This is a genomic window from Erythrobacter westpacificensis (assembly GCF_039542285.1).
Taxonomy (GTDB): domain Bacteria; phylum Pseudomonadota; class Alphaproteobacteria; order Sphingomonadales; family Sphingomonadaceae; genus Alteraurantiacibacter; species Alteraurantiacibacter westpacificensis.
In genome coordinates, this window is record NZ_BAABHV010000017.1 from 170271 (window position 1) to 283261 (window position 112991).

Annotated in this window: 108 protein-coding genes and 1 tRNA gene (2 of these 109 cut by a window edge); 50 read left to right on the forward strand and 59 right to left on the reverse strand. The window is 62.5% G+C overall.

Features of this window, described 5'->3' with window-relative positions:
- From nuoI to ABFX23_RS11765, 10 genes are all read left to right on the forward strand, one after another.
- A protein-coding gene (gene nuoI, locus ABFX23_RS11720; protein ID WP_120078663.1) for an NADH-quinone oxidoreductase subunit NuoI crosses the window boundary here: on the forward strand, nucleotides 1–29 show its 3' end. Its footprint begins 457 nt before the window's first position; 29 of the gene's 486 nt are visible here — the last part of the coding sequence; its start codon lies off the left edge, out of view; the stop codon is at nucleotides 27–29.
- 80 nt (nucleotides 30–109) lie between these two features.
- Complete coding sequence (locus ABFX23_RS11725; protein WP_428831666.1) at nucleotides 110–691, forward strand: NADH-quinone oxidoreductase subunit J; 582 nt, start codon at nucleotides 110–112, stop codon at nucleotides 689–691.
- The gene (gene nuoK, locus ABFX23_RS11730) at nucleotides 688–993 is read left to right on the forward strand and encodes an NADH-quinone oxidoreductase subunit NuoK (RefSeq protein WP_120078661.1); all 306 of its coding nucleotides are present in this window, start codon (nucleotides 688–690) and stop codon (nucleotides 991–993) included. Before ABFX23_RS11725 ends, nuoK begins: the two co-directional genes overlap by 4 nt.
- 3 nt (nucleotides 994–996) lie before the next feature.
- Nucleotides 997–3054, forward strand: a complete 2058-nt coding sequence (gene nuoL, locus ABFX23_RS11735; protein ID WP_346033230.1) for an NADH-quinone oxidoreductase subunit L — start codon at nucleotides 997–999, stop codon at nucleotides 3052–3054.
- Nucleotides 3054–4586 carry an NADH-quinone oxidoreductase subunit M gene (locus ABFX23_RS11740; protein WP_346033231.1) on the forward strand — a complete coding sequence of 511 codons (1533 nt, stop codon included), beginning with the start codon at nucleotides 3054–3056 and terminating at the stop codon, nucleotides 4584–4586. Before nuoL ends, ABFX23_RS11740 begins: the two co-directional genes overlap by 1 nt.
- Nucleotides 4586–6049 (forward strand): NADH-quinone oxidoreductase subunit NuoN, encoded by a 1464-nt coding sequence (gene nuoN / locus ABFX23_RS11745; protein ID WP_346033232.1) that lies wholly within the window; start codon nucleotides 4586–4588, stop codon nucleotides 6047–6049. The genes ABFX23_RS11740 and nuoN overlap by 1 nt, the downstream gene beginning before the upstream one ends.
- A 1-nt stretch (nucleotide 6050) precedes the next feature.
- Nucleotides 6051–6776, forward strand: a complete 726-nt coding sequence (locus tag ABFX23_RS11750) for a biotin--[acetyl-CoA-carboxylase] ligase (RefSeq protein ID WP_346033233.1) — start codon at nucleotides 6051–6053, stop codon at nucleotides 6774–6776.
- Nucleotides 6776–7555, forward strand: a complete 780-nt coding sequence (locus ABFX23_RS11755) for a type III pantothenate kinase (RefSeq protein WP_346033234.1) — start codon at nucleotides 6776–6778, stop codon at nucleotides 7553–7555. Before ABFX23_RS11750 ends, ABFX23_RS11755 begins: the two co-directional genes overlap by 1 nt.
- Nucleotides 7552–9201 carry a ribonuclease J gene (locus ABFX23_RS11760; RefSeq protein WP_346033235.1) on the forward strand — a complete coding sequence of 550 codons (1650 nt, stop codon included), beginning with the start codon at nucleotides 7552–7554 and terminating at the stop codon, nucleotides 9199–9201. Before ABFX23_RS11755 ends, ABFX23_RS11760 begins: the two co-directional genes overlap by 4 nt.
- 3 nt (nucleotides 9202–9204) lie before the next feature.
- A complete protein-coding gene (locus ABFX23_RS11765) occupies nucleotides 9205–9486 on the forward strand; it encodes a DUF1467 family protein (protein WP_346033236.1) in 282 nt (93 codons plus the stop codon).
- Nucleotides 9487–9493: 7 nt separating this feature from the next.
- On the opposite strand, the gene ABFX23_RS11770 is transcribed toward ABFX23_RS11765, so the two are convergent.
- Nucleotides 9494–12061 (reverse strand): coiled-coil domain-containing protein, encoded by a 2568-nt coding sequence (locus tag ABFX23_RS11770; protein ID WP_346033237.1) that lies wholly within the window; start codon nucleotides 12059–12061, stop codon nucleotides 9494–9496.
- Nucleotides 12062–12226: 165 nt separating this feature from the next.
- On the opposite strand from ABFX23_RS11770, the gene ABFX23_RS11775 reads away from it, so the two are divergent.
- From ABFX23_RS11775 to ABFX23_RS11785, 3 genes are read left to right on the forward strand one after another with little or no spacing between them, the layout of a single operon-like run.
- Nucleotides 12227–13378, forward strand: a complete 1152-nt coding sequence (locus ABFX23_RS11775; RefSeq protein WP_346033238.1) for a hypothetical protein — start codon at nucleotides 12227–12229, stop codon at nucleotides 13376–13378.
- A 35-nt stretch (nucleotides 13379–13413) separates the two neighbouring features.
- The gene (locus ABFX23_RS11780; RefSeq protein ID WP_346033239.1) at nucleotides 13414–14373 is read left to right on the forward strand and encodes a hypothetical protein; all 960 of its coding nucleotides are present in this window, start codon (nucleotides 13414–13416) and stop codon (nucleotides 14371–14373) included.
- A gap of 4 nt (nucleotides 14374–14377) precedes the next feature.
- Nucleotides 14378–15757 (forward strand): sensor histidine kinase, encoded by a 1380-nt coding sequence (locus ABFX23_RS11785; protein ID WP_346033240.1) that lies wholly within the window; start codon nucleotides 14378–14380, stop codon nucleotides 15755–15757.
- A gap of 67 nt (nucleotides 15758–15824) precedes the next feature.
- Here ABFX23_RS11785 and ABFX23_RS11790 read toward each other — a convergent pair whose 3' ends face one another.
- Both ABFX23_RS11790 and gltX read right to left on the reverse strand, forming a co-directional pair.
- Complete coding sequence (locus ABFX23_RS11790) at nucleotides 15825–17111, reverse strand: citrate synthase (RefSeq protein ID WP_346033241.1); 1287 nt, start codon at nucleotides 17109–17111, stop codon at nucleotides 15825–15827.
- A gap of 46 nt (nucleotides 17112–17157) precedes the next feature.
- Nucleotides 17158–18588 (reverse strand): glutamate--tRNA ligase, encoded by a 1431-nt coding sequence (gene gltX / locus ABFX23_RS11795; protein WP_346033242.1) that lies wholly within the window; start codon nucleotides 18586–18588, stop codon nucleotides 17158–17160.
- 28 nt (nucleotides 18589–18616) lie between these two features.
- Between gltX and ABFX23_RS11800 the strand changes: the two genes are divergently transcribed.
- On the forward strand, nucleotides 18617–20803 hold the full coding sequence (locus ABFX23_RS11800) for a ComEC/Rec2 family competence protein (protein WP_346033243.1): 2187 nt from the start codon (nucleotides 18617–18619) through the stop codon (nucleotides 20801–20803).
- 65 nt (nucleotides 20804–20868) lie between these two features.
- On the opposite strand, the gene lexA is transcribed toward ABFX23_RS11800, so the two are convergent.
- From lexA to ABFX23_RS11850, 10 genes are all read right to left on the reverse strand, one after another.
- Entirely contained in the window at nucleotides 20869–21540 is a 672-nt protein-coding gene (gene lexA, locus ABFX23_RS11805; RefSeq protein ID WP_346033244.1) for a transcriptional repressor LexA, read from the reverse strand.
- Nucleotides 21541–21610: 70 nt separating this feature from the next.
- On the reverse strand, nucleotides 21611–22816 hold the full coding sequence (locus tag ABFX23_RS11810; protein ID WP_346033245.1) for a molybdopterin molybdotransferase MoeA: 1206 nt from the start codon (nucleotides 22814–22816) through the stop codon (nucleotides 21611–21613).
- Entirely contained in the window at nucleotides 22813–23283 is a 471-nt protein-coding gene (moaC, locus tag ABFX23_RS11815; RefSeq protein WP_346033246.1) for a cyclic pyranopterin monophosphate synthase MoaC, read from the reverse strand. The genes ABFX23_RS11810 and moaC overlap by 4 nt, the downstream gene beginning before the upstream one ends.
- Before the next feature lie 67 nt (nucleotides 23284–23350).
- On the reverse strand, nucleotides 23351–24139 hold the full coding sequence (gene trpC / locus ABFX23_RS11820; protein WP_346033247.1) for an indole-3-glycerol phosphate synthase TrpC: 789 nt from the start codon (nucleotides 24137–24139) through the stop codon (nucleotides 23351–23353).
- Nucleotides 24136–25128, reverse strand: coding sequence for an anthranilate phosphoribosyltransferase (gene trpD / locus ABFX23_RS11825; protein WP_346033248.1), 993 nt, complete (start codon nucleotides 25126–25128; stop codon nucleotides 24136–24138). The genes trpC and trpD overlap by 4 nt, the downstream gene beginning before the upstream one ends.
- Nucleotides 25125–25751, reverse strand: a complete 627-nt coding sequence (locus ABFX23_RS11830; RefSeq protein WP_346033249.1) for an anthranilate synthase component II — start codon at nucleotides 25749–25751, stop codon at nucleotides 25125–25127. Before ABFX23_RS11830 ends, trpD begins: the two co-directional genes overlap by 4 nt.
- Nucleotides 25752–25784: 33 nt before the next feature.
- Nucleotides 25785–26744, reverse strand: a complete 960-nt coding sequence (pip, locus tag ABFX23_RS11835) for a prolyl aminopeptidase (protein WP_346033250.1) — start codon at nucleotides 26742–26744, stop codon at nucleotides 25785–25787.
- Nucleotides 26741–27358 (reverse strand): phosphodiester glycosidase family protein, encoded by a 618-nt coding sequence (locus ABFX23_RS11840; protein WP_346033251.1) that lies wholly within the window; start codon nucleotides 27356–27358, stop codon nucleotides 26741–26743. The genes pip and ABFX23_RS11840 overlap by 4 nt, the downstream gene beginning before the upstream one ends.
- Before the next feature lie 173 nt (nucleotides 27359–27531).
- Nucleotides 27532–29034 carry an anthranilate synthase component I gene (trpE, locus tag ABFX23_RS11845; RefSeq protein ID WP_346033397.1) on the reverse strand — a complete coding sequence of 501 codons (1503 nt, stop codon included), beginning with the start codon at nucleotides 29032–29034 and terminating at the stop codon, nucleotides 27532–27534.
- Between the two features lie 19 nt (nucleotides 29035–29053).
- On the reverse strand, nucleotides 29054–30985 hold the full coding sequence (locus tag ABFX23_RS11850; protein ID WP_346033252.1) for a peptidylprolyl isomerase: 1932 nt from the start codon (nucleotides 30983–30985) through the stop codon (nucleotides 29054–29056).
- A gap of 233 nt (nucleotides 30986–31218) precedes the next feature.
- Between ABFX23_RS11850 and tpiA the strand changes: the two genes are divergently transcribed.
- The 3 genes from tpiA (at nucleotide 31219) to pyrG (ending at nucleotide 34172) form a co-directional block, all read left to right on the forward strand.
- Nucleotides 31219–31983: a triose-phosphate isomerase gene (gene tpiA, locus ABFX23_RS11855; protein WP_346033253.1), complete on the forward strand. Its 765-nt coding sequence runs from the start codon at nucleotides 31219–31221 to the stop codon at nucleotides 31981–31983.
- A gap of 99 nt (nucleotides 31984–32082) precedes the next feature.
- Nucleotides 32083–32442, forward strand: coding sequence for a preprotein translocase subunit SecG (gene secG / locus ABFX23_RS11860; protein WP_346033254.1), 360 nt, complete (start codon nucleotides 32083–32085; stop codon nucleotides 32440–32442).
- An 89-nt stretch (nucleotides 32443–32531) separates the two neighbouring features.
- Nucleotides 32532–34172, forward strand: a complete 1641-nt coding sequence (pyrG, locus tag ABFX23_RS11865) for a CTP synthase (RefSeq protein WP_346033255.1) — start codon at nucleotides 32532–32534, stop codon at nucleotides 34170–34172.
- A 345-nt stretch (nucleotides 34173–34517) separates the two neighbouring features.
- Here the strand turns inward: pyrG and ABFX23_RS11870 are convergent, their stop codons facing one another.
- On the reverse strand, nucleotides 34518–34991 hold the full coding sequence (locus tag ABFX23_RS11870; protein WP_346033256.1) for an Hsp20 family protein: 474 nt from the start codon (nucleotides 34989–34991) through the stop codon (nucleotides 34518–34520).
- Nucleotides 34992–35121: 130 nt separating this feature from the next.
- On the opposite strand from ABFX23_RS11870, the gene grxC reads away from it, so the two are divergent.
- The 4 genes from grxC to ABFX23_RS11890 all read left to right on the forward strand — a co-directional run bounded on the left by grxC (nucleotide 35122) and on the right by ABFX23_RS11890 (nucleotide 36816).
- Nucleotides 35122–35385 carry a glutaredoxin 3 gene (grxC, locus tag ABFX23_RS11875; RefSeq protein ID WP_346033257.1) on the forward strand — a complete coding sequence of 88 codons (264 nt, stop codon included), beginning with the start codon at nucleotides 35122–35124 and terminating at the stop codon, nucleotides 35383–35385.
- A gap of 9 nt (nucleotides 35386–35394) precedes the next feature.
- On the forward strand, nucleotides 35395–36222 hold the full coding sequence (locus tag ABFX23_RS11880; RefSeq protein ID WP_346033258.1) for a carbon-nitrogen hydrolase family protein: 828 nt from the start codon (nucleotides 35395–35397) through the stop codon (nucleotides 36220–36222).
- A complete protein-coding gene (locus ABFX23_RS11885; RefSeq protein ID WP_346033259.1) occupies nucleotides 36219–36701 on the forward strand; it encodes a DUF1178 family protein in 483 nt (160 codons plus the stop codon). The genes ABFX23_RS11880 and ABFX23_RS11885 overlap by 4 nt, the downstream gene beginning before the upstream one ends.
- A gap of 38 nt (nucleotides 36702–36739) precedes the next feature.
- A tRNA-Arg gene (locus ABFX23_RS11890) sits at nucleotides 36740–36816 on the forward strand.
- Nucleotides 36817–37071: 255 nt separating this feature from the next.
- Here the strand turns inward: ABFX23_RS11890 and ABFX23_RS11895 are convergent.
- Nucleotides 37072–37611, reverse strand: a complete 540-nt coding sequence (locus tag ABFX23_RS11895) for a hypothetical protein (RefSeq protein ID WP_346033260.1) — start codon at nucleotides 37609–37611, stop codon at nucleotides 37072–37074.
- Nucleotides 37612–37834: 223 nt separating this feature from the next.
- On the opposite strand from ABFX23_RS11895, the gene ABFX23_RS11900 reads away from it, so the two are divergent.
- A complete protein-coding gene (locus tag ABFX23_RS11900) occupies nucleotides 37835–40669 on the forward strand; it encodes a DNA methyltransferase (RefSeq protein ID WP_346033261.1) in 2835 nt (944 codons plus the stop codon).
- Nucleotides 40662–41582, forward strand: coding sequence for a GIY-YIG nuclease family protein (locus tag ABFX23_RS11905; protein WP_346033262.1), 921 nt, complete (start codon nucleotides 40662–40664; stop codon nucleotides 41580–41582). Before ABFX23_RS11900 ends, ABFX23_RS11905 begins: the two co-directional genes overlap by 8 nt.
- 356 nt (nucleotides 41583–41938) lie before the next feature.
- On the opposite strand, the gene ABFX23_RS11910 is transcribed toward ABFX23_RS11905, so the two are convergent.
- From ABFX23_RS11910 to ABFX23_RS11945, 8 genes are all read right to left on the reverse strand, one after another.
- Nucleotides 41939–42154, reverse strand: a complete 216-nt coding sequence (locus tag ABFX23_RS11910; protein WP_346033263.1) for a hypothetical protein — start codon at nucleotides 42152–42154, stop codon at nucleotides 41939–41941.
- Nucleotides 42155–42160: 6 nt separating this feature from the next.
- Nucleotides 42161–43549 carry an AAA family ATPase gene (locus tag ABFX23_RS11915; protein WP_346033264.1) on the reverse strand — a complete coding sequence of 463 codons (1389 nt, stop codon included), beginning with the start codon at nucleotides 43547–43549 and terminating at the stop codon, nucleotides 42161–42163.
- A gap of 25 nt (nucleotides 43550–43574) precedes the next feature.
- The gene (locus tag ABFX23_RS11920) at nucleotides 43575–43889 is read right to left on the reverse strand and encodes a hypothetical protein (RefSeq protein WP_346033265.1); all 315 of its coding nucleotides are present in this window, start codon (nucleotides 43887–43889) and stop codon (nucleotides 43575–43577) included.
- Nucleotides 43886–44086 (reverse strand): hypothetical protein, encoded by a 201-nt coding sequence (locus ABFX23_RS11925; protein WP_346033266.1) that lies wholly within the window; start codon nucleotides 44084–44086, stop codon nucleotides 43886–43888. Before ABFX23_RS11925 ends, ABFX23_RS11920 begins: the two co-directional genes overlap by 4 nt.
- A gap of 311 nt (nucleotides 44087–44397) precedes the next feature.
- The gene (locus ABFX23_RS11930) at nucleotides 44398–45123 is read right to left on the reverse strand and encodes a hypothetical protein (RefSeq protein WP_346033267.1); all 726 of its coding nucleotides are present in this window, start codon (nucleotides 45121–45123) and stop codon (nucleotides 44398–44400) included.
- A 134-nt stretch (nucleotides 45124–45257) separates the two neighbouring features.
- A complete protein-coding gene (locus tag ABFX23_RS11935; protein ID WP_346033268.1) occupies nucleotides 45258–45425 on the reverse strand; it encodes a hypothetical protein in 168 nt (55 codons plus the stop codon).
- 208 nt (nucleotides 45426–45633) lie between these two features.
- A complete protein-coding gene (locus ABFX23_RS11940) occupies nucleotides 45634–47007 on the reverse strand; it encodes a tyrosine-type recombinase/integrase (RefSeq protein WP_346033269.1) in 1374 nt (457 codons plus the stop codon).
- Nucleotides 47008–47315: 308 nt separating this feature from the next.
- Nucleotides 47316–50477, reverse strand: coding sequence for a TonB-dependent receptor domain-containing protein (locus ABFX23_RS11945; protein ID WP_346033270.1), 3162 nt, complete (start codon nucleotides 50475–50477; stop codon nucleotides 47316–47318).
- Nucleotides 50478–51137: 660 nt separating this feature from the next.
- Between ABFX23_RS11945 and ABFX23_RS11950 the strand changes: the two genes are divergently transcribed.
- Entirely contained in the window at nucleotides 51138–52454 is a 1317-nt protein-coding gene (locus tag ABFX23_RS11950) for a MarR family winged helix-turn-helix transcriptional regulator (protein ID WP_346033271.1), read from the forward strand.
- 33 nt (nucleotides 52455–52487) lie between these two features.
- Here ABFX23_RS11950 and ABFX23_RS11955 read toward each other — a convergent pair whose 3' ends face one another.
- Entirely contained in the window at nucleotides 52488–53033 is a 546-nt protein-coding gene (locus tag ABFX23_RS11955) for a hypothetical protein (RefSeq protein ID WP_346033272.1), read from the reverse strand.
- 116 nt (nucleotides 53034–53149) lie between these two features.
- A complete protein-coding gene (gene hppD, locus ABFX23_RS11960) occupies nucleotides 53150–54259 on the reverse strand; it encodes a 4-hydroxyphenylpyruvate dioxygenase (protein ID WP_346033273.1) in 1110 nt (369 codons plus the stop codon).
- Nucleotides 54260–54379: 120 nt separating this feature from the next.
- Here hppD and ABFX23_RS11965 point away from each other — a divergent pair, with 120 nt between their 5' ends.
- The 3 genes from ABFX23_RS11965 (at nucleotide 54380) to ABFX23_RS11975 (ending at nucleotide 57333) form a co-directional block, all read left to right on the forward strand.
- Nucleotides 54380–54700 (forward strand): FtsB family cell division protein, encoded by a 321-nt coding sequence (locus ABFX23_RS11965; RefSeq protein WP_346033274.1) that lies wholly within the window; start codon nucleotides 54380–54382, stop codon nucleotides 54698–54700.
- A gap of 155 nt (nucleotides 54701–54855) precedes the next feature.
- Entirely contained in the window at nucleotides 54856–55932 is a 1077-nt protein-coding gene (pdhA, locus tag ABFX23_RS11970) for a pyruvate dehydrogenase (acetyl-transferring) E1 component subunit alpha (RefSeq protein WP_346033275.1), read from the forward strand.
- A 3-nt stretch (nucleotides 55933–55935) separates the two neighbouring features.
- Complete coding sequence (locus ABFX23_RS11975; protein WP_346033276.1) at nucleotides 55936–57333, forward strand: pyruvate dehydrogenase complex E1 component subunit beta; 1398 nt, start codon at nucleotides 55936–55938, stop codon at nucleotides 57331–57333.
- Between the two features lie 144 nt (nucleotides 57334–57477).
- Here ABFX23_RS11975 and ABFX23_RS11980 read toward each other — a convergent pair whose 3' ends face one another.
- From ABFX23_RS11980 to ABFX23_RS11990, 3 genes are read right to left on the reverse strand one after another with little or no spacing between them, the layout of a single operon-like run.
- Entirely contained in the window at nucleotides 57478–57921 is a 444-nt protein-coding gene (locus tag ABFX23_RS11980) for a TadE/TadG family type IV pilus assembly protein (RefSeq protein ID WP_346033277.1), read from the reverse strand.
- A gap of 5 nt (nucleotides 57922–57926) precedes the next feature.
- Nucleotides 57927–58397 carry a TadE/TadG family type IV pilus assembly protein gene (locus tag ABFX23_RS11985; protein ID WP_346033278.1) on the reverse strand — a complete coding sequence of 157 codons (471 nt, stop codon included), beginning with the start codon at nucleotides 58395–58397 and terminating at the stop codon, nucleotides 57927–57929.
- Nucleotides 58394–60004: a TadE/TadG family type IV pilus assembly protein gene (locus ABFX23_RS11990; protein ID WP_346033279.1), complete on the reverse strand. Its 1611-nt coding sequence runs from the start codon at nucleotides 60002–60004 to the stop codon at nucleotides 58394–58396. Before ABFX23_RS11990 ends, ABFX23_RS11985 begins: the two co-directional genes overlap by 4 nt.
- A gap of 164 nt (nucleotides 60005–60168) precedes the next feature.
- On the opposite strand from ABFX23_RS11990, the gene ABFX23_RS11995 reads away from it, so the two are divergent.
- Together ABFX23_RS11995 and ABFX23_RS12000 are read left to right on the forward strand one after the other, a co-directional pair.
- Nucleotides 60169–60825 carry a squalene/phytoene synthase family protein gene (locus tag ABFX23_RS11995; protein ID WP_346033280.1) on the forward strand — a complete coding sequence of 219 codons (657 nt, stop codon included), beginning with the start codon at nucleotides 60169–60171 and terminating at the stop codon, nucleotides 60823–60825.
- Nucleotides 60826–60856: 31 nt separating this feature from the next.
- Nucleotides 60857–61327 carry an EF-hand domain-containing protein gene (locus tag ABFX23_RS12000; RefSeq protein ID WP_346033281.1) on the forward strand — a complete coding sequence of 157 codons (471 nt, stop codon included), beginning with the start codon at nucleotides 60857–60859 and terminating at the stop codon, nucleotides 61325–61327.
- A 4-nt stretch (nucleotides 61328–61331) separates the two neighbouring features.
- Here ABFX23_RS12000 and trmFO read toward each other — a convergent pair whose 3' ends face one another.
- Nucleotides 61332–62696: a methylenetetrahydrofolate--tRNA-(uracil(54)-C(5))-methyltransferase (FADH(2)-oxidizing) TrmFO gene (gene trmFO, locus ABFX23_RS12005; RefSeq protein ID WP_346033282.1), complete on the reverse strand. Its 1365-nt coding sequence runs from the start codon at nucleotides 62694–62696 to the stop codon at nucleotides 61332–61334.
- A 53-nt stretch (nucleotides 62697–62749) separates the two neighbouring features.
- Between trmFO and ABFX23_RS12010 the strand changes: the two genes are divergently transcribed.
- Nucleotides 62750–64225, forward strand: coding sequence for a S41 family peptidase (locus tag ABFX23_RS12010; protein WP_346033283.1), 1476 nt, complete (start codon nucleotides 62750–62752; stop codon nucleotides 64223–64225).
- A 10-nt stretch (nucleotides 64226–64235) separates the two neighbouring features.
- Nucleotides 64236–64934, forward strand: coding sequence for a lysoplasmalogenase family protein (locus ABFX23_RS12015; protein ID WP_120078613.1), 699 nt, complete (start codon nucleotides 64236–64238; stop codon nucleotides 64932–64934).
- 3 nt (nucleotides 64935–64937) lie between these two features.
- On the opposite strand, the gene ABFX23_RS12020 is transcribed toward ABFX23_RS12015, so the two are convergent.
- Both ABFX23_RS12020 and gyrA read right to left on the reverse strand, forming a co-directional pair.
- Complete coding sequence (locus tag ABFX23_RS12020; RefSeq protein ID WP_346033284.1) at nucleotides 64938–65351, reverse strand: ester cyclase; 414 nt, start codon at nucleotides 65349–65351, stop codon at nucleotides 64938–64940.
- A 58-nt stretch (nucleotides 65352–65409) separates the two neighbouring features.
- The gene (gene gyrA / locus ABFX23_RS12025; protein ID WP_346033285.1) at nucleotides 65410–68253 is read right to left on the reverse strand and encodes a DNA gyrase subunit A; all 2844 of its coding nucleotides are present in this window, start codon (nucleotides 68251–68253) and stop codon (nucleotides 65410–65412) included.
- Nucleotides 68254–68537: 284 nt separating this feature from the next.
- Here gyrA and ABFX23_RS12030 point away from each other — a divergent pair, with 284 nt between their 5' ends.
- Nucleotides 68538–69803, forward strand: a complete 1266-nt coding sequence (locus tag ABFX23_RS12030; protein ID WP_346033286.1) for a tetratricopeptide repeat protein — start codon at nucleotides 68538–68540, stop codon at nucleotides 69801–69803.
- A gap of 80 nt (nucleotides 69804–69883) precedes the next feature.
- Here ABFX23_RS12030 and ychF read toward each other — a convergent pair whose 3' ends face one another.
- The 9 genes from ychF to ABFX23_RS12075 form a co-directional block, all read right to left on the reverse strand.
- Complete coding sequence (ychF, locus tag ABFX23_RS12035) at nucleotides 69884–70984, reverse strand: redox-regulated ATPase YchF (RefSeq protein ID WP_346033287.1); 1101 nt, start codon at nucleotides 70982–70984, stop codon at nucleotides 69884–69886.
- Nucleotides 70985–71143: 159 nt separating this feature from the next.
- Nucleotides 71144–71713: an aminoacyl-tRNA hydrolase gene (pth, locus tag ABFX23_RS12040; protein ID WP_346033288.1), complete on the reverse strand. Its 570-nt coding sequence runs from the start codon at nucleotides 71711–71713 to the stop codon at nucleotides 71144–71146.
- A 15-nt stretch (nucleotides 71714–71728) separates the two neighbouring features.
- Nucleotides 71729–72190 (reverse strand): hypothetical protein, encoded by a 462-nt coding sequence (locus ABFX23_RS12045; protein ID WP_346033289.1) that lies wholly within the window; start codon nucleotides 72188–72190, stop codon nucleotides 71729–71731.
- Nucleotides 72190–72876 carry a 50S ribosomal protein L25/general stress protein Ctc gene (locus tag ABFX23_RS12050; protein WP_346033290.1) on the reverse strand — a complete coding sequence of 229 codons (687 nt, stop codon included), beginning with the start codon at nucleotides 72874–72876 and terminating at the stop codon, nucleotides 72190–72192. The genes ABFX23_RS12045 and ABFX23_RS12050 overlap by 1 nt, the downstream gene beginning before the upstream one ends.
- A 98-nt stretch (nucleotides 72877–72974) precedes the next feature.
- A complete protein-coding gene (locus ABFX23_RS12055; RefSeq protein ID WP_346033291.1) occupies nucleotides 72975–73847 on the reverse strand; it encodes a TraB/GumN family protein in 873 nt (290 codons plus the stop codon).
- Nucleotides 73844–74731: a TraB/GumN family protein gene (locus ABFX23_RS12060; protein WP_346033292.1), complete on the reverse strand. Its 888-nt coding sequence runs from the start codon at nucleotides 74729–74731 to the stop codon at nucleotides 73844–73846. Before ABFX23_RS12060 ends, ABFX23_RS12055 begins: the two co-directional genes overlap by 4 nt.
- Nucleotides 74732–74770: 39 nt before the next feature.
- On the reverse strand, nucleotides 74771–75196 hold the full coding sequence (locus ABFX23_RS12065; RefSeq protein WP_346033293.1) for a hypothetical protein: 426 nt from the start codon (nucleotides 75194–75196) through the stop codon (nucleotides 74771–74773).
- A complete protein-coding gene (locus ABFX23_RS12070) occupies nucleotides 75180–75377 on the reverse strand; it encodes a helix-turn-helix transcriptional regulator (protein WP_346033294.1) in 198 nt (65 codons plus the stop codon). Before ABFX23_RS12070 ends, ABFX23_RS12065 begins: the two co-directional genes overlap by 17 nt.
- Before the next feature lie 261 nt (nucleotides 75378–75638).
- Nucleotides 75639–76607, reverse strand: a complete 969-nt coding sequence (locus ABFX23_RS12075; protein ID WP_346033295.1) for a TraB/GumN family protein — start codon at nucleotides 76605–76607, stop codon at nucleotides 75639–75641.
- A 95-nt stretch (nucleotides 76608–76702) separates the two neighbouring features.
- On the opposite strand from ABFX23_RS12075, the gene ABFX23_RS12080 reads away from it, so the two are divergent.
- From ABFX23_RS12080 to ppdK, 3 genes are all read left to right on the forward strand, one after another.
- Nucleotides 76703–77602 carry a glycine--tRNA ligase subunit alpha gene (locus ABFX23_RS12080; RefSeq protein ID WP_346033296.1) on the forward strand — a complete coding sequence of 300 codons (900 nt, stop codon included), beginning with the start codon at nucleotides 76703–76705 and terminating at the stop codon, nucleotides 77600–77602.
- Nucleotides 77599–79758 (forward strand): glycine--tRNA ligase subunit beta, encoded by a 2160-nt coding sequence (gene glyS / locus ABFX23_RS12085; protein WP_346033297.1) that lies wholly within the window; start codon nucleotides 77599–77601, stop codon nucleotides 79756–79758. The genes ABFX23_RS12080 and glyS overlap by 4 nt, the downstream gene beginning before the upstream one ends.
- A 120-nt stretch (nucleotides 79759–79878) precedes the next feature.
- On the forward strand, nucleotides 79879–82551 hold the full coding sequence (gene ppdK, locus ABFX23_RS12090) for a pyruvate, phosphate dikinase (protein WP_346033298.1): 2673 nt from the start codon (nucleotides 79879–79881) through the stop codon (nucleotides 82549–82551).
- Here ppdK and ABFX23_RS12095 read toward each other — a convergent pair.
- Nucleotides 82534–83211 carry a methyltransferase domain-containing protein gene (locus ABFX23_RS12095; protein WP_346033299.1) on the reverse strand — a complete coding sequence of 226 codons (678 nt, stop codon included), beginning with the start codon at nucleotides 83209–83211 and terminating at the stop codon, nucleotides 82534–82536. The two genes, ppdK and ABFX23_RS12095, sit on opposite strands and share 18 nt — an antisense overlap.
- A 144-nt stretch (nucleotides 83212–83355) precedes the next feature.
- Between ABFX23_RS12095 and ABFX23_RS12100 the strand changes: the two genes are divergently transcribed.
- From ABFX23_RS12100 to ABFX23_RS12110, 3 genes are all read left to right on the forward strand, one after another.
- Complete coding sequence (locus ABFX23_RS12100) at nucleotides 83356–84015, forward strand: ComF family protein (RefSeq protein WP_346033300.1); 660 nt, start codon at nucleotides 83356–83358, stop codon at nucleotides 84013–84015.
- A gap of 331 nt (nucleotides 84016–84346) precedes the next feature.
- Nucleotides 84347–84724 carry a phosphoribosyl-AMP cyclohydrolase gene (gene hisI, locus ABFX23_RS12105; RefSeq protein ID WP_428831667.1) on the forward strand — a complete coding sequence of 126 codons (378 nt, stop codon included), beginning with the start codon at nucleotides 84347–84349 and terminating at the stop codon, nucleotides 84722–84724.
- A complete protein-coding gene (locus tag ABFX23_RS12110; RefSeq protein WP_346033301.1) occupies nucleotides 84724–86460 on the forward strand; it encodes an acyl-CoA dehydrogenase family protein in 1737 nt (578 codons plus the stop codon). The genes hisI and ABFX23_RS12110 overlap by 1 nt, the downstream gene beginning before the upstream one ends.
- Here ABFX23_RS12110 and ABFX23_RS12115 read toward each other — a convergent pair.
- The 5 genes from ABFX23_RS12115 to tyrS all read right to left on the reverse strand — a co-directional run bounded on the left by ABFX23_RS12115 (nucleotide 86457) and on the right by tyrS (nucleotide 91113).
- Complete coding sequence (locus ABFX23_RS12115) at nucleotides 86457–87161, reverse strand: dienelactone hydrolase family protein (protein ID WP_346033302.1); 705 nt, start codon at nucleotides 87159–87161, stop codon at nucleotides 86457–86459. The genes ABFX23_RS12110 and ABFX23_RS12115 overlap by 4 nt on opposite strands.
- Nucleotides 87158–88078 (reverse strand): cysteine synthase A, encoded by a 921-nt coding sequence (cysK, locus tag ABFX23_RS12120; protein ID WP_346033303.1) that lies wholly within the window; start codon nucleotides 88076–88078, stop codon nucleotides 87158–87160. The genes ABFX23_RS12115 and cysK overlap by 4 nt, the downstream gene beginning before the upstream one ends.
- Nucleotides 88079–88082: 4 nt before the next feature.
- Nucleotides 88083–89393 (reverse strand): MFS transporter, encoded by a 1311-nt coding sequence (locus ABFX23_RS12125; RefSeq protein WP_346033304.1) that lies wholly within the window; start codon nucleotides 89391–89393, stop codon nucleotides 88083–88085.
- Between the two features lie 77 nt (nucleotides 89394–89470).
- Entirely contained in the window at nucleotides 89471–89809 is a 339-nt protein-coding gene (locus ABFX23_RS12130) for a PilZ domain-containing protein (protein WP_346033305.1), read from the reverse strand.
- Between the two features lie 71 nt (nucleotides 89810–89880).
- On the reverse strand, nucleotides 89881–91113 hold the full coding sequence (gene tyrS / locus ABFX23_RS12135; protein WP_346033306.1) for a tyrosine--tRNA ligase: 1233 nt from the start codon (nucleotides 91111–91113) through the stop codon (nucleotides 89881–89883).
- Nucleotides 91114–91174: 61 nt separating this feature from the next.
- Here tyrS and ABFX23_RS12140 point away from each other — a divergent pair, with 61 nt between their 5' ends.
- Nucleotides 91175–91720 carry a DOMON-like domain-containing protein gene (locus ABFX23_RS12140; RefSeq protein WP_346033307.1) on the forward strand — a complete coding sequence of 182 codons (546 nt, stop codon included), beginning with the start codon at nucleotides 91175–91177 and terminating at the stop codon, nucleotides 91718–91720.
- On the forward strand, nucleotides 91717–92919 hold the full coding sequence (locus ABFX23_RS12145; protein ID WP_346033308.1) for an exo-beta-N-acetylmuramidase NamZ family protein: 1203 nt from the start codon (nucleotides 91717–91719) through the stop codon (nucleotides 92917–92919). Before ABFX23_RS12140 ends, ABFX23_RS12145 begins: the two co-directional genes overlap by 4 nt.
- On the opposite strand, the gene ABFX23_RS12150 is transcribed toward ABFX23_RS12145, so the two are convergent.
- Nucleotides 92913–93266: a hypothetical protein gene (locus ABFX23_RS12150; RefSeq protein WP_346033309.1), complete on the reverse strand. Its 354-nt coding sequence runs from the start codon at nucleotides 93264–93266 to the stop codon at nucleotides 92913–92915. The two genes, ABFX23_RS12145 and ABFX23_RS12150, sit on opposite strands and share 7 nt — an antisense overlap.
- 81 nt (nucleotides 93267–93347) lie before the next feature.
- Here ABFX23_RS12150 and ABFX23_RS12155 point away from each other — a divergent pair, with 81 nt between their 5' ends.
- Nucleotides 93348–94073, forward strand: coding sequence for a glutathione S-transferase family protein (locus tag ABFX23_RS12155; protein ID WP_346033310.1), 726 nt, complete (start codon nucleotides 93348–93350; stop codon nucleotides 94071–94073).
- A 6-nt stretch (nucleotides 94074–94079) separates the two neighbouring features.
- On the opposite strand, the gene ABFX23_RS12160 is transcribed toward ABFX23_RS12155, so the two are convergent.
- The 5 genes from ABFX23_RS12160 to ABFX23_RS12180 form a co-directional block, all read right to left on the reverse strand.
- Complete coding sequence (locus tag ABFX23_RS12160; RefSeq protein WP_346033311.1) at nucleotides 94080–95261, reverse strand: vWA domain-containing protein; 1182 nt, start codon at nucleotides 95259–95261, stop codon at nucleotides 94080–94082.
- A 9-nt stretch (nucleotides 95262–95270) separates the two neighbouring features.
- A complete protein-coding gene (locus ABFX23_RS12165) occupies nucleotides 95271–96122 on the reverse strand; it encodes an AAA family ATPase (RefSeq protein ID WP_346033312.1) in 852 nt (283 codons plus the stop codon).
- Nucleotides 96123–96192: 70 nt separating this feature from the next.
- Nucleotides 96193–97470: a serine hydrolase gene (locus tag ABFX23_RS12170; RefSeq protein ID WP_346033313.1), complete on the reverse strand. Its 1278-nt coding sequence runs from the start codon at nucleotides 97468–97470 to the stop codon at nucleotides 96193–96195.
- A 24-nt stretch (nucleotides 97471–97494) separates the two neighbouring features.
- Nucleotides 97495–99486 (reverse strand): DNA topoisomerase IV subunit B, encoded by a 1992-nt coding sequence (gene parE, locus ABFX23_RS12175; RefSeq protein WP_346033314.1) that lies wholly within the window; start codon nucleotides 99484–99486, stop codon nucleotides 97495–97497.
- 62 nt (nucleotides 99487–99548) lie between these two features.
- Nucleotides 99549–100712, reverse strand: a complete 1164-nt coding sequence (locus ABFX23_RS12180; RefSeq protein WP_346033315.1) for a penicillin-binding protein activator — start codon at nucleotides 100710–100712, stop codon at nucleotides 99549–99551.
- A gap of 39 nt (nucleotides 100713–100751) precedes the next feature.
- Here ABFX23_RS12180 and rsmI point away from each other — a divergent pair, with 39 nt between their 5' ends.
- From rsmI to ABFX23_RS12200, 4 genes are read left to right on the forward strand one after another with little or no spacing between them, the layout of a single operon-like run.
- Nucleotides 100752–101588, forward strand: coding sequence for a 16S rRNA (cytidine(1402)-2'-O)-methyltransferase (gene rsmI, locus ABFX23_RS12185; protein WP_346033316.1), 837 nt, complete (start codon nucleotides 100752–100754; stop codon nucleotides 101586–101588).
- Nucleotides 101585–101935, forward strand: a complete 351-nt coding sequence (locus tag ABFX23_RS12190; protein ID WP_346033317.1) for a YraN family protein — start codon at nucleotides 101585–101587, stop codon at nucleotides 101933–101935. Before rsmI ends, ABFX23_RS12190 begins: the two co-directional genes overlap by 4 nt.
- Nucleotides 101936–101960: 25 nt before the next feature.
- Nucleotides 101961–102914: a glutathione synthase gene (gene gshB / locus ABFX23_RS12195; RefSeq protein WP_346033318.1), complete on the forward strand. Its 954-nt coding sequence runs from the start codon at nucleotides 101961–101963 to the stop codon at nucleotides 102912–102914.
- Between the two features lie 35 nt (nucleotides 102915–102949).
- Nucleotides 102950–103564, forward strand: a complete 615-nt coding sequence (locus ABFX23_RS12200; RefSeq protein WP_346033319.1) for a DedA family protein — start codon at nucleotides 102950–102952, stop codon at nucleotides 103562–103564.
- Here ABFX23_RS12200 and ABFX23_RS12205 read toward each other — a convergent pair.
- On the reverse strand, nucleotides 103561–104457 hold the full coding sequence (locus ABFX23_RS12205; RefSeq protein ID WP_346033320.1) for a tyrosine recombinase XerC: 897 nt from the start codon (nucleotides 104455–104457) through the stop codon (nucleotides 103561–103563). The two genes, ABFX23_RS12200 and ABFX23_RS12205, sit on opposite strands and share 4 nt — an antisense overlap.
- Complete coding sequence (gene hemW, locus ABFX23_RS12210; RefSeq protein ID WP_346033321.1) at nucleotides 104454–105605, reverse strand: radical SAM family heme chaperone HemW; 1152 nt, start codon at nucleotides 105603–105605, stop codon at nucleotides 104454–104456. Before hemW ends, ABFX23_RS12205 begins: the two co-directional genes overlap by 4 nt.
- Before the next feature lie 47 nt (nucleotides 105606–105652).
- Here hemW and ABFX23_RS12215 point away from each other — a divergent pair, with 47 nt between their 5' ends.
- Nucleotides 105653–106195, forward strand: a complete 543-nt coding sequence (locus ABFX23_RS12215) for a CAP domain-containing protein (RefSeq protein ID WP_346033322.1) — start codon at nucleotides 105653–105655, stop codon at nucleotides 106193–106195.
- On the opposite strand, the gene rdgB is transcribed toward ABFX23_RS12215, so the two are convergent.
- Nucleotides 106192–106821 (reverse strand): RdgB/HAM1 family non-canonical purine NTP pyrophosphatase, encoded by a 630-nt coding sequence (gene rdgB, locus ABFX23_RS12220; protein ID WP_346033323.1) that lies wholly within the window; start codon nucleotides 106819–106821, stop codon nucleotides 106192–106194. The genes ABFX23_RS12215 and rdgB overlap by 4 nt on opposite strands.
- Nucleotides 106818–107531, reverse strand: a complete 714-nt coding sequence (gene rph, locus ABFX23_RS12225) for a ribonuclease PH (protein WP_346033324.1) — start codon at nucleotides 107529–107531, stop codon at nucleotides 106818–106820. Before rph ends, rdgB begins: the two co-directional genes overlap by 4 nt.
- A gap of 59 nt (nucleotides 107532–107590) precedes the next feature.
- Here rph and hrcA point away from each other — a divergent pair, with 59 nt between their 5' ends.
- The 3 genes from hrcA (at nucleotide 107591) to ABFX23_RS12240 (ending at nucleotide 109586) form a co-directional block, all read left to right on the forward strand.
- Nucleotides 107591–108634 (forward strand): heat-inducible transcriptional repressor HrcA, encoded by a 1044-nt coding sequence (gene hrcA, locus ABFX23_RS12230; RefSeq protein WP_346033325.1) that lies wholly within the window; start codon nucleotides 107591–107593, stop codon nucleotides 108632–108634.
- An 8-nt stretch (nucleotides 108635–108642) separates the two neighbouring features.
- The gene (locus tag ABFX23_RS12235) at nucleotides 108643–109221 is read left to right on the forward strand and encodes a nucleotide exchange factor GrpE (RefSeq protein ID WP_346033326.1); all 579 of its coding nucleotides are present in this window, start codon (nucleotides 108643–108645) and stop codon (nucleotides 109219–109221) included.
- A 74-nt stretch (nucleotides 109222–109295) separates the two neighbouring features.
- Entirely contained in the window at nucleotides 109296–109586 is a 291-nt protein-coding gene (locus ABFX23_RS12240) for a glycine zipper domain-containing protein (RefSeq protein ID WP_120078570.1), read from the forward strand.
- Nucleotides 109587–109595: 9 nt separating this feature from the next.
- On the opposite strand, the gene ABFX23_RS12245 is transcribed toward ABFX23_RS12240, so the two are convergent.
- The 3 genes from ABFX23_RS12245 to ABFX23_RS12255 are packed head-to-tail and all read right to left on the reverse strand — an operon-like array spanning nucleotide 109596 to nucleotide 111370.
- On the reverse strand, nucleotides 109596–110300 hold the full coding sequence (locus ABFX23_RS12245; protein ID WP_346033327.1) for a cysteine hydrolase family protein: 705 nt from the start codon (nucleotides 110298–110300) through the stop codon (nucleotides 109596–109598).
- 43 nt (nucleotides 110301–110343) lie between these two features.
- Nucleotides 110344–110853 carry a vgr related protein gene (locus ABFX23_RS12250; protein WP_346033328.1) on the reverse strand — a complete coding sequence of 170 codons (510 nt, stop codon included), beginning with the start codon at nucleotides 110851–110853 and terminating at the stop codon, nucleotides 110344–110346.
- A 13-nt stretch (nucleotides 110854–110866) separates the two neighbouring features.
- Nucleotides 110867–111370: a copper chaperone PCu(A)C gene (locus ABFX23_RS12255; protein WP_346033329.1), complete on the reverse strand. Its 504-nt coding sequence runs from the start codon at nucleotides 111368–111370 to the stop codon at nucleotides 110867–110869.
- 187 nt (nucleotides 111371–111557) lie between these two features.
- Here ABFX23_RS12255 and dnaK point away from each other — a divergent pair, with 187 nt between their 5' ends.
- Nucleotides 111558–112991 carry the 5' portion of a molecular chaperone DnaK gene (gene dnaK / locus ABFX23_RS12260; protein ID WP_346033330.1) on the forward strand. 507 nt of this gene lie beyond the right edge of the window, so 1434 of the gene's 1941 nt are visible here — the first part of the coding sequence; its start codon is at nucleotides 111558–111560; its stop codon lies beyond the right edge, outside the window.

Here is a 112991-nt window from a genome sequence, read left to right on the forward strand (position 1 = left end):
ACCTTGAAGCCGATGCGCCGTACCGTTAAGCGCGCCGCAAGACTCGCCAAGAGCTAAAACCCAGGGGCTGACTTTGACCGTCTTCGCTTTCTACCTTTTTGCCGCATTGATGATCGCCTCCGCGGCGTTCACCATCTTTGCGCGCAACCCGGTGCACTCGGTGCTCTGGCTCATCCTCGCCTTCTTCAATGCGGCGGGCCTGATGGTGATCGTGGGGGCTGAATTCCTCGCGATGCTGCTGGTCGTGGTCTACGTCGGCGCGGTGGCGGTGCTGTTCCTGTTCGTCGTCATGATGCTCAACATCGACTTTGCCGAAATGCGCGCGGGCTTCATGAAGAACGCGCCGTTGGGTGTGGCCGTCGCGGTCATCCTGCTGGCCGAACTGGTGCTGGGCGTGGGCGCCTATCGCGCCGGTGCGCTTGACCTCGGCACGCCCGATGGCAGCGCCGCGCCGCTGGTGGGCGAAAGCAACATCGAGAGCATCGGCGCGCTTCTGTACGGGCAGTACCTGTTCCTGTTCGAAGTGGCGGGCATCATCCTGCTGGTCGCCATGATCGGCGCCATCGTGCTGACCCACCGTGGCAACACCAATCCGCGCGGCATGCAGGACATCGACAAGCAAAATCGCCGTCGTCCGGAAGAGGCGACGCGCAACGTGAAGCCGGAAATCGGCCAGGGGGTCGAACTATGATCGGTATCGAGCACTACGTCGTCGTGAGTTCGATCATCTTCGTGATCGGCGTGCTGGGGATCTTCCTCAACCGCAAGAACATCATCATCATCCTGATGGCGATCGAACTGATCCTGCTGTCGGTGAACCTGAACCTCGTGGCCTTCAGCGCCTATCTGGGCGACCTGACGGGCCAGATCTTCGCCATGTTCGTGCTGACCGTGGCCGCCGCCGAGGCCGCCATCGGCCTCGCGATTCTCGTTATCTATTTCCGTAACCGCGGCACCATCGCGGTGGACGACGTCAACCGGATGAAGGGATAGACCTTGAACTCGATCCTGATCATCGTATTCGCGCCGCTGCTGGCTGCGATCGTCGCCGGGCTTGGTGGCAAGTGGATTGGCCACACCGCGGCCAAGATCGTTACCACGGCCGGCCTGTTCCTTGCTTGCGCGCTGAGCTGGCCGATCTTCCTGTCGTTCATTGCCGGCAGTGCCGAGGCGACCGTGACCCCGGTGATGACCTGGGTCCATTCGGGCGCCATGACGTTCGACTGGGCGCTGCGCGTCGACACGCTGACGGCGGTGATGCTGGTGGTGATCACCACCGTGTCCGCGCTCGTCCACCTCTACAGCTGGGGCTACATGGACGAGGACCCGGACCAGAGCCGGTTCTTCGCCTACCTCTCGCTGTTCACCTTCGCCATGCTGATGCTGGTGACGGCGAACAACCTGGTGCAGATGTTCTTCGGTTGGGAAGGCGTGGGCCTCGCCAGCTACCTGCTGATCGGTTTCTGGTACAAGAAGCCCTCCGCCAACGCCGCCGCGATCAAGGCGTTCGTGGTGAACCGCGTGGGCGACCTCGGCTTCATGCTGGGTATCTTCGGCACCTTCCTGGTGTTTCAGACCACCAGCATCCCCGAAATCCTAGATTCCGCGCCTGCGATGGCGGGCAGCACGATCACTTTCATGGGCGCGCGATGGGATACGATGACGATCCTATGCCTGCTGCTGTTCGTCGGCGCGATGGGCAAGTCTGCCCAGCTTGGCCTGCACACCTGGCTGCCGGACGCGATGGAAGGCCCGACTCCGGTCTCCGCGCTGATCCACGCCGCCACCATGGTGACGGCAGGTGTGTTCATGGTCTGCCGCCTGTCGCCGATGTTCGAGGCCGCGCCAGTGGCGCTCGCCGTGGTGACGACGGTAGGGGCCGCAACCTGCCTGTTCGCCGCCACCATCGGCACCACGCAGTGGGACATCAAGCGAGTCATCGCCTATTCCACCTGCTCGCAGCTGGGATACATGTTCTTCGCAGCGGGCGTCGGCGCATACGGCGCGGCCATGTTCCACCTGTTCACGCACGCCTTCTTCAAGGCGCTGCTGTTCCTCGGCGCAGGCTCGGTCATCCACGCGATGCACCATGAGCAGGACATGCGTTATTACGGCGGCCTGCGTAAGCACATCCCGCTCACCTTCTGGGCGATGATGTTCGGCACGCTGGCGATCACGGGCGTCGGCATCTATCACCTCGGGGCGGGCTTTGCCGGCTTCTGGTCGAAGGATGCCATTCTCGAAGTGTCCTATGCCGCAGGCGGCAACGGCACCGGGGCGTTCTGGGTCGGCGTGTTCGCCGCGCTGCTCACCAGCTTCTACTCCTGGCGCCTCATGTTCCTCACCTTCTGGGGCAAGCCGCGCTGGATCGAGAGCGAGCATATCCGGCACGCCGTCCACCACGGCCATGACGAGCCGGACGAGCACAATCCTGCGGCGCAGGAAGATGCTGGCCACGACGTGACCCATGCCGTCCCCGATCCGGCGCATGGCGACGGCACCGGCGGCTATCACCCGCACGAAAGCCCGTGGACGATGCTCGTGCCGCTGGGCGTGCTTTCGCTGGGTGCGATCTTTGCAGGCCAGTTCTTTGCCGGGTCGTTCCTCGACAGTGCCGAGTTCTGGGATGGCTCCATCGCCTACAACGCCGAGTTGATGCACGCGATGCACGAGGTCCCTTACTGGGTGAAATACTCCGCACTTGTCGTGATGTTGCTCGGCCTTTTCGGAGCCTGGCTCGCTTACATCCGCCGCACGGACCTCCCGCGTCAGACGACAGAGCAGCTCGGCCCGATCTACAACTTCGTCTTCAACAAGTGGTACTTCGACGAGCTTTACAACCTCATCTTCGTGAAACCCGCCTTCTGGCTCGGCCGCATCTTCTGGAAGAAGGGCGACGAGGGCACGATTGACCGGTTTGGCCCCAACGGCGTTGCCTGGGTTGTCGAACGCGGCAGCGTTTTCGCGAAGAACGTACAGTCCGGTTATCTTACGAGTTACGCCCTGATCATGCTGCTAGGCCTTGTCGCCGCAATCACGTGGGTGCTGTTCTGATGGGCGGCTTTCCTATCCTTTCCGTCATGCTCGCGGTCCCGCTGGTCGGTGCCATCGCCTGCCTGTTCCTCGAGGCGAAGCCTGCGCGCATGGTCGCGCTGGCGGCGACGCTCATCAACCTTGCCCTGGGCGTGTTGCTTTGGGCGAATTACGACATCGGCGGCGCGCAGTGGCAGTTCACCGAATACAACGAGCTGTTTGACGGCTTCGCCTATGCCCTCGGCATCGATGGCATCGCGCTTATGCTGATCATGCTCAGCGTGTTCCTGATGCCGATCTGCATTGGCGCAAGCTGGGAAGCCATTACCAAACGGGTGGGCGAGTACATGTCCGCCTTCCTGCTGATGGAAGTGCTGATGATCGGCGTGTTTGCCGCACAGGACATCTTCCTGTTCTACATCTTCTTCGAAGCTGGCCTCATCCCAATGTACCTGATCATCGGCGTGTGGGGCGGCCAGAACCGCATTTACGCCGCCTACAAGTTCTTCCTCTACACGCTTTTGGGTTCAGTGCTGATGCTGATCGCCATGCTGTGGATGGTGAACGAGGCGGGCACGACCTACATCCCGACTTTGATGGAATACGACTTCCCCGCGGAAGCGCAGACCTGGCTTTGGCTCGCCTTCTTCGCCAGCTTCGCGGTGAAGATGCCTATGTGGCCCGTCCACACCTGGTTGCCCGATGCCCACGTACAGGCACCCACCGCAGGCTCGGTGATCCTGGCAGGCGTGCTGCTCAAGCTGGGCGGCTACGGCTTCATCCGCTTCAGCCTGCCGATGTTCCCCGATGCGAGTGCCGATTTCGGTTGGCTGGTATGGGGTCTGTCGATGGTCGCCGTGGTCGTCACCAGCCTGATCGCCCTGGTGCAGGCCGACATGAAGAAGCTGATCGCCTATTCCTCGGTCGCGCACATGGCTATCGTCACGGTCGGCCTGTTCGCGTTCAACGTGCAGGGCCTTGAAGGCGCGATGATGGTGATGCTGGGCCACGGCCTCGTCTCTGGCGCGCTGTTTCTGTGCGTCGGCATCATCTACGATCGCCTGCATACCCGCGAGATTTCGCGTTACGGCGGCCTCAGTATCAACATGCCTGCCTACGCGGTGCTGTTCATGCTCTTCACGATGGCGGCCGTTGGACTGCCCGGCACCAGCAACTTCGTGGGCGAATTCCTCGCGCTGGCCGGTATCTACCAGGCCAACAGTTGGGTGGCCTTTGTCTGCACGACCGGCATCATTCTCGGTGCTGCCTACATGCTCTACCTCTACCGTCGCATCTGCTTCGGCGAACAGAAGAACGCCGATGCCGCGGCGCTGCCTGACCTGACTGTTCGTGAATACCTGCTGCTCGGCCCGATTGCGGCCGCAGTACTGTGGATGGGCGTTTATCCGGAAAGTTTCCTTGCTCCCATGCGTGCCGATATCGAAGTGCTCGATGCCCGACTTGCTGCCGCTGCGCCACAGGGCGATGCGAACCTGGCCATGGGTGAGGGCGTGCCTGCCGAACAAGGGCATTCCGAAGGGGGGGCGCACTGATGGACTACGCAGTTTCCCTCTCGCTTATCGCGCCTGAGATCATTCTCGGTGTGTCCGGCTTGCTCCTGCTGCTCGTTGCCGCCTGGGGTGGTGACAAGGGCGCGCGTGTCATTTCGATCGCCGCCACCATTGCGCTGGGCGGTGCCTTCGCTCTCGTCGCACCCGCAGTCTGCGGCGGATGGTCGGGCCCTGACACGCTCGCTTTCGGCGGACAGTTCCGTGCCGATGCCTTTGGAGGTCTGGCCAAGCTGATGATCTTCGCATCCGCCGGCGCGGCCCTCGTCGTTGCCCCGCGTTTCTTCGAATGGTCGGGAGCGATGCGGGCGGAGTTCCCCATCCTGGTGCTGTTCGCCACGCTCGGCATGAGCATCATGGTTTCGGCGGCCGACCTCGTCACGCTTTACATCGGTCTCGAACTGAACTCGCTGGCTGCCTACGTTCTCGCCGCGATCCTGCGTGATGACGAGCGCAGCGCGGAAGCCGGCCTCAAGTACTTCGTGCTGGGCGCCCTTGCTTCGGGCATCCTGCTGTTCGGCATGAGCCTGACATATGGCTTTGCGGGCACGACGAACTTCGGCGGCATCGCCGTGGCCGTTTCCGATGGCCTGTCGACCGGCCAGCTGTTCGGCCTCACCTTCGTGCTCGCGGGCCTCGCCTTCAAGATCAGCGCTGCGCCGTTCCATATGTGGACACCCGACGTTTATGAAGGCGCTCCCACGCCCGTGACGATGTTCTTCGCCAGTGCGCCCAAGGTCGCCGCAATTGCCCTTCTGGCGCGCGTCTCCCTGGAGGCGTTTGGCAGCCAGTCGCTCGCCTGGCAGCAGATCGTGATCTTCGCCGCGCTGCTGTCCATCGTGATCGGCGCGCTGGGGGCAATCGGCCAGCAGAACGTCAAGCGTCTGCTTGCCTATTCCAGCATCAACAACGTCGGCTTCATCCTGATCGGCCTCGCCACAGGTACGCTGGCCGGTGCCAGCGCCATGATGGTCTACCTCGCGATCTACGTCGTGATGACGGTCGGCAGCTTCGTTGCCGTGCTGCTGATGCGCGATGCCGAGGGTAATCCGGTCGAAGGCATTTCCGACCTTGCCGGCCTCTCAACCACGCGTCCGGCCCTGGCATGGGCGCTGATGGCGCTGATGTTCAGCCTCGCAGGTATTCCGCCGCTGTTCGGTTTCTGGGGCAAGTTCGTGGTGTTCCAGGCTGCGGTTCAGGCAGACCTGATCGTGCTGGCTGCGATCGGCATCGCCGCTTCGGTGATCGGTGCTTTCTACTATATCAAGATCGTCAAGGTGATGTTCTTCGATGAGCCTGCCGGCACGGTAACGGGCAAGGGCGATACCCCGCACTGGGCGCTGCTGCTGATCTGCGGTGTGCTGGTTTCGCCGCTGGGCTACCTGCTGACGGGCTGGTTGGGCGGCCTGGCAGACATGGCAGCGGCCTCGCTCGCCGTCGCGTTCTGATGTGTCACCGCAGATAGACTACGTTCCCGAAACCGGCAGTACCAATGCTGATTTACTCGCGCGCCTGTTGGTGAACGAGCTGGTGCCGGAAGGCTACTGGCTCGTGGCCGACCGGCAGACCGCGGGGCGTGGGCGGCAGGGACGCAGCTGGATCGACGCCCCCGGCAATTTCATGGGCTCCACCGTGGTTCGCCTTCACGACCGCGATCCGTCGCCCGGCACGCTCAGCTTCGTGGCGGCGCTGGCGGTGTACGAAACGGTTCTGCCGTTACTCGCCACCCCTTCGGCGCTCATGCTCAAGTGGCCGAACGATGTGCTGCTCGAGGGAGCAAAGTTCTGCGGTCTCCTGCTCGAGTGCGAACGGGGCCATGCTGTCATCGGAATTGGCGTGAACCTGGCAGCAGCGCCGCAAATCACCGACAGGAAAGTAAGGTCGCTCTCGGATATCGGGCCTGCACCCGCCCGCGATGCGTTTGCAAGCGCACTCGCCGCGCAGTTTGCCACCGAACTACAACGCTGGCGCGAATTCGGGGCAGGGCCGATCACCAACCGCTGGAAGGCCGCTGCGCACAAGCCCGGCACGCCTCTCTCCGTCCATGACGGGGGCGGAACCGCGCTTTCCGGAACCTACGATGGCCTGACGGACGATGGGGCGCTACGCTTGCGCCTGCCCGATGGCACCACACATACTGTCCACGCAGGCGATGTAACGCTGGAGGAACGCTGATGCTGCTCGCAGTCGATGTCGGCAATACGAATGTCGTTTTCGCCCTGTTCGAGGGCAAGGACATTCGCGCGCGCTGGCGCATCGCTACCGACGGTCGCCGTACGGGTGACGAATACGCTACCTGGCTGCTGCAACTCCTCAACATAGAGGGTGTCGAACGAAGCCAGGTGACGAACATCATCTTCGGCTCCGTCGTTCCGCGGGCCGATCACAACCTGACCGTCTTGGCCACGAAATACTTCGGCATCGAACCGCTGATCGCCGGGCATGGCAAGGCGGCATGGAATTTCGAGATCGATGTCGAGCAGCCGCATACGCTGGGCGCGGACCGCGCGCTCAATTGCATAGCTGCGCACCAACTGGTCGGCGGGGACATGATCGTTGTCGACTTCGGCACGGCGACGAAGTTCGAGGCGGTGGATTTCAACGGCGCCTACAAGGGCGGCATCATCGCGCCCGGCATCAACCTCTCGCTGGATGCTCTGGTTGGGAAGACCGCCAAGCTTCCGCGCATCGCCATCGCCGCGCCCAAGACGGGCAGCGTCATTGGCCGCAATACCGAAGACCAGATGCTGATTGGGGTCTTTTGGGGGTATGTGGCCATGATGGAAGGGCTGATAGAGCGCATGAAAACCGAAATCGGCCGTCCGGTAAAAGTGGTGGCGACCGGTGGCCTTGCCATCCTGTTCGACCAGAAAACCGACATATTCGACGTCATCGACGCCGACCTTACCATTCGCGGCCTGCAGATCCTGGCCGAGCGCGCTGGAGCGACATGAAGAAAGATTTTACCCCGCAAGACGAATTGCTGTTCCTGGCCCTGGGGGGATCGGGCGAGATTGGCATGAACGTCAATCTCTACGGCTGCCAGGGCAAGTGGCTGATGGTGGACCTTGGCATGAGCTTCGGCCAGGCCGAATATCCGGGCACCGAACTGATGTTCGCCGACCCCGAATTCATCGAGGAACGCGCGAAGGACCTGCTCGGCATCGTGCTTACCCATGCGCACGAGGACCACATCGGTGCGATCCCGTACTTCGCTGCCGATCTGGGGGTGCCCCTGTACGCCACGCCTTTCACAGCCGACCTGATCGTGCGCAAGCTGGACGAGGCGGGGCTGACCCGCGAAGTGGACTTGCGCGTGATCGAGGAAGACCACGGCGAATTCGAGCTTGGCCCGTTCTCCATCACCTATATCCCGCTCGCCCACTCGATTGCGGAGGGCAACGCCCTGCTGATCGACACACCTTATGGCCGGGTGTTCCACACCGGCGACTGGAAGCTCGACGACGACCCACAAATCGGCACCCCCGCGACCGAGGAGGAACTGACTGCCATCGGTGATCAGGGCGTGCTGGCGCTCGTCTGCGATTCGACAAACGTATTCAATCCTGTGCCGTCCGGCAGCGAGGGCGCGGTCTATGCGGGCCTGCTGGAAGAGGTGCAGAAGCATCGCGGAAAGCGGGTGCTGGTCACGACCTTCGCCTCCAACGTTGCGCGGCTGAAGACGCTGGGTTCCGTGGCGCAGCGCACGGGCAGGCAATTGTGCGTGGCGGGCCGCTCGCTCGACCGGATGATCGAAGTGGGCAGCGCCAACGGCTACCTCGACGATTTTCCCGATACCGTGGATTTCGACACCGCCATGGGCCTGCCGCGCGGCGAGGTGATGATCATCGCGACGGGCGGGCAGGGCGAACCGCGTGCAGCTCTCTCCCGAATCGCGGATGACAGCCATCCCATCGGGCTGGACGAAGGGGACGTGATCCTTTTCTCGAGCCGCGTCATCCCCGGCAACGAGATCGCGATCGGACGGGTTCAGAACCAGCTTGCCGAGCGCGGCATCGTGATGGTGACAGATCGCCAGAGCGAGATTCACGTATCCGGTCATCCCGGTCGCCCAGAACTGGAAGCACTCTATGGCTGGCTGCGCCCCGACGTGCTCGTCCCCGTGCACGGTGAGGTTCGTCACATGCAGGAGCAGGCACGTCTCGGGCGCGCTTCCGGCATTGCTCACAGCGTCTTCCAGAAGAACGGCGATATCGTGCGGCTTGCTCCGGGCTCGCCGGGCAAGATCGCCGAGGTTCGCACCGGCAGGCTGGTGCTGGACGGCGACATTATCGTGCCCGCCGATGGCGACGCCGTGACGATGCGCCGCCGCCTCTCGCGCGATGGCATCCTGATTGTCGTCCTCGATCAAACGGGCGGCGTGCACGTGGAAGGGATCGGATTACCGCTCGACGAGGACTACGAGGAGTTCGTCGAGGAGGCCGAAGCCGACGTTCTGGCGGGGATCAACAAGCTGAAGGGGCGCCGCCGGGAAGACCGGGAGGAAGTCCTCGAGGCTGCCCGTCTTGCTGCGCGCAGGGCGGCACAGCGCTGGTCGGGCAAGAAACCCCAGACGCGCGTTATCATAGCAGGCGAGTAACCCGTGCAGATTACTTCGATCATCGCAATCTACGCATTGTTCTGGGTGATGAGCGCTTTCGTCTTGCTGCCATTCGGCATCCGCACGCCTAACGAGACGGGTGACAGCCTGGTCCCCGGGCAGGCGGACAGCGCTCCCGTCAATTTCCGCCCCGGCCGTTTGGCCATGCGGGCGACGATCCTGGCTGCCGTGCTGACAGCCTTTTTCGTCGCCAATTATTCGCAAGGCTGGATCACGGTTCAGGATATCGACCTGCTCGGCCAACTCAGCCCGCCACCGGAGTAACCCGCTGCTAGTCGCGCAGGCGGTCTATCGCCTGTGCCAGCGCGACGTAGAGCTTGCCCATGTCGCTGGAGAGAAGGGTGACGGCCATCGCGTTGCCATCCCTGGTCGAGAGTACGCCCCGCAGCATGGCCTCGAAATCGTGGATGTAGCGGTTCACGGTCTCGCGGAATTCCGCATCTTCGGAATAGACGGCGCTCACCTGCCGCGCCTCGTTGTTGTCGAGCAACTTGACGGCGCGGCGCGTGAAGATGCCGCGATCGCCGCGCAGGTAGTGTGCCCATTGCGTATCGCCGATATCGTTGTCGAACGCCTTGGCGATATCGATGGCGCTGGAATTTAGCGCTTCCGTGATCAGGGCCATGCGGCGCGAGAAGTCGTTGTTGATCTGCTCCTCGGCCCGTTCCCGAGCATAGCGCACGCGGCTTTCGAGGTTTGCGGCCAGATCGTTCACCTGCTCCAGCTGGTTGCGCAGTTCCTCGGCGGTCTCGCGACCTGCGGTATCCGCGCGCGAGGTCGCCTTTTCGAGCTCTGCAATCGTCTCTTCGGCATGGCGGCGCATGGAAGATGCGAGTTGCTCGCGACTGGCTTCTGCAAGCTTTTCCGCCATTTCGGCAACGCCTTGCGCCTGTTCCCCGCGCAGGTTTTCGAGCACTTCGGTCGATGCCTTGGTCAGCATGTCGATGGCCTCGCGAAGCTCGCGCGATGTGCGCTCGGCCAGCTTTTCCGCTTCGTGGCTGACTTTGCCCAGCTGGCTTTCAAGATCGCCCATCTGTTCAAGCGAGGCATTACCCGTCTCGCGCGTTTGCGCCAGCTGGTCGGCAAGCCTGGCACCGCGGCTTTCGGCGTCCTGGATCAGGCTGTGCAATTCGCGTGCGGTCGTTCCGAAGGTGTTCAGACGGTTTTCAGCGCTGGCAACCGCGCCGGAAAGTGCCCCCTCGGAATGATCGGCAGAGGATCGGATAATCTCCAGCAGGCGCACGCTGTCATCGGTGAGGCGCGTGATGAACTGCCCGCTTTCGTCGAGCACGGCGCGGCTTTGCGACAGCCGATCGCTCAGGGCTTCGGTCGCGGCAGTCATCTTGTCCTGTGTATCGTCCGTCTGCGAACTGAGGCTGGCGAGCCTTTCGTCCAGTGTAGACAACCGTCCCGCGAGCGCTTCACCGCGCTCCGCAAGGCCGGCAACGTGGGCCAGGTGCTCTTCCTGCCGCTCGGCCAGTTCCCGGTCAAAATCTGCAATACGGGCGGTGAGGGCGGACAGTGCTTCCTCCTGCGCTGCGGCGTTGGCCTGGCGGCGCTTCTCGAAATCGGCCTGGAAGGCTTCCATCGAATCGCCGAGGCGCTGATCGACCTTCGCCGCCTCGTCGTTCAGGGCGACAAGGCGCATGCGGGCGTTGGTCATGGCTGATTCGTCCAGCCTCACCACGCCTTCGAGAACCTGCTTCATGCGATCTTCCAGTGCGGAGATCGCGTCCGACCAGCGCTTGATCGCTGCCGACTGCCCGCTGTCGAGACCGCCGACCAGTTTCTCGCCTTCGAGGCGCAGGGCGGCAAGGCGTTCGCGCATCGCGGCGGCGGCTGCCGCCTCGCGTTCATGCATGGCCTCGGCATCGTCCTGCAACTGTTTGGCCAGCGCTTCGGAGCGGGTAGCGATTGCATCGAAGACGCGTTCTTCGTCGTTGTCGAGCTGGCGGCGGAACTCGTCGCTGTTAGCCCGCAGGCGGTCGAACCTCTGCCCCGCCAGTTCGCCCAGTTTCGTGATCTGGTTTTCGAAAGCGGCAAGCGTTTCTTCCACCTTTTCGCCGATCCGGGCGACGTGGGCTTCCCCGGTTTCCTGAAAGCCGTTCAGCCGTTTGAACGAGTTTATCAAACCATCGACCTGCTCCTGCGCGGAGTTGCCGGCATTGCCGAGCTGGTTGTTCAGGTCACGTGCCGAATTGGTGAGCACCGGAAGCTGGTCGCGCAGCCGCTCCATGTTGGAAACGGCCGAATCGCTGACGTTGCCAATGTTCTCCACCTGAGATGAATTGTTGCGAATAAGTGTCTGGAGATGATCCGCATTTGTCGAAAGACGTTCTGCCGCCATGCGCCCGAGGCTCTCCAGATCGCGGGACTGCGCTTCGATGAAATCGCGGGCGAGGGCGAGTTCGCGGTTCACGACCAGCAGTCTGTTTTCCAGGCGCGCGGATTCATCCGCCAGCGCACGCGCGGCGTCTGTGAACCGATTCGCCTCGCGGCGACTGTTGCGCATCGCAATGAGATATAGGCCAGCGAGGAGAACCAGGGGCACCGACCACTGGACGATCCATTCGATCCACCGCTCAGGCGCGGCGCCAGCCAGAATTTCCCGATGGTGGACCCAAGCGAAGAAACCTGTCCAGGCCAGCGCTGCCACCACAGTCAGCGTGGGCGCGAGCCATGTGGCTCTCGGCCTTTTCGGGTCGTCTTCCCAAAGCTCCTCCTCGAAAGTCTCCTCTTCCGAAGTCTCATAGGCTTCGTCCCGGTTGATCGGGGCTTCGTCGAAGGCGTCGTCGGCAGTAACGTCCTGCCCGGTCACAAGGTTCTGTCTGCGGCTCATCCGATGTCCTTAACACACCGTAAACGCCATGGGAGCAGGAGAAATGGTTAAAACCCACCATGCGGCGTACGGGGCGGGCATTTTATCCGCAGGGCAGCTTCGCCATCTTGGCAGTTGGTCGCCTGCGCCCTAGCTAGGCCCCATGCCGACCACGGACGACACCTCATGCGCGCTGCGCTGATTGCGATCCCGCAACCGGGCGAGGGGCTTTCGCCCATGATCGCAGGCAAGACAATCGCCCATCGGCAATTGCTGTTTGCGCGTGAGGCCGGCTGCAGAAGCGTGACAGCATTCGGCAACGGCGCTTCGCGCGAGGGTATCGAACTGCGGCATGCTGCCGAGCGTATGGGGCTGAAATTCCAGGTTATATCGAGCGCACATGCGCTTCCCGGCATCATCCGCGACGATGATAGCCTGATGGTCCTGCAACCGGAACTTTTGCCCGAATCCCGTGCGGCGCTGGAATTGCTGCGGGCCGAGGGTGACAGGATCCTGGTCGTTTCCGCAGGGCCGGGGGCCAGCGCCGGGTTCGAGCGGGTGGATCTGGACCGCGCATGGGCGGGTGCGATGACTATTCCGGGGCACCTTCTGGGCAAGTTGTCCGGTCTGCCAGAGGATATCGCGCCCCACGGGGCCTTGCTGCGGATTGCCTTGCAGAACCGTCTGCCAGAAGCGCGCCTTGCGGACGACACGCTGGATGACGGAGGGTGGGCGGTCATTCCGTCGCCCGAAAAGGCGGCCGCGCAGACGCTCGCCTGGCAACGCCGGCATTTGCAGGAGACTTCGCCCGCACGGATATCCCGCTGGATCGCCCGAAGTCTTGCGACAGGGCCAACCAGGCGGCTGCTCGACCTGCCATACATTCGCCCCGGACTTCTCGCGCTGGCAGCATTGTTGACGGGCGGCGGCATCGCGGCAGGCATTTACGAACGCCCCGTCCTCGGATTTGCGCTGATCGCCCTGGCCGTGCCGGTGCTCGAATTCTTCCTTTCGCTCGGAAAACTGGCGGTCGCTCCTTTCGGGAAATCGAAGCACTGGCCCTTGTTGCGCTTCGGCATAGACGCGGCCCTCCTTGCGCTTGGCATTCTTGCCATCGACAGCCTTGCCCATCGCAGCATCTTCCCGCCGGTCGTGTTGATTTCGGCACTCCTGCTGCTGGACCGAGGCGATTTGCCGACTTGGCTCGAGCCGCTGCGCGACAGGATGGTGATCGCCGTAATCGTTGCTGTCGTCGCCGCACTTGCCACGCCCGAACTGGCCATCATGCTGGCCGGTCTGCTGGTGCTGCTCGCCAACATCATTCCGTCACGAAGCTAACGCGGGTTTAACCAAGCTGCGCTATGGCCGGACGCATGAACGACTCTTCATCCGCAGGCCCTTCCGCTCAATCCGTCGAGGATATGTTGCGGGACGAACTGGCGCAGGGCGATGTGATCCTGTCCACGGCGCGCCCGATCCTGCGTCACCTGCTGGCGAATGACAACCACGCGCTGTTCAGCGACGAGGTCATCGCCCGTATCCGCGGGATGATGGTGCATCTTGCGCGGCAGATGCTGTTCGAGCTGGCTGCAGAACTCGGGATCGATGATCGCGGCGCATTCGTGGCAGAGCGCGAGGAGGCGCTGGCAACCAGCCTGCTCGAAGACGCGGCCTTCCTCGGCCACGCGCATGCGCTCACGATCGAGGCACAGATGGCGGAACGCCTGAGTGCCCGTAGCGGGATCGATCCGGTGCTTTCCCCGCTGATGCAGGAACTGGCCGCTTCGGATGACGAGGGCCTGGCGCAGGCGGCCATGCGCATCATTGCCGCTCAAGCGCGCTACATGCAGAAAGTGCGGCGCATGGAGCTGCCGTTGGAGGAATTGCCTGCCGAATTGTTCCACGCCGCCACAGCGGCTTTGAAAAGGTCGCAGGACGATCTTGGTAGCGAGGCCATGGCGGTATGCGACCGTCTTCGCGAAAACCATGATGAAGGCGAACGTCGCATCGGTCAGATGATGCGGTTGGTGATGGCCATGAAGCCAGACGCCAGTCGCGCGCTATCGGTAGACCATGCCGGGCTTTCCCTGTTCTCGACAGCGCTCGCAATGGCGTGCGAGCAGGAGCGTGACGCTGTCATCCTCTCGCTGGGCGAGAATCAGTGCGCACGGCTTGCCATTTCCCTGCGGGCGGCGGGACTCGAGCAAAGCGCGGTGGAACAGCAGTTTCTCTATCTGCACCCAGAAATTTCGCTCCCCGAAGGATTCAGCTCGCTGGGCGCGGATCGTGCGGCGGAGTTGTTGAGCGCAGCAGCGTCCGGAACGGCGCATTGAGGCCATGGCCGCCGCGTCACCCATCATCGCGCATGCACGCACGGACGGTCAGGACCGCCTGATCGAAGCCGAGGAACCGCTGGCGGGCTTCCACTTGCGCGCAGGCGGTGAATTGCCCGGCGCACTTATCACGCCAGCCCTTATCGAACTGGTCAGGAAGGCGCGCGTCTACGGGCTCAGCCTGGCGCGGGTAATCCGCGCTCAGGACGAGAGCGAGCAGGTAACGGCGTGGGTTGAGGTGAAGCCCGATGGCGAAGGTGCCAGGATCTTTATTGCCGACTGGCAAGCCGAACCTCTCCGCCCCATCGCGCAGTCGGATGCGTCGCGCGAGAAATTGGCGCTGATCCGCCAGATCGCGGGGCTCAGCGCCCAGCTCGGACCTTCGCAGGAGCTGCTTGGCGTAGAAGGCACGGCCCCTGACCTCGCCGGTCTCGTCGAACAGATGCGGTCGGGCATTGGCGAGGCATGGACGAACTTCATCGCGCCGGGGCGGACCGCCCACCATCAGCCACTGCACTGGCGATTGCTCGACGGGGCATCGGTGGACATTCCCGGCTCGGATCGTCGGTGGAACGTGCATCTCGTTCCGCTGGGGAAGCCGCAGGCGAGTAGCGCAGGTTTCGAACTTTATCTCGTCCCGCAGAAGGCAGAGGCCGAAAAACCGCCCAAGCCTGCGCGGGACCCCGATCGCACGAGCGGCATCGGACGTGATATCGCGCCCGTCCTGCGACAGCCGGTGAGCCGGATTATCGCCAATGCCGAAACAATCCGCACGCAGCTGGCCGGCCCGCTGGCGGAGGAATACAGCAATTACGCCGCCGACATCGCGTCGGCCGGCGAGCACCTGCTGGCGCTCATCGACGACCTGACGACGCTGGAGCTGGTGGAGGACGAGCAGTTCGAAACCGCTCCGGACACCATTGATCTGGCCGATGTAGCGCAACGCGCCGTCGGCATCCTCGGCGTAAGGGCAGGGGAGCGCGGGGTCACGCTCGACGCGCCGAAATCCGCCGACAGTGTCCCGGCGGTTGGCGAATTCCGCCGCGTATTGCAGGTCCTGCTCAACCTTGTGGGCAACGCCATCCGGCACTCACCCGAGGGCGGACAGGTCTGGATCCGCACCGAGCAGGTGGGTGAGCGCGCCCGCATCACCGTCGCCGACCAGGGCGAGGGGCTGAATGAAGACGAACAGGTGAGGGTCTTTGCCAAGTTCGAGCGGCTAGGCCGTAGAGGCGATGGGGGTTCGGGCCTTGGTCTCTACATCTCGCGTCGACTGGCCGAAGCGATGGGCGGCTCGCTCACCGTCGAAAGCGCCAAGGGGCAGGGCGCGCGTTTCACGCTGGAACTGCCCAGCTTCAAGGAGCGTCGGAAAGAACCACGCTAAACGTCCCACAAAAGAGAACGCCCGGCCTTTCGACCGGGCGCTTCGTTGTTGGGCTTGTCTCTCGACTTCAGCGCTGGCTGAGCGGCACGTAATCGCGCTGCGTCGGGCCGGTGTAGAGCTGGCGTGGGCGGCCAATGACCTGGCCGGGATCGGAAATCATCTCGTTCCACTGCGCGACCCAGCCCACAGTGCGGGCGAGAGCGAACAGGGCGGTGAACATCGTGGTCGGGAAGCCGATCGCCGAAAGAATCACGCCGGAATAGAAATCGACGTTGGGGAACAGCTTCTTCTCGATGAAGTAGTCATCGTTCAGCGCCATTTCCTCAAGCTGCAGGGCCGTTTCAAAAACCGGGTCCTTGACGTTGAGCGCCTCGAACACTTCGCGCACGGTCTTCTGCATGACTGTCGCGCGCGGGTCGTAGTTCTTGTACACGCGGTGGCCGAAGCCCATCAGGCGGAAGGGGTCGTTCTTGTCCTTCGCACGCTCGATGTAATGCGGAATGCGATCCGGCGTGCCGATTTCGCGCAGCATGTTCAGCGCCGCCTCGTTCGCGCCGCCATGGGCAGGACCCCACAGGCAGGCGATACCCGCAGAAATACAGGCGAACGGGTTCGCCCCCGACGAACCGGCGAGGCGCACGGTGGAGGTCGAGGCGTTCTGCTCGTGATCGGCGTGAAGGATGAAGATGCGATCAAGCGCCTTCTCCACGGCCGGGACGATCTCGTATTCTTCTGCCGGCACACCGAAGGTCATGCGCAGGAAGTTGCCGGTGTAGCTGAGGCTGTTCATCGGCTGCATGAAGGGCTGGCCGACGGCATATTTGTAGGCGTTGGCAGCGATGGTCGGCATCTTGGCGATCAGCCGGTGGCTGGAAATCTTGCGATGTTCCGGGTCCGAGATATCGGTGCTGTCATGGTAGAACGCGGACAGCGCGCCCACCACGCCGCACATGATGGCCATGGGGTGCGCATCGCGGCGGAAACCCTGGTAGAACTGCCGCATCTGGTCGTGCAGCATCGTGTGATAGGTGATGGTGTTGGTAAAGTCGTCCAGCCCTTCGGAGCTCGGCAGTTCGCCGTTCAAGAGCAGGTAGGCCACTTCCATGAAGCTGGACTGTTCCGCCAGTTGCCCGATGGGATAACCACGGTGCAGCAGAACGCCCTCATCACCATCGATGAAGGTCAGCGCGCTCTCGCACGATGCGGTGGACTTGTAGCCGGGGTCGAAAGTGAACCTGCCGGTCTTGCCATAAAGCTTGCGGATATCGATGACATCCGGCCCGCAGCTGCCCTCCAGCGTGGGGAAATCGAAGCTTTCGCCTCCTACTGTCAGATCCGCTTGCTTGTCAGCCAAAGCTGTTCTCCTTCATGTGTTTGCTATCGGCAGTTGAGAGAATGTCTCAAGCGCCGGTTTGATCGTCGATCCGTGCAAGGCTCTCTTCCCTTCCGAGAAGCACCAGCACGTCGAAAATTCCTGGCGAGGTGGTTTGCCCCGTGAGCGCCGCGCGAAGCGGCTGCGCAAGTTTGCCGAGCCCAAGCTCCAGCTCTTCCGCGTAGGCTTTCAAATTGGCCTCCAGCGCCTCGATTGTCCAGTCCGTTTCGCCGCGCAACCGATCGGCAATGACGGAGAGACGCGACCTTGCATCGTCATCCAGCAAACCCGCAGCCTTCTCGGTAAGTTCAAGCGGTCGCTGCTTGAACAGGAAAGCGGCGCCATCGGCCAGTTCGTTCAGGTCTCGCGCGCGGGTCTTGAGCTCGGGCATGGCCCTGGTCAACAGCGCTTCGTCTGCTTCCGGCCCGATGAGGGGCGCAATCAGGCTGGCAAGCCGCGCGTCGTCCGCCTTGCGGATGTAATTGCCGTTCATGCTCAGCAGCTTCTTCATGTCGAAGCGGCTGGGCCCTTTGCCTACGGCATCGATATCGAACAGCGCGATCGCTTCCTCGCGGCTGAATTCTTCCTGGTCGCCGTGGCCCCAGCCAAGGCGGAGCAGGTAGTTGAACAGTGTTTCGGGCAGGATGCCCATGTCGCGATAATCGCGCACCCCGAGGGCCCCGTGGCGCTTGGAAAGCTTGGCACCATCGTTACCATGAATCAGCGGCACGTGGGCATAGGTCGGCTCTTCCCAGCCATCCTCGACACCCTGCATGGCGCGGATCACCTGGATCTGGCGGAACGCGTTGTTCAGGTGATCGTCGCCGCGGATGATGTGGGTGCAGCCCATGTCCATGTCGTCCACCACGACAGCCAGCATGTAGGTAGGCGTGCCATCGGCGCGCAACAGGATGAAATCGTCGATCTCGCGGTTATCGACCTTCACGCGGCCCTGAACCGCGTCCTCGATAACCGTTTCGCCGCCTTCCGGCGTCTTGATGCGGATCGTGTAGGGCGCGCCCTCGGGCGCTTCGGAGGGATCGCGATCGCGCCAGCGCCCGTCATAACGCAGCGGCTGCTTGGCGGCTCTTTGTTGTTCGCGCATCTCGGCGAGTTCTTCCGGCGATGCGAAGCACTTGTAGGCATGGCCGGCGTCCAGCAGCTTGCGCGCCACTTCGGCATGCCGATCGGCGCGCTGGCTCTGGTAAACCGTGTCCCCATCGAATTCGAGGCCGAGCCATTCGAGCCCGTCGAGGATGACATCGATCGCCTCCTGGGTAGACCGCTTCTTGTCGGTATCCTCGATGCGCAGCAGCGCCCGGCCACCGTGGTGACGGGCGTAGAGCCAGGAAAACAGCCCGGTTCGGGCATTGCCGATGTGCAGGAAGCCGGTTGGGCTGGGCGCGAAGCGCGTCACCACTGGACGCTGCTTTGAACCGTTACCAATCGAACTTGCCATAACTGCCTGTTTCCTGTCCTGTATTTCCATGGCTAGCAAACATCCCCCTCTTGTCCCGCTAGGCGACGAACCGGGCGATGTTGCAACGCAGCAGTCGCATTGGCGAATGCCGCGGGATTTGTCCAGCGTAGCCGATGGGGCAGAGCGTTTCCTCGGTCACTCAGGTTTCGATCGAGGCCCCTGGCTGGCGGTCGCCCTTGCCACAGGCATCGGCGCCTGGTTCGCACTTGGCTCGCAGGCCGCATGGATCATGGTGATGGCCGGCGGACTGCTGACAGCCCTGGGTGCCGTTGCGCTATGGAAGGGGCGGGAGGAACGCGTTCATCTCGTCGGCGCGGTGGCGGCGTGCGGCCTGCTCGTTTCGTTCGGCACCGGACTCGCCTGGGCGCGTAGCGAACTGGTCGGTGCCGAGGCGTTCGAGAGGCCGGTCTACGACACCTTCCGGGGGCGGGTTCTGGAGCGGATCGAACAGCCCGCGCAAGACCGGGTGAGGCTGGTCATGGCAACACGCCACCCCGAGAGTGGCGAAGCGGTGAAGATCCGCGTCAACGTTCCGCTGGACGCTGCAACGTCGGAGATGGGGGAGGGCGCGCTAGTGGAACTGCAGGCGAGGCTGATGCCACCTGCCCCGCCCATGCTGCCCGGGAGGTACGATTTCGCCCGCACCGCCTGGTTCGAGGGGTTCGCCGCAACCGGTAGCGTTCAGGGAGATGTGCGCGTGGTGGAAACATCAGTGCGGAACGGCGATTTTATCGCGGGCTTGCAGCGCCAGTTATCGGGCCACGTGCGGGAAAACCTCGGCGGGTCGGCAGGGAGCATCGCGGCGGCCTTCGCCAGCGGAGACCGTGGCGCCATCAGCGAAGCGGACGAGGACGCCATGCGCGATGCAGGGCTTACCCACCTGCTCTCGATCAGCGGGTTGCACGTGAGCGCCGTGATCGCGGGCACGTACCTGCTGGCGATACGCCTGCTGGCATTGTGGCCGTGGCTCGTCCTTCGTGTCCGCCTGCCCGTCGCCGCAGCGGCGATCGCTGCTCTTGGCGGCATCGGATATACCCTCCTTACCGGTGCACAGGTACCCACGGTGAGAAGCTGCATTGCCGCGCTGCTCGTCTTGGGGGCGCTTGCGCTGGGGCGCGAGCCGCTGTCGCTGCGGATGGTGGCTGTCGCGGCGGTCGCCGTGCTGCTGATGTGGCCGGAAAGTCTGGTCGGCCCCAGTTTCCAGATGAGCTTCGCCGCCGTCATCGCGATTGTAGCCTTGCACAACGCGGAGCCTGTGAAACGCTTTCTGGCGCCGCGGGAGGAGAGCCGCGCTGCGTGGCTCGGTCGGCGGACGCTGATGCTGCTTTTGACAGGCATGGTCATCGAGATCGCACTGATGCCGATCGTACTGTTCCACTTCCATCGCGCGGGCGTTTACGGGGCGCTGGCAAACGTCATTTCCATCCCCCTCGTCACGTTCATATCGATGCCGTTGATCGCCGTTGCACTGGTGATGGATGTGGTCGGTCTCGGAGCGCCCTTCTGGTGGTTGGTCGGTGTCTCGCTCGATCTGCTGATCGGCATCGCCCATTTCACCAGCAGTCAGCCTGGTGCGGTAAAGCTGATCCCCCAGATTACCGGTTTTACCTTCGCGCTGTTCGTCGCGGGCGGTTTGTGGCTGGCATTGTGGCGGGGAAGGGCACGGTTGTGGGGTCTTCTGCCCACGGCGTTCGCCACGCTCATGCTGGTCCTGACCCCGATCCCGGACGTCCTGATATCAAGCGACGGACGGCATGTCGGCGTTACCGGAGAGGACGAGCGCCTTCTCGTCCTGCGCGACACGCGCAGCGATTACACGCGCGACAACCTCCTGGAACTTGCCGGGGTAGAGGGCGAACCCATTCCCATGGCTGAATGGCCCGACGCGGATTGCACTGCGGATTTCTGCGTAGTGACCCTTGAACGGGGCGGACGCTCGTGGAGCATCCTGATGAGCCGGAGCCGCAACATCGTTGGCGAACGGGCCCTTGCGGCGGCTTGCGAGCGCGCTGATATCGTCGTTTCCGATCGATGGCTGCCCCGCAGCTGCACGCCAAGGTGGCTGCGTGCCGACGCACGAATGCTTTCCCAGACCGGCGGTTTGGCTATCGTCCTGGGCAAGGAGCCCGAGGTCCGGAGCGTTGCCGACAGGCAGGGCGATCATGGCTGGTGGCGAGGCCGGGAGGCTGATTGACGCACAGAGAAAAGGCGGCATCCTTGCCGGACGCCGCCTCTTATGAATTCGTCAGGATCGAAACCTCAGTGGTAGCGCCGCAGCAGCCCGGCGAGTTTGCCCTGCACCTTGACCTGGCGATCTTCGTAGACTTGCGGATCGTACGATGCGTTTGCGGGATCGAGGCGGATCTTGCCACCATCGTGGTAAAGGTACTTCAACGTGGCTTCCTCGTCGTTCACCAGCGCCACGACAATGTCGCCGTCACGCGCCGTATCCGCCTTCTTCACGAGAGCGAAGTCGCCATCGAAGATACCCGCTTCCACCATCGAATCGCCGGAGACTTCCAGCGCGTAATGCTCGCCCGAGCCGAGCAGGGCGGCGGGCACCGGCAATGTTTGAGAATCCTCCAGCGCCTCTATCGGGACACCGGCAGCGATGCGGCCATGCAAAGGAATCTCGATCACGTCGTTCGCCGGCTCGGGCTGGCTTGGAGGCGGGGTGGTCGCCTTTGCAACCGGATCAATTGGCTTTCCGCCGAGATTTTCCGGCATCTTCACCACTTCAAGAGCACGGGCACGGTTCGGCAGGCGCCGAATGAAGCCACGTTCCTCCAGCGCAGAGATCAGGCGGTGAACGCCTGACTTGCTCTTCAGGTCGAGCGCTTCCTTCATCTCCTCGAAACTGGGAGAGATACCGCTTTCTTCCAGACGGCGGTGAATGAACAGCAGCAATTCGTGTTGCTTGGCAGTCAACATGGGCAAGCCCCTCATTAATGTTCCACATCAGGAACGAATAAGGAACAATTAAGAAACAGATCTGGTCAAGTCAAGCGATACCGCCATTTCGGATGCGATAGATTTCCACGGAGTCATTGGCCTTCGTCGGCGGAGCACCGATATCCCTGCGGATCAGCACATCCGCGGCAGCAAGTGCCCGAAGGGCGCTGCTATCCTGCTCCTCGATCAGTTCGACTTTGCCGTTGACGATGCGGCCCCGCAAGAACTCCGTGCGTTTGCCGCCAGCGGGCAGCGGTGTGAGGCAGGCCATTGCAACGGGGTGGGGCAACATATCCAGCGCACCCGCCATCCTTCGCAACAAAGGCAACAGGAAAAGATAGGCCGTAACGAAGCTGGAAACCGGATTGCCGGGGAGGCCCAGAATGACCTGATTGGCCCGTCGCGCAACCATCAGGGGCTTGCCCGGTTTCATCGCGACGCGCCAGAAATCGATCGTCGCGCCCCATCTTTCCAGTGCGGGTTTCACCAGATCGTGATCGCCGACCGAAGCGCCGCCGCTGGTGACGATGACGTCGGCGCGGGCGGCGCTTTCAAGCCCGCCGAGCATTGCGTCCATCGTATCCTTGACAGGACCGATGCGTAGACATTCCGAAACGAAAGGCCGGGCGAGCGCAGCTATGGCCGGACCATTACTGGCCGGGATCTGGTGCGCCTCGCACTTCTCGGGATCGGCGCCCAGTTCGTCACCACTGTCCAGAACGGCTATAGAGGGCAGCCGATGAACCGGCAGAACGCCGTGCCCACCCGATAGGGCAAGCGCGAGCTGGGCGGGGCTGATACGCGCGCCCTTTCGCAGCAGCGTTTCACCTGCCTCGAAATCGAAACCGGCGCGGCGAATGTGGCGAGGTGTCGGGTTGCCTTCGTCATTCAGCGATAGGGTATCGCCTTCGCGGGTCGCATTCTCCTGCAGCAGGACCGCGTCTGAGCCGTGGGGCATGATCGCCCCGGTTGAGATTCGGACAGCTTCTCCCGTCGCCAGCGTGCCGGAAAAGGGGTGGCCTGCCGCGCTTTCGCCGACGATGCGCCAGGGGCCGGAATGATCTCCGGCAGCGATCGCGTAGCCATCCATGGCTGAAAGGTCCGCGCTCGGCTGCGTGCGCCGCGCCTCGATATCCTCTGCCAGGCACCGGCCCACGGCGTCGGCAGCGACGATCCCTTCCGTAGGCAAGGGGGAAACCAGCGCGCAGAGGCGCTGCTGGGCCTCTTCAACGGGTATTGGTGCGGGCAGGCTCACTCGGCGCGCCAGTCGCCGCTTTTTCCGCCGGTTTTCTCCAGCAGGCGAACTTGTTCGATGACCATCCCTTTCTCCAGCGCCTTCGCCATGTCGTACAGCGTCAGCAAGGCGATGGAGGCAGCGGTCAGAGCTTCCATCTCGACTCCGGTCTTGCCGGTGAGGGCGGCGCGGGCCGTCACTTCGACCGCGTCGTTCGAGAAGGTGAAATCCACGCTTACGCTATCGAGCGCGAGCGGGTGGCAGAGCGGGATGAGTTCGCCGGTCTTCTTGGCCGCCATGATGCCGGCGATACGCGCGGCGGACAGCACATCGCCCTTCGGACCGCTACCTTCGCGCACCGCCTTCAGGGTGGCCGGCGCCATCCGGATACGACCTCCTGCCGCCGCGCTGCGCACGGTTTCCGCCTTGCCGCCCACATCCACCATGCGCGCGGCACCCTTGTCATCAAGATGGGTAAGATTGCTCATGCCGGCGACCTATCCCAGAATTGCCGGAATGGGCAACACAATGCGCGACGACAATCGGCTCTCGGACCTAGCCGTACAGGAGCGCCCGCGTGGCAGCTTCAACATCACTTTGCCGCATCAGGCTTTCGCCGACGAGGAAGCAGCGAACGCCCGACCCGGCGAGGCGCTGGCAATCGGCGTGGGTGTTGATCCCGCTTTCGCCGACGAGAAGCGCGCCTTCGGGTGCAAGTCTTGCAAGGCGTTCGGTCGTAGCGAGGTCGGTAGTGAAGGTCTTCAGGTCGCGATTGTTGACCCCGATCAGCCGTGACGTCAGGTGCAGCCCAGCGCGCTCCATCTCGGCCTCGTCGTGCACTTCGACCAGCACGTCCATGCCGTAATCGAGCGCTGCCGCTTCGATCTCCGCCATGAGGCCGTTGTCCAGTGCAGCCACGATGATGAGAATAGCGTCGGCGCCCAGCGCGCGGCTCTCGGCAACCTGCCAGGGATCGACCATGAAATCCTTGCGCAGCACCGGCAGTTCGCACGATGCCCGCGCTTCCAGCAGATAGTCCTCGTGCCCCTGGAAATAGGGCGCATCGGTGAGGACGGAAAGACACGCGGCACCGCCCGCTGCGTAGTCCATCGCGTGCTGGTGCGGGCGAAAATCCTCGCGGATCAGGCCCTTGGAGGGAGAGGCCTTCTTTACCTCCGCAATCAAGCCGAAACCATCGGCAGACTTCGCTTCCAGGGCCCCGTGGAAACCGCGCGGCGCGCTCGCTTCGGCAGCCAAACGATCGAGATCGGCCTGCGTTTGCGCAGTCTTGCGAGCGCGCACTTCTTCGCGCTTCGTGGCGCAGATTTCTTCCAGCTTGTTCATTTCGCGGCCGCAATCCAGCAGTCGAGCAACGCCTTGGCGAGTCCCTTGTCCAAAGCCTCGGCTGCTTCCTCCACGCCTTCCTCCCAGCTTTCGACTTCGCCAGCCACGATTAGCGAGCCTGCCGCGTTGAACAGTACGGCATCGCGATAGGGCCCGGGCGCGCCCTGGAGGAGGGCCTGAAGCGCCTTGGCGTTGTGCTCCGGATCGCCGCCACGGATGGCTTCGACGGGGGCGTGGCGCAACCCTGCGTCCTCGGCACGAACGCGTTTCATCTGCACTTCGCGGCCCTGCACGTCAGCAACTTCGTTGCCTTCATCGAGGCTGAGCTCGTCGAGCCCCTCGTCGCCCGAGACGATAAAGGTGCGCTCCGTGCCGAGCCGGGCCATGGCGCTGGCGTAGATCGGCACGTAGGCAGGCCGCGCAATGCCGATAAGTTGGCGGCGCACACGCGCGGGATTGGACAGCGGACCCATCAGGTTGAAGATCGTGCGCTTGGCCAGCTTCTGGCGAATGGGCTGGATGCGCGCCATGGCCGGATGGTGGTTCTTGGCGAAGAGGAAACAGATCCCGATCTCGCGCAAGGTGTGCTCTGCCGTGCGACCGGCGGCCTCCATGTCCAGGCCAAGCGCTTCGAGTGTATCCGCCGCCCCGGCCTTGCTGCTAGCCGCGCGATTGCCATGTTTGGCAACCGGCACGCCGCAAGCCGCGACTACGAGCGAGACTGCCGTAGACACGTTCAGCGTATGGTGCCCGTCGCCGCCCGTACCGCACACGTCGATGGCGTTCTCCGGGGCTTCGATGGGGATGAGGCGTTCGCGCATGGCGCGCGCGGCGCCGGTGATTTCCTCGGCGTGCTCGCCGCGGTCCGACATGGTGGACAGGAAGCTGACAATCTCCTCTTCGGAGGGCTTGCCATCCAGCATGTCGCCAAAGGCCTGCTCTGCCTCGGCTTCGCTCAGCGGATGATCGGCGGGGGGAAGTATGCTCATGCCACCAGCCTTTCGGGCAGGCTCACTTCGATGTCACAGATGCGGCAGAAGTTTGCGAGCAGTTCGTGCCCGTGTTCGGTCGCGATGCTTTCGGGGTGGAACTGCACGCCATGGATGGGAAGCTCAGCGTGACGGAAACCCATCACGGCCGTGCCGTCGAGACCCGGCGTCTCGCTGGTGGCGTTCACGATCAGCGAGCCGGGAATGTCCTCGACAATCAGCGAGTGATAGCGGGTTGCGATAAAAGGTGAGGGCAGGCCGGCGAATACGCCGGTTGAATCGTGATCGACCGGCGAGGTCTTGCCATGCATCAGCCCGCCGCGCGCGACAGTGCCGCCGAAATGTTGCCCGATGGACTGATGTCCGAGGCACACGCCCAGCAGCGGACGCTCCGCATCGGCGCAGGCGGCGACAAGGTCGAGACTGATCCCCGCCTCGTTCGGCGTGCAGGGGCCGGGCGACAGGAGAATGCCTTTCGCACCCGTCGCGAGTGCTTCGCTGGCGGTGAGGGCATCGTTACGCACCACGTCCACCTTCGCCCCCAGTTCCATCAGGTAGTGAACGAGGTTGAAGGTAAAGCTGTCGTAATTGTCGACAACGAGGATATCGGGCTTCTGGCTCATGCGGGTTGCCTTTTGCCTGTCACGGCTTCGCGATCAAGCGGATTTGCCAGCGAACTGGTCTGTTGCGCGCACCAGCCCGTCGATAATGCCGGGTTCCGAGGCACTGTGCCCGGCATCGTGGACAATGCGAAGCTCGCCTTCGGGCCATACCTTGCCGAGAGCGTAGGCCGAGGTGGGCGGAGTGCAGATGTCGTGGCGCCCCTGCACGATGATGCCGGGGATGCCCTTCAGTTTGTCCGCGTTTGCGAGAAGCTGTCCGTCCTCCAGGTAGAAATCCTCCAGGAAGAATCGGGCGGCAATCCGCGCCATGGGCAGGGCCGTGGCGGCATCGGCGTAGTGCTCCAGCAATTCGGGCTTCGGCAGCAAGGTGGCGACATTGCCTTCCCACAGGGCCCAGGCACGCGCCGCCTCAAGACGCACCGCCTCATCATCACTCGTGAGGCGCTGATGAAACGCGGCGACGATATCGCCTCGCTCATCCTCGGGAATAATGCCCACGAAATCGTCCCACGCTTCCGCCATGATCTCGCTGGCGCCGTACTGGTAGAGCCAGTCCTTCTCCTTCTGACGCGCGAGGAACACGCCGCGCAGCACCAGTTCGCTCACGCGCTCGGGATGGGTCTGCGCGTAGGCGAGGGCGAGCGTTGCGCCCCAGCTGCCACCGAAGACCTGCCAGGTCTCGAACCCGCACATCTCGCGCAGCCGCTCCATGTCGGCAACGATGCGCCAGGTGTCGTTATTCTCGATCTCTGCAAAAGGCAGGGACTTTCCGCAGCCGCGCTGGTCGAAGAGAATTACATCGTAGAGTTCGGGGTCCCACTGGCCGCGGTGATCGGGCGAAATGCCTCCGCCGGGGCCGCCGTGCAGCATCACGGCGGGCTTCGCGCCTTTCGTACCCACGCGCTCCCAGTACAGCGAATGGCCTTCGCCTACGTCCAGCATTCCGCTGTCGAACGGCTCGGTGATCGGATAGAGGCTGCGGTACTGCGTCATTCGCTTGTTTCCTTGTCGCGCACGATGATGATTGGGCCGATGGGCGGTCCTGCGTCCATACGGTCCTGCGCCGGGTCCCACATCTGCGACACGCTTCCATCAAGGAACAGGGCATTGTTAACGCGCAAGACGTCGCGATAGAGCCGGGCCAGCTTGCCGAAACTGACCGGCGCTTCGCTGATGACGAAATGCGCGCGCCCGGCGGCATCGACACCCACCGCGTTGCGGGTTTTCTTGCTGGCGCCATCGGGATCGAATGCCGGATGCAGATCTCCGCTGATCACCAGCATCGGGCCGGACTGCGTTGCAAAGTGGGGGCGGTCGTCCACCTGCCGCGCAAATCGCTCCGTATCCCAAACGCGCCACGGCCCTTCGGCGGTTTCCCCGAAGAACACGCCATTGGGCAGGAGATGGAAATTGCCGGGCCCTTCGTTCTGGTTGAGAACGGTAAAGCGCAGGCCCTCTTCGACGTAATACCCGATGGGATGACCTTCGGCGTCAAACATTCCGCCGTTCATCGCGAGCGCCACGGTTTCAGCGTCGTTGCCAAGTCCGGCTTCCAGCGCCTCCATCGATCGATAGGGCGCGTCGGAATCGTCGGGAGAAAGGTCCATGGCGATAGTATGCTCACCTGGCTGCGCAATGCAGTGCGTGAACGGAGAGTCTTCGAAAACGAGAGGTTCGCAGATCGACTCGCGGGGTATTGCCTCATCCCCTTCGGTGCGGATCGAACAGGCCGCCAGGACAACCAGCGCGAAGCCTGCCAAGGCGTGCTTCGCGCCTAGGTTCACTGTCCGAACCCGGGTTCGCTCGCCACCTCCACGGCTTCACGCGCGGCGGCGATCAACGCACCGGCCTTGTGGCGGCACTCGGCGGCCTCGTAAACCGGATCGCTGTCGGCAACGATGCCTGCGCCCGCCTGCACGTGCATGACGCCGTCCTTCACCACCGCCGTACGCAGGACGATGCAGCTGTCGACGGAACCATCCGGCGCGAAATAGCCTACGCCGCCGGCGTAGGGGCCACGCGTCTCCGGCTCCAGTTCGGCAATGATCTCGCATGCCCGTATCTTCGGCGCACCGCTGACCGTCCCGGCGGGGAAGCCCGCAAATAGCGCGTCGAGCGCGTCCTTGTCCTCGGCCAGGCGGCCTACGACGTTGCTGACGATGTGCATGACGTGGCTGTAGCGTTCGATGGTGAAACTGTCGGTCACGGTCACGCTGTCGGCTCCTGCAACGCGGCCTACGTCGTTACGGCCGAGGTCCAGCAGCATCAGATGTTCGGCGCACTCCTTGGGATCGGCCAGCAGGCTGATCTCGTTGGCCTTGTCCTCGCTGGAGGTGGCACCGCGCGGGCGCGTTCCGGCGATGGGACGGATCGTTACCTCGCCCTCGCGAACGCGCACGAGGATTTCCGGGCTGGATCCGACGACGGCGAAGCCGGGAAGGTCGAGGAAGTACAGGAACGGCGAGGGATTCACGCGCCGTAGTGCGCGATAAAGGTCGAGCGGCGGCAGGGGAAACGGGCAGGTGAAACGCTGCGCCAGCACGACCTGGAAAATGTCGCCCGCGGTGATGTAGTCCTTCGCGCGAAGGACGATGCGCTCGTAATCTGCCGGGTCCATCACGGCTTCGAGGGACAATTCTGGAGCTTCGGGAAGGCGTTCTGTATCCGGAACCTTTTCGCCGAGCTTGCGCAAGGCTTCGTCGATGCGCTCTCCCGCACGATCGATCATGTCGGCAGGGTTCCCGTTGCCCGCCCACAAGGGCGCCGTGACGTAGAGGCTGTCGCTCAGGCGGTCGAAAACCAGGACGAGAGCGGGTCTGGCGAACAGCATGTCCGGCAAGGCGAGTTCGCTGTCCGGCGCGCGTGGCAGGGTTTCGACAAGGCCGATCGTCTCGTATCCGAAATAGCCGACCAGACACGCCAGCGCAGGCGGCAGGCCTTCTGGCATGTCGATACGGCAGGCATTCGCCAACGCGCGCAGCTCGGTCATCGCATCGTCTGCCAGCGGCTCGAAAGCATCGGGATCATGGCGCCAAGCGCGGTTGACCTCTGCCTTGGCTCCGGTGGCGCGAAACAACAGGTCCGGATCGAGGCCGAGGAGGCTGTACCGTCCGCGGGTCTCCCCGCCCTCGACGGATTCCAGCAGGAAATCGCCGCGCCCCGGCTCGATCAGCTTGAGGGCCGCTCCGATCGGCGTTTCGGTATCGGCAACAACCCTGCGCCAGACAAGCGTGTTACGCCCGGCGGAAAGAGCATCGACGGCAGCGTCTGCGTTCTCGAGAATGGCTGACAAGGAACGGACCTTACTGGACCGAGCCGGTGAGCGAAGCTCGCACGGCTTCGATACCAACCGAGTTCAGTTCGATCTCCATGGAGCTTTCGGCAGCGGCCAGGAACTGCTGCAGGTATTCCTCACCTGCTGCTTCGGCCAGTTGGCGCTGCGTGTTGGCGACGACCGGATCGTCTTCTGCAAGTTCCGCGGTCTCGATCTCGTCCAGTTGCAGCACGAACCATGTGCTTGCTTCCGGCAGGTTTACGATCTTCGCGGTCCCTTCCGCCATGGTGAAGAACAGCAGCGTGGCGCGGGAGAGATTGCCTTCCTCGGCCAGCTGCCGACGGTTGAGACGCAGCGGCTCCGGAGCGGGCAGGGCGACATCTTCTGCCGCGACCGCTTCCGCCAAGGTGCTGCCCTCGTTAACGCGCTCCTCGATCCGGCGAGCGGCTGCTCGCGCGGCTGCCATGCCCTGGTCCCGACGCCATGCCAGGGTCACGGCATCCTCGATCTCGGACAGCGGCGCTGCGGCGCGCGGCGTAACCTGCGAAACCTCGAAGACCATGAATTCCTCGCCCGGCACGACTTCCGCAAGTTGCGGGCTTCCCTCGCTCATCTCGAAAGCGAAGCCGATCACGCGCTGGAGTTCTTCGGGAGCCGGCTGCGGCGTGCCATAGATGGTGCCTTCGGCGGTAAGAGGCTGCGTCGTCTGCACCTCGACGCCCAGCTCATCGGCGGCTTCCGAAAGGCTGCGCCCGTCGGTCAGTTCATCCTCGAGCCGTTCGGTCAACTCGTTCAGGGCGAGGCGGCGACGTTCGGCCGCAAGGGTTTCGCGGATGGAATCGCTGGCCTCTGCCAGCGTCTGGCCGCTGATCTGGTTCACGTCGCTTACTCGCAGGACATACCAGCCCAGCTCACCGCGGACCGGACCGACCAGATCGCCTTCGGATGCAGCGAAAGCTGCTTGCGCCACGGCTTGCGACGTCTGGGAGGCAAGCGCGGCCTGGTCCAGCTCGGTCAGGGATACGGTGCTGAGGCCCTTGGAACGTGCGGATGCTTCCAGAGAAACCCCGCCTTCGACCTCGTCGATAACGGCCTGGGCTGCGGCCTGCGTGGGGACGACAAGCTGGGTGAAACTGCGTTGCTCGGTCGCGGCGTATGCCTCCGCGTCGCGCTGGTAGCGACGGGCAATCTGTTCCTGCGTGATGGCGGGCAGGTCGCCCACGGCATCGATGCCGAACGTGACATAGCGCAGCACGCGGCGTTCCGGACGGATGTAGTTGGCGCGGTTCGCCTGGTAATATTCCTGCAATTGCTCGTCCGTCGGATCACCCTCGGGCGCGAACGCACTTGCGGGAATGGCGGCCCCGCTGCCGCTGCGCGTTTCCGCCACCAGCTGGGCATAACGGCGTCCAAAGCTGTCGGGCAATTGTGCGCCGTAACTGAGCGGCAGAAGCAGCTGGCGACTGTACAGCCCCATGCCGAGATCTTCGAGAACGCGCGCTTCGGTGAGGGAGTTCTGCCGCAGGAAATTGCGGAAGATCTCCGGGTCGAACTCGCCATCGAGGCCGTTGAACGTCGGAATGGCGCGCAGTTCGCTGTTCACCGCCCGGTCGCTCACCCGCAGACCGAGGTTTTCGGCGAATTCCACGAGCGCCCAGCGCGTAACCATCGTGTCGAGCACCTCATCAAGCCCGCCCTGTTCCACGAAGGCTTCCATTGTGAGCGTCGGATTTTCCGCCCGCGCCTGCTGCAAGGCGTTGTTGGCATTGGTCTGCAGGTCGGAAGTGGAGATGCGCTTGTCACCCACCACGGCCACCCGGTCGCCGCCCGCAACGCCGCCGAACATGCCCGTGTTGGCCACGTCGGAACTCGCAAAAGCGACTGCAATCAGGGCCAGGAAGGCGAGGGTGACGCCAATGCCGATCTTGGACTGGAAGAACTTGCGGAAGAAGGTGATCATCGATGCGTCGTTTTCTGTCTCGTGCAGCGCGCAGGAATGTGCGCGCTTCGTTTCGCGGGTCGCTTTATCCGGCCTGATACTCTCTCGCAACAGCAAGACACACCTTTCCGACAAAGTGGAAAACCTGCTTTGACAAGCTGGTGGTGGCGGACTAGCGGACAACTCTACATGTACGAGTTGGAGCCTGTGGGCGCCCCTCTCCTGACAGCAATATCACGGAAATATCACGAGAAATGACCATGCGACCCTACATCGTCGGCAACTGGAAAATGCACGGCACGCGGGCCATGCTGGCCGAAGCGCGCGCGATCGACCGCGCTGCCGAGCGTCTGTTGAAGGTGGAAGTTGCCATCGCGCCGCCGTTCACCTTGATCCACGCGACCCGCAAGGAAGCCAATCTCATCGGGGTCGGCGCGCAGGACGTACATGCTGCCGATGGCGGCGCGCATACCGGGGACATTTCCGCCGCCATGGCGAAGGATGCCGGTGCGGGCTTCACGATCGTTGGTCATTCCGAACGCCGCGCCGATCACAAGGAAACGAATGAGCTGGTGAAGGAAAAGGCCGAGGCCGCCATTGCCGCCGGCATGAACGTGATCGTCTGCGTGGGCGAGACCGAGGAAGAGCGTGATTCCGGCAAGGCCGAAGCGGTTGTCGCAGAGCAGCTTTCCGGCTCGCTTCCGGAAGGCGAAAACGTCGCCGAGAAGATTACGGTTGCCTACGAGCCGGTCTGGGCCATCGGCACCGGACGCACTCCGACCGTTGACGATATCGGTGCCATGCACCGCCACATCCGCGAAAAGCTGGTGGACACCTTCGGTGAAGACGGCGCGGCGATCCGCATCCTGTACGGCGGTTCGGTAAAGCCCGATAACGCCGCCGAACTGCTGGCGGCGGACGAAGTGGGCGGCGCGCTGGTCGGCGGTGCCAGCCTGACCGCTGAAAGCTTCCTCGGCATCATCATCGCAGCGGCAGAGGACCAGGACGACAAATCCTGACACCGCGGGGCTTGCGCGCTCCTGCCCTTGTGGCGGCGCGCGCATACGCCTATGTGAGCGTCCAATTCAGTCTCAGGCAGGAATAGCGTTCCTTTCGTCATGTTTATCTTCTTCACCGTTCTTCAGGCGGTCATCGCCGCAACCCTCGTCATCCTGGTGCTGATGCAGCGTTCGGAAGGCGGCGGCCTCGGCATCGGCGGCGGCGGCAGTCCCGGCGGCCTGATGTCCGCTCGTGGTGCGGCGGATTTCCTGTCTCGCGCAACGAAGTGGTCTGCGATCCTGTTCGTAGGCCTGTCGATCGTGCTGGCCGCCCTGGCCGTGGACGTGTCGGGACAGCGTGATTTCGAGGACACCCTCGATCGTTCGACGACGGCGCCGAGCGAGAGCGCTGCCGAGGACGCGGTTGCACCGCAGCCTGAAGCTCCCGCGGAAGATCCCCTCGCAGATCTGGCCGAATAAAATATCCACGGAATAAAATCCCGAACCGGTCGAATTTGATACCAAATAGCTTGCGCCGAATCCCCGTGTGAGCTTAAGGCCCAACTCCCATGGCGCGGTACATTTTCATCACCGGCGGCGTGGTCTCCTCGCTTGGCAAAGGTCTCATGGCAGCATCGCTTGCTGCCCTCCTCCAGGCGCGTGGCTACAAGGTCCGCATTCGTAAGTTCGACCCCTACCTGAACGTGGATCCGGGGACGATGAGCCCCTACCAGCACGGCGAGGTCTACGTCACCGACGACGGCGCAGAGACCGATCTGGACCTGGGCCACTATGAGCGTTTCACCGGTGTTTCCGCGCACCAGAACGACAACATCACCTCAGGCCGCGTCTATCGCGACATCATCGCCAAGGAACGACGCGGCGACTACCTTGGCGCGACGGTCCAGGTGATCCCTCACGTTACCGACGCGATCAAGGAATTTGCGCTCGCCGACCAGGGCGACCACGATTTCATCCTGTGCGAGATCGGCGGCACGGTAGGCGATATCGAGAGCCTGCCCTTCATGGAAGCGATCCGCCAGCTGCGTAACGAACTGGAACCCGACCAGACGCTTTCGGTACACGTCACCCTGGTACCCTACATCGCGGCGGCCGGCGAGCTTAAGACCAAGCCGACGCAGCACTCGGTCCGCGAGCTGGCATCTCTGGGCATCAAGCCCGACGTCCTGCTGTGCCGCTGCGAGCACCCGCTGCCTGATACCGAGCGACAAAAAATCGCCAACTTCTGCAATGTGCGCAAGGAATCGGTCATTCCGGCTCTCGATGCGACGAGCATCTACGCCGTGCCGCAGCAATATCACGGCGTGGGGCTGGACAGCGAAGTGTTGCGGCATTTCGGCATGCTCGGCACGTCCAACCCGCCCGACATGACCCGCTGGGCCGACGTCGTGGATCGCTACGAGCATCCCGAAGGCGAGGTCACGATCGGGGTCGTTGGCAAGTACGTCGGTCTGCCCGATGCCTACAAGTCGTTGAACGAAGCCCTGGTGCATGGCGGAATGGCCAATCGCACCAAGGTCCACATCAAGTGGATCGATGCAGAGATCTTCGAGCAGGACGATGCCGAGATCGCAGCGGCGCTTGAACCCATGCACGGCATTCTCGTGCCGGGCGGTTTCGGCGAGCGCGGATCAGAGGGCAAGATCGCTTCGGTGCGTTTCGCGCGCGAACGCAAGGTGCCTTTCTTCGGCATCTGTCTCGGCATGCAGATGGCTTGCATCGAGGGCGCTCGCAACACCGCAGGGATTGCCGCGGCCTCCTCCACCGAATTCGGCGACACGCCAGAGCCGGTGGTGGGCATCATCACCGAATGGATGAGCAAGGAGGGGTTGCAGAAGCGTTCCGAGGAAACCGATCTTGGCGGAACCATGAGGCTTGGCGCTTACGAGGCGAAGCTGGCGGGTAACAGTCACGTCTCGAACATCTACGGCGGCGCAACCTCCATCTGGGAACGCCACCGCCACCGCTACGAAGTCAACTCGGCCTACGTGGAACGACTGGAGGCTGGTGGCCTGATCTTCTCGGGCATGTCGCCTGACGGACTGCTCCCCGAAATCGTCGAGCGGCCCCACCATCCGTGGTTCGTTGGCGTGCAATTCCACCCGGAATTGAAGAGCCGGCCGTTTGACCCGCACCCGCTGTTCAGTGGCTTTATCGCTGCGGCCCTGGCCCAGTCTCGCCTGGTCTAGTCCGTAAACAGTGGCTGCGGAATTTAGTGCCGTATGCTTACACTCGAGAGATTAACCTTGCATCAAGGCCCCTCCAGCGCGTAACATTATCTCAAGGCGACGGGTCGTTTACGCCTTAGTATGAGGGCGCTTTCACCGCGATCCCAGTTATCGATTTCAGGCCGGCCCAGCGCGGATAGCAGGGTTATTCCGCGCATGTCGGTTCGGTCTTGCCTCTTGGGGGCGGCTGTCTTTTGCGACCCGGACAGCCATCTCCGAAGGCGAGTCGGCGCTCGATGCGTCGAGGGGGCGAGGCTTTAGCGGGCCTCGCCCCCAACTGTTTCCACTATCGGAATCGGTAAGTTATCAGGCGGCGTCGGCCTTGTCGTCGCCCTTATCCTTGTTCTCGACCACCTTCAGCGAATTCCCGCCGATGGCAATCTTCTTCGGCTTCATCGCCTCGGGCACTTCGCGCACCAGGTCGATCACCAACAGGCCATCAGCCAGGTCGGCGTCCGACACGCGCACGTAATCGGCCAGTTCGAAGCGGCGTTCGAAACCGCGGTTGGCGATGCCGACATGCAGCATTTCACCTTCGGCGTTTTCCTCGCGCTTGCGGCCCTGCACGGTCAGCAGGTTCTGCTGGGCGGTGATATCGAGGTCTTCCGGACGGAAGCCAGCCACGGCGATGGTGATGCGATAGGCATCCTCGTCACGGCGCTCGATATTGAAGGGGGGATAGTTGTCGCCGCTGTTGCGGGCATTGTTCTCCAAGAGGTCGAACAGGCGATCGAAACCGACGGTGGAGCGGCGATAGGGGGTAAAGTCCATACGGTTCATTTGAAACAAATCCTCTTTTGAGCAATTTGACACTATGTGCGGACCCGCTTTCGGCATCCGCACGATTGAGATAGGAAGGCGCAAATCCGCTTTCAAGAACTGGCGCACCACCACTCCGCAGGGGAATTTCGTGAGCACACCCAAGGTCGAAATCTACACCAAGATGTACTGTGGCTTCTGCCATCGCGCAAAGCGCCTACTGGACCAGAAAGGCGTCGATTATGAAGAGTACGACATTACGCTGGGCGGTCCCAAGCGCCAGGAAATGCTGGATCGCAAACCCGATGCCATGACCGTTCCGCAGATTTTCATCGACGACAAGGCCATCGGCGGGTCCGACGATCTGGCCGCGCTGGAGCGCGAAGGCAAGCTCGACGCCATGCTCGGCCTCTGAGCCTCCATCATGCCCCGTATCGCTCTTTTGCAAATGACATCGGGCATCGATCCCGATGCCAATGCCGCCACCATCGCCGAGGCAATCGAACGCGCCGCGGGGGAGGGAGCAGAGATGCTCTTCACACCGGAGATGGCGGGTCTGCTCGATCGCAAGCGCGAGCGTGCAACACGCAATATCGTGCCGGAAAGCGAGAGCGCGATGGTTGATCGTGTTGCGAAGGCTGCGGGCGATGCTGGCGTGTGGGCGTGCCTTGGATTGCCGGTCCTGCGTGAAGACGGCCGCTGGGCTAACCGCACCCTGGTGTTCAACAAGAGCGGTGAAATCGCGGCTCGATACGACAAGATCCATATGTTCGACGTCGAACTCAATACTGGGGAGAGTTGGCGCGAATCCGCTGCCTATGTTCCGGGTGAAAAGGTCGTCACCGTCGAGGGTACCCCGGTTGGCCGCCTTGGCCTCACCATCTGCTACGACATTCGGTTTCCTGCTCTTTTTGAAGAGCTTGGCAGGAAGAGGTGCGATGCGATCGCTATTCCTGCTGCCTTTACCGTGCCAACCGGGAAGGCACACTGGCACCTCTTGCAACGCGCGAGGGCCGTAGAGGCTAGTGCCTTCGTGATCGGCGCGGCTCAGGTCGGCAAACATGCTGACGGTCGCGAAACCTACGGCCATTCGCTCGTTGTCGGTCCTTGGGGCGAGTTGCTGCTCGACATGGGCGGCGAGGCCGCTGGATTGCAAGTCTGCGATCTCGACCTCGAGCGCATTACAGAGGTGCGCAATCAACTGCCCAGCCTTGCCAACAAGCGCGATATCCCTAAATCAGCGGCGCAATGATCGTTTACGACCTTTCCTGCGAACATGGCCATCGTTTCGAGGGCTGGTTCAGCTCATCCGAAGATTTTGCCACGCAACAGGAGCGCGGGCTGGTATCCTGCCCGACCTGCGGGTCCGAAAGCGTTATCAAGGCACCGATGGCGCCTGCCGTGGGCCGAAAGGGAAACCAGCAACAGGTGAACGGACCATCCGGCGAAGGCCAGGGCAGGGGCGGCAACGGCCTTTCCAATACGCCGATGACGCCCGAGGTCGCAGAGGCCATCGACAAGTTGGCCAAGGCCCAGGCCAGGGCTCTGAAAGACAGCACTTGGGTGGGCAAGGATTTCGTGGAGCAGTCCCGCGCGATGCATTACGGCGAGCGCGATCACGCACCCATCCACGGCGAGGCGACCTTGCAGCAAGCGCGTGAATTGGTGGACGAGGGCGTACCCGTCGCGCCGCTGCCGCTGCCCGTTGCACCACCTGAGGACGTGAACTGATTGCCAGCCTGCCCGCGCCCCATTAGGGGAAGATTCGCGCGCCCGTAGCTCAGTCGGATAGAGCATCGGATTCCTAATCCGGGGGCCACAGGTTCGAATCCTGTCGGGCGCACCAATAATCTCAGTCACTTAGTTGCAAAGTCGAGGGGAGAGCGTCATCGTCCTTCACGTTCTACATGCACCATACATGCACCGCGAAAATGAAGGCGCATCATTGGCGCACATGATCCCCTATCCGTAAATCCCCCCCTTGTGCAAAGCCTCGACGTCGGAATTAGCAACAGTCTCTTCCAGTTCGACGGGGGGAGTTGCGATCTCATTGATTGACGGATCAGGGGGCCAAGCATCGCAAGGCTTGCACGTAGATCCGCTAATCGTAGCGGGTGCGATTCATGTTTTCCTGAATGACCTCGTAGTAGCCCGTTTCTTTCTTAAACTGCCTCATGTCAAAGATCAGCTGTTGTAGCTTTTTCACTACTTGTTGAACTTCCTCGACTGTAAAATCATGTTCAGTGGGATCGACGCCGAAAAATTTGGCTTTGCCATCGCGGGCCTGCGCATACATTGGCCTGAAAGCACCTTCGCGATCTGAATTCACCCAGTTTGAGTGTGCGAGGTGGTTTCTCAACCTATCTGCTTCTTTATGTCGGCCTAAGAAGTTGAGCAGTTTATCGCGTTTCGGATCGTCGGCAGGCAGCCTCAACTTCACAATCGCTTTGAAGACATCACGCCTGGTGCTCGCTGAGTATGGCTGCACGAGCAAAGCCATCTCATAAATGCTGATGTCTAAGACCGCACTAAGGAGCAAGTTGAATTCGACCTCAGCTGCTGCATAGGCCGTTATCAAAGCGCCTGCCGCGCAGTTCCACGGATGCGACATTCCAAAGATGACTGACACATTTGCACCCATTTGTTCAGGGAACGAGGGGGCGAGGTTAGTGTGAGAGCGCGGAACAAACAATCGCGGGTCCTACCCCTGGCGACCGAGATACCGAAGCGCCCTAAGACCGCTTTTTCTTTCACCGCGAACCGTTCATCCGATTGACTCAGTTCGAAGTTCCACTCTGTCCGGTCCAACGCGCTTGGCGCTGTATCTGAATGGCGCTAAGCCTCTCTGCAGAAAAGGGGAAGGCATGCGGCTAGGCTGGGACGAAATTAAGCGGCGCGCTAAGGCCTTCAGCGAGGAATGGAAGGACGCCCACTACGAGAAGGGTGAAACCCAAACCTTCTACAACGAGTTTTTCGAGCTGTTCGGCATCCGGCGAAAGCAGGTGGCGATTTACGAGCAGCGCGTGAAACTGCTCGAGCAAAAACACGGCTTCATTGATCTGTTCTGGCCGGGCACGCTCCTAGTCGAACAGAAAAGCGCGAACCTGGATCTGGATCGCGCGCAGGGACAGGCGCTCGACTATGTGCAGGGCGTCCATCCAACGGACCAGCCGCGCTGGGTTCTGACCTGCGATTTCCAGCGCTGGAGATTGTTGGACCTAGAGACGGGCCGGGAGCTCAAGTTCCACCTGCAAGACCTGCACAAGCATATTACCGCATTCGATTTCATGCTTGGCCGCAAGGTGAGCTTCGAGACGCAGGCTGGCGTTACGATCAAAGCAGCCGAACTCATGGGCAAGCTGCATGATGCGCTGGAGGAATCGGGCTACGTCGGCCACGATCTGGAGCAATTGCTTGTCCGCCTGCTGTTCTGCCTGTTCGCCGACGATACCGGCATATTCCAGCCGAAGGACATTTTTCTTCAGCTGATAGAGAACGATACGAGGCCAGATGGCAGCAACGTAGGCCGGGTGCTGAGCGACCTGTTCGATGTGCTGGATACGCCGGAGAACGCCCGGCAAACCACCCTGCAAGCCGAATTAGATGCCTTCCCCTATGTAAATGGTGATCTGTTCGGCGGAAGGCTCAGGACCGCGCATTTCGATGCCACCATGCGGGAGCATTTGCTCGATGCAGCCCGGCATGATTGGTCCGGCGTATCGCCCGCCATTTTTGGCTCTCTGTTTCAGTCGGTCATGGACGCCGAGCAGCGCCGGGCGAAGGGTGCCCACTACACTACCGAGGCCAATATCCTGAAAGTGATTGGCCCGCTTTTCCTGGACGAATTGAAGGTGGAATTAGAACGTATCATCGCGCGAAAGACCAAGCGCGATGCGGAGCTCGACAACTTTCTGACCAGATTGACGAGACTGACGTTTTTCGACCCCGCTTGTGGATGCGGCAACTTTCTTGTCATTGCCTATCGCGAAATTCGTGCGCTCGAATTGAGAGCGCTCGAAGCGCGCTGGCCTAAAGCCATGACTGACATTGGCGACGAACGGCGGCAGGGCGTGCTTGATCCCGCTCTTCTTTCGCGCGTTACAGTCGATCAGTTCTACGGTATCGAATATGAAGAGTTTCCCGCCCGCATTGCCGAAGTGGCCATGTGGATGATGGACCATATCGCGAACAATGCGCTGAACGAGAGTTTCTCGCTCAACTACGCGCGAATTCCTCTGAGGGATTCCGCCCACATCCTGCATGGCGATGCGCTGGAGGCCGACTGGAGCGAATTGCTGCCGCCCGAGAAATGCAGCTATATCATGGGCAATCCACCATTCGTGGGAGCCAAGTATCAAAGCCAGTTCCAGCGCGAACAGGTGCGGGCCATTGCCGGGTTAGGCGGGAGTGGCGGAACGCTCGACTACGTGGCGGCTTGGTTCATCAAGGCAGGCCAATACTTGCAAACCAATCGTGGCATTCGGCTGGCATTCGTTTCTACCAACTCGATTTGCCAAGGTGAGCAGGTAGCTCAGCTCTGGCCCATCCTGTTCGACAGGCATGGGCTAGAGATTGCTTTTGCCCATCGCACCTTCAACTGGGGCAGTGAGGCACGAGGCAAAGCCCACGTGCATGTGGTAATCGTTGGGTTGGCGCATCGAGATCACGAACCACCCGAGAAACGACTTTTTTCCTATCCGGACATTAAGGGCGACCCTGTCGAAAGCGGCCATGGCGCTTTGACAGCTTACCTTTTCGATGCGCGGGGGGTGGCGAACCGGCATCTCGTTGTAAAAGAGGAGGGACGCCCCATCAACGGCGCTAGGCGTATTGCGACGGGCAGTCAGCCCATTGACGGAGGGAACTACATCTTTGACGCTGCCGGACGCGCGGAGTTCTTGCAGCAAGAGCCAAAAGCTGCGCGTTTCCTTAGGCCATACTTAGCCGCTCAAGATTTCATAAATGGCGGCAGTCGCTGGGTGCTCTGCCTCTACGGTGCCGATCCCGGTGAGATTAAAGCAATGCCTGCCGTTGTCGAACGCATCAGGCGGGTTCGAGAATTTCGTTCCAAGAGTAAACGCAAGAGCACGTTGAGCGCAGCGAATACGCCCGCAGCTTTCGGCATGTCCGTCATTCCTGAAAGCCCCTTTCTAGTGTTGCCGAAAGTTAGCTCCGAGCGGCGAGAGTATGTGCCGCTCGACGTAGTTGAACCGCCGACGATTCCGAGCGATTTGGTGTTCTTGCTAACGGATGCCAGTCTATTTGAGTTTGCGGTCCTGACTAGTCGCGCTCACATGGCTTGGCTTGCGCATATTGGCGGGCGTCTCAAGAGTGACTTTCGCTACTCAATCGGGCTTGTCTACAACACCTTTCCTTGGCCCGAAGCCAGCAAGGCGAAGCGGGACAAGGTGGAGGCGTTGGCCCAAGCTGTGCTCGACGCCCGCGCCGCGCATCCAACCTCCAGCCTGGCCGATCTCTACGATCCGGACACCATGCCAGCCGATCTGCGCAAGGCTCATGGTGAGCTCGACGCCGCCGTGGACAATCTCTACCGGCCCACTCCCTTCGCCAGCGACCGCGACCGTGTTGAACACCTGTTCGGGCGCTACGAAGCCCTTGTGAACCCGCTCGAGCGCGTTGGAGTGGCTAAGAATAAGCGGGTAGCTCGAAAGACCCCTAAGGGAGTATCCAATGTCTGAACCATTCACCTTGCGTGTGTTCGTGCCCTCGGGAGATCCAGAAGGAACGCGTATCGTAGAAAAGATGAATTGGACTGGTCGCGGCTACTATGTTCCTCGAGACGATTGGGAGAATATCCGTAATCGCGGCGAGCTCGCTGGTCCTGGCGTCTATGTCCTACTTGGCTATGAACAAGACGAAATCGGCAATGAGGTACCCGTTGCTTACATCGGGCAGACAGATAGCCTTCGCTTGAGGATAGACCAACACGATAAGGGTAAGGATTTTTGGGAGAATGCCATGTTCTTCCTCTCCACGAATGGTGGCCTCAATCGCGCTCATATCACTTGGCTGGAATGGGAATTGATGGCTCAAGCCGTGAAAGCAAAGCGGGGTCGATTAGAAAACGGACTTTCTCACAGTGAGCCCACCCTATCTGAAAGCGAAAAAGCGGACGTACGCTCTTTCCTGAATGAAATGTTGCGCTTGATGCCGGTCATGGGAGTTCACTTCTTTGAACCCGCCAAAAGCATCCCTGTTGCGCCGGCCGCAAGCCCAATTGCCAAATCAGTCGCAGTTCCCGAAGTTGTGGTAGTGCCTGCGCAACCAGAGGGCTTCCAGAATGCCTATCTCGACCAAAATGCGTGGTGGGCGATTAGGATTGCCGCCAAGCATCGCGATAACCTAAAGTGGATTGCCGCCTACCAAGTAAATCCCATCGGTGCCGTCACGCATATCGCTGAAATCGACCACATCGAGCCGTTCGGTGACGAGGGGAAATTCAAGCTCTACTTTAAGGGTCCTGCAACGAAGTTGGCCAAACCTATCCCCTATGGAAATGCACCATCTGGAGCGATGCAGGGGCCGCGCTATTGCACCAAAGAAGCATTTGATAATGCAGGGTCCGTAGCTGATTTGGTGGTGAGCCAATAGAGGGGTAAGAGGGAAGGAAGAGAATTCCTTCTCATCATTAAGAGAAGGATTCTCTTCTCGTCTTGGCTATTATCCATTGCGTAAATCGGCGAGCCGCGCGATACGTCTGTTGTGTCCTCTGCAATTTGTGAGACCTGTCGCGATCTGATGGTAACGGCGTTGGTGTCTTGCAGAGACTTTGCCTCATGGCCGAATTCGTCGAACTTGCGGCTCACGTCATCGGAATGCCCTCGGCCTCGGCAACGAAAGCGGTTCGGGCCGTCGGATTGGCCCGATGTTCGACGCGAAGAAAATCGGGAAAACTGTGCTCATGATCAGTGCCTCGCCTCGTTATCGCTCGGGGCGGATCCAGTGCTTTAGAGAAGTTTCTCCAACGCTTCCGCTTCAGCGATCGCGGCATTTGCGGTGACACGAAGGGCCATCTCCACGGTGAACTTGTCCAGCTTACCATCACAGGCCTTGCGCAGCTGATCATCGGTCCAAGTTTCTTGGTATCCGATCGAGTTTAGAACAGCCTGAGCTTCGGACAGCGGCATTGGCAAGAAGGCGGAGAAATCGTTTCTATGGGTCATGTTCCTTCAGTTCCTTTCCGGCGTTGATTGTGATGGATTGACCCCACCTTGGGCTTCGGACTGCCGCCCCACCCCACCACCACCCCCACCCCCTTTATAGGGGGTTGGGTGGGGTGGGTTTGGTGAGGTGGCTTTCGCCCCAATTTCCCCACTGTTCCCCACCTCACTTTTCGAAGTGGGGAGGTCGGCGGGTTCAACGGGCTTTCCGACAATTAGAAACGGCTTTTCACGGCCTTTTCGGGTGGGGCGGCGCTCGACTTTCAGCGCGCCGTTTTCAATCCACGTTCGCAAGAGGGATTTGACGCGGGCCTTGTCGGCCTTGTCGTCGAGATCAGCCCCGATGACCTGGGCAACAGCATGGCCTGCCCAGTCGTTCGCTTGGACATTCTCAGCCCATTCGCCAGCCGCAATCCGCTGCTGCACTTCATAGAGGTCGCGAACCGAGATCCCGTCAAAGGCATTCGGCGGGGTCCATTGAACCGCTGCGCCTACGCTGTCGCCGTTGGGCAAGCTGACTGAGACCTTGCGAAACCACATGGCCCCTTCGGCTGGTGCGCGGTTCGGTTTGTCATCCTCGACGCGGACAAAGGCACGTTGCTCTGCCCGGTCGGCGATGCCGAAGCGTTCCGCCTCTTCGCCGGTCATGGGATTGAGCACGAGGGTAGACCGGGCCACGTTGATCAGCGATACCGCTCCGCGGCTGTCTTCGGCGCGGGTTTCGCGGCCTCCCATTTTCTTGCTGTGGTGAACCAGGATGATCGCCGCACCCGTATCAGCCGCAAGGCGTTTCCAACGCTTCGCCACCGCATCAATTTTACCGTTGTCGTTCTCGCTCACGCGGTGGCTGGATACGAAGGGGTCGACGATCAGAGCATCTATTTTCCGCCTCTCAATCTCGGACCTGAGAGCGTCGAATATCGGCTCCACGATCTCCAGTCCGGTCGGCGTCTCGACCGCGGTGCAAAGCGCCTGATCGAGTCCGCTATCGACGAAGAGTCTGCCGCCACAATCGGCGGCGCCTATGCCGTGTTGAATTCCGCAGGCGGAGACCTGCCTTGCGAGTTCGTCTGCATCATCCTCCAAGTTCCAAAGCCACGTTGCGCGCGCGCCTTCTGGCAGTCCCTTGCCTAGGAAATCTTGGCCGCTTGCCAGCGAGAGCGAGATGGCGGTGGTGAGCGTCGACTTCCCCAGCCCGCCCGGCGCGACAATCGCGGTTATCTCCCCGCGCAATAACCATTTCCCAAAGAGCCAACGGCGCGGTGCAATCTCGGCAGGATCCATCCAGCCAAAGGGCGTTGCCGAGATGCTACCAGCGGACTCCTTCGCTTCCTGGATTGCCTCGCGGAATTCATCAGCATAGGCATCGAGCGGCGCGAACGGCTGGGTTCCGTCCATTGGCACTTCGCGAACGTGAGAAAGCTCAGTCCGCATAGGGCGCCTCGCTGGCGAGATGATCCGCCGTGAAAGCAGCCTGCACTAGGTTCCGACAAAGCCGCGTCGCCAGTTCCAGCCGCACGGTAGGGACATCGGCGAAGGCGTATCGACCGGCTATGTCATGGGCCGTTTGCGCCAGTTCGTAAGCCATCTCATCATCGCGGGTCGCGATGAGCTGCCCGGCGAAGTCGCGCGCCTTCATCAATGCGATCCGCCAGCGCAATTCCTCGCCCTCAGCCTCGGGCATGAAATGCAGCACTATCGCGGCGAGTTGGCGGTCAATCTGATCGCCGCCACTCATTGGGTGAGCCCCGCGGAGTTGTCGATCAATTCCGCGCATATCGCCTTGGCGAATAGTTCGGCGAAGCGCAATGCCTTCGCCCGGTCGTCGAAACGGTCCTCTCCGATTGGCACGTCCAATACGGTGACGACGAATTGCAAGCCATCGCGATGCACATAGATCCGCTCGCGGTGAGGCTCATTGGCTGGCGCGGCCATGATCAGGCTGCTTCGCTGGTTGACTGGACCTTGCGCTCATTGAGCCACGCTTGCACATCGCGAGGATCATACAGGACCTTGCGGCCAAGTTTGCTGTACCGGGGGCCGTCTCCTGTGAGCCGAAGCTTTGCACAGTACCCGGCGTGCGCGCCGAGCATGTCATCAAGCTCCGCCGAAGTTAGTTGCTTTTGAAGGGGCATGGACATTCTCCGCACATCAATGATGCCAAGGGAATGCCCATCAATCTCGAAGCAATCTAAGGGCTAATCGATCCAAAGTTTTTGATCGATCTTCCCAAGGGGCGAAGTTCGCTAGGATTCTGGGAATATCGAGTGCGGTAACGAGAACCGCGGGCGACTTGCAGCATCGTCTACGGCCGCCCTAAGCTGGTCAGGTGATAGATCGATTCCGATTGCCAATGAGTGCATCCGAAAGAAAAAGTCCGGCCACACGCCATAGTTTTCTGCCGGCTTCCATCCGTTGACGGTCGCTTCTTCCCCAAAGGCCAGTTCGAAGACCTGCATCAATACGTGCGCTTGTCGGGTGCGTAACTCCTTCGCGGCCTGGCTTCTCCACGGACCAGTGGGAATTTCAATTCCCGCTGCAACATTTCGAAGGTCAGTCACGGCGTTTGGCAGCATCTTGGAGATCGCTTGAAAACGATCCCAAGCCTCATCATCCATTGCCATCAGTTGTGCCTCGGCAACTTCCGAGATCGCTCCAATCAGTTGGGAAGCTTTCTCGAAAGAGGCAGTGAGTTTGACAATCTGCGCTCGCGTGTCTTTCGCCGCTTCGATAGCTTGAGGCATTGCGGACAGCTGGGGTACGCAAACTCCAAATGCGCGACGCACCATGAGCGCGAGCCAATTCATCGATCTGCCATTGACCAAGTCTAATGGATAGTTCGCTAAGGCAGCAATCACTCCGTCCTCATGGACATGGGGGAACCTGCCGTCATTACCGTAAATTGCGCTGAGGCTTGGGTCTGGTGCATCACCTCTGGCCCAACGCTCGAAATGTTCTTCAAACTCATCCACCGGGCCCGCTCCGGAGTCCGCGGGGTGAAGGTGGGGCAAGGTGGCGGACTGTCACCCTTTCGCTCGGCCAAGCTAGCCCCAATCACTGGATAGCAACGAAGTCTCAGCGGCGCTATACGCTCCGTCCGCTTCATTCACTCGTTTTCACAGAGGATGCGCGCCAGCGATAGAAGGTCCCCAATGCCCTCCAGCGCCGCGCTCTTGTAGCTATCTACCATCGCTGCGATTTCGCCTTCCTGCCCGTCGAATGAGGCGGCGAGACACATTGTAATTCCGTGGGCGTGTCGGAGCACTGCGCTCATGGCTTCGGCTCAGCTGCTCGCGCCGAATGGCGAAGGTCTATTTGGACCATCCGGACGAAACGCGATGAGACCTCGGGTGATCGCGCCGGGGGCATGTTCGTTTGCGGCATTTTCTACACTGTGCAATTTGGGTTTAGCCATTTCTCGACTCCTTAGGTCGTGGGTGGTGAGGGGGCCGGCGTTGGTTGCATCATCACCGGCCCCCGCCTCACTGGGCGGAATTGCCCGATGAATTGTTTGCCGCGCGAAGAGGGATCACGTTGTCGCTGTCGGTGGCGCCTTGCAGAATTCGATCGCAGTGATCGGACCATGCTTGCAGAGCCGCTTTCTTTTCGTCCCTCCAATCATATTGCTGATACACTTCAGCAATGCCTGAGCGGCTGGCGCCGGACACATGGTTGAGGACTGCCTCAGTGACTTCGAAACGAATGCCTAGCTTTTGGAAATTGGTCGCTACGGTTCGCCGAGCATCATGCAGGCGCCACGGTTCGATCTCGACATCTTCAGGATCGTCACCGGCGCTCTGAGCATCCGTTCGGGCAATCTTGAGCATCGCAGCGTCTAGCCGTGATTTGCCACGTGAGAAGCCGCTGATCGGTCGCTTGCCCGTGGTGGTAAACAGAAGCCCCTTTCGTGGCCAATTGCGCTTCTTGTCACCTAAGCAGCCAGCGAGAGCGTCGAGAACCGCCATGGCTTTCGCATTCAACGGAATAAAGTGGGGTTGACCATTCTTCGATCGTTCGGCTGGCAATATCCATTCTGCATTGTCTCGATCGAGTTCTTTCCAATCAAGTCCAGCGACTTCATTGCGCCGCTGTCCAGTCGCGAAAATCAAGTCGAAGAACGGACCGAACGGCTTTTCCATCCCTGCCGCTGCCCGCAATGCCAATGAGAGCTCTCTATCGTTCAGAACGCGTTTTCGACTGTTCGCGGGCGAGGGTGCCTTTATGCCCTCCAGCGGGTTCGCATCAATGTCACCGCGCCCCGCGGCCCACTTGAAGAGCATTCTCATCACGGCGAAGGTGATGCGCCTCACTGCAGGCTGATCAAACGGAACAGCGTCAAGCACCTTCACTAGATCGCGGCGCTCAATCTCTGACAGCGGCTTGTCGCCGAGCGAGGGCGTAACGTGGTTTGCCAAGGTCGCTTCATAGTTTTCTCGGGTCCGTTCGCGCGTCCCTGGTTTGAGACCTGACGATAGCCAGCGCTCCGCATACTTCGCGAATGTCATTTCGCGCGCCCGATGCCTCTCTTCTTCGGCTGCGGCATCTGCGGCCAGCTTGTCGCGCTTCGCGTCGATGGGGTCGACACCGCGCCCGACTTGCTCAGCAAGTCTCTTTGCTTGATCGCGAGCACCATCTGGCGTCCACGTACCATATCGGCCGATGGTATAGCGGCGAAGTTTAGTTCCTCTGCCGCCTAAACGGTATTGGTAGATGAAACTCTTGGTACCCGATGGAAGGACGAGAAGCCCAAAACCCTTCACTTCCGTGTCCCATAGGATCCATTGGCGATCCCGCGCCTGCGCTTCGTTCACAGCGGTCTTGGTAACCTTCCTCACGGATGTCTTTTTCGATGCCATTGCCCAGCCTCAAGCGCCGTCTCTACATGCACCGTACATGCACGGGAAAAGAATTTGAGGCAATGCCGAAGAATGTCAGGGCATGATAAACGGCGGAAAACTGCGAATTCTCGAAAATGCCAAAGCGTATGGCACCTAATTCCTAATCCGGGGGCCACAGGTTCGAATCCTGTCGGGCGCACCAAAGGGCAGCATCCCGCAAGGGGTGCTGCCCTTTGGTTTGGGCGCGCCGGATTTGTTACCCTCCAAAGAAAAAGGGCCCCTCCACGAAGGAGGGGCCCTCTTTTTCGTTCGGTTTCTATCCGAGATTAGAAGCGGAAGTTGGCACCGAAGTAGAAGCGACGACCGTTGGTGTCGTAGTAGAGGTTGTTGTAACCGCCACCCGAAAGCTGGCCAACCGACGGATCGGCAGCCGTGTTCACGCCGCCCAGCGGGGGACGCTTGTTGAACAGGTTGTCGACGCCGAAGCGCAGGTTGATCGTTTCGTTGACCGCATACGAACCGTTCAGGTTGAACAGGTTGTAGCTCGGGTAGCCGGTGGTCGGCGTCGGAGCGCCGATCAGGGCTTCCGTCGCGTCTTCGATCGAAGGCAGGTGCTGCCACTGGACACCGACGTAGGCCGGGCCCCAGTTGTAGCCGACGGTCGTGAACACGCGGTATTCGTAGTTACCGCCGTTCAGGCCGTTCTCGCCAGTACCCAGGGTGCCGACGTAATCGACCATCGGCAGGATACCGTCGAGCGCAGTCGACTTGAAGTCGATCGCATAGCTGCCCAGCACATTCAGGTTGAGCGTACCCGGACCCGCTTCGAGTGCGAGGTCCAGCGCAACGTCGATACCCGACAGTTCGAAGGCACCGTTGTTCACGTAGGTACGCTGGACGTTGCCCAGGGCACCGGTCGCGTTACGCGGAACCAGCTGGCAGTTCGCCGAGTTGGCGACTTCCTGCGGCGTGCCGCCGAACGCGGGGTTCAGCAGCGGATCGTAGCAGGAACGCAGCGCGATACCGACAGTCTGCAGACCGATCGCGTCCTCGACGCTGATGTTGTAGTAGTCCACCGTCAGGCGAGCGCGAGAGATCGCACCGCCGATGTACGGCTGGAACACTGCACCAACGGTCCAGGTGTCGGCCTTCTCAGGGGTGAGGTTCGGGTTACCGATAGTGGTCGGGAAGGCAAAGCCGCCGGTACCACTGTCCTGAACGCCTGCGTAGTACTGCTCGTCGGCATCCGGGTTGCCGCTGGCTTCCATCTGGATGCGGCAGATCGCCTCGACCTTGGCACCGTTCTCGTTGCCGCCTTCGAACTGGTCGCCCGCCTGGTTGGCCGAGAACGACAGCGGGTTGGCCAGCGAGCAGGGGTCGCCAACCGAGTTGCCACCGAAGGTCTGCGACGCCTGCAGGAACAGCTCACCGATGTTCGGTGCGCGTTCTGCACGGTTGTACCCACCGCGGATACGCAGCCAGTCGGTGACCTGCCAGTCGCCCAGGATCTTGTAGGTGTAGCTCGTGCCCGTGGTCGAGTAGTCGGAAATACGACCGCCGACTTCCAGGTTCAGCTGCTGCACCATCGGAAGATCCGAAAGCAGCGGAATGAGCAATTCGCCGTAAAGCTCGTGAACGTCGAAGGACGCATCCACGTTGCCGCTGGGATAGATGCCCTGCGCCTGGTCGAGGAACGAGCGACCGTCCGTTGTCAGCGTATCGTTGTCGAACTCGAACTGGAGCTCGCGATAGCTGGCACCAAGAGCGATACCCACTTCACCGGCAGGAAGCTGGAACAGGCCGCCCGAGATGTTCGCCTCGGCAATGGTCTGGGTCACGTCCGAACGGTTCTTCAGGTCGGCACGGATGGCTTCGAGGCAATCCTCGGAGAAGCCGCCGGCCGGCGGGTTGAAGAGGTTCAGGCCCGAAGTACAGGTCGCGGTGGAAGCACCGAAACCGAAGTTCGGCGGGCCCTGGTTGCCGGTCTGGCTGAAGCCACGACCGAAGTTCGGCGCGCTCAGGACAGCCTGGAAACGAGCCAGCGAGTTGACGCCGGTCTGCTTCGCATAGGTCGACGAAATGCCGTGGCTGACGAAGGTTTCCCAGGCAAAGCTGGTGCCGGGGATGTAGCCTTCGAAGCCTGCCGTCAGGTTGTAGGTCGTGACGTCAGTGAACGTTTCACGATCGTCGAACAGCAGCGACTCGAGCTGGAACGGCGCGTCCGGATCGGGACGGCTGTCGAGCAGGGTCTGGAGCTGGGCCGGCATTTCGCCGGGATCGAGCTGCGTCGGGTCGATGTTGACGGTCCAACCGCCCACGGCCGGCGAAGGCTCGTTGCGCGTGAAGGTCTCGACGTGGCTGAAAAGCGCCTGGCCGAACACGCCAACCCAGTCGTTGATCTCGTAGTTACCGCGGGCGAACGCGTTGTAACGCGTCAGCGGCAGGATGAGATAGAGGCTGGTGTTGTTGGAGCTGATCGCGCCGTTGATCGTCTGCTTGAAGGGCAGGCCGTCGAGCGGCAGGTCGAACTGGTCGTTGCCGAAGTTGGACGGAGTGCCGTTTGCACCGATGGTGAAGGCCTGGCCGGTTGCCGGATTGACGTAGACGTTAACGCCGGCGAGCCCATCCGGGCCATCGGGGAACACCGTGCCGAAATCAGGCTGGTTCGGACCGAAGCCGAAGTTGATGCCCGGTGCCGGAATGAAGAACTGGCCACCGGCGATGTTCGGATCGGCGTACAGGTCGGTGTACCACTCGCGGTCACGCTGGAAGTTGGCTTCGCGGGTGTTCATCGACATCGCGAGCGAGATGTTGCCGCGACCGTCGGCGAAGTCGGTGCCCATGATGCCCGACAGCTGGTATTCGAAGTTGTCGCCTTCCTCGGTAATGCCGAACTGGGCATCGAGTTCGAGGCCTTCGAAATCCTTCTTCAGGATGAAGTTCGTCACACCGGCAACGGCGTCGGCGCCGTAGGTAGCCGAGGCACCACCCGAGATCGTTTCGATACGCTCGATGGCAGCAGAGGGCAGGGTGGAGATGTCGACCACGCCCGAAGCGTTGCCCGGCGTACCGCGACGACCGTCGATCAGGACGAGGTTACGGTTGGTGCCGATACCGCGCAGCGAGATCGTTGCCGCGCCCGGCGTGTTGGTTGCCGTGGGCTGGATGTCTCCACCTTGCGTCGGGGTCTGTGCCGGAACGAACTGCGGCAGCTTGTTCAGGTTGGATTCGATAGCGGCGGTGGAGGACTGCTCGAGCAGGCCTTCGTCCACGGTCACCATCGGGCTGTTGGAGTTGTAGTCCTGCGTGGCGATGCGCGAACCGGTAACAACGATGCGCTGGGCAGGCGCGGAATCTTCCTCGCCAACCTGCACGTCGTCGCCGACTGTTGCATCCTGTGCCATGGCCGGAGCGGCCATGAACATTGTGCCGGCACCACCTGCCAGCAATGCAGCGCGGAATAGCTGCGCACGATTAAAGGTTTTCACTTTGTGCTCCCTTCACAGTGAAGACAGGCTTGCACGGTGCAAACCTGCCAATGGTCATCGTCCCACGATAGATTGCCCGTGGCCGCGCCGGAATGCGCGTGGCTTTCCGACGTGAAATCGCGGGGTCAATGTGTTTGATGGAATGTTGCGGGTGCAGAAAATGTGCGCGCAGACGCGGGAGCCAAAAAGACCCGTTCGCGGCGCTGGATTGCGCAATGTGCATACATTTTCCTCCCCCGGCGGACTGGCATTTCTCTGAGACCAGCCTGAACCGAAGCACTGGCATATTCAGGCTTGTTGATTGTGTCTAGTCGATGAATCGCAAGCCGTGTGGACGGATTGGTTTATTGGGAAAAAATGAGGCTCGAAAGTCCGGAATGCGGCCGCAGTTTTCATGTGTATGAAATTTAAGTTATGTGTAATCTCAACGCGTTAAGCTGATTTTGAAGGCAATTCCGGATTCGTGCGCAACAAAGTGTTGCCTTGCTGCATCGCCTTTCAAATTGATAGTATCCGAAATCGTTGATCGAGTCCGGATTGGCCCGTTGCACCGGTGTTCAGGCGTTTGTGCGATGGCATGGGGACATGGCAATCGTGTCGCTGTTCAAACCACCCAAAGGCCATTAAGGGTCTCGTGCAGCCAGGAACAAGGCAGAACGAATGAAAGAAGCCCGCAAAGGAAATACGGGGGCCGGCAGAGGGGAAACGACGTCGATGGTGGTGCCGGAATGGCGCAGGCTGCTGTTCGATCACGCTCGCTCCGTCTACGCCGACGGAGCAGAAGCGCGCGAGAAAAAGGCCGCGACTACGAAATTGCAGCAACTGCTCGGACCGATGGCCGACGAAGCCATGCGGATTGTGGAGGCATTCGCACACGGTGCGCGCGCTGCCGATGGCTTAACGGGAAGCGGTCAGGGCGTGCCGCCCGAATTCGAGACGCGCCTGTCCATCATCCTCAACGGCCTCGCGCCGGAAGCGGAAACGCACCGGTCGGGGGAGGGCGAACAGAGCGCCGTCATCCAGCAAGAGCTATGGCAGCTTCTCTACAAGGTGCGCGAAAGCGCGGAGCTGTCCTACGCGCGCGAGATCGATCTCGTCGAACTCGACCGCCGCATCCTTTTCCTGTTGCGGAGCCAGGGGCCGCTTGTCCCGGCCGATATCTCCGGCTCCGTCGGCGTGGACAAGGCACAGGTCAGCCGTTCCGTGAAACGCCTGCTGGAACTCAAGATGGTGGAGCGTGACCAGATACGCGCCCCTGTCAGCCTGACGCGCAAGGGCGCGACGCTGGCCGACCGCCTCTTGCGGCTTGCCGAGCTGCGCAACCGCGAACTCACGTTCGATATCGGTGACGACGAGCTGGCTTCGTTTTTCGCCGTCATCGAGAAGTTGCTGCACCGCGCCGTGATGCTCTACGAGCAGGAGCGCGCGCTGAACCAGAACGACGTGAAATCGCTCAATCCGTTCGTGGCAGATCCTGATTACGAGCCGAATTCCGAAAACCCGATCGTGATCGAGCGCAGCCGGATCCTCGCACCGTTGATGACGCTTTCGGCCTACTTCAGTCGAAGTGGAGCTTTGACCTTCAAGCGCCTGACAAGTCTATCGAATTTTGAAAGCTGGGTGCTGAACGAGATTGCGCTGGATGCACCCATCGACTGGAATACGCTGGTCTCTCGCCTCGACCGCGATCACAGCCAGGCCGGGCGTACCGTCACGGCCTTGATCGAACGCGGGCTGGTGAAACGCAGCGGGAAGCCCGGCAGGCGGCACGGCCTGTTCTCGCCCACTGACGAAGGCCAGCGCCTGATCGAGATCATCCAGGAAGCCAGTCGCCAGCGCAGCGCATTCCTGATGGCGCCGTTATCGGTCCCCGAACGCGAAAGGTTCTTCGCAACCTTCGAGAAGGTTCGTCGCAACGCGGTTGTGCAGTTGGAACGCGAACGCACTTTCGACGAACTGGGGCACAGCGTCCCCTGATCTCGCGCCTTACACTAGGAGGCGCGTGATGCTTTACCGAACGCGGCGGACGCGGACCGATGCCTGGCGATCGAAGGTCAGCAGGAAGCTGCCCAGCGATGCACGGTCGATCTCCACCTGGTCTCCGGGGCGCGGGGCGCGATAGGAGAACGGAACGGATTCGGTGAACAGCCACTGTGCGCCGTCTTCCAGCGTAACGAGGTACACGCCCGGCTCGCGCTGGCGCACTTCGCTCACGCGGGCCTGTAGCTGATCGATCTGTCCGGCGGGGGTTTCGAACCGTTGCGGGGTGCGGACATCCTCCCGGCCAAAGCCCGAGGGACCACGCGTATCGAGCGGCGCGCCGCGATCACCGGTAGGAGCGGCCATCTGTCCGGGCACCGAACTGCGAGCCTGTCCGCCGGCAGCGGTGATGTTGTTGTCGTAACAGGCAAGCCGCGCCGTCGCGTCGTCGATCTGAGCACAGTTGCGCAGGATGTTCAGCACGATGGCATCGTCCACCTGCGCGGCAGCGGGTGTTGCCAGCAAGGCAAGCGGCAGGGCAACGGCGGAAACAGTAAGGGCGCGAAACGCGATCATGGTACAGGGAAACTCCTCTCGTCAGGCAGCGTGATGGCGCTTAAGGAGTTCAGGTGCAAGGGGCTTGCGGCGCATCGTTGGCGCGCCGCAAGCTTTTTGCACGGGTACGACCGCGATCAGGCGTCGACGGTCTTGGCATCCTTCGTGTCGAGCACACCGCGCTTGATCTGATCGCGTTCGATGCTCTCGAACAAGGCCTTGAAATTGCCTTCGCCGAATCCCTCGTCACCCTTGCGCTGGATGAATTCGAAGAACACCGGGCCGACCTGCGCTTCGGCGAAGATCTGCAACAGCAGGCGAGGGGAACCACCCTCGGTCGTGCCGTCCAGCAGGATGCCGCGCGCTTTCAGCGCGTCCACGTCCTCGCCGTGATCGGGCAGACGGTCGGACAGCATCTCGTAATAGGTCTCGGGCGGAGCCGTCATGAAGGGCACGCCGAATTCCTTCAGCTTGTCCCAGGCGGCCACGAGGTCGTCGCAGATCAGGGCGATGTGCTGGATGCCTTCGCCGTTGAATTCGCGCAGGAATTCCTCGATCTGGCCCTTGCCGCCTTCGCCCTCTTCGTTGAGCGGAATGCGGATCTTGCCGTCCGGCGCGGTGAGCGCCTTGGACGTGAGGCCGGTGTACTCGCCCTTGATGTCGAAGAAACGGATCTCGCGGAAGTTGAAGAGCGTCTCGTAGTAATCCGCCCAGTACTTCATCCGGCCGCCGTAGACGTTGTGCGTCAGGTGGTCGATCACGTTGAAGCCGGCGCCTTCCGGGTGCTTTTCGACACCGTCGAGGTATTCGAAATCGATGTCGTAGATGGAAAGGCCCTTGCCGTCCTCGTCGTGGTAGCGGTCGATCAGGTAGACGATCGCGCCGCCGATCCCGCGAATGGCAGGGATGTGCAATTCCATCGGGCCCGTCTCGACCTGGACGGGCTCTGCACCGCGCTTGAGCAGTTCCTTGTAGGCCTTGGCCGCATCCTTGACACGGAAGCCCATGCCACATGCCGAAGGGCCATGCTCGCGGGCAAAGAACCAGGCAGCGCTGCGTGGTTCGTAATTGAGGATGAGATTGATCTGGCCCTGTCGCCAGAGCTGCACGTCCTTCGACCGGTGCGAGGCCACGTGCTTGAAGCCCATGGATTCGAAGACAGGCTCGATCACGCCTTTCTCCGGTGCGCAGAATTCAACAAATTCGAAGCCGTCGAGGCCAATGGGGTTTTCAAATAGATCAGTCATGGTTTCACTTGTAACCTTTTTCCAGTTCCGGCGCAACCGGGTATCAATCCGTCGGACTTTCCGCAGATCCCCACGAATGCCGCTTGAATCGGCGAGGTGTTTGTGATTCAAGGTGTTCCCATGAACGGGATGGCGCATCGCAAGGAAGTGGTAAGGGAGCGGATCGTGAACGCGATCGCGTTGCTCATCCTCATGCTGATCGGCGGCCTGGCCCTTATCGGTCCTTCCGGGGTTCTGGCCTGGGGCGAGCAGGCGGCGCGCCTCGGCGAACATGAAGAGCGGATCGCCGCGTTGCAGGAACGCAAGGCAGAGTTGGAAAACCGCGTTGAACTGCTCGATCCGGAGAATGTCGATCCCGATTACGCGTCGGAACTCGTGCGTGGAAATCTGGGTGTCGCGCATCCTGACGAATATGTCGTCGAACTGGAACCGATCGACTGATCGTTCGCTTCGGATTGGCACGGCGGTCAATCCATTTTCACCACATTGGTAAATGAGGGAAGTGCGGCGTTGCCAGCGCATCGCATGGGTGATTATAGGCGATCGCGAAAACACATCAGCGTTGCGATGGCGCAGCGACATTAGGGGATTGCATCTTGGCCAAAGCCTCCACCTCCAAAGCCGACAAGAAAGAGCAGACCGCCGGCGACGACGACTTCGCCCTGCGCTCGTTGCAGGAAGCCCTGGAGAAGGAGAAGCGCTTCAAACCCAGCGAAGACCAGCTGATGCATTTCTACGAGCAGATGCTGCTCATCCGCCGATTCGAGGAAAAGGCCGGACAGCTTTACGGCCTCGGCCTGATCGGCGGCTTTTGCCACCTCTATATCGGCCAGGAAGCGGTCGCCATCGGCCTGCAGAGTGCGCTCGACAACGATCGCGACAGCGTGATTACCGGCTATCGCGACCATGGGCACATGCTCGCCTACGGCATCGACCCCAAGGTGATCATGGCCGAACTGACGGGCCGCGCCGCTGGCATTTCCAAGGGCAAGGGCGGCTCGATGCACATGTTCAGCACCGAGCATAAATTCTACGGCGGTCATGGCATCGTCGGCGCACAGGTTGCGCTCGGCGGCGGTCTCGCGTTTGCCCACCAGTACAACGAGGACGGTGGCCTGTGCCTCGCCTATTTCGGTGACGGGGCGGCGAACCAGGGCCAGGTCTACGAGACTATGAACATGGCCGCGCTCTGGAACCTGCCGATCGTGTTCGTGGTGGAGAACAACCAGTACGCGATGGGCACCGCGGTGAAGCGGTCCAGCGCGGAGACCGAGTTCTACCGTCGCGGCACCGCGTTCCGCATCCCCGGAATGGATGTGAACGGCATGGACGTTCTCGAAGTGCGCCAGGCCGCCGAAATCGCCTTCAAGCACGTGCGCGATGGCAACGGCCCGGTGCTGATGGAATGCAACACCTATCGCTATCGCGGTCACTCCATGTCCGATCCGGCAAAGTATCGCACGCGAGAGGAAGTGCAGGACCAGCGCGAAAAGAACGACCCGATCGAACGGGTGAAGAAAGACCTCGCCGCGGCGGGTATCGAAGAGGACAAGTTGAAGGAAATCGACAAGGGCATCCGCGCCACCGTGGCCGAAGCTGCGGACTTTGCCGAAAGCTCGCCCGAACCCGAGGCCAGCGAACTCTACACCGACGTTCTGGTGGGGGAGTACTGAGCCATGGCGATCGAACTGAAAATGCCCGCCCTCTCGCCCACCATGGAAGAAGGCACGCTGGCCAAGTGGCTGGTGAAGGAAGGCGACTCCGTTTCTGCTGGCGACGTTCTCGCCGAGATCGAGACCGACAAGGCCACGATGGAATTCGAATCCATCGATGAAGGCACCGTTGGCAAGATCCTCGTTGCCGAGGGCACCGAAGAGGTGAAAGTCGGCACCGTCATCGCCATCCTGGCGGGCGAGGGCGAGGATGCCTCGGATATCGAGGCGCCCGCACCCGCCGCATCGTCCGATGACGAAGTTAAGGACGTCGAGGGCGAAGGCAAGGATGTCGGCCGCGAGGGCAATCCCCTCGATATCGACAAGCCCGCATCGAAACCGCGCGCCGACGATCCCGAAGTGCCCGAAGGCACCAATATGGTGAAGCTGACGGTGCGCGAAGCGCTGCGCGATGCCATGGCCGAGGAAATGCGCCTCGACGAACGTGTCTTCGTGATGGGCGAGGAGGTGGCAGAGTACCAGGGCGCCTACAAGGTGACGCAGGGCCTGCTCGACGAGTTCGGGCCGAAGCGCGTGATCGACACCCCGATCACCGAATACGGCTTTGCCGGTATCGGCACGGGCGCTGCCATGGGCGGCCTTCGCCCGGTGGTGGAATTCATGACGTTCAACTTCGCCATGCAGGCGATTGACCATATCATCAATTCCGCGGCGAAGACCAATTACATGTCAGGCGGCCAGATGCGTTGCCCGGTGGTGTTCCGTGGCCCCAACGGCGCGGCAAGCCGCGTGGGCGCGCAGCACAGCCAGAACTACGGCCCGTGGTACGCCAGCGTGCCTGGCCTGATCGTCATTGCACCCTACGACGCGCAGGACGCCAAGGGCCTGCTGAAATCGGCGATCCGCAGCGATGACCCGGTCGTCTTCCTCGAAAACGAACTGGTCTATGGCCAGAGCTTCGAGGTTGCCCAGCTCGACGATCATGTCCTGCCCATCGGCAAGGCGCGGATCATGCGCGAGGGCAGCGATGTCACCATCGTGTCCTATTCCATCGCCGTGGGCGTGGCGCTGGAAGCTGCCGAGGAACTGGCAGAGCAGGGCATCGATGCCGAAGTGATCGACCTGCGCACGCTGCGCCCGCTCGATACCGAAACCATCCTCAAGAGCCTGGCGAAAACCAACCGCGTGGTCATCGCAGAGGAAGGCTGGCCCACCTGTTCGATCGCTTCGGAAGTGATCGCGGTGTGCATGGAAGAAGGGTTCGACCACCTCGACGCACCCGTCCTGCGCGTGTGCAACGAGGACGTGCCGCTGCCCTATGCGGCTAACCTCGAAAAGCTGGCGCTGATCGACAAGGACCGCGTCGTCGCGGCTTGCCGTAAGGTTACCTACGCAGACTGATCCGGTGCGGGGGGGAGGGGTGGCTCCCCGCGTCATTCAGCCGACGGTTTCGATGCCGTCACTCCATGCGACAGGGGGCCAAAGCGGGTGTGCATCATCGACGCTGCCCTGAAAAGGGAAAGGCGGCGTTGTGCGCGTACCGGATCAGTCTTCGTCGAGCAGGAAGATGGGCCGGGTGTAGGTGATGAACGGGAATTCGATCCCGGCAAAGCCCAGGAAGCTGTCCATCTGGTAGGAAATCACGAGCTGGAGCTCGGTGGCTCCGGTTACGCGCTGGGTGCCAGGCGTTGTCACCACGGCATTCACCCTGTCCTGGTGAAGCAGGTAAGGCGCGCCAAGCGCGTGGTTCTCCGCCCAGGTTTCAATCTGGGAATTCGAGATCGTGTTGCCGGTCTGGTATTGCACCATCGTGTAGCGGGCAACGTCGGCAGATAGACCGCGCAAGGCGTTATAGTTCTGCATCGCCATACCCACCTGCAGCACGCCTATCATCATCAGGATGAGGGCAGGGGAGAGCAGGGCGAATTCGATCGCAGTCGCACCGGTGTCGTCTCGGCGCAGGCGGGAGAATAGTTGTCGGATGGTCATGGTGTCTATCCGATCTGTACCGTTCGGCTGACATTGTAGGTGAAGCCCTGGCCCACACCCCATTTCGTCCAGATGGGCGCATAGGTGTCGGTCAGGTCCACCTGGATGAACTTGTATTCGACGCCGCTCCCGCAGGAATCCGGGATCGTGACGTAATCCGCCGAGGTGCCGCAGCGATAGATTTCCGTGACCGTGATCTGGTCCGTCGTGAGGCCGGTTGAATTCGCGACGATATCGCGCACGGTGGTGCGCGCCTCGGCAGTCTCCGGTATCACCGCGCGAACGACAGAGGCTGCCTCGGCAGCGCCGCTCTGCAGATCGGTCTGCCGGGACACCATCGTGGCAACCTCGAAACCACCGAGCGCGAGGATCAGCAGGACCGGCGCGACGAACGCAGTCTCGATTGCCATCGAACCGCGCTCGTCCGCTCGCAGGCAGGAAAGGCGGTGAAGGCGAGAGGCGAGTGCGCGCATCATGCCACCAACCTCACTTTCGATGCCGTGCTGACGACGGTGGTGTCTTCGCTCGAACCGCCCGGGCAGAACGTCTGCATGTCGGTCGTACCCGTCAGGGTGATGTTCTTGGCAGCGATCATCAGGCACTGGCTGGTCACCCCGGCGGTCCCCGCAAAGAATACCTCGCTCTGCGGGAAATAGAGCGTGCCGTTGAGGATCGTATTCGCGTTGCCGTTGATACGCTGGCCATTGTTGCCCGCGCCCGGCCCGTCGCGATCCTCGAACACCAGCATCCCGGCAAGCTCGTTCGCATCCTCGGCAGATACGCCAATCGCCATCAGGTCGGCCGCCGTCATCGCCGTGAGGTTCACGTCCGCACCGCCGTTGATGACGACGGAAGCGCCTTCGTAGAGGACGAACATCACGCCCGCGCCGCTGACTTCATGCTGACCGTTGATCTGCAACTGACCGCCAACGATGTTGTAGACGCCGGGAGCGAAGGCCGTATCGCAACCGATCTGGATGTCGGTGTAGGTGCCGGGGCGAACGTTGCCCGCCTGACCACCTTCGATCACGTTGACGTTGGAATAGGTAACCGTGCGGCTGCCGGTCCAGTGCTCGTGTGTCTTGTTATTGCCGTTGCCAACGTCGTTGGTGCCGTTGTCCGGCGTCGTTGTAGTGCCTGCGACCGTGCCGTTGGGGACGATGATCTGCCGCTGGGTCGTGGTGACGTCCGAGTCCGCCTTGGCGTTCGGGTTATCCCACGGCTCCATGTTGTTGTGGCTCGGACCGCGGAAATAGCTGTAGGTGCGCCAGACCCTGACAGTCTCGTCGGCATAGGTCGTGTCGCTCGCCGCGGAGCAGCTGTAGGTGCGCGAGGCCCGCGATTCGGTCGGGTTGGGCGGAGAAAGCTCGGCGTAGGGATCGTAGAGTCCGCTCATGTACTCCATGATCACGTCGTCGGTGTTGTTCTTCAGCCACTCGTCCACGCCGCCGGCAGAGAGAATCCACCCTGCCTCGATTTCCGGATTGCCATCCACCTTGATCGAAAGATCGTCGGTGGACAGGGCCGCCATGCCGCAGCTGGCTGTCAGCACGGCGTTACCCCCGATGGTCACGGCGCCTTCGTCATCCTCGTCGGTGGCGATCAGGCAACTGGTGAAAGTCACGCCTTCCTCGAAACTGGCCTGGGCATAGGCATAGACCTCGGCCGCATCGCCGGTGAGGAAGCTGGAAAAGGGCAGCTCCTTGGATGCAGTGGCGGAAACGGCCACGGAGTTGTCCGTACCGCCGGCAAAGTCTGCCAGGCGAATATCCGGGGCGGTGTTGAAGTCGTCGGTGGCCGACAGGTTGGCTTCGAATTCCTGCAGAGCGCGAAGCTGGTACGTGCCCTCGGTCTCCTCTTCCGCCGCGGCCCAGGCACCGGCAACCGCCGCCTGGTCGACGGCGAACTGCAATTCGCGTTTCCACATGTACCACTGCGTCACATCGACGCCCAGGCCTGCGCCGCCGATCAGCACCGGCATGCCCAATGCAACCAGAAGCGTGGCGTTTCCGCTACGACATTCTGCAAGGTCGCCCAGTGTAGTGCGGATAAACTTGCGGATCATTTCGGGTACACCTGTCATTGCTACCACCTGACCACGCAACATACCGGGGCCGTGGTTTCGGGGATGTAACCGAGCGGAGTTAACAAGCCGTTTGCCAAGCTACCTGCGATCCGAGGTGGCTCATCGATCCGCGCCGACAGTCTTTGACTTGGCACCGATTATCGGGTGAAGGCTGTTCCCGCATGTCTTCCGATCTCGTCGAAACCCTGCCTCTGCCCCAGCGCCTCGCCCTGGCGTACGCGCCGAAAAGGACGCAGTCGGCCACGCTGGCCTTGCTCGCACTGGATACCCGCCTGGCGAGCATCATCCGCAACGGTGGAGAGCCGGTGATTGCCCAGATGAAGCTGGCCTGGTGGCGGGAGCGGCTGGAACAGGCCCCCGCACACTGGCCGATTGGAGAACCCTTGCTTGCGTTGTTGCGCCATTGCGGCATCGAGGCAGAGAGGCTCGTGCCGCTGGTCGATGGCTGGGAAATGCTGCTGGCAGAGGCGCTGGGTCGGCGCGAGCTTTCCACGTTCGCTCGCGGCAGGGCGCTGGGCTGGTCGGCCGTCAACGATGCATCCGGGCGAAGCCGGCCCGACGCGCCGGTAGAGCAGGCAGGGCACGAATGGGCGTTGCTGGACCTGGCGATGCATCTGGACAGTGAGGACGAAGCCAAGATGGCTCGCGAGGCCGCGGCCGCATCGGGCGGCGCGCGCATACGCTTGCCGAAAGAGGTGCGCTCCCTTGCAGTGCTGCACAGCCTTTCTCGCAGAGCCCACCGTCTCGGCTCCGGCGAATTGCTGGACGGGGCTGGCGCGATGGCAACGGCCTTGCGTGCAGGCCTGCTGGGCAGGTAGCGTAAGCTCCCGAATCCAAGGGGAATTATCGATGAACCGAGTTATCCTGGGTGCCTTCAGCGCACTGCTGCTTGTGGGGCTGGGGCTGTTCTGGATACAGGGCAGGGCGCAGGTTGAAGAGGGTGCGCCACCGCCAGAGCCCGAGAGCGCGGAAGAAGCCATCGACCCCGATTCGCTGCCGGTGGCCGACGTTTCGAACATCACCGGGCCCGAACCGCCCGAAGCGAGCGAGCTGACGCGCGAGCAGCGCCGCTTCTTCCGTTACGATCGCAACCGTGACCTGAAGATTACGCGTAACGAGATGCTCTCCACGCGCACGGATGCCTTCAGGCGACTCGACACCGACGGCAACAACCTGCTGACGTTCGAGGAATGGGCGATCACCACCAGTTCGCGTTTCGCGGAGATGGACGCGAACGAGGACGACGAGCTGACGCAGGCCGAATTCGCTACCAGCGCACCGAAGCCGAGGACCACAACGCGGCCAAGCTGCAACTGCTAGAGGATCATGCGGGGACGGTCAGGCTTTCCAGCCACACGCCGAAATCCGCCTTGGCACGCGAGGTATAAGCTTCCTTGCGCTGCTTCTTCTTTACGTCGTGCAGCGGCGGAAACAGGCCGAAGTTCACGTTCATGGGCTGGAAGTGGCTGGCATCGGCATCGCCGGTGATATGGCTCAGCAGCGCGCCCATCGCCGTGGTCGCGGGGGGAGGGGACCACGCCTCGCCCGCCAGCTCGCTTGCCGCCATCATGCCTGCCATCAGGCCCACGGCGCTGCTTTCCACGTAGCCTTCGCAGCCCGTCACCTGCCCGGCAAAACGGATGTGCGGCGCCGACTTCAGGCGCAGTTGCCGGTCCAGCAATTCGGGTGAATTGATGAAGGTGTTGCGGTGCATCCCGCCAAGCCGTGCGAACTCGGCATTCTCAAGCCCCGGAATGGTGCGGAACAGCTCTACCTGCGCGCCGTATTTCATCTTGGTCTGGAAGCCGACCATGTTCCACAGCGTGCCCAGCTTGTTGTCCTGACGCAGCTGCACCACGGCGTAGGGCCAGCGGCCCTGCGGATGTTCCTCGGTCCGGTCGTGCGGGTTATCGAGGCCGACGCCCTTCATCGGGCCGTAACGCAAGGTTTCCACGCCGCGCTCTGCCATCACCTCGATCGGCATGCAGCCGTCGAAATAGGGCGTGTCTGCTTCCCACTCCTTGAACTCGCCCTTCTCGGCATCGAGCAGGCCCTGGACGAAGGCTTCGTACTGCTCCTTGTCCATCGGGCAGTTGATGTAGTCGCCATCCTCGTTGGACGCAGCCGTTGTCTTGTTCCAGCGCGACTGGATCCACGCCTTGCTCATGTCGATGCTGTCGCGATAGACGATCGGCGCGATAGCGTCGAAGAAGGCGAGGCGATCCTCGCCCGTGGCGCTGACGATGCTTTGCGCGAGACTGGCGGCGGTGAGCGGACCAGTGGCGACGATGGTCATCCCCTCTGGCGGCAACTGTTCCACCTTCTCGCGCACGATGGTGATGTTGGGATGGGCTTCCAGCCGCTTCTGCACTTCGGCGCTGAACACGTCGCGGTCCACCGCCATGGCGCTGCCCGCAGGAACGCGGGCGATTTCGCCGGCGGACATGATGATCGAATCCAGCCGCCGCATTTCGTGGTGAAGCAGGCCGACGGCGTTCTTCTCGTCATCGTCGCTGCGGAAGGAATTGGAGCACACCAGTTCGGCCAAACCGTCGGTCTGGTGCGCGGCCGTCATCTCGCCCCCGCCGCGCATTTCGGACAGGCGCACTTTCACGCCGCGCTTTGCGAGCTGCCATGCCGCCTCGCTGCCCGCGAGACCGCCGCCGATGATATGGACCTGCTGTGTCATGACAGCGCAAGTAGGCGAGTTGACGGCCAATTTCGAGGGGGTAGTGTCGCGCGATGGCAAATCGTTTCGCGCGCAACCTCGTCACCGCCTTCGCAATATTGTTCGCCTCACCGCTGGCCGCGCAGGAGAGCGCGCCTTGCGAGAACTGCTACACGGCAGAGGAAGCCCGCGAGGACCTGACCACGCTCTACTCCCGTTTGCAGCAGGAGCACGTCGATCTCTTCGCTCGCCGTGGCCGCGCCGAATACGATGCCCATGTCGATAGCCTGCTCAACCGCATCGACGGCCCGGTACCGAAGACAGATTTCCACCTCATGCTGCACGAAGCGATGGCTTTCGGGAACGTGGGCCACGCCAAGACGGAGGCGGCCATGGGAGACCTTTTCGCCTACGTGGGCGAGGGCGGCACGATCATTCCCCTGTCTGTCACCTACCGCGACAGCGCGATGGTGACGGACCAGTGGGCTGGCGAGGGCGACAACCTGCCGCCCGGCTCCCGCATTACCGGCCTTGGCGGAATATCGCTGGCGGAGTTTGAAAGCCGTGTCCGCTCCATCATATCTGCCGACAGCGACCGCCTGCTACGCTCGCAGATCGAGCTTGGGCTGCCCGCCTATCTCTATTTCGTCTTCGGGCCGCGGGAGAGCCTCGCAATCGAATACATCGGGCCGGACGGGCAACCTGCCACCGCGTCAGTGTCGGCCATGGGCCTAGGCGAGATGTACGCGATGCAGGCCGCGCGCCCCGTCTCCGCGCCGGACCGTAGCTCTGGGGCACGTATCCACCGCGACCTTGGCGAGGGCATCTATTACCTCCAGCCCGGCCCGTTCTCAGCAACCGAGGAAGAACGCGGCGAGGACGGCGAGACTTACACCATCGCCCCCTTCCGCGCTTTCGTCGAGGAAGCCTTCACCGCGATCTCGGCCAGCGGAGCGACTGACCTGGTGATCGACCTGCGTGACAACGGCGGCGGCGATGCGAGTTTCTCCGACCTGATCGTGGCGCGACTGGTGGAGGAACCATACCGCTATGCCTCCCGCTACGAAGTTCGCGCCGGGCCGAACACCAAGGCGGCATGGGCCGACCGGGAGGGCGATGCGAATACGCTCGCAGGCCGGATCGCCGCCGCGCTCGCTTCTGCTGACGATGGCCAGGTGGTGTCGGTCGACCTGCCGCTGACGCAGCCGATTGCCGACAACGCGTTCGACGGGCGCGTATGGGTGCTGGTCAACCAGCACAGCTATTCCAACGCGGCGGTGGTAGCGGCACTGATGCAGGATCTTGGCATTGCCACCGTCGTGGGGGAGGAAACGGCTGACCTGCCCACCACATACGGCGCGGTGGAGACTTTTGCGCTGCCTAACTCGGGCGCTGTCATCACCTATCCCAAGGCCTACATGGTGCGCCCCTCGGGCGACCAGTCGACACGCGGCGTGGTGCCGGACTTCGTGATTGCGCCGAACCCAGTGGGAAGCGCGGAAGACGTGATGCTGGAAACCGCACTGGTACAGATCAGGACGGCGCGCTAAGCGCTGGCACATGCCTCCCAAGCAGCCCCATCCTGCGCTGGCGCAGAAACGCCCATTCCTGGTGCTCAGCATCGTTGCGGCGCTGTCCTATTACTACTTGCAGGCGACGAACCTGCCGGAGCTCTATCTCATCCCGATAAAAGGCTTCGGCGTGGGCTTTCTGGCGATCTACGCCTACCTGCGCCACCAGAGCGGGGATTCGCACCGTCTGGCGCTGGCCATGGCCGTGGCAGCATGTGCGGACATGGCCATCGAATTCGACCTGCGCGTGGGCGCGGCGGTGTTCTTCGTGTTCCACATGCTGGCGGTATCGGTCTTCATGCGCCATTCGCGCGGCAAGCTGCACGGGGCGGACCAATGGGCTTTTCTTGCAATCCTGATCCTGCCCCCGGTGATCGGCTATTTCCTGCCCTACGACCGCAATATGGCGTGGGCCGTGGCAATCTACGCCGTCGCGCTCAGCCTCATGGCGGCGAGCGCATGGATGAGCGATTTTCCGCGGATGCGCGTGGCTGCCGGCGCTCTGCTGTTCGTGGTGTCGGACCTGCTGATCTTCGCCCGGCTCGGCCCGCTATCGGGTAGCGAAGTGCCTGAATATCTCGTCTGGCCGATCTACTACCTCGGCCAGTTCCTGATCACCGTGGGCGTGGTGACGACGCTGCGGAAGCGCAACCCGGAACTGCGGGTGGCTTGGCGGCGAGAGGATTAGCCCTCAGGCCCAGCCTGCTTCGCGCATGGCGTAGCCGTCGTTCCAGATCTTGGTCATGTGCGCGATCTTGCCGTCCTCGAACCGGAAGACGTAGCAATAGTCCGAAGCGATGGTCTTGCCTGTTGGCGACACGGGGCCGCCTTCGCCGGAATGGGTGGCCTTGAACACCGCTGCGCCCACGAAAGTCCCGGCGTCTTCATCGACGCCGCAGGCCAGCATTTCATAGTTCATGTTGGGCAGCGGCTGGAGAAGGTGGGCCATCCACTCGGTATAGCCCTCCACCGTGGTCACATCGGCCAGTGCATCGGCTTGCGCTGTGAAGACAGCATCAGGCTGGCACCACTGCTGGCAAACTTCCCAGCCCTTGCCGGTTTCGCAGGCGTCGAAGAACGCGAGTGCATCAGATTTCATCGACATGATCTTTCCCCCAAAAGACGTTGGACTAGATCCTAGGCCATCGGGGGAAAGTAGCGAATCAATTCTCGGCTTCGTCGTCCTCGATGTTGTCGTCGCGATCCACCGTCGTATCGGGCGTGGTCTCGTCTCCGCCGCCGCGACGTTCGAGCATTTCCTCGACGATCGCTTCCTCAGCCTCGTTCTCCGGGCTTTCGTCCTCGTCGATGCGCGCGGCGCCGACGATGTGTTCGCCCTTGGCAACGTCGAAGATACGGATGCCTGACGAGCTGCGGCCATAGATCGCCCAGCCCTGGTGGTTCTCGAAACCGCCATCCACCAGGTGGCGGAAGTTCACCGGCAGGCGGATCAGCTTGGCGCGGTCCGTCACCAGCATCAGCTGCATGCCGTGGCGCACGGGGAAGCTGGCAACGACCGGGCCGTTACGCTCGGGATCGCTGCCGGGCGTGCCGATGTTGGTGATACCCTGACCACCACGACCCGTGGTGCGGTATTCGTAGGCGCTGGAAATCTTGCCGTATCCGTTGGCCGTGATGGTGAGGATGAACTCCTCGCCCTCGGTCATCGCCTCAACCTGCTCTGAGGGCAGGGTGGCCTCGGCGTCGTTGTTCTTCCACGCCGCCGCGCGCAGGTATGCGTCGCGCGTTTCCATGTCGTGGCCCAGCTTCTCCAGCACGGCTAGGGAGACGACCTTCGCCCCGTCCTTCAGGGCCATGCCGCGCACGCCGATGCCGGTGCGGCTCTTGGTTTCGCGCGCATCGGTGGCGGCGAAGCGGATGGCCTTGCCGGCGTCGGAGGCGAGGAAGATTTCCTGCTCCTCGTTCAGCAGGCGCACGCCGATCAGCCGGTCCCCGCTGCCTTCGACAAAGCCCATCGCGTACTTGCCGTTCGACGGCACGTTGGTGAAGGCATCCATCGAGTTGCGGCGAACCATGCCCTGTTCCGTGGCGAAGACGATGTTGAGCGCTTCCCACTCGTCCTCGTTCTCCGGCAGAGGCAGCACGTTGGTGACGCGCTCCTCGTCGCCCAGCGGCAGCAGGTTGACCATCGGGCGGCCCTTGGTCTGCGGGCCGCCTTCGGGCAGCTTCCACACCTTGAGGCGATAGACGCGGCCCGTATTCGTGAAGAAAAGCACAGGGTTATGCGTCGAAGTTACGAACATTTCGACGACAGCGTCCTCGTCCTTCGTAGCCATGCCGCTGCGGCCCTTGCCGCCGTGGCGCTGGGCGCGGAAGGTATCGAGCGGGGTGCGCTTGATGTAGCCGGAGTGGGTGACGGTGACGACCATCTCCTCCCGCTCGATCAGGTCCTCGTCCTCGATCCCGTCCCACGCGGGTGCGATTTCGGAGACGCGCGGCGTGGCGAACTGGTCGCGCACTTCCTGCAATTCCTCGCGCATGACGCCGTAAAGCTTGGCGCGGTCGGCCAGCAGCGAGAGGTAGTACTCGATCTTGTCGGCCAGCTCCTGCAACTCGTCGCCGATCTCGTCGCGGCCGAGGGCCGTCAGGCGATGCAATCGCAGGTCGAGGATGGCTTTCACCTGCCGCTCGGAAAGCTGGTAGGTGCCGCCCGCTTCGTCCGCCGTCGGCTCGATGGCTTCGACAAGGCGGATGTATTGCGCAATGTCGCCAATCGGCCATTCCTTGTCGAGCAGCTTCTGCCGCGCGATCTGCGGGTTGGACGATCCGCGGATCATCGCCACCACCTCGTCGAGGTTGGACACGGCCACCACCAGGCCCAGCAAGACGTGGGCACGGTCCCGCGCCTTGTTCAGCTCGAACTTGGTGCGCCGCGTGATGACCTGTTCGCGGAAAGCGATGAAGCTGGAAATGAAATCGCGCAGGTCCAGCGTTTCCGGCCTGCCGCCACGAATGGCGAGCATGTTGGCCGGGAAACTCGCTTGCGCGGGCGTGTGACGCCATAGCTGGTTCAGCACGACTTCGGGCGTGGCGTCGCGCTTCAGCTCGATCACCACGCGCACACCGGCGCGGCTGGATTCGTCGCGGATGTCGGAAATGCCCTCGATCCGCTTTTCCTTCGCGGCGTCGGCGATTTTCTCTACCAGCCCGGCTTTGCCCACCTGGTAGGGAATGGAAGTCAGCACGATCGACTGGCGATCGTTCTTGCCCGTCTCGATCTCGTGACGGCTCCGCTGCAGGATGGACCCGCGCCCTGTGGTGTAGGCAGAGCGCGCGCCGCTCTTGCCCAGGATCAGTGGGCCGGTGGGAAAATCGGGGCCGGGGATAATCTCGTGCAGCTGCTCTGCCGTGATGCCGGGATCATCCATGTAGGCGAAACAGCCGTCGATCACTTCGCCGAGGTTGTGCGGCGGGATGTTCGTGGCCATGCCCACCGCGATGCCGCCCGCGCCGTTCACCAGCAGGTTGGGGTAGCGTGCAGGCAGGACGGACGGCTCTTTCTCCGAACCATCGTAGTTGTCGACGAAATCGACAGTGTCCTTGTCGAGATCGCTCAGCAGCGGGTCCGCCGCCTTGGCAAGGCGGCTTTCCGTATAGCGCATGGCGGCCGGCGGATCGGGGTCCATCGAGCCGAAGTTGCCCTGGCCGTCGATCAGCGGCAGGCGCATGGACCACGGCTGCACCATGCGGGCCAGCGCATCGTAAATCGCGCTGTCGCCGTGCGGGTGGTACGAACCCATCACTTCACCGACGATCTTCGCCGATTTGCGATATGGGCGCGTGGAGGTGTAGCCGCCGACCTGGGCGGCATAGAGAATACGGCGATGGACGGGCTTCAACCCGTCGCGAACGTCGGGGAGGGCGCGGCTGACGATCACGCTCATGGCGTAATCGAGGTAGCTCGTCTTCATCTCCTCGACGATGTCGATGCGTTCGAATTCGCCCGGATTATCCGGGGCGCCAGTGATTTCGTTCTGGTCGCTCACTAACCTGCAATTCCATTATCGTTCTGGTTGCCTGCAATGTAGGGAACGGGGCCGAGGGGCACCATAGCGAGTAGGCGAAACGCCCGGGAAAACCGCCCGTTTTCCACACCTCACAGCGCCATTTCTGAATTTTGCCGCCTTACCCCGTTAAAACGCCATTCAGCGCTCGACCTGTAGGACATATTTGCAATCTCGGGCTGAGTGTGCATGAGGCCACAACCGGGAACGACGGGCAGTAGCGACGTGTTTACTGCCTGCCAGAATTACCAGGAGAGAATACCACTATGCTTCGCGCTTTCCGCACCACTCGCAACAAATCCATCCGCGGCACCGTCGCCGGTTTCGCCCTTGCCATCGCCCTTGCCGGCGGTGTGTCCATGGGTTCGGTCGCCGTGACGTCCGAAGCCGCGCAGGCGCAGGACAACTCGCGCGGATTCGTTGAAGCCTATCAGCCGGTCGCCGCAATGGTGCAGGGCGAAACCCCGGATGCCGCAGGCGCACGTGCCGCGATCCCGACGATGGTTGCCGCCATCGAAACTCCTGCAGACCGCAACGTGGCGGGCAATCTCATCCTCAACATCGGCAACCAGCTGTCCGAGCCTGCCTTGCAGCGTCAGGGCCTGGAAATGATGCTGGAGAGCGGCCTCGTCGCTCCCGAGCAGGTCGGCCAGTTCAACTGGTTCGTGGGCAGCCTGGCTTTCAACGCCGGTGACTATCCTGCGGCCCGCAACGCGCTGCAGGCCGCCGTGGCCGCCGGCTATTCCGATCCGGAAGCCGACGTGACCGCACTGGTCGCCGAAAGCTATGCGCGCGAAGACAATTACGAAGCTGCCTACAACACCGTGATGGAAGCCGTTGCCGCTGCCGAAGCCGCGGGCACAGCGCCCAACGAGAGCTGGCTGCTGAGCACCCTGCAGCGCACCTACAACAACGACATGCGCGAAGAGGCGCTGACCGCGTCGGAAGCGCTGGTGCGCCATCACGCCAACCAGACGAACTGGGTGAACACCCTCCAGGTCGTGAACGCTCTGTACGAGCTCGAGCCCGAAGTTCGCGTCGACATGTACCGCCTGATGCGTGCCACCGATGCGCTTACCCAGCGCCAGGAATTCGTGCGCTACATCGAGGATCTGGATCCGCGCGTAATGTCGAACGAAGTGCAGGACGTTCTCGCCATGGGCATGACCGCTGGCGTGTTCGATGCCGCTGACCCGTACTACACCGAAGTGAAGGGCATCGTGGATACCCGCGCTCCGCAGGACCGCAGCGGCATCGAAGGCATCGTGTCCGACGGTGAGAGCGGCGACTCGATCGATGCCATGAGCGCTGGCGACGTGCTCTACTCGCTGGGCGATTTTGCCCGCGCCGAAGGCATGTATCGCATGGCGCTGGAGAAGGGCGCAGATGCCAACACCGCCAACACCCGCATCGGCATCGCGCAGGCAGAGCAGGGCAACTACGCAGCCGCTATCGACACCTTCGAAATGGTCGACGGCAGCCGCGAGCCGGTGGCCCGCATGTGGGCCGCCTACGCTGCCTCGATGATGTAAGCAGGCTTAGGAACACAAATACGAAAACGGCGCGGAAACATCGGTTTCCGCGCCGTTTTTCTTTGGGAATGCAGCTCTGCCTAGACGTTGAACTTGAACAGCAGGACGTCGCCGTCCTTCACCAGGTATTCCTTGCCTTCCTGGCGGAGTTTCCCGGCCTCGCGCGCGGGGCCTTCGCCGCCCAGCGCCACGTAGTCATCGTAGGCGATGGTCTCGGCGCGGATGAAGCCCTTCTCGAAATCGGTGTGGATCTCGCCTGCTGCCTGCGGAGCCTTGGCGCTGCCCGGCGTCGTCCACGCGCGCGCTTCCTTGGGGCCGGCGGTGAAGAAGGTCTTGAGGTCGAGCAACTGATAACCGGCGCGGATAACGCGGGCGAGGCCGCTTTCCTCGAGGCCCAGCTCGGCGAGGAATTCGGCGCGTTCCTCGGGTTCCATGCCGACCAGCTCGGATTCGATGGCGGCGGAGACGACGACGGCCTCGGCCCCCTCGGCTTTCGCCTTCTCGAACACCTTTTCGGACAGGGCATTGCCGGTCGCGGCGTCTTCCTCGGCGACGTTGCACACGTAGAGCACGGGCTTCGCCGTCAACAGCTGCGCTTGGCGGAAGAGGCGGGCCTGCTCGTCGTCATTGGGTTCCACAAGGCGCGCAGGCTTGCCGTCTCGCAGCAGTTCCAGCGCCTGGCCCAGCACGTTGGCGAGCATCTTTGCTTCCTTGTCGCCCGCGGTGGCGCGCTTGGCGGCGTTGTCGACGCGCTTTTCCAGGCTTTCGAGGTCGGCCAGCATAAGCTCGGTTTCCACCACTTCCGCATCGGCGATGGGGTCCACCTTGTTGGACACGTGCTGGATATCGTCATCCTCGAAACAGCGCAGCACGTGGACGATGGCATCCACCTCGCGAATGTTGCCGAGGAACTGGTTGCCGAGCCCTTCGCCCGAGCTCGCGCCCTTCACGAGGCCAGCGATATCCACGAACGAAAGCTGCGTGTGGATGATCTTGGCGCTGCCGGCGATCTTGGCGATCTTCTCCAGCCTCTCGTCCGGCACCGCGACCTGGCCCACGTTGGGCTCGATCGTGCAGAACGGATAGTTTGCAGCCTGCGCGGCCTGCGTTTCGGTAAGGGCGTTGAAAAGGGTCGATTTGCCGACGTTGGGCAGACCCACGATCCCGCAGCGGAATCCCATAACTTGCGTGCCTTCATGCGATTGGAAATATGCTTGGCCGCGCCTTAGCCGCCTGTCGGCCGGATTGCCAGCGCCCGCTTTGCGCGATTGGTCATTGCCTGGCGCGGCACTGAGTTCGAAGTTCCAAGAATGCAGGCCGCCATTGCAGCAGCCGGCAGATCAGTCCTGCATCTTCAGGGCGTATTCGCTCATGAAGCGGGCGTCGTCGCCCGCCGCCAGCCAATCCGCGCAGCCGCCGATTGCGCCCAGCATCTGGACCAGGTCGTCCATTTCCGACTTGGCGTAGTTGCCCAGCACGTGTCCGTGGACGCGGTCCTTGTGGCCGGGATGGCCGATCCCGATGCGCACGCGGCGGAAATCGGGGCCGAGGTGGGCGTCGATAGAGCGCAGGCCATTGTGCCCGGCGTGACCGCCGCCACGCTTCACCTTGACCTTGAAGGGCGCAAGGTCGAGCTCGTCGTGGAACACGGTCAACGCCTCGATCGGCAGCTTGTAGAAGCGCATGGCCTCTCCCACGCTGCGGCCGCTCTCGTTCATGAAGGTGCCCGGCTTCAGCAGCAGGACTTTCTCGGACCCGATGCGGCCTTCCTGCAGCCAGCCCTGGAACTTCTTCTGCACCGGGCCGAAGTCGTACATATCGGCCAGCACGTCGCAGGCCATGAAGCCCACGTTGTGGCGCTGCATGGCATAGCGGGGGCCGGGATTGCCGAGGCCTACCCAGAGTTGCATGGGGGTGCTCCCCTTCTAGCGCTGGCCCTGCTGCGGAACGCCGGTCTGCGGCGTGTCTTGCGGGGCATTGGCCTGCTGGCTGGTGTTGCCGAGGACTTGCATCACCGAGAGATAGAAGTTCGCGCAGGTGTTGGCGAAAGTATCAAGCTGCTGGCGATTGGAACTGGCGATAAGGTTGGCTGCGGACCTGAACTGGGACACCGCCTCCGCCGAGGAATAGTGGCTGAGACGTCCGGCATAGAACGCGGAAATGATGGTGAGGTTGTTCAGGATATCCACCCGCTGCTCTGGCGGCAGACTGGCCGTATTCAGCAGCTCCGTCCGGCGCTGCTGCATCAGCACGAAGCACTGGAAGTCCTGCGGATCGGCAGGCAGCGTGCCCTGCTGCTGGGCGAGGGCGGGGGTGGAGGCGGGGACCGACGAAATCGCCAGCCCCGCGCCCAGTGCAAGAGTAGATGCGAGTGCGCGAAGGCGCATTATTCGCTCTTCTCTTCCTGCTCTTCTTCAGCGTCCGCATCGGGACCCTGTTCGGTTGCAGCGACACCGCCTGCATCGACTTCTTCCTCTTCACCCTCTTCATCGTCGGAACGCTTGAGAGCGGAAGGTGCTACAACAGTGGCAATGGTGAAGTCGCGGTCGGTGATCGCGCTTTCGGAACCTTCGGGCAGCGTGACGGCGCTGATGTGCACCGAATCGCCGACTTCGAGGCCGGTAACGTCGATTTCGATCTCGCCCGGAATCTTGTCCGCTTCGCAGATCAGTTCCAGTTCGTGACGGACCACGTTGAGAACGCCGCCCTTCTTGAGGCCGGGGCTTTCTTCTTCGTTGGTGAAGACGACCGGAACGTTCACGTCGATCTTGGCACCCTTTGCAAGGCGCAGGAAATCGACATGGACCGGACGGTCGGAGACGGGGTGAAGGGCCACATCCTTGGGGAGGGTGCGGGTCTTCTTGCCGTCGACAGTGACCTCGACGATGGAGTTCATGAAGTGCCCGGTCATCAACAGCTTGACCAGTTCCTTCTCTTCCACGTGGATCGTGGTGGGTTCTTCCTTGCCGCCATAAATAACGGCGGGTACGCGGCCATCGCGACGCAGCGCACGGGAGGCTCCCTTGCCAGCCCGTTCACGCATCTCGGCCGGCAGAGTCAGAGCGTCGCTCATCAGTATTGCCTTTCGATTGCATATGTATCTGCTACCGCGCCTCCAGGGATGACATCGGCAGCAGGCCGCGCGTCTAGCAGGAAACGCTGCAAAAGCAACTACTGGATACGGCGCACTTCGTAGCCGCGGCGGTCAAGCATTGCGACCACGCCTTCATCCCCGATCACGTGGCCCGCGCCCACCGCGACGAAGGGCCTGCGCCCCGCCTCGATCAGCTCCGCGATACGCGGCACCCAGCGCGCATTCCTCTCGGTCAGCAGCACCCGGCGCAATTCCGGCGAGAATTCGAGCGAATTGTTGACGTGCGAGGCCAGCACCGTTTCGTCGCCGGTCAGCCAGGCGATCAGCATTTCCTGATCCGAATTCGCGTCATGCGAACGCGCCACGCCATAGAGCAGGTCGCTCTGTGCTGCTTGCGACAGGGTATCGAACATGCCGAGCTGGGCGGCGAAACTCTCCAGCCCGATCACCTCGTCGGCATTGTGGATCATCACCCGGTCGACGCCATTGGCGGGATCGCCCGTCCGCACCTCGCCCGACAGCATCATGGCGGCGGCCCAGCTTTCCACCCGGCCGAAATCGGTCCCGGTCATGTCCGCGTCCTCGATGAGCTCGCGAAGGGCAGGGCGTTCGTCGGGCTCGACACGGTCGAGCAGCGGAGGCTGGCCGGGGGTTTCCGAAAGATCGGCAAAAAGTCCCATGCCCGCAGGATCGTCGAGATTGGCCACTTCCACCACCACGACACCGGCGTTTCCGTAGGTTTCGTCGAGCAGGGGCGTGCCCCAATACAGGTCATCCGGCAGGGCGTGAACCGTGCCGAAGATCCAGCCTTTTTCGCCCGAAGGCGCTTTCAGCTCCCAGATGGCGGGCGATGCCTCTGGCCAGTCGCTTTCCGGCACGAAAGGGTCGCCGCAGCTTGCCAGCCACAGCGACCCGATCAGGACAACAGACTTGAGAAGCCTTGGGATCAATTGTCGATCCGCACCACCGTCAGGCCGCGTTCTTCGAGAAGGCTCTGCACGCTGCCTTCACCGGCAAGGTGGCCTGCGCCCACCGCGACGAAGACTGTACCCGGCGCATCCATGCGCGTCTCGATCCAGTCGACCCAGTTGCGGTTGCGGTTCACCAGCAGGCGCTCGTAGAGTTGCGGGTCGTCCATTTCCTCGTTCAGGATTTCGCCCAGCGCGTCGGCATCGCCTTCGAGCCACTCGGCCTTCATGGTTTCCAGCGAGGATACCGCTCGGTCGAGGTTCTCGACCGTGGCATCGAGGAGTTCGAGCTGTGCATCCATGGGGAGGGTGTCGAACAGGGCGATCTGCTCTTCCACCGTTTCCAGCGCGCCGCGCTGCTTGTCGTCGCCGCGCTGGCGCAGGACCATCTCGACACCCGAATTCGGCTGCCATCCCGCCTGCATCAGCGGCAGCATGGCGAGGTTGAGCGTGGCGGCCCACGGCTCTACCGGGTCGAGCGCGGCAGCAGGAACGCCGAGGCCATCGAGAGCCGCTTCGTACTCGGCGCGGTTTTCCTCGGTCATCAGGCTGCGCAGCGTCTGGCCTTCGGGCAGCATGGCCATGGTCGCCATAGTCTGGCCGGCGCTTGCCGCTTCGTCGATGTCGATCTCGAAGACCAGTTCTTCCGAGGCGTCAAAGGCGGTCGCGATGCGATCATCGTACCAGCTTTCGCCTTCGGGCAGGACGTGGATGGTGCCGAACAGGTAGATCGTGGTGTCTTCGTCGGAGAGGCTCCACAGGGCGGGGCCGCTGGCGTCTGCGTGATCGTCTGCCGTTGCAGGCGATGCGAATGCGCCCAGGGAAAGGGCCAGGGCAGATGCGGTGAGGGTCAGTTTGCGAAGCATGTGTCGAATTCCTTAGGTTGGATTGTCGGGCAGTGAAAGTCAGCGCAAGCCCAGCTTGCGCAGGCCGTAGGCGGCCAGCATGACGAAGGCTGTGGCGAAGTAGATTGCGATATGGTCGACTTCGGGCGCCAGACCGAGATCATGGAAGAGCCACCAGCTGGGCATGGCCACGAAGTAGAAATAGAAGGCGATGAGCGTCGCCCAGAGATTGTCGAACAGGTCCAGCTCGTCCACGCGGCGAAAATAGCTCCAGGTGAACCACGTGAAGCTCGCCAGCGCGACACCCCACATCAGAAGTAAGCTCCAGCCCGGCAACACGCCGTCCACAAACAGGTCAGCGGCGTAGCCGGTGACGAAGCCGGTGACGATTGCCATGGCAAAGCCCAATGCGCAGAAAGTCCAGAAGCGGTTGCGGCGGCTTTTCAGGCGAGCCTCGCCCGACAGGGTATCAGTTGCTTGTGTCATCGAAGATCTCCTCGATAGGCATGTCGAACAGGCGGGCGATACGAAAGGCGAGCGGGAGCGATGGATCGTGCTTCCCGGTCTCGATCGCATTAACGGCCTGGCGCGACACATCGAGCCGTCCGGCCAGTTCGGCCTGGCTCCAGTTGCGCTCTGCCCGCAGGACTTTGAGGCGGTTGTTCATCAGACGACCAGCGATACCATCGAACTGACGACGACGGCCCCGATGGAAATCCAGAACGTCAGAGCCTCGTCCCGCGTCAATGGGCGCGACTGGCAGCTATCCAACAACCTGCGAAACATGGTGTGTCTCCGTCATGCGATCCTGACCATATGTCAGGTATGCATGACTATATGTCGCGATTCGCTGACTATGTCAAGATAACCTGACAAAAGGGAAGGTGTGCGCTACATCGCGCAACTTCCCTAACGGAATTACAACAAGTTAGTTGATCCGTTCGGCCTCGAGCCCGCGCTCAGCCAGCTTCACCAGCACCGAATCCGGCCCCTCGAAATGGCCCGCACCAACGGCGAGCAGCACGGTGCCGGGCTGTTCCAGGCGGTTGTCCAGCCACGCGGCCCACTGCGTGTTGCGCCGGTCGAGAAGCACGTCGTTGAAAGCCTCGGCAATCTTGCCGCCGCCGAAGCCGAGGTCGAAATCCTCCTCCACCTCGCCGCGCGCCCAGCTATGCTCCATTTCCCAGTAGTCATCGCCTGTCAGCGCCTGTGTTTCAGGCGCATAGAGCCCATCCAGCGTCTTGCCGCGCCACCGGCGCAGGCGCATGTCGAGTTCGTTGATGATGGGGGCGTCGTCCACGCGGAACAGGCCGTACATCACGCGGCCGAAATCCTCGATGGACTCCACCGGCTTGCCGCTCTCGGCAAATTCGCGCTGGAGCACGGTTTCCACGCCGTGATCGTAGCTGGAAGGATCGCCCTCCAGTCCGGACTGACCGAAGCCCAGCAGGGCAACCATCACCGGGATCGAGTCGGCGTAATCGAACGGAAGACCGCTCATCGCCACCAGTTCGCGCCAGCGCGGGCGGGCTTGCGGCGATAGCTGGGCCGAGGTGGGCGTGCGGTTTGCCAGCTCCCGTGCGATCTTTGGCGCGATAGACCCCATGGCCCCCTCGCTGTCCTCGTCGCTGGTTTCCACCACCAGCACGTCCGCCTCCTCGATGATCGCGTCGAGCTGCGGATTGCGCCAGCGAAATCCCTCGGGCAGCAGGTGGATCGTGCCCAGCATGTAGATCGTCGTATCCTCGTCGGACAGTTCCCACAGCGCCGGGGCCGGCTCGTAATCCTGGGTGAAGGCGTAGCGGTCCGCCTCCTCCTGCGCCAGAAGCGGGGCGGCGAGGGTGGTGGCCAGCACGGCGAGGGCGGCGCTCAAACCCTTGAGGATGCGGGGCGACATGCCGCTACCAGACACCCGCGCGCCCGCTCCTGTCAAGCACGCTTCGCACCTGCGGCATTGACGGCTTGCGGGGCTTGAGCCATTGCGCCGCACCTATGGACCGCAATCCGCAAACGAGCTTCCAGGACATGATCCTCGCCCTCCACGATTTCTGGAGCGCGCAGGGCTGTCTCATCCTGCAACCATACGACATGCGCATGGGCGCAGGCACGTTCCACACCGCCACTACGCTGGGCGCGCTGGGGCCGGAGCCGTGGAACGCCGCCTTCGTGCAGCCGTGCCGCCGCCCGACCGACGGACGCTATGGCGAGAACCCGAACCGCCTTCAGCACTATTACCAGTACCAGGTTATCCTGAAGCCGAGCCCGCCCGACATCCAGGAGCTTTACCTGAAGTCGCTGGAAGTGATCGGCATCGATCCGCTCAAGCACGATATCCGTTTCGTGGAAGACGACTGGGAAAGCCCCACGCTGGGTGCCTGGGGCCTTGGCTGGGAAGTGTGGTGCGACGGGATGGAAGTCACCCAGTTCACCTATTTCCAGCAGATGGGGGGCTTCGACTGCAAGCCTGTGGCCGGCGAACTCACCTACGGCCTCGAACGCCTCGCCATGTACATCCAGGGCGTCGACAACGTCTACGATCTCGACTTCAACGGGCGCGGCGTGTCCTATGGCGAGGTCTTTCTCGAAAACGAGAAGCAGATGTCGAAGTGGAACTTCGAGGTCGCCGAGACGGAGGCCCTTTTCGACCTGTTCAACAAGGCCGAGGCAGAGTGCCGTAATGCGCTCGATGCCGACGTGCCCATCGCCGCCTACGAGCAGGCGGTGGAGGCCAGCCACCTGTTCAACCTGTTGCAGGCGCGCGGCGTGATTTCGGTGCAGGAACGCGCCAGCTACATGGCCCGCGTGCGCGATCTGGCGCGCGGGAGCTGCGAGAAATACGCCGAGAAAATGGCGCCCGAGTGGAAAGAGAAATACCCGGAGTGGTCGCTATGAGTGATTTCCTGCTCGAACTTCGCTCCGAAGAAATCCCCGCCCGGATGCAGGCTGGTGCCCGTGCCGAACTGGAAAAGCTGTTCCGCCGCGAAATGGACGCCGCAGGCGTTGACGTCGGCGAGGTTACGGTCTGGTCCACCCCGCGCCGCCTCGCGCTGATCGCGCGGGGCCTGCCCGAAGCGACCAAGGCCGTCAGCGAAGAAGCCAAGGGGCCGCCGGTCGGCGCACCCGATCAGGCCGTTGAAGGCTTCTGCCGCAAGAACGACATTTCTCGCGACGATCTCGAAGTGCGCGAAGTGAAAGGCCGCGAGACATACTTCGCCGTGAAGAACATTCCCGGCCGCGCGACGAAGGACCTGCTGGCCGAGGCGATCCCGGCGATGGTGCGTGACTTCTCCTGGCCCAAGTCCATGCGCTGGGGCGAGGCATCGCTTTCGACAGAGTCCCTGCGCTGGGTGCGCCCCCTGTCGGGCATTGTCGCGCTGCTGGGCGAGGAATTGGTTGAGTGCGAAGTGCACGGTGTCACGTCCGGCTGGGTCACGCTGGGCCACCGCTTCCACCACTCGGGCGATATCACCATCGGCAGCGCCGACGACTACGCAGAGAAGCTGCGCGCCTGCCACGTGATCGTGGACCACGAGGAACGGCAGGATATCGTGCGCGAACGTGCCGCCGCCGTTGCCTCCGAGGCCGGCCTCAAGCTGGTCGGGGACGAGGGGCTGGTGATCGAGAACGCCGGTCTTACCGAATGGCCGGTGCCGCTGCTGGGCCGCTTCGACGAGGACTTCCTCGACGTGCCGCCCGAAGTCATCCAGCTGACCGCGCGCGTGAACCAGAAGTATTTCGTATGCGAAAGCGCGGACGGAAAACTCGCCAACGCCTTCGTCTGCACCGCGAACATCGAGGCCGCCGATGGCGGCGCAGCGATTGTCGACGGCAACCGCAAGGTGCTGGCCGCGCGGCTAAGCGATGCGCGCTTCTTCTGGGAACTTGACCAGAAGACGCCCCTGCGCGAACACGCGAAGAAGCTGGAACGGATCACTTTCCACGAAAAGCTGGGCACCGTTGCCGACAAGGTGGAGCGGGTGGCGAAACTGGCCGCCTGGCTTACGTCCGATGCGCGCGCTCCGAACGGCGATCACAATCTTGCGCGGCAGGCCGCCGAACTGAGCAAATCCGATCTCGTCACCGAAATGGTCGGCGAATTTCCGGAATTGCAGGGCCTGATGGGCGGCTACTACGCCGAGAAGGAAGGCCTGCCGCAGGAAGTGGCCGATGCCATCCGCGATCATTACAAGCCGGTGGGTCAGGACGACGAAGTTCCGACTGCGCCGCTGACCGTGGCCGTGAGCCTCGCCGACAAGCTGGATAACCTCTTCAGTTTCTTCAACATCGATATCTTGCCCACCGGTTCGAAAGACCCTTTCGCCCTTCGCCGCGCCGCGCTGGGTTACCTGCGCCTGGTGCAGGCCAACGGACTGGAGCTTTCGCTGGAACAGGCCGCGCAGGCGTGGGGCGGGCTCGGCCAGGCGAAGCTCGGTACCCGCGTCGCAGAATTCCTTTCGGATAGGCTGGCGGTGCAGATGCGGGAAGAGGGTGTTCGCCACGACTACATCGCTGCATCGCGCGAATGGCAGGGGCACACGGATGCGCGGACCGACAGGATCGAAGCACGAGCACGCGCGCTCGCCGAATTTCTGAAGACCGACAACGGCGAAAACCTCCTCGCCGGATACAAGCGCGCGGCGAATATCCTCAAGAAGGAAGACTGGCTCGGCATCGAGGGCGAAATTGCCCGCACCGGGGAGGAAGACCCGCTCGCTATCGTGGACGATCCCGATCTCAAGGCCGTCGTCGACGCGAAGATGAGTGAGCGCCATGCCCGCGAACTGTCCTACACGCCCGAACCTGCCGAGAAGGCCCTGATCGAGGCGCTGGACGCGGCGGAACCACGGGCGGCCCAAGCCATTGAAAAGGAAGATTTCGCAGCTGCGATGTCTGCCCTTGCCAGCCTTCGCGCCCCGATCGACGCCTTTTTCGAGGAGGTCACGGTCAATGACGCAGATGAGGACAAGCGCGCTTCGCGGCTGGACCTGCTTGCACGTTTTCGTGCTGCAGTGCACAACGTAGCGGATTTCTCGAAGATCGAGGGGTAGGGCAAAGGTTACAGATCCTTCACGTGGATCGGGGAACATCTGGTGTAAAAACAAAAGTTTGGAACGATATGAGGGTTTTGCAAAACCGCCCCTTCGCCGTTCCAGGTCAAAGGTGAGTACATGACGAAGACGGTCTACACATTCGGCGGCGACGCCCCCCACGACGATCCCCGCCAGCGCGACAAGACCGTGACCGGCGGCAAGGGCGCGAACCTTGCCGAAATGGCTTCCATTGGCCTGCCGGTCCCTCCCGGCTTTACCATCACGACCGAGGAATCGGTCAGCTACCTCAACCGCGGGGAAGCCTTCTCCGACAAGCTGCGCGGCGATGTTGCCGAAGCGCTCGCCCATATCGAGCGTAACGTGGGCAAGCGCTTCGGCGATTCCGCCGATCCGCTGCTCGTCTCGGTCCGCTCCGGCGCGCGCGTCTCGATGCCCGGCATGATGGATACCGTGCTGAACCTGGGCCTGAACGACGAAACGGTGGAGGGCCTTGCCGCCACCTTCGAAGACGCCCGGTTCGCCTGGGACAGTTATCGCCGCTTCATCCAGATGTACTCAGATGTCGTGCTCGGTCTCGATCACGGCGCGTTCGAGGAAGCGCTGGAAATCGCCAAGGAAGATCGCGGCTACTTCACCGACACCGAGATGAGCGCGGACGACTGGCGCGAAATTGTCGGCGAATTCAAGCAGATCGTGGCGGCGGAGCGCGGCAAGCCGTTCCCGCAGGATGTCAACGAACAGCTATGGGGCGCCATCGCCGCCGTCTTCGAAAGCTGGGACGCCGAACGTGCCAAGGTCTATCGCCGCCTCAATGGTATTCCCGGCGACTGGGGCACCGCTGTCAACGTGCAGGCCATGGTGTTCGGCAACATGGGCGACACCTCGGCGACCGGCGTTGCCTTCACCCGCGACCCCTCTACCGGTGAGCGCACCTACTACGGCGAATGGCTCGTCAACGCACAGGGCGAGGACGTCGTGGCCGGCATCCGCACGCCGCAGTACCTCACCAAGGCGCGGCGCGAAGCGGCGGGGGCGGACCTGCCGAGCATGGAAGAAGCCATGCCCGAAGCCTACGAGGAACTGGCCCGCGTCTTCGACCTGCTCGAAAACCATTACAAGGATATGCAGGATATCGAATTCACCGTGCAGCAGGGCACGCTGTGGATGCTGCAGACCCGCAACGGCAAACGCACTGCCAAGGCCGCGCTGAAGATGGCGGTCGACATGGTGGGCGAGGGACTGATCGACGAGAAGACCGCGATCCTGCGCGTCGATCCGATGGCGCTCGACCAGCTGCTCCACCCCACGCTCGATCCCGATGCGCCGCGCGACGAACTCGCCACCGGCCTTCCGGCATCGCCGGGCGCGGCCTCGGGCAAGATCGTACTCGATGCCGATACTGCCGAGCTGTGGGCGAACCGCGAGGAAGACGTTGTTCTCGTCCGCGTGGAGACAAGCCCGGAAGACATCCACGGCATGCACGCAGCGCGCGGCATCCTTACGGCGCGCGGCGGCATGACCAGTCACGCCGCCGTGGTGGCGCGCGGCATGGGTCGCCCCTGCGTCTCGGGCGCGAGCGGCGTCTCGATCAACCTCAAGGACCGCACCCTTCGCATCGGCAATCGCGAGCTGAAGGAAGGCGATGTCATCACCCTGGACGGTGCGACCGGTCAGATCATGGCTGGCCGCGTTCCCACGATCGAACCCGAACTGGCAGGCGATTTCGGCACTTTGATGGAATGGGCGGACAAGCACCGCCGCATGGGCGTGCGCACCAACGCGGAAACGCCGGAAGACTGCAAGACCGCGCGCGGCTTTGGCGCGGAAGGCATCGGCCTTTGCCGCACGGAGCACATGTTCTTCGATGCAAGCCGCATCCTCGCGGTGCGCGAGATGATCCTCGCCGATGACGAGGCCGGCAGGCGCAAGGCGCTGGAGAAGCTGCTGCCCGAACAGCGCAGCGACTTTGCGGAAATCTTCCGCACGATGCACGGCCTGCCGTGCACCATCCGCCTGCTCGATCCGCCGCTCCACGAGTTCATGCCGACCCGTGACGAGGAGTTCGCCGAGCTTTCAGCCAGCCTCGACGTAGATGTCGACCACCTGAAACGCCGCGCGGGCGAGTTGCACGAGTTCAACCCGATGCTGGGCCATCGCGGTTGCCGCTTGGGCATCACTTTCCCCGAAATCTACGAGATGCAGGCGCGCGCCATCTTCGAGGCCGCCTGCGACGTGACCGCCGAGGGCGGGGAGCCCGTCGTTCCCGAAGTGATGATCCCGCTGGTTGCGACGAAGAAGGAACTGGAAATCCTGCGCGCGCTGGTGGTGCGCACGGCCGAGACCGTGTTCGAGGAAAAGGGCGCGAAGGTCGATTACCTCTCGGGCACCATGATCGAGCTGCCACGCGCCGCGCTGATGGCAGGCGAAATCGCCGAGGAAGCGCGCTTCTTCAGCTTTGGCACCAACGACCTGACGCAGACCGCGCTTGGCGTGAGCCGCGACGATGCCGGGCGCTTCCTGTCCCCTTACGTTGACAAGGGCATCTACGCCCGCGACCCGTTCGTCAGCCTCGACGTGGACGGCGTGGGCCAACTGGTGGAAATCGCCGTCGAACGCGGGCGGGCAACGCGGCCCGATATCAAGCTGGGCATCTGCGGCGAACATGGCGGCGACCCGGAAAGCATCGCCTTCTGCGAGAGGGTGGGCCTCGATTACGTCAGCGCCTCGCCCTACCGCGTGCCGATCGCAAGGCTGGCGGCGGCACAGGCGGCACTACGTTCCGGCGAGTGACCGCCTGCCGCTGAGCGTGAGGATGGAAAAGGTCTCCGTGACCCGACCATCCTCGTCCGCCTCCGCCATGAACGCCTGCCGTGCGCGGTCCAGTCCCACGCGCGTCAGGGGCGGGGCAGGAGAAGCGAGCACGTTGCCAAGGCCCTGCTCTCGCAAGTCGGCGATGAGGCGATCCATCGAGCGGTAGCGCACTGTCAGGTCGTGAGAATCGACCACCGGGTCCTTCCACCCTGCGCGTTGCAGCAGCTCCGCCGCCGCGCGCGTGTCCACCAGGGGATGCATCCGCGCAGCTGGCCGGTCCGGCTCCGCCGCGTAGATCGCCTTGCGCAGGGCGGGCAGGGAGCCGGAGCCAGCGAACATGGCGATCACCATGCCGCCCGGTGCCAGCGCCTGTCGCAAATGGATGAGCGCGCCCGGCAGATCGTTCACTGTATCGAGCAGCCCCAGCACGCCGACGAAATCGAAGCCCGTAACGGGAAATGGCCGGGAAAGATCGATGGCGTGCTTGCCTACAAGATCGGCTGCGTTGATGGAGGCGGTGTGCGGCAAGACCTCGTCGGCCATGCGTCCCGTGTAGTCTCCGATCACGAGGACCTTCTCCGGCTCGTGCCGGACGAAAGCGAGCCGTTCGGCCATGTCGTCGACCATGTCATCGAGCACGAAACGAGCTGGGGCCGATATGCCAGCTTGCAATGAAAGCGTACGCAAGCGATTGGCCTTGCGGCGAGAATCCGAAAAGATGGAAGGGGGATTGGTGGCCATGCCCGCTTGCCTACCGATCCTCGCCGGAGCAGCATAGCCCGCATGTCCGTGAAAGATGCATTCGCCCCTCTGGTGGACCTGATATATCCGCCCCGCTGTCCCTTGTGCGGAGAGGCGATCGCGGCACAGCGCGGGCTGTGCCTGGAGTGCTGGTCAACGCTCGAAATGCCCGACGCCGACCCGGATGGCGAAGTGACCGCCGCCACACTCTACAACGACGCTGCCCGCCAACTGGTGCTCAATTTCAAGCACGGCCGCAAGATCGCGCTTGCCGGAATGATGGCGCGGCAGATTTCGGCCCGGCTTCCGGCACTCGAGGGGGACTGGCTCGCAGTGCCGGTGCCGCTCCATCGCACTCGCCTATGGCAACGCGGCTATAACCAATCCGCCCTGATCGCGCGAGAGATCTGCAAACTGCGAGATGTCACGCTGGCCGTCGATGCACTGCTCCGCCCGAAGCGGACCCCGAGCCTCGGGGGGCTCGGGCGAACCGAACGCGCGAAGGTTTTGCATGATGCGATTGCGTGCAACCCGGCCCGGATGCCGCTGCTTCTGGGCGCGAACGTTCTGCTGGTGGACGATGTGCTGACCAGCGGTGCGACGAGCAACGCCTGTATCCACGCGCTCAGGTTGGCGGGAGTTCGCCGGGTGCACGTCGCCTGCTTCTCGCGAGTTGGCGAGGGGCGCCGGGACGATGGATAAGAGACAAAAGCAAAACGCCCGGGCACTATGTCCCGGGCGTTCGCGTGACGATATCGCTGGAACTGTCGCGCCAGCCCCCCAGCAGGCGCGCCTGTTCCGAACCCTCATGAACACGATGCCCCTGATAGTTCAGTGTGGCACCGAGACCCCCCATTCCCTGGCCGGAATGGCAGGCGGCCCGTCAAACCGCGGTACATTCATCTCAAAGAAAGGTTGCGAGGCAAACAGCGATGTCAGCTATTGTTAGTTTTTGCCGCAGGGATGTGTTTATCTTGCAACAAATGCGTACAGGGAGTGCAACCTACTGTGCGATTGCGAAAGGATAAGAGCCATTTCCACCCAAGAAGCAGAACGCGAAAGCGGCAGCACCTTCATGCCGAAATTCGACGCAGCGGGCCTGCTGAGCGCCGTGGTACAGCACGCCGAGACCGGTGAGATCCTGATGCTGGCATTCATGGACGAGCAGGCGCTGGATGCCACGCGCAAGACCGGCATCGCCCACTTCTATTCCCGTAGCCGGGGCAAGCTGTGGATGAAGGGAGAGACTTCGGGGAATGTGCTCAATGTCGAGGCAATCCTTGTGGATTGCGACCAGGATGCACTTGTGCTGAAGGCAATGCCCGCCGGTCCGGCGTGCCATACCGGCGCGCGCAGCTGCTTCTATCGCAAGCTGGCAGGTGACAGGCTCGAACGGGTTGGAGAAGTTTGATGAGCGGATGGTCCGCACCCACGCAAGATACGCTTTTTGTGCTGAATGACGTCCTGAAAATTACCGAAAGCGACCTTCCCGGCTACGACCAGCTGGACGAGGACATCGTGCAGGCCGTGGTGGAAGGCATGGGCAAGTTCTGCGGCGAGGTGCTGGCGCCGCTCAACCCCGTTTCCGATGCACAAGGCTGCACCCGGCACGAAGACGGCAGCGTGTCCACGCCGGAGGGATTCCGGGAAGCCTACGCACAGCTGATCGAATCGGGCTGGAACACCATCGCCATGCCGGAGGAATTCGGCGGACAGGGCATGGGCCACGTGCTGGGCACGGTTTTCGAGGAATACATGAATTCGGCCTGCGCCAGCTTCATGATGTATCCCGGGATCGTCGGCGGTGCGACATCGACGATTATTTCGGCAGGTAGCGACGCGTTGAAGGAAGCCTACGTCGAAAAGATCGTAAGCGGCGAGTATCTGGCCACGATGGCGCTGACCGAGGGGCACGCGGGGACTGATCTCGGCCTGATGCGCACAAAGGCGCAACCGCAGGACGACGGCTCATTTGCGATCACGGGCGAGAAAATCTTCATTTCGGGCGGCGAGCACGACCTGACGGAGAACATCGTGCACCTCGTTCTGGCAAAGCTGCCCGATGCACCTGCCGGTTCTCGCGGAATTTCGCTGTTCCTCGTGCCGAAAATTCTCCCTGATGGCACCCGAAATGCCATTTCCTGCGCGTCTATCGAGCACAAGATGGGCCTGAATGGCAGCGCTACCTGCGTCATGAACTTCGATGGCGCGACGGGTTGGCTGCTCGGCAAGGAACACGGCGGGCTGGCGGCCATGTTCATCATGATGAACGCCGCGCGTCTTGCTGTCGGCGTGCAGGGTCTCGCCCACGCCGAACACTCGTACCAGCGCGCCGCCGCCTACGCGCTGGAACGCAAGCAGGGACGCGGAATGGGCGAGCGGCCCGATCCTTCGGCTGCGGCGGATTCGCTGCTGGTTCACCCCGATGTGCGCCGGATGCTGATGGATGCCCGCGCCTTTGCCGAAGGGTTCCGGGCGCTGGTGCTGTGGACCGCGATGGAGATAGACCGCGCCCACGCTGGGGATAGGGAGGCAGATGCGCTGGTTTCCTTCCTCACCCCGGTCATCAAGGCCTACGGCAGCGACCGCGGGTTCGAGACGGCCGTGGATATGCAGCAGGTCCTTGGCGGCCACGGATACGTCAAGGAATGGGGCATGGAGCAGATCGTGCGCGATGCCCGCATTGCCATGATCTACGAAGGTGCCAACGGTGTGCAGGCGTTGGACCTGGCCGGGCGCAAGCTGGCGAAGGACGGCGGCGCGGTCGCCATGCGCTTCGCAGCCTTGGTGGAAGCAGACCTGAAGGACGCGCCGGAATGGATCGCCGAGCCAATGGCGCGGGCGCTTGGTGACACGCGTGAGGCCGCAGGGTGGATGCTGGAAAACGCAGGCGAAGACCCGAACACGCTCGGTGCGGCGTCCTACGCCTTTCTCGAGATGATCGGCGTGGTGGCGATCGGCTGGATGTGGGTTCGCATGGTGGCTGCCGTGGAAGCGCGCGATGATGGCTTCGCCGAAGCCAAGCGCATTACCGCGCGTCATTATGCCCAGTCGACCCTGCCGCTCACCTCAGCCCTCCGCGCGAAGATAGAAGGCGGGGCGCAGAACCTGATGGCCTTGCCCGAGGACGCTTTCCTGCGGGCCTAGTCTTCCAGCACCTCGTCGAACAGCGAGAGCATCGCGGCCCAGCTTTGCCTGTCCGCGCTGGCATCGTAATCGGTGGCGGGATTGTCGTTCGGGGCAGGGTTTGTGAAGCCGTGCTTCACGCCCGCGTAGGAGTGGAAATGCCAGTCGGCACCGGCATGGTCCATTTCCTCCCAGAACTTCAGCACCTGCTGGCGCGGCACCATTGGGTCCGCATCGCCGTGGCAGACGAGGATGCGGGCGGAGACCCTGCCGGGTTCGGCTGGCATGTCTGTATTCAGCAGCCCGTGGAAACTTACGACGGCTTCCACCGGAGCACCCTCGCGCGCGAGTTCAAGCGCGGCCTGTCCGCCCATGCAGAAACCGATGATCAGGACGGGGAGTTCACTAGCGCCCTTGAGGGACACGAGCGCCCTGAGAGAAACCCGTAACCGTTGGCGATATTGTTCCGGCGTTTCCCGAATCTCAGAGGCGCAGACACGCGCATCGTCGAAGCTTGACGGCGTCTTGCCATAGAAGTCGGCGATCATGGCGAGGTAGCCCGCTTCGGCCAGTTCCCACGCTTTCGCCTCCACGGCAGGGGTGGGGTTCATGATCGTGGGGAACACCAGCACGGCTGCGCGGGGCTGGCCTTCGGGACGTGCGACGTGGCCGTTAAGGCTCGTCCCCGCGTCCTCGTAGGTGACAGGCTCGAAGGCGCTCATTCGCCCGGCCAGAAATCGGGGACGGAGAAGTAACGCTCGCCGGTATCGTAGTTGAATCCGAGCACGCGCGTGCCAGCGTCAAGTTCGGCGAGCTTGCTCTTGATCGCGGCGAGCGTCGCGCCGGAACTGATGCCGACCAGCAGACCCTCTTCCCGCGCACAACTGCGGGCCATTTCCTTGGCTTCTTCGGCATCGACCTTGATCGCGCCGTCGATCGCGTTGGTGTGAAGGTTGCCCGGGATGAAGCCCGCGCCGATGCCCTGGATGGGGTGCGGGCCGGGCTGGCCACCGGAGATGACCGGCGAGAGTTCGGGTTCCACGGCGAAGGCCTTCATCGAGGGCCATTCCTTCTTCAGCGCCTCGGCACATCCTGTGAGGTGGCCGCCGGTGCCAACGCCGGTAATCATGTAATCGATCGGCGCGTCCTTGAAGTCGGCCAAAATTTCTGCGGACGTCGTGCGTGCATGAATCTCGACGTTGGCGGGGTTCTCGAACTGCTGCGGCATCCAGGCATTCTCGGTTTCGCCGACCAGTTCTGCCGCCCGCTCCAGCGCGCCCTTCATGCCCTTTTCCTTGGGCGTCAGATCGAAGCTGGCACCATAGGCCAGCATCAGGCGACGGCGTTCGATGCTCATGCTCTCGGGCATCACGAGGACAAGCTTGTAGCCCTTGACGGCCGCCACCATCGCAAGGCCGATGCCGGTGTTGCCGCTGGTGGGCTCGATAATGGTGCCGCCCGGCTTCAGCGCGCCGCTCTTCTCTGCATCCTCGACCATGGCAAGTGCGATGCGATCCTTGATCGATCCGCCGGGGTTCGCGCGCTCGCTCTTCACCCAGACCTCGTGATCGGGGAACAGGCGCGAAAGGCGGATGTGCGGGGTGTTGCCGATGGATTGCAGGACATTGTCGAACTTCATGGGTTCAGGCTCCCTTGTCTGTCTGTTTGCCGGGCATTGTGCCTTCCGGCGCGTCTTCTGTCTCTACCAATTCTTCAGGCGGGTCGAAGGTCCGGGTGGTGCGTAACACGGGGAAGAGCACGGCCCACAGGCCCACAGTAAGAATCGCACCCACGCCGCCCAATGCCACGGCAGCCACGGGGCCAATCAGGAAAGCCAGGCTGCCGGAGAAGAAATCGCCGAACTCGTTCGAGGCGCTGATCGTAAGCTGCGAGACGGCCGAGACGCGGCCGCGCTTCTCGTCCGGCGTGTGCAACTGGATAAGCGACTGACGGATATAGACGCTGAACATGTCCGCGCAGCCCACGATGAACAGCATGGCCAGGCTCAGCACCATGGAAGTGGAGAAGGCGAACACCACGGTCGCGCCGCCGAACGCCGCCACGGCCATCAGCATCAACGGGCCGACGTTGTTCTTCAGCGGGCGGAACGAGAACCAGAGGGCAGTAAGTGCCGCACCGATGGCAGGCGCCATGGCCAACTGGCTGAGACCCGTTGCCCCCACTTGCAAGATATCTCTCGCATAGACCGGGAACAGCGCGGTAGCTCCGGCGAGGAACACGGCGAACAGGTCCAGCGTGATCGACCCCAGCACCATCTTGTTGCGCCAGACATAGACCATGCCTTCGCGGATCTGCTGGATAGGCCGGGCCGGGCCTCGCGGTTTCTGCTTCGGCAGATCCCCGATGAAGGACAGGCAGATCGCCGCGACGAGGAACAGGACGGCCCCTGCGGCATAGGGCAAAGCCGGCTCGATCTCGTAGAACACACCGCCCACTGCAGGGCCAACGATCATGCCAACTTGCCACGAGATGGAAGACAACGCGATGGCGCTGGGCAGGATCGACTTCGGAACGAGGTTGGGCGCAAGCGCCGAAAGCGCCGGCCCGGCAAATGCGCGGACGACGCCAAGAACCACGGCTACGGCGTAGAGCACCCACAGGCTCATCGCCTCGTTCCAGGTGAAAGTCGCCAGCACGACTGCGCAGACAAGCTGCAACAGCGCGGTAAGACGGCCGAGGTTACGCCTGTCGAAACGGTCTGCTGCCAGACCGGAGAACGGCGTCAGCAGGAACAGCGGTACGAATTGCAGCAATCCGATCAGGGCGAGCTGGCCCGATGCCTCGCCCACGCTCATCCCGCCGTCGCGGCCAAGGTTGTAGGTCTGCCACCCGATGATCAGCATCATCGCGTATTGGGCAAGGGTGGTGGAAAGGCGCGCGAACCAGAAGGCGCGAAAATTGGCGATGCGGAAAGGAGAAGCTTCGGGACTCACCCGCTCGCCATGGCAGCGCCGCCAGCGCTTGCCAAGTCAATCGAAGTTGGGACGGCTAAAGCTTCAGCCGATGCGCCTCAGCTCCGGCGGCGGAGCGCGGGGTTGGGCTGCATTTCCGCGATCATCGTCTCGAAGGAATCGAAGCGGATGATGCGCTCGAACTGGAAACCGGCGCGGTCGTCGGTAATCCAGATGCAGTAGGCCTCGATCCGGCCAACGCTGGGCAGGCGGATAATCATGCGATCGCCGCGGTTGATGCCGTCGACCTTGTCGACCATGAAGCCGTGCGCTGAAATGTTGGAAATGTGCAGCGTCATGTCGCCATGCTGCAAGTGCTCCGCGATGACCGAATAGTCCACCGGATGCCGCGTCGAACGCCGCATATCGGTGACTGAGAGCTGTGCGCCGCCTGCCATGACCTGTTATTTCCTTTCAAGCGATTGACCCGCCGAAGGTAATGTCAGGAAATGGTGGACTTTTCGTAAAGCTACCCGCGCTTGAGGACCGCGTGCTTCTTCTTGCCGAGGCTCAATCGGGCTTCGCTTCCCCCGGCCAGTTCGATCAGGAAGCCCGGATCGGACACCGTTTCGTCATCCAGCTTCACTGCACCCTCGGCCACCTTGCGCTTCGCCTCGCCATTGGACTGGGTGAAGCCCAGCTCGGTTAACGCGGCACCTACACGAATGCCTTCGGACGGCACGATCAGCGTGGGGAGGTCTTCTCCACGCCCACCGCCGGCGAAGGTCTGCTCTGCCGTGGCACGGGCCGATGCGGCGGCTTCCTCGCCGCGCACCAACTTCGTGACTTCGTCGGCCAGCACGATCTTGGCGCCGTTGATCTCGCTGCCTTCGAGCGCTTCCAAGCGAGCGATTTCATCCAGCGGCAGGTCCGTGAACAGCTTCAGGAAGCGGCCCACGTCGCGGTCGTCCGTGTTGCGCCAGAATTGCCAGAAATCGTAAGCAGGCAGCTGGTCCTCGTTGAGCCACACCGCCCCGGAGGCCGTCTTGCCCATCTTGCCGCCGTCGGCAGTGGTCAGCAGCGGCGTAGTGAGGCCGAACAATTCGGTCCCGTCCATCCGGCGGCTCAGTTCCATGCCGTTTACGATGTTGCCCCACTGGTCGCTGCCGCCCATCTGCAGGCGCACGCCCATTTCCTGCGCCAGGTGCCGGAAGTCGTAGCCCTGCAGGATCATGTAGTTGAATTCGAGGAAGGTCATCGGCTGTTCGCGGTCGAGTCGCAACTTCACCGAATCGAACGTCAGCATCCGGTTGATGGTGAAATGGGTGCCGACCTTGCGCAGCATCTCGATGTAGCCGATCCCGCCAAGCCAGTCGTAATTGTCGACCATCACCGCGTCGGTTGGCCCGTCTCCGAACGTCAGGATCTTCTCGAAGACAGTACGGATCGAGGCGATGTTGCTGGCAATGTCTTCTTCCGACAGCATCTTTCGGCTCTCGTCCCGCCCGGTGGGGTCGCCGATGCGCGTGGTCGCGCCGCCCATCAGCACGATCGGCTTATGCCCGGTCTGTTGCAGACGACGCAGCATCATGATCTGCACGAGCGAGCCGACATGCAGCGAGGGGGCGGTCGCGTCGAAACCGATATATCCCGGAACGGTCTGCCGCACAGCCAGGGCATCCAGTCCCGCAGCGTCGGTGACCTGATGGACATAACCGCGCTCATTGAGCACTTGCAAAAGTTCGGAGTCGTAAGTCGTCATTTCGGGGGATTTGGCGTCTTTATTTGTTGAGGACGGGGGCGCGTAGCACGGGGACACTTGCTTGCAAACGCATGATCTGGTCGCACATGCCGCACATCCACCGCTGGCCGTACGCCGGGTGGAGGCGCGAATTCTTTCACTTACCGATAACTGGGTGCGCGTCCGCTGGCGCATCGATGGCCCGCAAAAGCTGGTCCTGCCGCAGTTTGCAGGCAGGGGCAGGGCGGACGAGCTCTGGAAAACCACCTGTTTCGAACTCTTCATGATGGAGAAGGACGGCACGCCGTCTTATTCCGAATTCAACCTGTCCCCGTCGGAACGCTGGGCCGCCTATGATTTCAGGGACTATCGCGAGGGCATGACCGAACGGCCATTTCCGCGCGAACCCGATTGCGTGATGCGCATGGGCACGGCCATGGCCATTTTCGATGCCTCGCTGCCACGCTCGCAGATGCCGGAGCCGCCTGCTGCGATCGGCCTGTCCGCGGTGATCGAGGAAGAGGGCGGCGTGAAAAGCTACTGGGCCATCTCCCATCACGGGGATGAGCCCGATTTTCACGATCCCGCTTGCTTCGAGGGCGCACTTGCGCGAACCCGCGCTGCATGAAATTCGGAATAGACCGGCTGCTGGCCGAACCTGAACTGCTGAAACCGCTCAAGGGAAGACGGGTGGCGCTTGTCGCGCACCCCGCTTCCGTCACGGCAGACCTGACGCACAGCCTTGATGCGCTGATCGGTGCGGGCGTGAATGTCACCAGTGCATTCGGCCCGCAGCACGGGCTTAAGGGCGACAAGCAGGACAACATGGTGGAAACCGCCGATGAGACCGATCCGGTCTACGGCATCCCTGTCTTCAGCCTCTATGGCGAGGTTCGACGACCGACCGGCCAGATGATGGCGAGCGCGGACGTGTTCCTGTTCGACCTGCAGGACCTGGGCTGTCGCATCTACACCTTCGTCACCACGCTGCTCTACCTGCTGGAAGAGGCGGCGAAGCATGGTAAGACGGTGTGGGTTCTCGACCGGCCCAATCCGGCAGGACGTCCCGTGGAGGGCACTCTCCTGCGACCGGGCTACGAAAGCTTCGTAGGCGCGGCCCCCATGCCGATGCGCCACGGTCTGACCATGGGCGAGATTGGGCACTGGTTCATCCGCCACTTCGGACTCGACGTGGATTACCGGGTCATCACCATGCACGACTGGCTTCCCGAAGCTCCCGGCTACGGCTGGCCGCAGAGCCGCGTCTGGATCAATCCCAGCCCCAATGCCGCCAGTCTCAACATGGCCCGCGCCTATGCCGGTACGGTGATGATCGAGGGTGCGACGCTATCCGAGGGGAGGGGCACCACGCGTCCGCTGGAAGTGCTGTTCGGTGCGCCCGATGTGGACGCCAAGCGCGTCATGGCGGAAATGGAGCGCCTTGCGCCCGAATGGCTGGCAGGTTGCGCCTTGCGTGACTGTTGGTTCGAGCCGACCTTTCACAAGCACGTCGGCAAGCTATGCAACGCGCTGATGATCCATGCAGAGGGCGCGTTCTACGATCACGCCGCCTTCCGCCCGTGGCGATTGCAGGCGCTCGCCTTCAAGGCGATCCGCAACCTCTACCCCGATTACCAGATCTGGCGAGGCAAGGATTTCAAGTACGAGTACACGGAAGACGTGCTCGCGATCGACGTGATCAACGGCGGTCCGTCCCTGCGCGAATGGGTGGATGACGCAGGCGCAAGCCCTGCCGATCTCGAAGCGCTGGCTAAACCCGACGAAGCGGCATGGCGCGAAGATGTGGAGCAGCTGCTACTTTACTGAGCCGGTTGCAACGACACCGGTTGGCGGTCGTCGTTTTCGGGCGGGCGCATCAGTGTGCCGTCGGCCAGCACCAGCAGACCGCAGCCGTTCACCTGGTAATCCACCGCGCGGATCGGTTGCAGCGTGTCCGGCCGTGCGGGATCGCGGAACAACTGCGCTTCGGCTTCAGCTCCCGAAATGACCAGCGGATCGTCCTCGCACGCATAGTCGGCATCGGGATCGACGAGAGGTGTCTGCACGGCGTCCCGCGATGCATCGGGCGGAGAGATCACACCGGGCGCGACCGGCTCGTCCGGCGTCGTGGCGCCGATCGTCGCAAGCGCGATAAGGGGAAGAAATACCTTCATTTCCGTTTCACCTTTGACGCGCATCATATCATTGCGCGATAGCTTCTCCAAACAAGAGCAAAGCTCACCAGGGAGAGACCATTGCTGACACTCTACAGTTTCGGGCCGGGCGCGAATTCACTGAAGCCGACATTGGCGCTTTACGAAAAAGGCATGGAATTCAACCATCGCCTGCTGAATCCGGCCAAGTTCGAACATCACGAGGACTGGTTCAAGGCGATCAACCCGCGCGGCCAGGTGCCGGCCCTTGAGGACGAAGGCCGGATCATCACCGAAAGCACGGTGATCTGCGAATACCTGGAAGACGCGCACCCCACTGCGGTAAAACTGCGCCCGGAAAGCCATTTCGACGTCGCGCAGATGCGCGTGTGGACCAAATGGGTGGATGAGTATTTCTGCTGGTGCGTTTCCACCATCGGGTGGCACCGACACGTCAGCAAGATGGTGAAAGACCTGTCGGACGAGGAATTCGAGAAGGTCGTCGCCCGCATCCCGGTGCCTGAGCAGCAAGTGAAGTGGCGGCGCGCACGCGAAGGTTTCCCGCAGGACATGCTCGACGAGGAGATGCGCAAGATCGCCGTGAGCGTGAAGCGGCTGGACGATCACCTGCGCGACAACGAATGGCTGGCGGGCGGCGTCTATTCACTCGCCGACATCTGCAACTTCGCCATCGCCAACGGAATGCAGCACGGTTTTTCCGAACTGGTGAACACCGACGATACGCCGGGCCTCGTGCGCTGGATCGAGCAGATCAACGATCGGCCCGCTGCAAAGGCGATGTTCGCAGCCGTGCCGCGCGAGTTCTAGGCCGGGCTAACCCTGCTTGCGGGTGAGCGTGCGCATCGCATCATCGAGCCCGTCCAGCGTCAGCGGAAACATGCGATCGCCCATGATCTGCCGGATCATCTGGGTGGACTGGGTGTATTGCCATGCGCGCTGCGGGTTGGGGTTCAGCCACGCGACGGCGGGATAGGTGTCCACCACCCGCTGCAGCCAGACTTCACCTGCTTCCTCATTCATGTGCTCGACCGAGCCGCCGGGCCAGGCGATTTCGTATGGGCTCATTGCCGCGTCACCGACGAAAACGATCTTGTAGTCGTGGCCATACTTGTGAAGGATATCCCAGGTCGGGATATGCTCGCTCCAGCGGCGTGTATTGTCCTTCCACACGCTCTCGTAGAGGCAGTTGTGGAAGTAGAAGAACTCCATGTTCTTGAATTCGCTGGTCGCCGCGCTGAACAGTTCCTCGGTCGCCTTCACGTGATCGTCCATCGATCCGCCGACGTCGAGAAACAGCAGCAGTTTCACCGCATTGTGCCGCTCGGGACGCATGCGGATATCGAGCCAGCCCTGCTTCGCTGTTCCGCGAATGGTTGCATCGAGATCCAGTTCGTCTGCCGCGCCCTCGCGCGCAAACCGGCGCAGGCGGCGCAGCGCCACCTTGATGTTGCGCGTGCCTAGTTCCTTGCTGGAATCGAGATTGGCGAATTCGCGTTTTTCCCACACCTTGATGGCGCGCCGGTTACGACTTTCCCCGCCAATGCGGACCCCGGCGGGATTGTAGCCCGAATTACCGAACGGGCTGGTGCCACCGGTGCCGATCCACTTGTTGCCGCCCTGGTGGCGCTCTTCCTGCTCTTCAAGGCGCTTCTTCAGCGTCTCCATGATCTCGTCCCAGTCGCCCAGTTGCTCGATCGCTGCGCGTTCCTCCTCGGTCAGGAATTTCTCGGTGACGGCGCGTAGCCATTCCTCCGGGATTGTCGCCTGATCTTCGCCCAGTTCGGAAAAGACGCCGTGGAAGACCTTGTGAAACACCTGGTCGAACCGGTCGAGCAGGCCCTCGTCCTTCACGTAGGTGGCGCGGGCGAGGTAGTAGAATTCCTCGGGTCGCCGCTCGATCACATCGCTGTCGAGCGCTTCAAGCAGGGTCAGGTGCTCCTTCAGGCTGGCGCGAATACCCGCGCCGCGCAATTCGTCGAGGAAGTTGAGAAGCACGCGGCCCGCCTAGCGGTTTTCGCGCCGGGCCATGAAGGCGAGCCGCTCCAGCAGCATCACGTCCTGCTCGTTCTTCAGCAGCGCGCCGTGCAGCGGCGGAATAGCCTTTGTAGGGTCGCGGTTCTGCAGCACATCCACCGGCATGTCTTCCACCAGCAGCAGCTTCAGCCAGTCGAGCAGTTCGGAGGTCGAGGGCTTCTTCTTCAGGCCCGGCACCTCACGCAGCTCGTAAAAGATTTCCAGCGCCTGCGTCACAAGACGCTTCTGGATGTCGGGGAAGTGCACGTCGATGATCTCGCGCATCGTCTCGTCATCGGGAAACTTGATGTAGTGGAAAAAGCAACGGCGCAGAAACGCGTCGGGCAGTTCCTTCTCGTTGTTCGAGGTGATGACTACGATGGGCCGCTCTTTCGCGGCGATGCGCTCGCCCGTCTCGTAAACGTCGAACTCCATCCGGTCGAGTTCCTGCAGCAGGTCATTCGGAAACTCGATATCGGCCTTGTCGATCTCGTCGATCAGCAGCACGGGCAGCTCGGGGCTCGTGAACGCTTCCCACAGCTTGCCCTTTCTGATGTAGTTGGAAATGTCGTGCACCCGTTCGTCGCCCAGCTGGCCGTCGCGCAGGCGGGCAACCGCGTCATATTCGTAGAGGCCCTGCTGCGCCTTGGTCGTGCTTTTCACGCCCCATTCGATCAGAGGCGCGCCGATGGCCTTGGCGATTTCGTGAGCCAGCACGGTCTTGCCGGTGCCGGGTTCGCCTTTGACCAGCAGGGGACGGCGCAAAGTGACAGCGGCGTTCACCGCCACTTTCAGATCGTCGGTAGCGACGTAGTTTTCGGTGCCGGTGAAGCGCTGGGTCATGTGCCTGCCTGAATTGCGAATGTCTCCGGGCTAGCTAGATATCGCGGCGCAGCATCGCAAGGCGAGTTGGCTATTCTCCCGACGCCAGCGCAATGGCGCGCATCCCCAACAGTTCGAACGCGGACTGGTCGACTGCGGCTTCCGCATTGTTCCAGCTCATCGTGACGACGCGCCAGTCGCCCGAATTATCCCGCAGGAGCCAACTGAGGTTGAGCACACCCGGCTCGGACCCGCCCTTGTAGCCGACATAGTCCCAATCGGCGCGCATGGCATCCGAGACGCCGGAACTGACCGCGAGGATATCAAGCGCCGTCTTGTCCTCCAGTGCCACGATCCGGTTCAGCACAGCGGCAATATCGTTGGCCGAAGCAAGCCATTCGATTTCGATACTGTTCGGACCGGATGTGAAGGCATTGCGCACCTGGGCTTCGTCACGTTCGATGCCTGCCAGACTGGCAAGAGCTTCGCGGCGCCACGTGATATCAGCACCGCGATATTCCTCAGGGTCGATTTCATCGCCGGATTTCAGCACGAACAGCTCGCGGGTGGTGAGGAAGGGGAGCATGGCATGCGGATCGGCGTGGCCCGATGCCGCGACTTCGGCTTCGATAGCGTCGCGGCCCAGAACGTCGATCAGCTGGTCCGTCGCAGTGTTGTCGCTGATCGAGATCATCAGGGTTGCCAGTGTGTGCAGGGTGACGGGCGCGCCCTGCGGCCAGTCCTGCGATACCCCGCTGGGATAGCTGCGCACCGAAAGCGGCACCACGTCGACCCAGTTGCGTTCGCCTGCCGCGATCGAGCGCGCCAGGGCAGACAGGACATAAAGCTTGAACGTGGAGCCAATGGCGAATTGGGTGTCTGCGTTGTGCGCGGCAATCGGTTCGCCATCACCGAGGGTCGTCACGAGGATGCTGGTATCACCGGGTAGGGCAGCGATGTCATCAATCAGTTGCTCGACCGAATCGCCGATGGGGCGGATATCGTTCAATACGAAGCCCGTAATCTCGAAAGGCGCGGCATCTTCGAGTGTGAACGATCCGCTGGCAAGACCGCGCTCGAACCGGATCGCGATCTCAGCCCCATTGGGAGTGACCGGCTTGACTGTTTCGATCCCGATCATCGGCCCGAACTGACTCTCGATCTGGCCGAGGATAGCCAGGAACTGCGCTTCAGGAACGGCATTGACGAAGCCATCAGCGAAGACCTCGCCATAGATTGCCTCGCCGCGCATGGCGGCCGTGATATCTTCGCCGCGCTGTTCAAGCCGAAGGGAGTCTTCGCTGCTCTGGGCGAAAACGGATGACGGCATGATGGTCATCGCGATGGCCAACAACAAATTGCGGATCATGGCTTCCCCCGAATGTTCCTGCGATCAAGCGTCGATCAGGTCCCGATCCAGCTCTCCTGCGCGGTTCTGGATGAAGTTGAAGCGATGTTCCGGATTGCGGCCCATCAACTGGTCGACAAGTTCCTTCACCGCAAAACGCTGCTCATGCTGTTCTGGCAGGGTGATGCGCACCAGTGAACGAGTTTCCGGGTTCATCGTGGTTTCGCGCAGCTGTTGCGGGTTCATCTCGCCGAGGCCCTTGAAGCGCCCCACGTCCACTTTCTTGCCCTTGAAGACGGTCTCCTCGAGTTCGGCGCGATGCTCGTCGTCGCGGGCGTAGCGGCTCTCCTTACCGGCGGTCAGGCGATAGAGTGGCGGCTGCGCGAGGTAGAGGTGCCCCTTGCGCACCAGTTCGGGCATTTCCTGGAAGAAGAACGTCATCAGCAAGGTCGCAATGTGGGCGCCGTCCACATCTGCGTCCGTCATGATGACGACGCGGTCGTAACGCAGGTTCTCCGGGTCGCAATCCTTGCGCATCCCGCAGCCCAGTGCGAGCGCGAGGTCGGCGATTTCGCTGTTCGCACGAATCTTGTCGGCACTCGCGCTGGCGACGTTCAGGATCTTGCCGCGAATTGGCAGGATCGCCTGCGTCTTGCGGTCGCGCGCCTGCTTGGCGCTGCCGCCTGCGGAATCGCCTTCGACGATGAACAGTTCGGTTTCGGCGTCTGTTTCGCCGCTGCAATCGGTCAATTTGCCAGGCAGGCGCAGCTTCTTGGCATTGGTCGCGGTCTTGCGCTTGATCTCGCGTTCCTGCTTGCGCTTGAGGCGTTCTTCCATGCGTTCCATGACAGAACCGAGCAGCGCCTTGCCGCGCTCCATGTTGTCGGACAGGAAATGGTCGAAGTGATCGCGCACCGCATTCTCGACAAGGCGCGCGGCTTCAGGACTGGTAAGGCGGTCCTTCGTCTGGCTCTGGAATTGCGGGTCGCGAATGAAGACCGACAGCATGATCTCCGAGCCGGTCATCACGTCATCGGCGGTGATGTCCTTGGCCTTCTTGGTGCCGGTGAGATCGCCGAAAGCGCGCAGGCCTTTGGTAAGCGCGGCGCGCAGCCCCGCCTCGTGCGTACCGCCATCGGGGGTGGGCACGGTGTTGCAGTACCAACTCGTCGAACCATCGGACCATAGCGGCCACGCCACGGCCCACTCGACGCTGCCCTGTTGCACGCCGTCGTCGCTGTGCGGGAAATCCTGCTTTCCGGTGAAGAAATCGGCAGTGACGCACTCACGCGATCCCACCTGTTCCTTAAGGTGATCGGCAAGGCCGCCCGGGAACTGGAACGTCGCCTCAGCGGGCACTTCCTCACTCGCAAGCGAAGGCGCGCACTTCCAACGAATCTCTACCCCTGCGAACAGGTAGGCTTTCGACCGGGCCAGCTTGAACAGGCGTTTCGGGTTGAACTTGCGATCCCCGAAAATCTCGGTGTCGGGCACGAAGGTGACGCTGGTGCCGCGCCGGTTGGGGGTGTCGCCGACCTTGGCGATGCTTCCCTGCGGCAGACCCTGCGAGAATTCCTGCGCGAAAACCTGCTTGTTCCGCGCCACTTCCACCCGCGTGAAGCTGGAAAGCGCATTGACCACGGAAACGCCGACCCCGTGCAGGCCGCCGCTGGTGGCATAGGCCTTGCCCGAAAACTTGCCGCCCGAGTGTAGCGTAGTCATGATCACTTCGAGCGTGGACTTGCCCGGAAACTTCGGGTGTTCGTCCACCGGCATCCCGCGCCCGTTATCGGTGATGGTCAGGCGGTTGCCTTCTTCCAGCACCATTTCGATGCGATTGGCGTGGCCGGCCACGGCCTCGTCCATCGAGTTGTCGAGCACTTCGGCCGCGAGGTGATGGAGCGCGCGATCGTCCGTGCCGCCGATGTACATGCCGGGGCGGCGGCGGACGGGCTCAAGCCCTTCCAGCACCTCGATGGAGGAGGAATCGTAGTCTCCGCTGCCCTGCGGCGCGTTATCGAACAGGTCGTCACTCATGTTCACGATATAGGCACGGGGAATCCGCGCCTACAAGCGGGCAGGAGCAACTTATCCGTCGGTTAGAAGCCGGTGGGGGCAGGATCGACCACGGTGAACGCCCCATTCCCCACCTGGCGCACTTCCATCGCGCGTTCGCCAAGCCCATTGGTCTGGAAGCGGATCGGGCCATCGAGACCGAGGAAACCGCCGTCAGTCGTCAGCAGGCCCGCAGGCAGGTCGGTGCCCGGCTCCCAGTCACGCGTGAGGCGCAGCGTCAGCAGAACCGCGTCGTAGCCTAAGGTGGCGATCCGGAACGGCTGTTCCCCGAACCGCGATTCGTAGCTGCTGGCGAATTGGCGATAGCGATCGTCGGGCACGGCTGCGAACCATGCACCACGCATCGCGCCTTCGTTCAGCAGACTGTCCTGTCGGCTCCAAAGCTCGGTGCCGATGATCGAGGGCAGGGCATCGCCCGCGTCCTTCAGACGCGGTGCGGCCATCGCGGCGAGGCGCGCGTTGTCGGCGATCAGCACAGTATCGAAGCCGCCCGCCGTCGTCAGCCGGTCCGCTGCGCTGATGATGGAGGTGTTGCCGCGATCGTAGCGCTGCACGTCCACCACGGTGCCGCCGCGAGCCAGGATGGCCTGCTCAGCCGCTGCCGTCGTGCGGTTGCCATAATCACCGCGCGGCGCGAGGATTGCGAACCGGCTCGCGCCCTGGTCGAAAGCAAAATTTACCGAGCGCACCACCGATTGCTCAGGGATGTGGCCCATCACGAACACGTCGGAGCGAGCGACGGTGGTGTCGTTTGAGAAAGTGATCAGCGGAATGTCCCTCGGCCGCGCCTGCTCCAGCACGGCACCCACGTTGTCACGCTGCAAGGGGCCCAGGATGAGGCGGTTGCCGTCGCTGATTGCGCGGCTGGCGGCGGCGCCTGCACCCGCGTTGGTGTCGTAGGTCGTGATGCGCAGGTTCTGCGCGCCGGTATCCAGCAGGGCCATCGTCGTCGCGTTGGCGATGGACTGGCCGACTTCTGCATTGCTGCCGCTCATCGGTACGAGCAGGGCCACGCGGTGCCGGTCCTCGTCCTCGGGCAGGACGGCGGAATCCGGTGCAGTCGGCTGGTCGATCACCGGCCCGCCCGCATCGGGGCGCGGAGCTTCTGCGCCCGGTATTACCTGGCACGCCGCGAGCAGCAGACTGCCCGTGATCGCCGCCATAATGCGTTTGAAATTACCCAACATGCTTGCTTGCTCCGCTGAACCTGGTCCATGGCCGCAATCGTGAGCGAACCATCTTTATCTCCCGGCCTCTATATAGTCGCAACGCCGATTGGCAATCTTGGCGACATCACCAAGCGAGCAGCCGACGTGCTGGCGCGGTGTGACGGGATTGCGTGTGAAGATACGCGCGTGACACAGAAGCTTATCAGGCACTTGGGCGTTTCCAAACCCTTGTGGCGTTATGACGATCACTCTGCGCCGAACGACCGCGCCCGGCTGATCGCGTCGATGCAGGACCGCGCTGTTGCGCTCGTGAGCGATGCCGGGATGCCGCTGGTGTCGGACCCCGGATTTCGTCTGGTGCGCGAAGCGCGCGAGGCTGGCGTGCCCGTCACCGTCCTGCCTGGAGCGAACGCGCCGCTGACCGCTCTGGCGCTGTCCGGCCTGCCCAACGACCGCTTCCTGTTCGCAGGGTTCCTGCCGCCCAAGGAGAAGGCACGGGCGGACGTGCTGGAGGAACTGGGCCGCGTCCAGTCCACGCTGATCTTTTTCGATACCGCACCGCGCCTCGCGAAAAGCCTTGCCGCCATTGCCAAGGTGCTGCCGGGCAGGGAAGTCGCCGTGGCCCGCGAACTGACCAAGATGTTCGAGGAATGCCGGCGCGGATCGCCCGAGGACCTGCTCGCCCATTACGAGGCACATCCACCCAAGGGAGAGATCGTGCTGCTGGTCGGCCCGCCGCCCGAGCAGGAGCACGATGTGCATGATGCCGACGCGATGCTGCGCGAACTGCTGGAAACCGAGAAGCCTTCGCAGGCCGCGGCACAGGTCGCCAAGCTGACCGGGCTTGACCGCAAGGCACTCTACGCCCGCGCGATGGAACTGAAATCGCAATGAAGCGCCAGCTTGCCGAACAGCGCGGCCGCAAGGCCGAGGACGAGGCCGCGCGCTGGCTGGAAGGGCAGGGCTGGCAGATCGTCGCCCGGCGCCGGAAGACCAAGGTGGGCGAGATCGACCTGGTAGCCCGGCGCGAGGGGCTGATCGCTTTCGTCGAGGTAAAGTGGCGACAACGCGCCGCTGACCTCGATCTCGCCATCGACGAGCATCGCCTCTCGCGCGTTGCCGCCGCCGCAACGAGCTTGGCGCACGAATATGCGACTTCAGGCGAGGACATGCGGATCGACGTGATCCTGCTTGCGCCGGGCACGCCGCCTCGCCACATCGAAAACGCCTGGATGCCATGATGGCCCGCAGAACAAGGAAAATACCATGAGCCTTCGCATCGCCGTGCAGATGGACCCGATGGAATCAATCAGGATCGCAGGCGATTCCAGCTTCGCGCTGATGCTGGAAGCGCAGGCGCGCGGGCACTCGCTGTGGCATTATGACGTCGCGACGCTCGCATGGAACGCGGGCAAGATCACCGCCTGGGCCAAGCCCGTCACCGTGCAGCGGGTTGAGGGCGATCACTTCTCCGCCGGGGCGCTGGCGAAGATCGACCTTGCCGAAGATATCGACGTGATCCTGATGCGGCAGGATCCCCCGTTCCACCTCGGCTACATCAGCGCCGCGCTGCTGCTGGACCGGCTGAAGGGCAGGACGCTGGTGAGCAACGATCCGCGCGAAGTCATCAACGCGCCGGAAAAGATGTTCGTGCTGGATTACGCGCGTTTCATGCCGCCCACGCTGATCGCGCGGAAGCTGGAGGACGTGCTGGAATTCCAGAAAGAGCACGGCGCCGTGGTGGTGAAACCGCTGCACGGCAATGGCGGCAAGGCGATCTTCAAGATCGACGAACGCGGGACAAACACCTCCGCCCTTTTCGAGGTGTTCAACCAGACATGGCCCGAACCGCACATGGTCCAGCCGTTCCTCCCCAGCGTAGCGGAAGGCGACAAGCGCATCGTGCTGGTGGACGGCGAGGTGGCGGGCGCGATCAACCGCAAGCCGGGCGAGGGCGAGTTCCGCTCCAACCTCGCCCAGGGCGGCTCTGCCGAGGCCGCGCAACTCACCGAGCGGGAGCAGGAAATCTGCGCCGCCATGGGTCCTGAATTGAAGCGCCGCGGGCTTACCTTCGTCGGCATCGACGTGATCGGCGGCGAATGGCTGACGGAAATCAACGTCACAAGCCCGACGGGCATTGTCGCCATCGACAAGTACAACGGCACGAACACCGCCGGAATGATCTGGGATGCGCTGGAGCGTCGGCACGCCGAGATGTGACAGGACCGATCTGCGTTACTGCGGGTTACTAGAGCATGGACACCCTCATCATCGACCTGATCGAGCGCGGCGGTTACATCGGCATCTTCCTGCTGATGGCGCTGGAGAACATCATTCCGCCCGTGCCCAGCGAAGTCATCATGGGCGTGGGCGGCCTGCTGGTGCAGCGCGGGTCGATGGAGTTCTGGCCTCTGTTGCTGATCGGCACGCTGGGTACCGTGGCCGGGAATTACTGCTGGTACTGGCTGGGGGATACGTACGGCTACCAGCGGCTCGAACCGTTCGTCGATCGCTGGGGCCGCTGGCTGACAGTAGACTGGGAGCATATCGCCAAGGCGCAGCTGTTCTTCGTCAGGCGCGGTCACTGGGTGGTGTTCCTCCTGCGCTTCTCGCCGTTCTTGCGCACGATCATCTCGCTACCCGCTGGCCTCGCTCACATGCCCAAGGGCAAGTTCCTGCTGTTCACCTTCGCCGGGTCGCTCATCTGGAATGCGCTGCTGATCAAGGGCGGAGAGTGGCTGGGACACTGGCTGGAAGATTCGCAGCACATCATCGCCTGGATCATCCTCGGGATGATTGCGCTGACAGTGGCAGGCTACGTCTGGCGCCTGTTCACCTGGACGCCCCGCGCCGAGCGTGAGGACAACTAGTCGTTTTCGCGTGGATGCGCGGAGCGGTAGGCTTCCAGCATCTTTGCTGCATCGACCTTCGTGTAGATCTGCGTCGAGCCAAGGCTCGCGTGGCCGAGAAGTTCCTGCAGGCTGCGAAGGTCCGCTCCCAACCCCAGCAGGTGCGTGGCGAAGCTGTGCCGCAGCGCGTGCGGCGTGGCGGTGGACGGCAAGCCCAGCGCCTTCCGCGCGCGGGCCATCGCCTTCTGCACAATGCCCTGTGACAAGGCTCCGCCGCGTGCGCCTTTGAACAGCGGATCCCCCTTCTCCATCGGGTGAGGGCAGGAATCGGCGTAAGCTGAAACCGCATCGCGCACAACTGGGATGAGCGGCACGACGCGCTGCTTGTTACCCTTGCCGGTCACGACCAGCGTCTCGCCCAGCGGCAGGTCGTCCACCTTCAGGGAGAGGGCTTCGGCGATGCGCAGGCCCGCCCCGTACATCAGCAACAGCACCGCAGCGTCGCGCTTTCCCGTCCAATCGCTGGCTGCGGTGCCATGCACCATTTCCGCAAGGCCGACGGCTTCATCGGGTGTGACGGGGCGCGGCAAGCCCTTCTTGATGCGCGGCCCGCGAAGGCGCGGTGCGGTGCCGGGATCGGCCCCCACCTGCTCGCGGGCGTAGGCGATGAAGCCCTTGAGCGCGGAAAGCTCCCGCGCCGCCGAAACGTTGCCGATTCCGTCGGCACGGCGGGTGGCGAGGTGGCCGCGCAGATCTCGGGCCGAGACTTTTGCCACGTCGTCCCAGTCCGAAAGGCCGATGGCCAGCAGAAGACGTTCCGCCGTGGCCACGTAAGCGCGAACCGTGTGCGGGCTTCTTCTCCTGCCGGTGGCGAGATGATCTCGCCATTGATCGAGCAGGGCCGATGCGCTCATGCCGAAACCAGTTCGTCGGCCACGATTTCAGCCAGCAGCGCGTCGAGCAGCGGCATTCCGTCCGGCGTCACCCCGATGCGCGTGCCATCCTGCCACGCCAAGCCCAGCTTAGCGTAATGCGAAAGTTTGGCGTGGTCGATCAGCGTGCCGGGATCGACCGTCAGGCGATTACCGAGCGCTTCGAGATCGACCCCTTCCGCTAGCCGCAGTCCCATCAGCAGCGCCTCCGATGCCTGCTCTCCGTGAACCAGAACGCGCTCTTCCTTCAGGCCGTGCCCGTTACGGTTGACGGCATCGAGCCAGTTCTCGGGCTTCTTGTGCCGCAGCGTGGCAAGCCCGCCGCGACGGCCGTGGGCTCCGGGTCCGATCCCGGCGTAATCCTCGTATCGCCAGTAGGTGAGATTGTGTCGGCTCTCCTCGCCAAGACGCGCGTGGTTGCTGATCTCGTAGGGTGGCAGGCCCGCTGCCTCGGTCAGTTCACGGGTCAGCGCGAAGAGGTCCGCCGCGCGGTCGTCATCCAGCGGGATGAAGCCGCCGCGTCGCACGTCGGTGGCAAAGCGAGTGCCCGGCTCGATCGTGAGCTGGTAGAGCGAGAGGTGTCCGGTGCCGAAGCCAAGGGCGCGCGAAAGCTGGTCGCGCCAGTGCGCCTCGGTCTGATCGGGCAGGGCGTAGATGAGATCGAAGGAGACGCGGTCGAACACGGCCTGCGCGGTGTCGAGTGCTTTCAGCCCTTCCGTGGCATCGTGCAATCGGCCAAGGAACATCAGCGCGCTATCGTCCAGCGATTGCAGACCCAGCGACACGCGGTTGACCCCCGCCGATGCCAGCGCGGCGAAATTCGCGGCCTCCACGGATGAAGGGTTCGCTTCCAGCGTAATCTCGATACCAGGCGCGAAGCCCCAGAGTTTCTTCACCTCGGCCAGCAGGGTTTCGACCAGTACAGGCGGCATCAGCGAAGGCGTGCCCCCTCCGAAGAAGATCGAGTGCAGCGGCTCACCGCCAGCCACTTCGGCCTCATGCCGCAGATCCGCCAGCAACGCGGCTTGCCATGCGTCTAGCTCCACGCTCTCGCGCATGTGCGAATTGAAGTCGCAGTATGGGCATTTCGCGAGGCAGAAGGGCCAGTGGATGTAAAGCGCGCGGGCCATGGGGTCGTTTTCAGTCTCCGTTAACTTGCAATAGCCAAGGTGGGCGCATGGGAAAAGGACGGGTCGCAATCGCCGCCATAATGGCTGTCGCAACGCTTGGCGCTCTGGGCACGGCGGTTTCGCCGCTGGCCGCGCAACATCGTGAGCGCATCAATCCGTTCGCCATGGGGCTGCTGGAAGAACACAACCGCGCCCGTGCCGATGTGGGCGTGCCGCGCCTCGAATGGAGCAATCGCCTGGCGCGCGAAGCGCACGAGTGGGCACAGCATCTTGCGCGACAGGGCCGGATGATCCACGCCAACCGGGAGCAGCGTGGCGGCGCGGGCGAGAATCTGTGGATGGGCCACGCCGGATACTACGGTCCGGACGTGATGGTCGGCGGCTTCGTCAACGAGCGGCAGCATTTCAGGAACGGCACTTTCCCGCAGGTCTCGCGCACCGGAAACTGGCGCGACGTCGGGCATTACACCCAGGTGATCTGGCGCGGCACACGCGAGGTCGGCTGCGCGGTTGCTAGGGGCCAGACAAACGACTTCCTCGTCTGCCGCTATTTCCCGGCGGGCAACGTCTACAACCAGACGGTTTTCTAGGCGCCGAACTGGTCGGCCTTCAGCTTGGCAAAGGCATCGGCGCGGTGGCTGATCGCGTGCTTTTCCTCCGGGTCCAGCTCGGCAAAGGTCTGCTCTCGTCCCACCGGCACGAAGACCGGATCGTACCCGAAGCCCATCGTGCCGCGCGGCGGCCAAGTGAGCGTGCCATCGGCGCGGCCTTCGTAGACGACGTGCTCGCCATCGGGCCAGGCGAGGGCGAGCACGCAGGAGAACCAGCATTCGCGGGACACGTCCGGCCCCTTGGCCTGCAACATCCCCTCGACCTTGCCCATCGCCATGTACCAGTCACGACCCGGCTCGCCTTCGAAGAACTGCCGCTCGGCCCAGTCGGCGGTGTAGACGCCGGGGCGACCGTCCAGCGCGGCGACCGACAGGCCGCTGTCATCGGCGAGGGCGGGGAGGCCCGAAGCCTCCGCCGCCGCCCGCGCCTTGATCAATGCGTTCTCGACGAAGGTGGTGCCGGTCTCGGGCGGCTCGGGCAGGCCGAGCGAACCCGCCGAGATGCAATCGAGCCCGTACGGCTCCAGCAGCTTGGCGATTTCCTTCAGCTTGCCAGCATTGTGCGTGGCAATCACCAGCTTGCCCGATCCCAGCTTGCGGCTCATTTCGTTGCCGCGTCCTGTGCCTTGAAGATTTCCGCGCAGCCCATCTGGGCGAGGCGCAGCAGGCGCAGCAGGCCTTCCTCGTCGTAGGTCGCACCTTCGGCAGTCGTCTGCACCTCGGCGATCTGGCCGCCTTCGATCAGCACGAAGTTGGCGTCGGCATCGGCGTTCGAATCCTCGTCATAGTCGAGGTCCAGCACCGGGGTGCCCTGGTGGATGCCGCAGGAGATGGCGGCGATCTTGGCCGTCAGCGGATCGTCCTTGATTGCGCCTGCTTCCATCAGCTTGTTCACCGCCATGCGCAGGGCCACCCATGCGCCGCTGATCGAAGCGGTGCGAGTGCCGCCGTCGGCCTGGATCACGTCGCAATCGAGCGTGATCTGGCGCTCACCCAGCTTCTCCATGTCGCACACGGCGCGCAAGCTGCGACCGATCAGACGCTGGATTTCCTGCGTACGCCCGCTCTGCTTGCCCTTCGCTGCTTCGCGCGAACCGCGGGTGTGCGTGGCGCGGGGAAGCATCGAGTATTCGCCCGTGACCCAACCCTGACCCTTGCCGCGCAACCACGGCGGGATGCGTTCTTCAACGCTGGCCGTGCACAGCACGCGCGTATCGCCAAAGCTGATCAGGCAGGAGCCCTCGGCGTGCTTGGTGAAGCCGGTTTCGATGGTAATGGCGCGCATTTCGTCAGGCGCGCGGCCGGAAGGTCGCATGGAATTCTCCGATTGAGGCATTTGCGACTTGCGCCCTAGCGACTAGATAAGGCGCTGTCATGGCTTCTCCACCGATCACCGAACTGACAGCGCGCGCAAAGGAGATTTTCCGCCTCGTGGTGGAGGATTACCTCGCCAGCGGGCAGCCGGTCGGCTCCAAGACCCTGGCACAGCGCGGGGAAGTGAACCTGTCGCCCGCTTCGATCCGCTCCGTGCTGAGTGAACTGGAAGGGGTCGGCCTGCTGGCAGCGCCGCACACCAGTGCCGGGCGAATGCCGACGGACCTTGGTCTGCGCCTGTTCGTGGACGGTATCATGCAGGTTGCCGAGCCGACGCAGGCGGAGCGCGCAGCCATCGCCAAGCAACTGGCGACACCCGGTCCGATTGAGGAAGCGCTGGAGACCACCAGTGCGCTTCTTTCCAACCTATCCGGCGCAGCGGGAATGGTGATGGTGCCCCAGCGCGAGGCGCGGCTTACCCAGTTGAGCCTCGTCCCGCTTGACCAGACCCGCGCTCTCGCGGTGCTGGTGGGCGAGGACGGGCATGTCGAGAACCGCGTGCTTGAACTCGACGCACCCGTTTCACCCAGCGCCTTGCAGGAGGCGGGCAATTACATCTCCGCCCGCTTGCAGGGCCGTACGCTGGCCGAGGCGGGCAAGGCCATGCAGGCCGAGATCGCGTCGGGCAAGAGCGCGCTGGACGAGGCCAGCCAACGCCTGGTAGAAGCCGGGATCGCCACATGGACCGAGGATGCGGCCAAGCGCCCTGTCCTGATCGTGCGCGGCGCGTCCAACCTGATCGACGAAAGCGCGGCGACGGACCTCGAGCGTGTGCGGCAATTGCTCGACGACCTTGAAAACAAGCAGTCGGTGGCGCAATTGCTCGACAGCGCGCGGCAGGCGGAATCGACCCGGATATTCATCGGGGCAGAGAATCGGCTGTTCGCATTGTCCGGCTCGTCCGTCATCGCCGCCCCCTATCGCGACCGCGAGGGCAAGGTGGTCGGCGTGCTGGGCGTAATCGGTCCCACGCGCTTGAATTACGCGCGCGTGGTTCCCATGGTGGACTTCACCGCCCATTCCCTGGGCAAGAGATTTGGTTAGCGAGACACATGATCGAGAACGACAAGAACCGCGACGAAGCGGTTGAAAAGGAATTGGAAGGCGTACCCGAGGAACTGCTGTCGGACGAGCCGACGGAAGAAGAGCAGGGCGGTTTCGAACAGGAACTGGCGCAGCTGCGGTCCGACCTCGAAGCGGCCAAGCAGGAAACGCTCTACGCCAAGGCCGAAGCGCAGAACCAGCGCCGCCGCCTCGAGAAAGAGGTGCAGGACGCGCGCGCCTATGCCGCGACCGGCTTTGCCCGCGACATTCTGAGCGTTGCCGACAACCTCGCCCGCGCTATCGACGCGATCCCGGAAGACCTGCGCGAAGACAGCAAGTTCAAGGGCCTTGTCGCCGGTATCCAGGCGACCCAGCGCGAGCTGGACAAGGTCTTCAGCCAGCACGGCATCACCCGCATCGCGGCTATGGGCCTGCCGCTCGACCCGAACCAGCACCAGGCGATGATGGAAGTGCCCACCGACGAGGCCGAGCCCGGCACCGTGGTGCAGGAAATGCAGGCCGGCTACATGATCAAGGATCGCCTGCTGCGTGCCAGCATGGTGGGTGTTGCGAAGAAGCCCGAATAAGGCGCGGATTCGCGGAACCGATTGGCATGACCAACCGTAAGTCCCTCAATACGGGGGACTTACGGAGAATCGCCATGAATACGAAATTGCTACTCGCCCCCGCGCTGGTCGCCTCGACGATGGGTCTTGGTGCCTGCGCAGACAACTATGCGGTTGAGGGTGGCCTTGCCGGTGCCGCCGCCGGCGCAGCGGGTGCCGCCCTGCTTGGCGGCGATATCGAGACCTACGCGCTTGCCGGTGCCGCAATCGGCGGCGTTGTCGGCTACGCTACCGACAAGAACGACCGCTGCGACGGCTACTACGGCGACGGTCGCTACGTCGATGACGACTGCCGCGGCTACGACGGTTACGAGCGCTACTGGTAAGCGCGCAGATCAGGCGGCTGCTTCGGCAGCCGCCTGTTTCGCCAACATACCTTCAAGTTCGTCGACGGTTCGCAGGTCTGCGAAGACCAGCGCCATGCTGTCGAGCGTGCCTGCATGGGCCTCATCGCTTAGTGCCGCACAGGCGTCGACAGCCATGATCACGCGGTAGTTGAGCTGCATGGCATCGCGCGCCGTGCTTTCGCAGCAGCAATTGGTCAGTGTGCCGGAGATCAGCAGGTTCTCGATGCCGTGTTCGGACAGGATGGAGTGCAGGTCGCAGGTGCCCGGCGTGAAAGCGCTGAAGCGATGCTTGTCGACCAGCAAATCTGCAGCGTCGACCTCGATCTCCGGCCACATTTGCCAGTAATCCGCGCCCTTCGTAAATGCCTCACGGTGGGCGGCTATACCGTCCATCATGCGCTCGGCAAAAATGGGCCAGGCCGCCGGACCATCGGGATCGGGCGTGGTGAAGCGCAGGAAGACATTGACCCCGCTGGCATCGCGCACCGCGCGGCTCAAGCGGTTGATCTCGTCTACCACGCCTCGCGCTTCGGGCACCTCCACCGGCGCACCTTCGGCAACGAAGCCGTTCTGCATGTCCACGATCAGGTGCGCGGTCTTCGCAGGATCGATCGATTGCCAGATATTCCCGATATCCCCGCGCACTTCGGCGTGGCTCTTCAGGATGGCTGCGTGGTCTACCTTGTGCGGCATCGACGGTCCCTTTCTCTCCTTGCGCTTCGCGGCTTCTCTCTTGCTAGCCCGGCCTTGCTGCTCCGGGAAAATTCACCAGCACATCATATGCAGCAGGGTCGCCAACGCCAGCCAGTTTGTAACCGTTACGTAGCAGGAAGGCATGCTCGACGATGCGCGCCTGCTGCTCGATGCCGTACTTTGTCAGCGGCCATCCCGGTTTCAGCGAATAGTCGTAAGTCGCCCACGGCATCCGGTTCAGGACCAGGTACCAGTCTCCGCGCGTCTGGGTCTGCCAGACATGGGTCATTTCGTGGATGAACAGCGCCTGCCGAGTAACGGGTACGCTGGCGAAATCATCGCAATAGGTATCGCCCAGAGGATGGAAATGGATATGGCCGCGCGGAGCCATGGTGATCCGTCTGGGCTGGAAGAACGCCCATTTCCGGCGCCTTATACGGACTTTCGCATAATCGATGGCATCGCCGAACATGCTGCGGGCAAGCGCAACCTCTCCCTCGCTCAGTGGCCTTTCGCCGCCGACGGGGCAGGAGGCCGCGCTGCCTGCATCCATTATTCCGCCCAAATTATTCCGGGTCGCCGCCAGGCGCATCGCCCGGAGCACGGATTTCTACCGGGAAGCTAACCTTGTCGCCACCGACGAAGGTCAGCGTGACTTCGGTCTCTCCGCCGACTTCCAGCGTGTCGGCCAGGTCCATCGCCATCACGTGATAGCTCTCCGGCTCGAATGCCAGGTTGCCGCCCGCGGGCACATCGAGCTGCATCACCTCATCCATGGAAGGCTGCAGGTTCCACTCGCTCATCTGGTGGAGCATGGCGCTGCCCGCACCTTCCACGTAGGCGGAGCGGATCATGCGATTGGTATCGCTCGAATTGCTGACGGTGAAATAGACGGCTGCCGGATTTCCGGAGACGGCGGGAAGGGCCATCCAGCCATCGGAAACGGTGATGCCGGCAGGGGCATCGGGTTCCGCGTCCGCCGCGGGCTCCTCGGCGTCACCGCCGCAGGCTGCCGTTGCCATGACCAGGCCCAGCGCCGCCACGGAAGCCAGAATGCTCTTTGTATTCATCGAATTCCCCTCTCAGAAGATGCGCGGATTTCTAGTCGCCGTGCTCCCTTGTGCCAAGCAAAACCGCTCCTATATCCGCCTTCGACACACAGCTTTTCACGAGCTGCCGAGTGGCCTTGCCATCAGGATCCCCGCGGGATCGGGGGGCCGAACGTGCAGCGTCCAACACTGAAAGAGATGGGGAATTATGAGCAAGATTATCGGTATCGACCTTGGCACCACCAACAGCTGCGTCGCCGTGATGGAAGGCGGCAAGCCCAAGGTTATCGAGAATTCCGAAGGCGCGCGCACGACGCCCTCGATCGTGGCCTTCACCAAGGATGACGAGCGCCTGATCGGCCAGCCTGCCAAGCGCCAGGCCGTCACCAACCCGGACAATACCCTGTTCGCGATCAAGCGCCTGATCGGTCGTCGGTTCGACGATCCGACCACCAAGAAGGACATGGACATCGTTCCCTATGACATCGTCAAGGGCAAGAATGGCGATGCCTGGGTCGAAGCAGGCGGCGAAGAGTATTCGCCCAGCCAGATTTCCGCCTTCATCCTGCAGAAGATGAAGGAAACCGCCGAGAGCTATCTTGGCGAAACCGTGACCAAGGCGGTCATCACCGTTCCCGCCTACTTCAACGATGCGCAGCGCCAGGCAACCAAGGATGCCGGCCAGATCGCCGGGCTTGAAGTAGAGCGCATCATCAACGAGCCTACTGCGGCCGCGCTCGCCTATGGCATGGACAAGGAAGACGGCAAGACCATCGCCGTCTACGACCTTGGCGGCGGTACCTTCGACGTCTCGATCCTCGAAATCGGGGACGGCGTGTTCGAAGTGAAGTCGACCAACGGCGACACCTTCCTGGGCGGTGAAGACTTCGACAACGCAATCGTCGATTACCTGGCCGAGCAGTTCAAATCCAAGGAAAACATGGACCTGAAGACCGACAAGCTCGCTCTTCAGCGCCTGAAGGAAGCTGCCGAAAAGGCCAAGATCGAGCTTTCCAGCAGCCAGACCACGGAAGTGAACCTGCCGTTCATCACCGCGCGCATGGAAGGTGGCTCGTCCACTCCGCTGCACCTGGTGGAAACGATCAGCCGCTCCAAGCTGGAGCAACTGGTGGGTGATCTCATCAAGCGCACGCTGGAGCCGTGCAAGAAGGCGCTGGCCGACGCCGGCGTTGCCAAGGACGGCATCGACGAAGTGATCCTGGTGGGCGGCATGACCCGCATGCCCAAGGTTCGCGAAGTGGTGGAAGAGTTCTTCGGTTCTAAGCCGCATACCGGCGTGAACCCGGACGAAGTCGTGGCCATGGGCGCTGCCATCCAGGCAGGGGTTCTGCAGGGCGACGTGAAGGATGTGCTGCTGCTCGACGTGACCCCGCTTTCACTGGGCATCGAGACGCTGGGCGGCGTGTTCACCCGCATGATCGACCGCAACACCACGATCCCGACCAAGAAGACGCAGGTCTACTCCACCGCCGAGGACAACCAGGGCGCTGTGACGATCCGCGTATTCCAGGGCGAGCGTGAAATGGCGGCGGACAACAAGCTGCTCGGCCAGTTCGACCTTGTCGGCATTCCTCCCGCACCGCGCGGCGTGCCGCAGATCGAAGTGACTTTCGACATCGAC

Coding starts and splice junctions, on each gene's coding strand:
- ABFX23_RS11725 (WP_428831666.1), top strand. CDS start 110: ATGATCGCCTCCGCGGCGTTCACCATCTTTGCGCGCAACCCGGTGCAC.
- nuoK (WP_120078661.1), top strand. CDS start 688: ATGATCGGTATCGAGCACTACGTCGTCGTGAGTTCGATCATCTTCGTG.
- ABFX23_RS11740 (WP_346033231.1), top strand. CDS start 3,054: ATGGGCGGCTTTCCTATCCTTTCCGTCATGCTCGCGGTCCCGCTGGTC.
- nuoN (WP_346033232.1), top strand. CDS start 4,586: ATGGACTACGCAGTTTCCCTCTCGCTTATCGCGCCTGAGATCATTCTC.
- ABFX23_RS11755 (WP_346033234.1), top strand. CDS start 6,776: ATGCTGCTCGCAGTCGATGTCGGCAATACGAATGTCGTTTTCGCCCTG.
- ABFX23_RS11760 (WP_346033235.1), top strand. CDS start 7,552: ATGAAGAAAGATTTTACCCCGCAAGACGAATTGCTGTTCCTGGCCCTG.
- ABFX23_RS11770 (WP_346033237.1), bottom strand. CDS start 12,061: ATGAGCCGCAGACAGAACCTTGTGACCGGGCAGGACGTTACTGCCGAC.
- ABFX23_RS11775 (WP_346033238.1), top strand. CDS start 12,227: ATGCGCGCTGCGCTGATTGCGATCCCGCAACCGGGCGAGGGGCTTTCG.
- ABFX23_RS11780 (WP_346033239.1), top strand. CDS start 13,414: ATGAACGACTCTTCATCCGCAGGCCCTTCCGCTCAATCCGTCGAGGAT.
- ABFX23_RS11785 (WP_346033240.1), top strand. CDS start 14,378: ATGGCCGCCGCGTCACCCATCATCGCGCATGCACGCACGGACGGTCAG.
- gltX (WP_346033242.1), bottom strand. CDS start 18,588: ATGGCAAGTTCGATTGGTAACGGTTCAAAGCAGCGTCCAGTGGTGACG.
- ABFX23_RS11800 (WP_346033243.1), top strand. CDS start 18,617: ATGGCTAGCAAACATCCCCCTCTTGTCCCGCTAGGCGACGAACCGGGC.
- lexA (WP_346033244.1), bottom strand. CDS start 21,540: ATGTTGACTGCCAAGCAACACGAATTGCTGCTGTTCATTCACCGCCGT.
- moaC (WP_346033246.1), bottom strand. CDS start 23,283: ATGAGCAATCTTACCCATCTTGATGACAAGGGTGCCGCGCGCATGGTG.
- trpC (WP_346033247.1), bottom strand. CDS start 24,139: ATGAACAAGCTGGAAGAAATCTGCGCCACGAAGCGCGAAGAAGTGCGC.
- trpD (WP_346033248.1), bottom strand. CDS start 25,128: ATGAGCATACTTCCCCCCGCCGATCATCCGCTGAGCGAAGCCGAGGCA.
- ABFX23_RS11830 (WP_346033249.1), bottom strand. CDS start 25,751: ATGAGCCAGAAGCCCGATATCCTCGTTGTCGACAATTACGACAGCTTT.
- pip (WP_346033250.1), bottom strand. CDS start 26,744: ATGACGCAGTACCGCAGCCTCTATCCGATCACCGAGCCGTTCGACAGC.
- ABFX23_RS11840 (WP_346033251.1), bottom strand. CDS start 27,358: ATGGACCTTTCTCCCGACGATTCCGACGCGCCCTATCGATCGATGGAG.
- ABFX23_RS11850 (WP_346033252.1), bottom strand. CDS start 30,985: ATGATCACCTTCTTCCGCAAGTTCTTCCAGTCCAAGATCGGCATTGGC.
- tpiA (WP_346033253.1), top strand. CDS start 31,219: ATGACCATGCGACCCTACATCGTCGGCAACTGGAAAATGCACGGCACG.
- secG (WP_346033254.1), top strand. CDS start 32,083: ATGTTTATCTTCTTCACCGTTCTTCAGGCGGTCATCGCCGCAACCCTC.
- pyrG (WP_346033255.1), top strand. CDS start 32,532: ATGGCGCGGTACATTTTCATCACCGGCGGCGTGGTCTCCTCGCTTGGC.
- ABFX23_RS11870 (WP_346033256.1), bottom strand. CDS start 34,991: ATGAACCGTATGGACTTTACCCCCTATCGCCGCTCCACCGTCGGTTTC.
- ABFX23_RS11880 (WP_346033258.1), top strand. CDS start 35,395: ATGCCCCGTATCGCTCTTTTGCAAATGACATCGGGCATCGATCCCGAT.
- ABFX23_RS11885 (WP_346033259.1), top strand. CDS start 36,219: ATGATCGTTTACGACCTTTCCTGCGAACATGGCCATCGTTTCGAGGGC.
- ABFX23_RS11895 (WP_346033260.1), bottom strand. CDS start 37,611: ATGGGTGCAAATGTGTCAGTCATCTTTGGAATGTCGCATCCGTGGAAC.
- ABFX23_RS11900 (WP_346033261.1), top strand. CDS start 37,835: ATGCGGCTAGGCTGGGACGAAATTAAGCGGCGCGCTAAGGCCTTCAGC.
- ABFX23_RS11905 (WP_346033262.1), top strand. CDS start 40,662: ATGTCTGAACCATTCACCTTGCGTGTGTTCGTGCCCTCGGGAGATCCA.
- ABFX23_RS11910 (WP_346033263.1), bottom strand. CDS start 42,154: ATGACCCATAGAAACGATTTCTCCGCCTTCTTGCCAATGCCGCTGTCC.
- ABFX23_RS11915 (WP_346033264.1), bottom strand. CDS start 43,549: ATGGACGGAACCCAGCCGTTCGCGCCGCTCGATGCCTATGCTGATGAA.
- ABFX23_RS11920 (WP_346033265.1), bottom strand. CDS start 43,889: ATGAGTGGCGGCGATCAGATTGACCGCCAACTCGCCGCGATAGTGCTG.
- ABFX23_RS11925 (WP_346033266.1), bottom strand. CDS start 44,086: ATGGCCGCGCCAGCCAATGAGCCTCACCGCGAGCGGATCTATGTGCAT.
- ABFX23_RS11935 (WP_346033268.1), bottom strand. CDS start 45,425: ATGAGCGCAGTGCTCCGACACGCCCACGGAATTACAATGTGTCTCGCC.
- ABFX23_RS11940 (WP_346033269.1), bottom strand. CDS start 47,007: ATGGCATCGAAAAAGACATCCGTGAGGAAGGTTACCAAGACCGCTGTG.
- ABFX23_RS11950 (WP_346033271.1), top strand. CDS start 51,138: ATGAAAGAAGCCCGCAAAGGAAATACGGGGGCCGGCAGAGGGGAAACG.
- ABFX23_RS11955 (WP_346033272.1), bottom strand. CDS start 53,033: ATGATCGCGTTTCGCGCCCTTACTGTTTCCGCCGTTGCCCTGCCGCTT.
- hppD (WP_346033273.1), bottom strand. CDS start 54,259: ATGACTGATCTATTTGAAAACCCCATTGGCCTCGACGGCTTCGAATTT.
- ABFX23_RS11965 (WP_346033274.1), top strand. CDS start 54,380: ATGAACGGGATGGCGCATCGCAAGGAAGTGGTAAGGGAGCGGATCGTG.
- ABFX23_RS11975 (WP_346033276.1), top strand. CDS start 55,936: ATGGCGATCGAACTGAAAATGCCCGCCCTCTCGCCCACCATGGAAGAA.
- ABFX23_RS11980 (WP_346033277.1), bottom strand. CDS start 57,921: ATGACCATCCGACAACTATTCTCCCGCCTGCGCCGAGACGACACCGGT.
- ABFX23_RS11985 (WP_346033278.1), bottom strand. CDS start 58,397: ATGATGCGCGCACTCGCCTCTCGCCTTCACCGCCTTTCCTGCCTGCGA.
- ABFX23_RS11990 (WP_346033279.1), bottom strand. CDS start 60,004: ATGACAGGTGTACCCGAAATGATCCGCAAGTTTATCCGCACTACACTG.
- ABFX23_RS11995 (WP_346033280.1), top strand. CDS start 60,169: ATGTCTTCCGATCTCGTCGAAACCCTGCCTCTGCCCCAGCGCCTCGCC.
- ABFX23_RS12000 (WP_346033281.1), top strand. CDS start 60,857: ATGAACCGAGTTATCCTGGGTGCCTTCAGCGCACTGCTGCTTGTGGGG.
- trmFO (WP_346033282.1), bottom strand. CDS start 62,696: ATGACACAGCAGGTCCATATCATCGGCGGCGGTCTCGCGGGCAGCGAG.
- ABFX23_RS12010 (WP_346033283.1), top strand. CDS start 62,750: ATGGCAAATCGTTTCGCGCGCAACCTCGTCACCGCCTTCGCAATATTG.
- ABFX23_RS12015 (WP_120078613.1), top strand. CDS start 64,236: ATGCCTCCCAAGCAGCCCCATCCTGCGCTGGCGCAGAAACGCCCATTC.
- ABFX23_RS12020 (WP_346033284.1), bottom strand. CDS start 65,351: ATGTCGATGAAATCTGATGCACTCGCGTTCTTCGACGCCTGCGAAACC.
- ABFX23_RS12030 (WP_346033286.1), top strand. CDS start 68,538: ATGCTTCGCGCTTTCCGCACCACTCGCAACAAATCCATCCGCGGCACC.
- ychF (WP_346033287.1), bottom strand. CDS start 70,984: ATGGGATTCCGCTGCGGGATCGTGGGTCTGCCCAACGTCGGCAAATCG.
- pth (WP_346033288.1), bottom strand. CDS start 71,713: ATGCAACTCTGGGTAGGCCTCGGCAATCCCGGCCCCCGCTATGCCATG.
- ABFX23_RS12045 (WP_346033289.1), bottom strand. CDS start 72,190: ATGCGCCTTCGCGCACTCGCATCTACTCTTGCACTGGGCGCGGGGCTG.
- ABFX23_RS12050 (WP_346033290.1), bottom strand. CDS start 72,876: ATGAGCGACGCTCTGACTCTGCCGGCCGAGATGCGTGAACGGGCTGGC.
- ABFX23_RS12060 (WP_346033292.1), bottom strand. CDS start 74,731: ATGCTTCGCAAACTGACCCTCACCGCATCTGCCCTGGCCCTTTCCCTG.
- ABFX23_RS12065 (WP_346033293.1), bottom strand. CDS start 75,196: ATGACACAAGCAACTGATACCCTGTCGGGCGAGGCTCGCCTGAAAAGC.
- ABFX23_RS12070 (WP_346033294.1), bottom strand. CDS start 75,377: ATGAACAACCGCCTCAAAGTCCTGCGGGCAGAGCGCAACTGGAGCCAG.
- ABFX23_RS12075 (WP_346033295.1), bottom strand. CDS start 76,607: ATGTCGCCCCGCATCCTCAAGGGTTTGAGCGCCGCCCTCGCCGTGCTG.
- ABFX23_RS12080 (WP_346033296.1), top strand. CDS start 76,703: ATGGACCGCAATCCGCAAACGAGCTTCCAGGACATGATCCTCGCCCTC.
- glyS (WP_346033297.1), top strand. CDS start 77,599: ATGAGTGATTTCCTGCTCGAACTTCGCTCCGAAGAAATCCCCGCCCGG.
- ppdK (WP_346033298.1), top strand. CDS start 79,879: ATGACGAAGACGGTCTACACATTCGGCGGCGACGCCCCCCACGACGAT.
- ABFX23_RS12100 (WP_346033300.1), top strand. CDS start 83,356: ATGTCCGTGAAAGATGCATTCGCCCCTCTGGTGGACCTGATATATCCG.
- ABFX23_RS12110 (WP_346033301.1), top strand. CDS start 84,724: ATGAGCGGATGGTCCGCACCCACGCAAGATACGCTTTTTGTGCTGAAT.
- ABFX23_RS12115 (WP_346033302.1), bottom strand. CDS start 87,161: ATGAGCGCCTTCGAGCCTGTCACCTACGAGGACGCGGGGACGAGCCTT.
- cysK (WP_346033303.1), bottom strand. CDS start 88,078: ATGAAGTTCGACAATGTCCTGCAATCCATCGGCAACACCCCGCACATC.
- ABFX23_RS12130 (WP_346033305.1), bottom strand. CDS start 89,809: ATGGCAGGCGGCGCACAGCTCTCAGTCACCGATATGCGGCGTTCGACG.
- tyrS (WP_346033306.1), bottom strand. CDS start 91,113: ATGACGACTTACGACTCCGAACTTTTGCAAGTGCTCAATGAGCGCGGT.
- ABFX23_RS12145 (WP_346033308.1), top strand. CDS start 91,717: ATGAAATTCGGAATAGACCGGCTGCTGGCCGAACCTGAACTGCTGAAA.
- ABFX23_RS12150 (WP_346033309.1), bottom strand. CDS start 93,266: ATGAAGGTATTTCTTCCCCTTATCGCGCTTGCGACGATCGGCGCCACG.
- ABFX23_RS12165 (WP_346033312.1), bottom strand. CDS start 96,122: ATGACCCAGCGCTTCACCGGCACCGAAAACTACGTCGCTACCGACGAT.
- ABFX23_RS12170 (WP_346033313.1), bottom strand. CDS start 97,470: ATGATCCGCAATTTGTTGTTGGCCATCGCGATGACCATCATGCCGTCA.
- parE (WP_346033314.1), bottom strand. CDS start 99,486: ATGAGTGACGACCTGTTCGATAACGCGCCGCAGGGCAGCGGAGACTAC.
- ABFX23_RS12180 (WP_346033315.1), bottom strand. CDS start 100,712: ATGTTGGGTAATTTCAAACGCATTATGGCGGCGATCACGGGCAGTCTG.
- ABFX23_RS12190 (WP_346033317.1), top strand. CDS start 101,585: ATGAAGCGCCAGCTTGCCGAACAGCGCGGCCGCAAGGCCGAGGACGAG.
- gshB (WP_346033318.1), top strand. CDS start 101,961: ATGAGCCTTCGCATCGCCGTGCAGATGGACCCGATGGAATCAATCAGG.
- ABFX23_RS12200 (WP_346033319.1), top strand. CDS start 102,950: ATGGACACCCTCATCATCGACCTGATCGAGCGCGGCGGTTACATCGGC.
- ABFX23_RS12205 (WP_346033320.1), bottom strand. CDS start 104,457: ATGAGCGCATCGGCCCTGCTCGATCAATGGCGAGATCATCTCGCCACC.
- hemW (WP_346033321.1), bottom strand. CDS start 105,605: ATGGCCCGCGCGCTTTACATCCACTGGCCCTTCTGCCTCGCGAAATGC.
- ABFX23_RS12215 (WP_346033322.1), top strand. CDS start 105,653: ATGGGAAAAGGACGGGTCGCAATCGCCGCCATAATGGCTGTCGCAACG.
- rdgB (WP_346033323.1), bottom strand. CDS start 106,821: ATGAGCCGCAAGCTGGGATCGGGCAAGCTGGTGATTGCCACGCACAAT.
- rph (WP_346033324.1), bottom strand. CDS start 107,531: ATGCGACCTTCCGGCCGCGCGCCTGACGAAATGCGCGCCATTACCATC.
- hrcA (WP_346033325.1), top strand. CDS start 107,591: ATGGCTTCTCCACCGATCACCGAACTGACAGCGCGCGCAAAGGAGATT.
- ABFX23_RS12235 (WP_346033326.1), top strand. CDS start 108,643: ATGATCGAGAACGACAAGAACCGCGACGAAGCGGTTGAAAAGGAATTG.
- ABFX23_RS12240 (WP_120078570.1), top strand. CDS start 109,296: ATGAATACGAAATTGCTACTCGCCCCCGCGCTGGTCGCCTCGACGATG.
- ABFX23_RS12245 (WP_346033327.1), bottom strand. CDS start 110,300: ATGCCGCACAAGGTAGACCACGCAGCCATCCTGAAGAGCCACGCCGAA.
- ABFX23_RS12250 (WP_346033328.1), bottom strand. CDS start 110,853: ATGGATGCAGGCAGCGCGGCCTCCTGCCCCGTCGGCGGCGAAAGGCCA.
- ABFX23_RS12255 (WP_346033329.1), bottom strand. CDS start 111,370: ATGAATACAAAGAGCATTCTGGCTTCCGTGGCGGCGCTGGGCCTGGTC.